The sequence below is a fragment of the Arthrobacter bambusae genome (assembly GCF_022606295.1).
In the GTDB taxonomy this organism is placed as follows: domain Bacteria; phylum Actinomycetota; class Actinomycetes; order Actinomycetales; family Micrococcaceae; genus Arthrobacter; species Arthrobacter bambusae_A.
On sequence record NZ_JAHHZS010000014.1, the window covers coordinates 1 to 113,960 of the forward strand.

96 protein-coding genes, 2 tRNA genes and 1 other RNA gene are annotated in these 113,960 nt (G+C 63.0%); 58 read left to right on the plus strand and 41 right to left on the minus strand.

What is annotated here, in order from left to right; genetic code table 11:
• The first annotated feature begins 112 nt into the window (after positions 1–112).
• The 7 genes from KNN17_RS11315 to KNN17_RS11345 all read left to right on the plus strand — a co-directional run bounded on the left by KNN17_RS11315 (position 113) and on the right by KNN17_RS11345 (position 5,340).
• Positions 113–186, plus strand: a tRNA-Met gene (locus tag KNN17_RS11315).
• A 186-nt stretch (positions 187–372) separates the two neighbouring features.
• Positions 373–446: transfer RNA gene (locus tag KNN17_RS11320), tRNA-Met, on the plus strand.
• A gap of 406 nt (positions 447–852) precedes the next feature.
• On the plus strand, positions 853–1,140 hold the full coding sequence (locus KNN17_RS11325) for a hypothetical protein (RefSeq protein WP_241709150.1): 288 nt from the start codon (positions 853–855) through the stop codon (positions 1,138–1,140).
• 221 nt (positions 1,141–1,361) lie between these two features.
• The gene (locus KNN17_RS11330) at positions 1,362–2,129 is read left to right on the plus strand and encodes an electron transfer flavoprotein subunit beta/FixA family protein (protein ID WP_241709151.1); all 768 of its coding nucleotides are present in this window, start codon (positions 1,362–1,364) and stop codon (positions 2,127–2,129) included.
• Between the two features lie 14 nt (positions 2,130–2,143).
• Positions 2,144–3,115, plus strand: a complete 972-nt coding sequence (locus KNN17_RS11335) for an electron transfer flavoprotein subunit alpha/FixB family protein (RefSeq protein ID WP_241709152.1) — start codon at positions 2,144–2,146, stop codon at positions 3,113–3,115.
• Between the two features lie 90 nt (positions 3,116–3,205).
• Positions 3,206–4,138, plus strand: coding sequence for a cytochrome b/b6 domain-containing protein (locus KNN17_RS11340; RefSeq protein ID WP_241709153.1), 933 nt, complete (start codon positions 3,206–3,208; stop codon positions 4,136–4,138).
• A gap of 65 nt (positions 4,139–4,203) precedes the next feature.
• The gene (locus tag KNN17_RS11345) at positions 4,204–5,340 is read left to right on the plus strand and encodes an acyl-CoA dehydrogenase family protein (RefSeq protein ID WP_078108352.1); all 1,137 of its coding nucleotides are present in this window, start codon (positions 4,204–4,206) and stop codon (positions 5,338–5,340) included.
• A 67-nt stretch (positions 5,341–5,407) separates the two neighbouring features.
• Here KNN17_RS11345 and KNN17_RS11350 read toward each other — a convergent pair whose 3' ends face one another.
• Both KNN17_RS11350 and KNN17_RS11355 read right to left on the minus strand, forming a co-directional pair.
• On the minus strand, positions 5,408–6,196 hold the full coding sequence (locus KNN17_RS11350; protein WP_241709154.1) for a PspA/IM30 family protein: 789 nt from the start codon (positions 6,194–6,196) through the stop codon (positions 5,408–5,410).
• Positions 6,197–6,296: 100 nt separating this feature from the next.
• Positions 6,297–8,345, minus strand: coding sequence for a TPM domain-containing protein (locus KNN17_RS11355; RefSeq protein WP_241709156.1), 2,049 nt, complete (start codon positions 8,343–8,345; stop codon positions 6,297–6,299).
• A 329-nt stretch (positions 8,346–8,674) separates the two neighbouring features.
• Between KNN17_RS11355 and KNN17_RS11360 the strand changes: the two genes are divergently transcribed.
• The 6 genes from KNN17_RS11360 to KNN17_RS11385 all read left to right on the plus strand — a co-directional run bounded on the left by KNN17_RS11360 (position 8,675) and on the right by KNN17_RS11385 (position 15,139).
• Complete coding sequence (locus KNN17_RS11360; RefSeq protein WP_241709159.1) at positions 8,675–10,312, plus strand: S1C family serine protease; 1,638 nt, start codon at positions 8,675–8,677, stop codon at positions 10,310–10,312.
• Between the two features lie 283 nt (positions 10,313–10,595).
• The gene (locus KNN17_RS11365) at positions 10,596–11,396 is read left to right on the plus strand and encodes an electron transfer flavoprotein subunit beta/FixA family protein (protein WP_078108537.1); all 801 of its coding nucleotides are present in this window, start codon (positions 10,596–10,598) and stop codon (positions 11,394–11,396) included.
• 14 nt (positions 11,397–11,410) lie between these two features.
• Entirely contained in the window at positions 11,411–12,364 is a 954-nt protein-coding gene (locus tag KNN17_RS11370; protein WP_241709160.1) for an electron transfer flavoprotein subunit alpha/FixB family protein, read from the plus strand.
• Positions 12,365–12,369: 5 nt separating this feature from the next.
• Positions 12,370–13,149: a PIG-L deacetylase family protein gene (locus tag KNN17_RS11375; RefSeq protein ID WP_241709161.1), complete on the plus strand. Its 780-nt coding sequence runs from the start codon at positions 12,370–12,372 to the stop codon at positions 13,147–13,149.
• Between the two features lie 74 nt (positions 13,150–13,223).
• Positions 13,224–13,769 carry a gluconokinase gene (locus KNN17_RS11380; protein ID WP_241709162.1) on the plus strand — a complete coding sequence of 182 codons (546 nt, stop codon included), beginning with the start codon at positions 13,224–13,226 and terminating at the stop codon, positions 13,767–13,769.
• Positions 13,766–15,139 carry a GntT/GntP/DsdX family permease gene (locus KNN17_RS11385; protein WP_241709163.1) on the plus strand — a complete coding sequence of 458 codons (1,374 nt, stop codon included), beginning with the start codon at positions 13,766–13,768 and terminating at the stop codon, positions 15,137–15,139. The genes KNN17_RS11380 and KNN17_RS11385 overlap by 4 nt, the downstream gene beginning before the upstream one ends.
• A gap of 91 nt (positions 15,140–15,230) precedes the next feature.
• Here KNN17_RS11385 and KNN17_RS11390 read toward each other — a convergent pair whose 3' ends face one another.
• The 5 genes from KNN17_RS11390 to KNN17_RS11410 form a co-directional block, all read right to left on the minus strand.
• A complete protein-coding gene (locus KNN17_RS11390; RefSeq protein WP_241709164.1) occupies positions 15,231–15,992 on the minus strand; it encodes a MerR family transcriptional regulator in 762 nt (253 codons plus the stop codon).
• A gap of 79 nt (positions 15,993–16,071) precedes the next feature.
• Positions 16,072–16,950 carry an anti-sigma factor gene (locus KNN17_RS11395; protein WP_241709165.1) on the minus strand — a complete coding sequence of 293 codons (879 nt, stop codon included), beginning with the start codon at positions 16,948–16,950 and terminating at the stop codon, positions 16,072–16,074.
• A gap of 1 nt (position 16,951) precedes the next feature.
• The gene (gene sigK, locus KNN17_RS11400) at positions 16,952–17,548 is read right to left on the minus strand and encodes an ECF RNA polymerase sigma factor SigK (RefSeq protein ID WP_241709175.1); all 597 of its coding nucleotides are present in this window, start codon (positions 17,546–17,548) and stop codon (positions 16,952–16,954) included.
• 230 nt (positions 17,549–17,778) lie between these two features.
• A complete protein-coding gene (locus KNN17_RS11405; protein ID WP_078108363.1) occupies positions 17,779–18,246 on the minus strand; it encodes a tRNA (cytidine(34)-2'-O)-methyltransferase in 468 nt (155 codons plus the stop codon).
• Between the two features lie 34 nt (positions 18,247–18,280).
• Positions 18,281–19,234 (minus strand): J domain-containing protein, encoded by a 954-nt coding sequence (locus KNN17_RS11410; RefSeq protein ID WP_241709177.1) that lies wholly within the window; start codon positions 19,232–19,234, stop codon positions 18,281–18,283.
• Positions 19,235–19,444: 210 nt separating this feature from the next.
• Here KNN17_RS11410 and KNN17_RS11415 point away from each other — a divergent pair, with 210 nt between their 5' ends.
• From KNN17_RS11415 to KNN17_RS11425, 3 genes are all read left to right on the plus strand, one after another.
• On the plus strand, positions 19,445–20,350 hold the full coding sequence (locus KNN17_RS11415; RefSeq protein ID WP_242598745.1) for a diacylglycerol/lipid kinase family protein: 906 nt from the start codon (positions 19,445–19,447) through the stop codon (positions 20,348–20,350).
• A 235-nt stretch (positions 20,351–20,585) separates the two neighbouring features.
• Positions 20,586–21,251, plus strand: a complete 666-nt coding sequence (locus KNN17_RS11420) for a helix-turn-helix transcriptional regulator (protein WP_241709180.1) — start codon at positions 20,586–20,588, stop codon at positions 21,249–21,251.
• Positions 21,252–21,315: 64 nt separating this feature from the next.
• Positions 21,316–22,584, plus strand: a complete 1,269-nt coding sequence (locus KNN17_RS11425; RefSeq protein ID WP_241709181.1) for a cysteine desulfurase family protein — start codon at positions 21,316–21,318, stop codon at positions 22,582–22,584.
• Here KNN17_RS11425 and KNN17_RS11430 read toward each other — a convergent pair.
• The gene (locus tag KNN17_RS11430) at positions 22,563–23,801 is read right to left on the minus strand and encodes an NAD(P)/FAD-dependent oxidoreductase (protein ID WP_241709182.1); all 1,239 of its coding nucleotides are present in this window, start codon (positions 23,799–23,801) and stop codon (positions 22,563–22,565) included. The two genes, KNN17_RS11425 and KNN17_RS11430, sit on opposite strands and share 22 nt — an antisense overlap.
• A 224-nt stretch (positions 23,802–24,025) precedes the next feature.
• On the opposite strand from KNN17_RS11430, the gene mnmA reads away from it, so the two are divergent.
• The 5 genes from mnmA (at position 24,026) to KNN17_RS11455 (ending at position 31,002) form a co-directional block, all read left to right on the plus strand.
• A complete protein-coding gene (gene mnmA / locus KNN17_RS11435) occupies positions 24,026–25,165 on the plus strand; it encodes a tRNA 2-thiouridine(34) synthase MnmA (RefSeq protein ID WP_241709183.1) in 1,140 nt (379 codons plus the stop codon).
• A 262-nt stretch (positions 25,166–25,427) separates the two neighbouring features.
• Positions 25,428–27,056, plus strand: coding sequence for an ABC transporter substrate-binding protein (locus tag KNN17_RS11440; protein ID WP_241709184.1), 1,629 nt, complete (start codon positions 25,428–25,430; stop codon positions 27,054–27,056).
• A gap of 115 nt (positions 27,057–27,171) precedes the next feature.
• A complete protein-coding gene (locus KNN17_RS11445) occupies positions 27,172–28,260 on the plus strand; it encodes an ABC transporter permease (protein ID WP_241709190.1) in 1,089 nt (362 codons plus the stop codon).
• A 1-nt stretch (position 28,261) separates the two neighbouring features.
• Positions 28,262–29,296, plus strand: coding sequence for an ABC transporter permease (locus tag KNN17_RS11450; protein ID WP_078108372.1), 1,035 nt, complete (start codon positions 28,262–28,264; stop codon positions 29,294–29,296).
• Complete coding sequence (locus KNN17_RS11455; protein ID WP_078108373.1) at positions 29,293–31,002, plus strand: ABC transporter ATP-binding protein; 1,710 nt, start codon at positions 29,293–29,295, stop codon at positions 31,000–31,002. Before KNN17_RS11450 ends, KNN17_RS11455 begins: the two co-directional genes overlap by 4 nt.
• An 81-nt stretch (positions 31,003–31,083) precedes the next feature.
• Here the strand turns inward: KNN17_RS11455 and KNN17_RS11460 are convergent, their stop codons facing one another.
• On the minus strand, positions 31,084–31,743 hold the full coding sequence (locus KNN17_RS11460; RefSeq protein WP_241709192.1) for an NADPH-dependent F420 reductase: 660 nt from the start codon (positions 31,741–31,743) through the stop codon (positions 31,084–31,086).
• Between the two features lie 78 nt (positions 31,744–31,821).
• On the opposite strand from KNN17_RS11460, the gene KNN17_RS11465 reads away from it, so the two are divergent.
• Complete coding sequence (locus KNN17_RS11465) at positions 31,822–32,208, plus strand: chorismate mutase (RefSeq protein WP_059387536.1); 387 nt, start codon at positions 31,822–31,824, stop codon at positions 32,206–32,208.
• Positions 32,209–32,212: 4 nt separating this feature from the next.
• Positions 32,213–33,250, plus strand: a complete 1,038-nt coding sequence (locus KNN17_RS11470; protein WP_241709194.1) for a hypothetical protein — start codon at positions 32,213–32,215, stop codon at positions 33,248–33,250.
• An 18-nt stretch (positions 33,251–33,268) separates the two neighbouring features.
• Here KNN17_RS11470 and KNN17_RS11475 read toward each other — a convergent pair whose 3' ends face one another.
• The 6 genes from KNN17_RS11475 to KNN17_RS11500 are packed head-to-tail and all read right to left on the minus strand — an operon-like array spanning position 33,269 to position 39,366.
• A complete protein-coding gene (locus KNN17_RS11475; protein WP_241709196.1) occupies positions 33,269–34,000 on the minus strand; it encodes a DUF4166 domain-containing protein in 732 nt (243 codons plus the stop codon).
• Between the two features lie 55 nt (positions 34,001–34,055).
• Positions 34,056–35,348 (minus strand): DUF58 domain-containing protein, encoded by a 1,293-nt coding sequence (locus tag KNN17_RS11480; RefSeq protein ID WP_241709198.1) that lies wholly within the window; start codon positions 35,346–35,348, stop codon positions 34,056–34,058.
• 49 nt (positions 35,349–35,397) lie between these two features.
• Positions 35,398–36,441 carry an AAA family ATPase gene (locus tag KNN17_RS11485; RefSeq protein WP_241709199.1) on the minus strand — a complete coding sequence of 348 codons (1,044 nt, stop codon included), beginning with the start codon at positions 36,439–36,441 and terminating at the stop codon, positions 35,398–35,400.
• A gap of 26 nt (positions 36,442–36,467) precedes the next feature.
• Complete coding sequence (locus KNN17_RS11490) at positions 36,468–37,637, minus strand: DUF4350 domain-containing protein (RefSeq protein ID WP_241709200.1); 1,170 nt, start codon at positions 37,635–37,637, stop codon at positions 36,468–36,470.
• Positions 37,634–38,320 carry a DUF4129 domain-containing protein gene (locus KNN17_RS11495; protein WP_241709201.1) on the minus strand — a complete coding sequence of 229 codons (687 nt, stop codon included), beginning with the start codon at positions 38,318–38,320 and terminating at the stop codon, positions 37,634–37,636. The genes KNN17_RS11490 and KNN17_RS11495 overlap by 4 nt, the downstream gene beginning before the upstream one ends.
• Positions 38,317–39,366, minus strand: a complete 1,050-nt coding sequence (locus KNN17_RS11500) for a DUF7544 domain-containing protein (RefSeq protein WP_241709202.1) — start codon at positions 39,364–39,366, stop codon at positions 38,317–38,319. The genes KNN17_RS11495 and KNN17_RS11500 overlap by 4 nt, the downstream gene beginning before the upstream one ends.
• A gap of 392 nt (positions 39,367–39,758) precedes the next feature.
• Here KNN17_RS11500 and mtrA point away from each other — a divergent pair, with 392 nt between their 5' ends.
• From mtrA to secA, 7 genes are all read left to right on the plus strand, one after another.
• The gene (gene mtrA, locus KNN17_RS11505) at positions 39,759–40,433 is read left to right on the plus strand and encodes an MtrAB system response regulator MtrA (RefSeq protein ID WP_028264852.1); all 675 of its coding nucleotides are present in this window, start codon (positions 39,759–39,761) and stop codon (positions 40,431–40,433) included.
• Positions 40,405–42,384, plus strand: coding sequence for an MtrAB system histidine kinase MtrB (gene mtrB / locus KNN17_RS11510; RefSeq protein WP_241709210.1), 1,980 nt, complete (start codon positions 40,405–40,407; stop codon positions 42,382–42,384). Before mtrA ends, mtrB begins: the two co-directional genes overlap by 29 nt.
• A complete protein-coding gene (locus KNN17_RS11515) occupies positions 42,381–44,117 on the plus strand; it encodes an LpqB family beta-propeller domain-containing protein (protein WP_241709211.1) in 1,737 nt (578 codons plus the stop codon). Before mtrB ends, KNN17_RS11515 begins: the two co-directional genes overlap by 4 nt.
• A gap of 80 nt (positions 44,118–44,197) precedes the next feature.
• The gene (locus tag KNN17_RS11520; protein WP_241709212.1) at positions 44,198–45,076 is read left to right on the plus strand and encodes a ComF family protein; all 879 of its coding nucleotides are present in this window, start codon (positions 44,198–44,200) and stop codon (positions 45,074–45,076) included.
• Between the two features lie 158 nt (positions 45,077–45,234).
• Complete coding sequence (gene hpf, locus KNN17_RS11525) at positions 45,235–45,960, plus strand: ribosome hibernation-promoting factor, HPF/YfiA family (RefSeq protein ID WP_241709213.1); 726 nt, start codon at positions 45,235–45,237, stop codon at positions 45,958–45,960.
• 31 nt (positions 45,961–45,991) lie between these two features.
• Positions 45,992–47,233 (plus strand): winged helix-turn-helix domain-containing protein, encoded by a 1,242-nt coding sequence (locus KNN17_RS11530; RefSeq protein WP_241709214.1) that lies wholly within the window; start codon positions 45,992–45,994, stop codon positions 47,231–47,233.
• Between the two features lie 134 nt (positions 47,234–47,367).
• Positions 47,368–50,112 (plus strand): preprotein translocase subunit SecA, encoded by a 2,745-nt coding sequence (gene secA, locus KNN17_RS11535; protein ID WP_241709215.1) that lies wholly within the window; start codon positions 47,368–47,370, stop codon positions 50,110–50,112.
• 74 nt (positions 50,113–50,186) lie between these two features.
• On the opposite strand, the gene KNN17_RS11540 is transcribed toward secA, so the two are convergent.
• Entirely contained in the window at positions 50,187–50,702 is a 516-nt protein-coding gene (locus tag KNN17_RS11540) for an Rv3235 family protein (RefSeq protein WP_241709216.1), read from the minus strand.
• 58 nt (positions 50,703–50,760) lie between these two features.
• Complete coding sequence (locus KNN17_RS11545; protein WP_241709217.1) at positions 50,761–51,549, minus strand: LysM peptidoglycan-binding domain-containing protein; 789 nt, start codon at positions 51,547–51,549, stop codon at positions 50,761–50,763.
• Between the two features lie 144 nt (positions 51,550–51,693).
• Here KNN17_RS11545 and KNN17_RS11550 point away from each other — a divergent pair, with 144 nt between their 5' ends.
• On the plus strand, positions 51,694–52,266 hold the full coding sequence (locus tag KNN17_RS11550) for a hypothetical protein (RefSeq protein ID WP_241709218.1): 573 nt from the start codon (positions 51,694–51,696) through the stop codon (positions 52,264–52,266).
• A 35-nt stretch (positions 52,267–52,301) separates the two neighbouring features.
• On the opposite strand, the gene KNN17_RS11555 is transcribed toward KNN17_RS11550, so the two are convergent.
• Positions 52,302–52,517 (minus strand): helix-turn-helix domain-containing protein, encoded by a 216-nt coding sequence (locus KNN17_RS11555; RefSeq protein WP_059387549.1) that lies wholly within the window; start codon positions 52,515–52,517, stop codon positions 52,302–52,304.
• A 151-nt stretch (positions 52,518–52,668) separates the two neighbouring features.
• Between KNN17_RS11555 and KNN17_RS11560 the strand changes: the two genes are divergently transcribed.
• Genes KNN17_RS11560 through KNN17_RS11575 form a run of 4 tightly spaced genes read left to right on the plus strand, consistent with a single transcriptional unit; the run spans position 52,669 to position 61,034 of the window.
• A complete protein-coding gene (locus tag KNN17_RS11560; RefSeq protein WP_241709275.1) occupies positions 52,669–53,313 on the plus strand; it encodes an SAF domain-containing protein in 645 nt (214 codons plus the stop codon).
• A complete protein-coding gene (locus KNN17_RS11565) occupies positions 53,310–54,623 on the plus strand; it encodes an AAA family ATPase (protein ID WP_241709219.1) in 1,314 nt (437 codons plus the stop codon). Before KNN17_RS11560 ends, KNN17_RS11565 begins: the two co-directional genes overlap by 4 nt.
• Before the next feature lie 57 nt (positions 54,624–54,680).
• Positions 54,681–59,534 carry an NAD-glutamate dehydrogenase gene (locus KNN17_RS11570; protein WP_241709220.1) on the plus strand — a complete coding sequence of 1,618 codons (4,854 nt, stop codon included), beginning with the start codon at positions 54,681–54,683 and terminating at the stop codon, positions 59,532–59,534.
• A gap of 30 nt (positions 59,535–59,564) precedes the next feature.
• A complete protein-coding gene (locus KNN17_RS11575) occupies positions 59,565–61,034 on the plus strand; it encodes a sensor histidine kinase (RefSeq protein ID WP_078108392.1) in 1,470 nt (489 codons plus the stop codon).
• Positions 61,035–61,150: 116 nt separating this feature from the next.
• On the opposite strand, the gene KNN17_RS11580 is transcribed toward KNN17_RS11575, so the two are convergent.
• Positions 61,151–61,399, minus strand: coding sequence for a WhiB family transcriptional regulator (locus KNN17_RS11580; RefSeq protein WP_003804966.1), 249 nt, complete (start codon positions 61,397–61,399; stop codon positions 61,151–61,153).
• 327 nt (positions 61,400–61,726) lie between these two features.
• On the opposite strand from KNN17_RS11580, the gene KNN17_RS11585 reads away from it, so the two are divergent.
• Complete coding sequence (locus KNN17_RS11585) at positions 61,727–62,113, plus strand: hypothetical protein (protein ID WP_372489665.1); 387 nt, start codon at positions 61,727–61,729, stop codon at positions 62,111–62,113.
• A gap of 24 nt (positions 62,114–62,137) precedes the next feature.
• Here the strand turns inward: KNN17_RS11585 and KNN17_RS11590 are convergent, their stop codons facing one another.
• Positions 62,138–66,208: an FtsK/SpoIIIE domain-containing protein gene (locus tag KNN17_RS11590; RefSeq protein WP_241709224.1), complete on the minus strand. Its 4,071-nt coding sequence runs from the start codon at positions 66,206–66,208 to the stop codon at positions 62,138–62,140.
• 210 nt (positions 66,209–66,418) lie between these two features.
• On the opposite strand from KNN17_RS11590, the gene glf reads away from it, so the two are divergent.
• From glf to KNN17_RS11610, 4 genes are all read left to right on the plus strand, one after another.
• Complete coding sequence (gene glf, locus KNN17_RS11595) at positions 66,419–67,606, plus strand: UDP-galactopyranose mutase (RefSeq protein WP_078108395.1); 1,188 nt, start codon at positions 66,419–66,421, stop codon at positions 67,604–67,606.
• A gap of 143 nt (positions 67,607–67,749) precedes the next feature.
• Complete coding sequence (locus KNN17_RS11600; protein ID WP_372489666.1) at positions 67,750–69,630, plus strand: glycosyltransferase; 1,881 nt, start codon at positions 67,750–67,752, stop codon at positions 69,628–69,630.
• On the plus strand, positions 69,627–70,520 hold the full coding sequence (locus tag KNN17_RS11605) for an ABC transporter permease (protein ID WP_078108397.1): 894 nt from the start codon (positions 69,627–69,629) through the stop codon (positions 70,518–70,520). The genes KNN17_RS11600 and KNN17_RS11605 overlap by 4 nt, the downstream gene beginning before the upstream one ends.
• A 2-nt stretch (positions 70,521–70,522) precedes the next feature.
• Positions 70,523–71,254 (plus strand): ABC transporter ATP-binding protein, encoded by a 732-nt coding sequence (locus tag KNN17_RS11610; RefSeq protein WP_241709229.1) that lies wholly within the window; start codon positions 70,523–70,525, stop codon positions 71,252–71,254.
• Positions 71,255–71,331: 77 nt separating this feature from the next.
• Here KNN17_RS11610 and KNN17_RS11615 read toward each other — a convergent pair whose 3' ends face one another.
• From KNN17_RS11615 to KNN17_RS11630, 4 genes are all read right to left on the minus strand, one after another.
• Complete coding sequence (locus KNN17_RS11615; protein ID WP_241709231.1) at positions 71,332–72,210, minus strand: aldo/keto reductase; 879 nt, start codon at positions 72,208–72,210, stop codon at positions 71,332–71,334.
• A gap of 47 nt (positions 72,211–72,257) precedes the next feature.
• On the minus strand, positions 72,258–74,243 hold the full coding sequence (locus tag KNN17_RS11620; RefSeq protein ID WP_308196801.1) for a DUF6541 family protein: 1,986 nt from the start codon (positions 74,241–74,243) through the stop codon (positions 72,258–72,260).
• A gap of 50 nt (positions 74,244–74,293) precedes the next feature.
• Positions 74,294–75,157, minus strand: a complete 864-nt coding sequence (gene rfbA / locus KNN17_RS11625; protein WP_078108401.1) for a glucose-1-phosphate thymidylyltransferase RfbA — start codon at positions 75,155–75,157, stop codon at positions 74,294–74,296.
• 205 nt (positions 75,158–75,362) lie between these two features.
• The gene (locus KNN17_RS11630; protein WP_241709235.1) at positions 75,363–76,517 is read right to left on the minus strand and encodes a polysaccharide biosynthesis protein; all 1,155 of its coding nucleotides are present in this window, start codon (positions 76,515–76,517) and stop codon (positions 75,363–75,365) included.
• A 209-nt stretch (positions 76,518–76,726) separates the two neighbouring features.
• On the opposite strand from KNN17_RS11630, the gene KNN17_RS11635 reads away from it, so the two are divergent.
• Positions 76,727–77,737 (plus strand): glycosyltransferase, encoded by a 1,011-nt coding sequence (locus KNN17_RS11635; RefSeq protein WP_241709236.1) that lies wholly within the window; start codon positions 76,727–76,729, stop codon positions 77,735–77,737.
• Positions 77,738–77,799: 62 nt separating this feature from the next.
• On the opposite strand, the gene KNN17_RS11640 is transcribed toward KNN17_RS11635, so the two are convergent.
• Together KNN17_RS11640 and KNN17_RS11645 are read right to left on the minus strand one after the other, a co-directional pair.
• Positions 77,800–78,735, minus strand: coding sequence for a glycosyltransferase (locus tag KNN17_RS11640; protein ID WP_241709237.1), 936 nt, complete (start codon positions 78,733–78,735; stop codon positions 77,800–77,802).
• A 33-nt stretch (positions 78,736–78,768) separates the two neighbouring features.
• Complete coding sequence (locus tag KNN17_RS11645) at positions 78,769–79,551, minus strand: glycosyltransferase (RefSeq protein WP_241709238.1); 783 nt, start codon at positions 79,549–79,551, stop codon at positions 78,769–78,771.
• A gap of 221 nt (positions 79,552–79,772) precedes the next feature.
• Between KNN17_RS11645 and KNN17_RS11650 the strand changes: the two genes are divergently transcribed.
• Positions 79,773–80,654, plus strand: coding sequence for a glycosyltransferase family 2 protein (locus KNN17_RS11650; protein WP_078108406.1), 882 nt, complete (start codon positions 79,773–79,775; stop codon positions 80,652–80,654).
• A 55-nt stretch (positions 80,655–80,709) separates the two neighbouring features.
• Here the strand turns inward: KNN17_RS11650 and KNN17_RS11655 are convergent, their stop codons facing one another.
• The 6 genes from KNN17_RS11655 to KNN17_RS11680 all read right to left on the minus strand — a co-directional run bounded on the left by KNN17_RS11655 (position 80,710) and on the right by KNN17_RS11680 (position 89,639).
• Positions 80,710–81,108, minus strand: coding sequence for a DUF2304 domain-containing protein (locus KNN17_RS11655; protein WP_308196802.1), 399 nt, complete (start codon positions 81,106–81,108; stop codon positions 80,710–80,712).
• A gap of 21 nt (positions 81,109–81,129) precedes the next feature.
• Positions 81,130–81,822 carry a glycosyltransferase family 2 protein gene (locus KNN17_RS11660; RefSeq protein ID WP_078108542.1) on the minus strand — a complete coding sequence of 231 codons (693 nt, stop codon included), beginning with the start codon at positions 81,820–81,822 and terminating at the stop codon, positions 81,130–81,132.
• A 38-nt stretch (positions 81,823–81,860) separates the two neighbouring features.
• Positions 81,861–83,279, minus strand: coding sequence for a sugar nucleotide-binding protein (locus KNN17_RS11665; RefSeq protein ID WP_241709240.1), 1,419 nt, complete (start codon positions 83,277–83,279; stop codon positions 81,861–81,863).
• 3 nt (positions 83,280–83,282) lie between these two features.
• Entirely contained in the window at positions 83,283–84,281 is a 999-nt protein-coding gene (rfbB, locus tag KNN17_RS11670; protein ID WP_078108409.1) for a dTDP-glucose 4,6-dehydratase, read from the minus strand.
• Positions 84,282–84,452: 171 nt separating this feature from the next.
• Entirely contained in the window at positions 84,453–87,044 is a 2,592-nt protein-coding gene (locus KNN17_RS11675) for a GH25 family lysozyme (protein ID WP_241709242.1), read from the minus strand.
• 690 nt (positions 87,045–87,734) lie between these two features.
• On the minus strand, positions 87,735–89,639 hold the full coding sequence (locus KNN17_RS11680; RefSeq protein ID WP_241709243.1) for an S-layer homology domain-containing protein: 1,905 nt from the start codon (positions 89,637–89,639) through the stop codon (positions 87,735–87,737).
• Between the two features lie 192 nt (positions 89,640–89,831).
• Between KNN17_RS11680 and KNN17_RS11685 the strand changes: the two genes are divergently transcribed.
• From KNN17_RS11685 to ssrA, 13 genes are all read left to right on the plus strand, one after another.
• Entirely contained in the window at positions 89,832–91,055 is a 1,224-nt protein-coding gene (locus KNN17_RS11685) for a CpaF family protein (RefSeq protein WP_241709245.1), read from the plus strand.
• Positions 91,055–91,906: a type II secretion system F family protein gene (locus tag KNN17_RS11690; protein WP_241709247.1), complete on the plus strand. Its 852-nt coding sequence runs from the start codon at positions 91,055–91,057 to the stop codon at positions 91,904–91,906. The genes KNN17_RS11685 and KNN17_RS11690 overlap by 1 nt, the downstream gene beginning before the upstream one ends.
• A complete protein-coding gene (locus tag KNN17_RS11695; RefSeq protein ID WP_241709248.1) occupies positions 91,903–92,838 on the plus strand; it encodes a type II secretion system F family protein in 936 nt (311 codons plus the stop codon). The genes KNN17_RS11690 and KNN17_RS11695 overlap by 4 nt, the downstream gene beginning before the upstream one ends.
• A gap of 123 nt (positions 92,839–92,961) precedes the next feature.
• Positions 92,962–93,225 carry a hypothetical protein gene (locus KNN17_RS22670; RefSeq protein ID WP_372489664.1) on the plus strand — a complete coding sequence of 88 codons (264 nt, stop codon included), beginning with the start codon at positions 92,962–92,964 and terminating at the stop codon, positions 93,223–93,225.
• A 42-nt stretch (positions 93,226–93,267) separates the two neighbouring features.
• A complete protein-coding gene (locus KNN17_RS11705; protein WP_241709250.1) occupies positions 93,268–93,651 on the plus strand; it encodes a TadE family protein in 384 nt (127 codons plus the stop codon).
• Positions 93,632–94,150 (plus strand): hypothetical protein, encoded by a 519-nt coding sequence (locus KNN17_RS11710; RefSeq protein WP_241709251.1) that lies wholly within the window; start codon positions 93,632–93,634, stop codon positions 94,148–94,150. The genes KNN17_RS11705 and KNN17_RS11710 overlap by 20 nt, the downstream gene beginning before the upstream one ends.
• A gap of 65 nt (positions 94,151–94,215) precedes the next feature.
• On the plus strand, positions 94,216–94,626 hold the full coding sequence (locus KNN17_RS11715; RefSeq protein ID WP_241709252.1) for a pilus assembly protein TadG-related protein: 411 nt from the start codon (positions 94,216–94,218) through the stop codon (positions 94,624–94,626).
• A 65-nt stretch (positions 94,627–94,691) separates the two neighbouring features.
• On the plus strand, positions 94,692–95,807 hold the full coding sequence (gene prfB, locus KNN17_RS11720) for a peptide chain release factor 2 (protein ID WP_241709253.1): 1,116 nt from the start codon (positions 94,692–94,694) through the stop codon (positions 95,805–95,807).
• 171 nt (positions 95,808–95,978) lie between these two features.
• The gene (gene ftsE, locus KNN17_RS11725; protein ID WP_241709255.1) at positions 95,979–96,743 is read left to right on the plus strand and encodes a cell division ATP-binding protein FtsE; all 765 of its coding nucleotides are present in this window, start codon (positions 95,979–95,981) and stop codon (positions 96,741–96,743) included.
• Positions 96,740–97,654 carry a permease-like cell division protein FtsX gene (gene ftsX / locus KNN17_RS11730; RefSeq protein ID WP_241709256.1) on the plus strand — a complete coding sequence of 305 codons (915 nt, stop codon included), beginning with the start codon at positions 96,740–96,742 and terminating at the stop codon, positions 97,652–97,654. The genes ftsE and ftsX overlap by 4 nt, the downstream gene beginning before the upstream one ends.
• A 74-nt stretch (positions 97,655–97,728) precedes the next feature.
• Positions 97,729–99,084 (plus strand): M23 family metallopeptidase, encoded by a 1,356-nt coding sequence (locus KNN17_RS11735; protein WP_241709276.1) that lies wholly within the window; start codon positions 97,729–97,731, stop codon positions 99,082–99,084.
• A 64-nt stretch (positions 99,085–99,148) separates the two neighbouring features.
• Positions 99,149–99,619: an SsrA-binding protein SmpB gene (gene smpB, locus KNN17_RS11740; protein ID WP_028264808.1), complete on the plus strand. Its 471-nt coding sequence runs from the start codon at positions 99,149–99,151 to the stop codon at positions 99,617–99,619.
• A 142-nt stretch (positions 99,620–99,761) separates the two neighbouring features.
• Positions 99,762–100,130, plus strand: a transfer-messenger RNA (tmRNA) gene (gene ssrA / locus KNN17_RS11745).
• Between the two features lie 690 nt (positions 100,131–100,820).
• Here the strand turns inward: ssrA and KNN17_RS11750 are convergent.
• From KNN17_RS11750 to KNN17_RS11760, 3 genes are all read right to left on the minus strand, one after another.
• On the minus strand, positions 100,821–101,294 hold the full coding sequence (locus KNN17_RS11750) for a DUF3237 domain-containing protein (RefSeq protein WP_241709258.1): 474 nt from the start codon (positions 101,292–101,294) through the stop codon (positions 100,821–100,823).
• A complete protein-coding gene (locus KNN17_RS11755) occupies positions 101,291–103,042 on the minus strand; it encodes a CocE/NonD family hydrolase (RefSeq protein WP_241709259.1) in 1,752 nt (583 codons plus the stop codon). The genes KNN17_RS11750 and KNN17_RS11755 overlap by 4 nt, the downstream gene beginning before the upstream one ends.
• Positions 103,043–103,114: 72 nt before the next feature.
• The gene (locus KNN17_RS11760; RefSeq protein ID WP_078108422.1) at positions 103,115–104,485 is read right to left on the minus strand and encodes an MFS transporter; all 1,371 of its coding nucleotides are present in this window, start codon (positions 104,483–104,485) and stop codon (positions 103,115–103,117) included.
• Positions 104,486–104,660: 175 nt separating this feature from the next.
• On the opposite strand from KNN17_RS11760, the gene KNN17_RS11765 reads away from it, so the two are divergent.
• Positions 104,661–105,587: a PaaX family transcriptional regulator gene (locus KNN17_RS11765; protein WP_241709260.1), complete on the plus strand. Its 927-nt coding sequence runs from the start codon at positions 104,661–104,663 to the stop codon at positions 105,585–105,587.
• A gap of 42 nt (positions 105,588–105,629) precedes the next feature.
• Here KNN17_RS11765 and KNN17_RS11770 read toward each other — a convergent pair whose 3' ends face one another.
• From KNN17_RS11770 to KNN17_RS11795, 6 genes are read right to left on the minus strand one after another with little or no spacing between them, the layout of a single operon-like run.
• Positions 105,630–107,198, minus strand: a complete 1,569-nt coding sequence (locus KNN17_RS11770; RefSeq protein ID WP_241709261.1) for an acyl-CoA synthetase — start codon at positions 107,196–107,198, stop codon at positions 105,630–105,632.
• Positions 107,199–107,238: 40 nt separating this feature from the next.
• On the minus strand, positions 107,239–108,603 hold the full coding sequence (locus KNN17_RS11775) for an MFS transporter (protein ID WP_241709262.1): 1,365 nt from the start codon (positions 108,601–108,603) through the stop codon (positions 107,239–107,241).
• A gap of 44 nt (positions 108,604–108,647) precedes the next feature.
• Positions 108,648–109,103: a MaoC family dehydratase gene (locus KNN17_RS11780; protein ID WP_241709263.1), complete on the minus strand. Its 456-nt coding sequence runs from the start codon at positions 109,101–109,103 to the stop codon at positions 108,648–108,650.
• 35 nt (positions 109,104–109,138) lie between these two features.
• The gene (locus tag KNN17_RS11785; RefSeq protein WP_241709265.1) at positions 109,139–110,362 is read right to left on the minus strand and encodes an acyl-CoA dehydrogenase family protein; all 1,224 of its coding nucleotides are present in this window, start codon (positions 110,360–110,362) and stop codon (positions 109,139–109,141) included.
• Position 110,363: 1 nt separating this feature from the next.
• Positions 110,364–111,257, minus strand: coding sequence for an amidohydrolase family protein (locus tag KNN17_RS11790; RefSeq protein WP_241709266.1), 894 nt, complete (start codon positions 111,255–111,257; stop codon positions 110,364–110,366).
• Position 111,258: 1 nt separating this feature from the next.
• Positions 111,259–112,194: an SDR family NAD(P)-dependent oxidoreductase gene (locus KNN17_RS11795; RefSeq protein WP_241709267.1), complete on the minus strand. Its 936-nt coding sequence runs from the start codon at positions 112,192–112,194 to the stop codon at positions 111,259–111,261.
• A 122-nt stretch (positions 112,195–112,316) separates the two neighbouring features.
• On the opposite strand from KNN17_RS11795, the gene KNN17_RS11800 reads away from it, so the two are divergent.
• Both KNN17_RS11800 and KNN17_RS11805 read left to right on the plus strand, forming a co-directional pair.
• Positions 112,317–112,787, plus strand: a complete 471-nt coding sequence (locus KNN17_RS11800) for a MarR family winged helix-turn-helix transcriptional regulator (RefSeq protein ID WP_241709274.1) — start codon at positions 112,317–112,319, stop codon at positions 112,785–112,787.
• 126 nt (positions 112,788–112,913) lie between these two features.
• The gene (locus KNN17_RS11805) at positions 112,914–113,912 is read left to right on the plus strand and encodes a S1C family serine protease (protein WP_078108430.1); all 999 of its coding nucleotides are present in this window, start codon (positions 112,914–112,916) and stop codon (positions 113,910–113,912) included.
• Positions 113,913–113,960: the final 48 nt, after the last annotated feature.

The window sequence follows — 113,960 nt, forward strand, 5'->3', positions numbered from 1 at the left end:
TAGTGGGTTGGCCCGGTCTTTCTTTTGATCGGGAGGCCGGGGCGAGGGAGACGGAGGTCACGTCGTCTGGATTTGGCCTGACATTCACCTGCGGGTAAAGTAGTTCTTGCGACGCGGGGTGGAGCAGTTCGGTAGCTCGCTGGGCTCATAACCCAGAGGTCACAGGTTCAAATCCTGTCCCCGCAACTGGAGAAAAGATCCGGCACAGTGGAAACACTGTGCCGGATCTTTTTTGTTTTCCGCCGATGTGTGGCTGGGGAGGGCGGAATGGGTAGAGCGCATGCCTGGGACGGCGCCGAGTCCCAACGTGCCGCAGCCCACACCCGGGTGGTCAGAGGTGTCCTTGAATGTGCGGTAGAGTTGATTTTGCGACGCGGGGTGGAGCAGTTCGGTAGCTCGCTGGGCTCATAACCCAGAGGTCACAGGTTCAAATCCTGTCCCCGCAACTAAATAACGAAAGAGTCCGCCCGCCTGGGCGGACTCTTTCGTTTAACTCCTGCTCTTGCGGCTTTCCCGCTTTCCCGGGGGTATGGGACACAGCGTGTGTACTGCCTGGGGACGTCTTGGACACAGTCTTTGACGGCTATGCGGGCCATTCCGGGTGATTCGTTTTTCCACACGTAGAAGCGCTGAGATCCACACTGAGATTGCCGGAAAGTACACTGATTTTGGGCCATTTTGCACGGATTTTGGCCACTTCGCCCCCTGAAAGGCGCAATTTAGGGCTAGTTTCTTGGGCGGGGGATTGTGGCAGTGTTCTCCCGGGTACCGAAGCTTGACGAGTTCCAAGCGGAGCGCCGGGAACAACTCCCGGGGGCGCTCCGCGTTGGCCGGTTCGAGGAGGATCTTTCGATGAAAAAGCTTTTGAAGGTCGTGGGCGCGTCGGCGGATGGAGCGGCTGCGGGCGTCGCACTGGTTTTTGTCCTGTGTATTGCTACCGGCTTGATCGCCATCTTGACAGGTTCGCCCGTCAGTTTGCCCGGATTCCTGGCGGTCGCCGCTGGAAGTGAAAATGGTGCCTTGGCCCTGGAAGCCCGGCCCACGTTTGCCGGATTCGCCGTTGTCGTTGCCTTGACGATGTTGGCCAGGATGATCCAGTTCGCCCGACGCCGGGACCCTGCGACTCCCGCTCCGCGCTGACGATCCAACCCCCTGGAGGCCGCACGCTTGAGGGACTGCGCCTGGGACGCATACCAAAGACGCATACCAAAGACGCATACCAAACCGATGCGGAAAAGCCCGCCTCCCGGAAGAATCACTAGGAGTTCCAAGTATTCCTTCCTTCGCTCCATGGTAAATACTAGGAGTTCCTAGTATTCTCGATTCCAAGCGTCAGCCATTTGCATCGAGGGAGCTGTTGAATGAAGATCGTCGTGCTCGTCAAACAAGTGCCGGATACGGCTGAGGAACGGAAGCTCGACCCGGCAACCGGGCAGCTGGACCGTGAGTCCACCGATTTGGTTGTCGATGAGATCAACGAGCGCGCCCTCGAAACCGCGTTGCGCATCAAAGATACGAACAAGGGCACTGAAGTAGTGGCCATGACCATGGGGCCCGATCAAGCCACCCAGTCGCTGCGCAAGGCCCTTTCCATGGGAGCCGATTCAGGCGTCCATGTCGTGGATGATTCCCTCAGCGGCGCCGATACCGGGCGTACAGCCGCGACCTTGGCGGCAGCGCTGAGGTCCACAGGATTTGACGTGGTGGTGGCCGGGAACGAATCGACGGATGGCCGCGCCGGCGTCGTGCCTGCCATGATTGCCGAACATCTCCAGTTGCCGCTGTTGGGATCGCTGATCTCCGCGGAAATCGCCGACGACGGCGTACGCGGCGTTCGCCAGGGCGAGGGCGGGACTCTCAACGTCCGCGCCGGACTGCCCGCCGTCCTCACGGTGACCGAACGTTTCCCGGAGGCCAGGTTTCCCAACTTCAAGGGCATCCTGACGGCCAAGCGCAAACCCGTGATCACCTTGTCCGTCGCAGATCTCGGCGTCGCGGCGACCCCCAGCCGCAGCGTGGTGATCTCCACCGCTGAACGCCCGCCGCGCGCAGCCGGACGGAAACTCATCGATGACGGGGACGCAGCCAGCGAACTGGCCGAGTTCCTCGTCGCCAACCGACTGGTCTGAGGGAGGGCAAGAAAATGACGAACATCCTGACACTCATTGAAGTTTCCCACCGCGGCGGGATTGCCGCTTCCGCCCGCGGACTGCTGGCTGCCGCAGCGACGCTCGGTTCGCCGGTCGCCGTCGTCGTGTCGGCTGCTCCCTTGGCGGACGACGACGTCGCGCGCCTCGGCGAGCTGGGCGCGGTCAAGGTCTACTCGGCTGTGACCGCTGCCGCCGGCAGTGTCTTGGTGGCACCCGCAGTGGATGCACTGAGCAGGGCCGTCGATGCCTATAGGCCGGCTGCGGTCCTCACCGCGAACTCCGTGGACGGCCGCGAAGCAGCCGCCCGGCTTGCAGTGCGGGTCGGCGGAAGCGTGCTCGCCGACGTGGTGCGCGTGCGCAGCGACAACGGAACCGTTGTCGCCCAACATTCTGTGTTTGGCGGTGCCTACACCGTCGAGTCCGTGGTGGAAGGCGGACTGCCCGTCCTCACCATCAGGCAGGGGGCGATCGAAGGGGAGGCTCCTGCGGCCACGGCAGAAGTGGACACGGTGTCCCTGGAAGCCACGACGGACGCTGCCACTGTCATTGACCAGTTCAACGACGACGTTGCCGTCTCCGTCCGGCCCGAGCTGCGAACTGCCGCCACGGTGGTCTCCGGCGGACGGGGCCTGGGCTCGTCCGAGAACTTCGTGCTGGTCGAACAGCTCGCCGACGCCCTGGGGGCTGCGATCGGTGCGTCACGTGCCGCCGTCGACGCCGGTTACATAGCCCAGACGGCCCAGGTGGGCCAGACCGGCGTGAGTGTGTCCCCGCAGCTGTACATCGCACTGGGAATTTCCGGAGCCATCCAGCACCGCGCAGGCATGCAGACTGCAAAGACCATCGTGGCCATCAACAAAGACGAGGACGCGCCCATTTTCGAGGTGGCCGACTTCGGAATCGTGGGCGATATCTTCACGGTGGTTCCGAAACTCATCGAGGCCGTCAAAGCCCGTTCCAACTGACGGCGTAACAGGCTTTGGCCGCTTCGGTCCAAAGTCTGTTAGCTTGATGCGTCCCTGATTGCGAAGTTCTTCCGAGAGGTGTCTGAGAAGATGTCCACCCCCGCCAAAAAGTCGACAGCAGCCAAGAGCAAATGGTCCCAACCCCTCTGGGTGGTTCCAGGCGTGCTGCTGGCACTTTTGCTCATCGTCTTGTTGGCCAAATGGTTGACGGGCCTGTCGGGTGTGCAGTCGTTCTTGCACGACTTCCCGGGCGCCTCCAGCCTCCCCGGGAACGCTCCTGTGGGTTTCCCGGCATGGCTCGGATGGCAGCACTTCCTGAATGTCTTCTTCATGGTGCTCATCGTTCGATCCGGTTGGCAGGTCCGCACGGCCAAGAGGCCGCCTGCCCAATGGACCCGCAACAACAAAGGATTCATCCGGACCAAGAATGCGCCGACCAAGATCAGCCTGGACCTGTGGTTCCACCTGACCCTGGATGCCCTGTGGGTGCTGAATGGCATCGTCTTCATCATCGTGATTTTTGCTACCGGGCAGTGGATGCGGATCATCCCCACCAGCTGGGATGTCTTCCCGAATGCCGTTTCCGCCGCCCTTCAGTACGCCTCGTTGAACTGGCCCACTGAGGACGGCTGGGTGAACTACAACGCCCTGCAGTTGCTGACCTACTTCGTCACGGTCTTCATCGCCGCCCCGCTTGCCATCATCACCGGCCTGCGCACGTCCTCTGCCTGGCCCAAGAAGGCCGGGACGGTCAACAAGATCTATCCCATCGAGCTTGCCCGGGCGGTGCATTTCCCGGTGATGGTGTACTTCGTGCTCTTCACCATCGTGCACGTCACCTTGGTCCTCGCTACCGGGGCCCTGCGCAACCTGAACCACATGTACGGCGGCAGCGACGATATCAACTGGGTTGGTTTCGGCATTTTCGCCGTATCCCTCTTGGTCATTGTGGGCGCGTGGTTCCTCGCGCGGCCTCTGTTCCTTCGCCCCGTCGCTTCGCTGATGGGCAAAGTCAGCAAGTAAAAGCATCGAATAGCCAGTAGAACCGGACAACCCGGAGAACTGGGAAGAACTGCAAAGGAGTGCCAATGTTTGAGCTCACGGAGGACCAGCGCGCGGTGGTCGAGATGGTGCGCGACTTCGCCACAACGGCCATCGCGCCCCACGCCGCGGAATGGGACGAGACCAAGCATTTCCCTGTGGATGTCCTGCGTGAAGCGGGCACCCTCGGCATGGGCGGCATCTATGTGAGGGAAGAGTTCGGCGGCTCGGGGCTTTCCCGCACGGATGCGGCGCTGATCTTCGAGGAGTTGTCCAAGGCAGACCCCACCATCGCGGCCTACATTTCGATCCACAACATGGTGGTGTGGATGATCGACGCCTTCGGCAACGATGAGCAACGGGCGCAATGGGTGCCGCAGCTTGCATCCATGGAGGCGCTGGGCAGTTACTGCCTCACGGAGCCCGGGGCCGGTTCGGACGCCGCCGCGCTGAGCACCAAAGCAGTGCTCGACGGCGACAGCTACGTTCTCAACGGCACCAAACAATTCATTTCGGGCGCGGGAGTTTCCAGTGTCTACGTGGTCATGGCACGGACTGCGGACACAGGCAGCCAGGGCATCACCGCAATCGTTGTGCCTGCGGACGCGCCGGGACTGTCCTTCGGTCCGAATGAAAAGAAAATGGGATGGAACGCCCAGCCCACCCGGCAGGTCATCTTCGAAAACGTACGCGTCCCCGTGGCGAACAGGCTTGGCGAGGAAGGCACGGGATTCGGCATAGCCATGAAAGGCCTCAACGGAGGCCGGGTCAACATGGGCGCTTGTTCCCTGGGAGGTGGCCAGGCGGCCCTGGAGAAGTCCATCGCCTACCTCAAGTCCCGATCGGCTTTTGGCGGCCCGCTCATCAACCAGCAATCCCTGCTGTTTGATATCGCCGACATGGATACGGAACTCGAAACCGCCAGGACCCTTGTCCTCCGGGCCGCAGACGCCTTGGATCGCGGCGCTCCGGACACCGTCAGGTTATGCGCAATGGCCAAGCGCGTCGCTACGGACGCCGGTTTCAATGTCGCCAACAAGGCCATCCAGCTGCATGGCGGCTACGGCTACTTGTCCGAGTACGGCCTTGAGAAGATTGCCAGGGACCTGCGCGTGCACCAGATCCTGGAAGGCAGCAACGAAATCATGCGACTCATCGTTGGACGGCTCGCTGTCGGGGCATAAGGCGCGCAACAAAAACGAATGGCCGGGCCTCATGGAAACTGGAGGCCCGGCCATTCGTTTGGCTGGACTAGAGCTTGTCGAAGTCTGCTTCGTCCACAGTGTCATCTTCCGGAGCAGCAGCGCCGGCGCCGATCGCGGCCTTTGAACCACCCGACTTCAAGGCGGCCAACCGGGCCTCGATCTCCGTCTGCTCTCCGAGGTCCTCAAGCTGGTTGAATTGTGCGTCCAGGCTGGAGGCGGCCAGCTCCTGCTGGCCGAGGACCTTGGCTTCTTCGCGGCGGATCTTCTCTTCGAAGCGGCCCACCTCGCTGGTGGGATCCATGATGTCGATGCTCTTCAGGGCGTCGTGCACCTGGGTCTGCGCAGCGACCGTCTTGGAGCGGGCAACCAGCTCGTTGCGCTTGCTGGTGAGCTCGTTGAGTTTGCCCTTCATCTGGTCGAGGCCGCTCTTGAGCTTGTCCACGACCTCCGACTGGGAGGCGATGTTGGGCTCGGCCGCCTTGGCCTCGTTCTCGGCCGACATCTGGCGCTGAATGGCCACCTTGGCAAGGTTGTCGAACTTCACTGCGTCGGTTGCGTTGCCTGCCGCGCGGTACTCGTCCGCCTTGCGGGAGGCTGCGAGGGCCTTGTTGCCCCAGTCCTGGGCGTTCTTGATGTCCTCGTTGTAGTCGGCCTGGAGCAGGCGGAGGTTCCCGATGGTCTGCGCCACAGCGGATTCGGCCTCGGCGATGTTGTTCGAGTAGTCGCGGACCATCTGGTCCAGCATCTTCTGGGGGTCCTCAGCCTGGTCGAGCAAGGCATTGATGTTCGCCTTGGCGAGCTGTGCGATCCGCCCGAAAATGGACTGCTTAACCATGGTGTTGCCTTTCGTCCTGCTCAGTGGTGCCCACTGAATCCAGTGATCAGTTCTTGTACCGCTTCTACGTGGGGACCGGCCCCCACCTAGTCTTCGCGAGCTAGAAGCTCCCGTCACCGCCGGAGTCGCCGCCCCAGCCTCCACCGCCGCCGTCGCCGCCGAAGAAGCCTCCGCCGCCACCGCCGTCGCCGCCGAAGAAGCCTCCGCCGCCTCCGCCGTCGTTGTTTCCGCCGCCCCAGCCGCCTCCGCCGCCGTGGAGGATGGAGTTGATGAGGATGCCGCCGAGGATCGCTCCGCCGAGGCCGCCACCATTTCCCCCGCCACCGAACATGCCGCCCCGGCCGTAGCCTTGGTTGGCGAAGCCGCCGAACTGATCGACGTCGGACTGGGCCAGTTGCGCGGCTTGTGCCGCGAGCGCCTGGGCCTGCTGGGCGTACGTCAGCGCCGTCACCGGGTCATTGCTGGAAATGGACAGGGCGTAGTCGAGATTCCGCTGGGCTTCGGCCAAGCGCGTACGGGCTTCGGTGCCGACCCCGCCGCGTCGCGCCGCAATGTAGTCCGAGGTAGCGCTGATCTGCGACTGGGCCGCCATGATGGTCTGCTGGAGCGCGGCCTGTGCACGCCTTGCCTGTTCCTGCTGGTCGCGGATGCCCGAGAGGGACTGGTCCAAGGCCTGGTGGGCCTTCTCCACGCGGTCCAGGGTGGCAATGGGATCGATCTTCCCGCCCTGGATTTCAATCTTGACTTGCGCCAGCGCTGCTTCGACTCCGGCCACCGGACCGGCCAGCTCCGGGTGTTCGCCGGACTGGATCATCGCTTTGGCCTGGGCCAGGTCCTGGCTGGTGTCCGCCACGGCGCCGTCCAGCGAATTCCGGGCTTCGTCGAGGCTGCCAGCGACCTTGGAGATGGCCCCGATCAGCACGTTGGTCTGGTGCAGGCCTTCTTCCGCGGCGCGGACCGCTACCGCGGCAAGGCTGCTCTCGCCGGTGGCAAGCTTTTCCTGTGCCGTGGTGGTCGCATGCCGGACGAAGGCAAGCCGGTCCTTGGCCTGGGTGATGTTGTCGCTCACGTGCCCCAGCGCGCTGTCTGCGTACTTCTCGCGCAAGCCGTCGAGCGATTGCTCCGCGCTGCTGATCTTTGCCTCGGCGTCGTCGGCGCCGGCAGTAACCGTGGCCAAAGCCTGGGGCGCGTTCTTCTCAAGTTCGCGCAGGGAATCGAAATCGGCCTTCTGCTCGCGCAGTGATTCGAGGGCAGCCTCGGAGCGTCGGATGATTTCGCCAATCCAACTGCGCTGCTGCTCCTCGGTGTCCGGGATGTGGTCATCAAGTTGTTGCTGTAGCTTGAAGGATTCTGTCATGTGGTTCTTTGCGTCCAGCAGCGCCTTGGTGAAGTTCCCGACGGCGGCATCGCCGTATTGCGCCTGGGCGAATCCGAGTTCCTGCTCGCTGGACTTGATGGTGTCATCCGCTTCGATGAGCAAGGATCCGGCTTTGCGCCGCAGGTCCGCGATGCTCAGGGAGGCCAGGGGATCGAGCTGTTCTCCCTGCGGTCCGTAACCCGCAGCGGAGGCCGGGCTCTTCTTGCGACGGTTGCGGAAGTACAAGTACGTGCCTACGCCTCCGGCCGCAACCACGGCGGCACCCACGAGCACGGCCGTGCCTGCGCCGGAATTCTGGGTGTCTCCGATGGCCTTGGCGGCATCGATCACGGCTTGGTCGTAGTTTTTCTTGCCCTGGACAAGGTTCGCCAGGACGGCGTTCTTGAGGATGTCGTCACGCTGGGAGTCGGTGATCTTGCTCCCGGGCCCGCGGGTGATGTTCACCTTGCCGTCGTCCGTGGCGATGGCCAGCAAGACGTCCGTGGATCCGAACGACTTCTTCTTTGCCACTGCGTTGCCCCAGTCGCTGGGCGTGCTCGGGTTGGTGAAGGTCTTTTCGGTCACGACATACAGATTGAACTGGTGGTTGTCGTAGAGGGACTTGATGGCGCTTTGAACCGCGCTCTTGTCGCGAAGGACGCCGGCGTCGTCAGTGATGTTCTGGCCGGACGGGATCGTCACCGGGTCGGCAGCCCAGGCTCCAGCGGCCGGGAGGACCAGCACTCCAGCCAAACCGATGACGGCGAGTACACGTTTCACTATTGACCGCATGTGCAACCCTTCAGCACGTCTGCGATTGGTCCGGGCCGGAGCAATCGAAACAGAATGCATCAGCGCCCCCACGCATGGTTGTCGAGCCGCAGGTCGCTGTGGCAATTCCACTTGATACTATGGTGCACCTTTTGGGCCGTCCACAGCGGTAAATATGCCGCCAGCGAAACGGAGAGATCTGCCCTTCTGCAGCGTTGAAGGGCTTGTCGGCGCCATTCGAGGACCCAGGACCGTTCCGATGAGTGCGTTCAGCAAGCTCCCAGCGAACGTCGACTCTTGATCCAGCAAGAGCGACGATAGTTAAGGGGACGAGGAAGAAAGGAAGTCCCATGACGGAGAACCCAGCACAGGGCGCCGCGCCTGAGAACAATGGCCCCGAGAACCATGGTCCTGAGAGCAACGGCAAGGCGGAGGCGGACAAGCAAGCCAATTCCCAGCCTACGGCCCCGCTGCCGGCATACCAGCCGGGTCAGGATTTCACGGCGAAGCCCGAATACCCCGCGCGGCCCGATCACACAGCGCAGGCTCCGGTAGCCCCTGCACCTTGGGCCCACGGGCCGGCCGAAAACCCCACCGAGCAGATCCAGTCCCAGCACAGCGCTCCCCAGAACGGAGCGCCCCAACACGGAGCGCCCCAGCACAGCGCGGCACCGCAGCACCCCTATCCGCAGCACCAGCCCTTCTATGGCGGACCGAACCCTGCGCAGCACTATTCCACGCAGCAGTTCCCGGCCCACCCGGGCGGTCCGGCAGCCGGCCCGAAGCGCAAGCCGGTCTTCGGCGTCGGGACCTTGGTGGCCTGCATCCTGGCAGCGGGCCTTGTGGGCGGAGGCGTCGTGGCGGCCAGCGATCAATTGTTGAGCAGCCGGACCCCGGCGGCGGCCAGCAGCGGCCAAACGGGAACCGTGATTGTCAACAACACGGACAACGTCAACGCCATCACGGCGGCCGCAGCCAAAGCCACGCCAAGCGTCGTGACCATCATGGCTTCGAGCGGAAACCAGGGCGGTACCGGTTCGGGCATCATCCTCGACGACCAGGGCCACATCCTGACCAACACCCACGTCGTGACCCTAGACGGTGCCAGCGCCAATGCCGCCATTGAGGTGCGGCTGAGCGATGGACGTGTCCTCAAGGCGACGGTAGTTGGCACGGACCCGCTTTCGGACCTCGCCATCATCAAGGTGGACAACGCCTCCGGACTCGTCCCGGCCACCCTGGGTGATTCCAGCAAGATCAACGTCGGCGACAACGCCATCGCCATCGGCGCCCCGCTCGGCCTGCCCGGCACGGTCACCGACGGCATCGTCTCCACGCTCAACCGCACCATCAGCGTGGCATCCTCGGCTGTTCCCAACGGCGGCTCCGACAACTCGCAAAACGGCGGCCAGGGCGGATTCCAATTCGCGCCTCCCGGGGGTGGCCAGAGCCAGAGCAGCGCCGGCCAAGGCACCGTTTCGCTCAACGTCATCCAGACCGACGCGCCGATCAACCCCGGCAACTCCGGCGGAGCGCTTGTCAACACCAAGGGCGAGATCATCGGCGTCAACGTGGCTATCGCTTCCGCCGGAAGCAACAGCTCCTCGTCGTCGTCCAGCGGCAACATCGGTGTGGGCTTCAGCATCCCGATCAACAACGCGAAGCGTATTGCACAGGAACTCATCCAGAACGGCAAGGCCACCCACGGGCAGTTCGGCGTCAGCGTGCAGCCCAAGTCGGCCACTGGAAGCAGCTCTGGATTCTCGGTAGGTGCGCAGGTCGCAGCGGTGACAGCGGGTTCCGCCGCTGAGAAGGCCGGGCTCAAGGTGGGCGACGTCGTCACCAAGTTCGCCGGCATGGACATCACCGATCCCGAGCAACTCACCGCGGCTGTCCGTCAGCAGGCGGCAGGTGCAACAGTGAAGGTGACCATCCAGCGCGGCGGCCAGTCACAGGATCTCGACGTGACCCTGGATGCTGCCCCGTAACAGCTGCGCTGTTGCGGCAGATTCCAGCGGGGCAAACAGCCGGCAGTCAACGACGGCGGGCGGCACCACTTGCGGTGCTGCCCGCCGTCGGCGTATGCCCTGTGCTGCTCCGAGCCGGAACGATCCTCGAAACAGGAGTTAATGCGGACAACCGGCGTTGTCCGAGTTGTGGCGCAATATGCTTAGCTAGGACGAGCCCGTACGCTGGGCACTCTTGGCCATGCGCCTAGTTGCTGGCCATTCCCGAGCATGGAAGGCTGCCTCGAACACAGTGGGAGACACATTGAAGATTGTTGTTCTGGTCAAGCACGTCCCGGACGCGCAGTTCGACCGACACCTCACCGGCCCAGGCAACACCACGGACCGCGACGAGAGCATTCTGTCCGAACTGGACGAATATGCGCTTGAAGCTGCGCTGCAGCTCAGCGAGGCCCGCGGAGGCGCGAAGGCCGGCAACGAGGTCATCGCCTTGAGCATGGGTCCCGCCGGCGCCGTGAACGCCATCAAGAAGTCCTTGCAAATCGGCGCCTCCTCAGGAGCGCATTTGAGCGACGACGCCTTGGCGGGCTCCGACGCCGCTGCCACCTCGCTGGCCCTCGCCGCGGCAATCCGGTATCTCGGCGCCGACTCGCCCGTGGACCTCGTCCTGACGGGCATGGCCTCGACCGACGGCGAAACGTCCTTGGTTCCGGCGCAACTCGCCGAGCGGCTCGGACTCCCTCAAGTCACGTTTGCTTCCTCCCTGGAGGTCGACGGCGACCGCGTCCTTGCGCGCCGCGACGGTGACGCCCACGCCGACACCGTGGAGGCAACCTTGCCCGCGCTGGTATCCGTGACGGACCAGATCAACGAGCCGCGATACCCCAACTTCAAGGGCATCCTTGCAGCCAAGAAGAAGAAAATCACGGCACTCACCCTCGCCGATATCGGAGTCGATGCCGCGCAGGTGGGAGCCGCAGGTTCGCTGACCGCCGTCGAGACCGCTGAAGCGCGGCCGCCGCGCACTGCCGGCACCATCATCACCGACGAAGGCGACGCCGGCATCAAGCTGGTTGAGTTCCTGGCCGCCCAGAAGCTGCTCTAAGAGGATTCCGACACATGGCAAAAGCACTTGTATTCATTGACAACCCGGGCGCGGCGCTCAAGAAGAGCAGCCTGGAACTCCTGACGATCGCCCGTTCCCTCGGGGAAGCGGTGGTCGCCGTCAACGGCGAACTGCATGACGACGTCGCCGCCTCCTTGGGGGCGCACGGAGCCTCGGTGATCTACCGTCCGTCCGCCACGGACCTGGACGACTACCTGGTTGCGCCGAAAGCCGCTTATCTTGCCGCGGCAGTCGAGGCAACCGGAGCCGGGATCGTCCTGCTCGAGAATACGGCCGACGGCAAGGAAATCGCGGCCCGTCTGGGCGTGAAGCTCAACGCCGGGGTCATCACCGACGTCGTGGGGGTCGACGCCGACGGCACGGCCCATAAGTCGGTCCTGGCTGGCTCGTACACCACCACGGCCAAGGCGCGGACCGCCGTCGCCGTGCTCACGGTCAAGCCGAACAGTGTTGACGTCGATGCCCCGGCCGCGGCGAACACGCCCGAAGCCGTCACCATCGACGTCCCGGCCGATGCCACCGCGAATGCCGCACGGGTCACCGGGCGGGCGGAAAAGCCGGCCAGTGGCCGTCCCGAGCTCACCGAAGCCCGGATCGTCGTTGCAGGTGGACGCGGGGTCGACGGCGACTTCGGTCCTTTGGAAGAACTGGCCGACGCCCTGGGCGGTGCACTCGGGGCTTCCCGTGCCGCCACGGATGCGGGCTGGATCGGCCATGACTACCAGGTTGGCCAGACCGGCAAAACCGTATCCCCGCAACTCTACATTTCGGCGGGCATTTCGGGAGCGATCCAGCAGAAGGCCGGGATGCAGACCTCCAAGGTCATCGTCGCGATCAACAAGGATGCTGAATCGCCCATCTTCGAAATCGCGGACTTCGGCATCATCGGCGACCTTTTCAAGGTTGTTCCGCAGGCCACCGAAGAGATCAAAAAGCGGAAAGGCTGATCCCTTTGTCTTCTGACGCCACGTCAGCAAAGAGCCCGTTCAACGCCTCCACGGAGCGCGTTGAGCGGGTGCTTTGTTTTACCGCCCACCCGGACGACGTCGACTTCGGCGCGGCCGGCACCATTGCCGCCTGGACCGCTGCCGGCGTCGAGGTCAGCTACTGCGTCATGACCGACGGCGACGCGGGCGGCTTCGATCCTGCCCACCGCGAGGAGATCATTTCCATGCGCGCGGAGGAGCAGGAACAAGCCGCCGCCCTCGTCGGCGTGACGGACGTGCACTACCTTCATGAACGCGATGGATACTTGGAACCGACGCACGCGGTAATCAAGCAAGTGGTGAAGCTGATCCGCGAAATCCGCCCCGACGTCGTCCTCGCCATGCACCCGGAGCGCAACTGGGACAGGATCCAGAAGAGCCATCCGGACCACCTCGCCGTGGGGGAGATCGTGACCCGGGCCGTGTACCCCGCGCTCGAGAACCCCTTTGCCTACCCGGAACTGGCGGAAGCCGGCCTCGAAGCCTACAAGCTGCCATGGCTGTGGCTCTTCGCCGGTCCTGAATCCCGTGAGAACTATTTCGTGGATGTCACCGACCACATCGACGCGAAACTGGCGGCGATCCGGATCCACGCGAGCCAGCACCCCGACCTGGAAGGCATGGAGCGGGCCGTCCGGAGCATGCTCCGGCACAACGCCTCGCGCGCCGGCATGCCGGATGGGCGCAGCGCCGAAGCGTTCCATGTGGTCGAGGTCAACGGTTCCCAAACCATCGCCGGTTTCTGAAATTGCTGATGTGTTAGCTGTGTCATATGCTTACTCTCGTTTAAATCATATTTAATTGAGAGAGGCAGACTTTGATGGCGAAGACTGCACAACAGCCGGTATTGGTGATCATGGGGGTCTCCGGTTCCGGCAAGTCGACAGTGGCCGGCGTATTGGCCGGCCGGCTGGGCTGGGACCTCGCCGAAGGCGACGACCTGCACCCGGAAGCGAACGTTGCAAAGATGCAGGCGGGGCACGCACTCAGCGATGAGGACCGTTGGCCCTGGCTGGACATCATTGCCGATTGGATCAAGGAGCGCACCGCAGCAGGAAAGCCGGGCATCATCACATGCTCGGCCTTGAAGAAGCGCTACCGGGACGTCCTGCGCGGCGAGGGCGTCGTGTTCGTCTTCCTGCAGGGGAGTAAGGACAAGATTTCCGACCGGCTGGCTTCGCGCCACGGGCACTTCATGCCTGCCACGCTCCTGGAATCCCAGTTCGACGCACTGGAAGCGCCCACCGAGGACGAGAACCACATCTCCCTGTGCGTCTCCGCTTCTCCTGCCGAAGAGGCAGACGAAATCATCGCACGGCTCGGCCTCGGGGCGCAGCCGGCACACACAACTGGAGACGTAGCGTGAACTGGACCGGGCACGACACCCAACTCCTCGTGGTCGCGGCTATCGGCATTGCGCTGATCGTGCTGCTGATCGCCAAATTCAAAGTCCACCCCTTCCTCGCCCTGGTACTGGGCTCGGCCTTCGTTGGCCTAGCCTCCGGAGTCGGGCTGGACAAGGTGGTCAGCAACTTCGAAGACGGCGTGGGCGGCGTCCTCAAGGAGGTCGGCCTCCTGATTGCGCTCGGCGCCATGCTGGGCAAGCTCCTGGCGGACTCCGGCGGCGCCAACCGGGTAGTCGATACCCTGCTTGAAAAGGCCAAGGGCAACAGGGTGGTCTGGATGATCACCCTGGTTGCGGTCATCATCGGCCTCCCGATGTTCTTCGAGATCGGGCTCGTCCTGCTGCTTCCGGTGATTGTCCTGGTCACCCAGCGCTCGCAGATGAAGCTCATGCGCATTGCCATTCCGGCGCTCGCAGGCCTCTCCGTGTTGCACGGCTTGATCCCGCCGCACCCAGGACCGCTCATCGCGGTCAGCGCGGTGAAGGCCGAACTGGGCACCACCCTGGCCCTTGGGCTCCTGGTGGCCGTCCCCACCGTCATCATTTGCGGACCGCTGTTTTCCCGTTTGGCCGCGCGCTGGGTTCCCGTGGATGCCCCTGCAGTGGCCGGCGGCGTCGACACCAAGCATGCCGTCGACCTGAGCGAAGTGAAGCGCCAGCCGACCTTCCTCGTCACCTTGCTGACCATCATTTTCCCTGTGGTGCTCATGCTCCTGAAGGCCATCGCAGACATTGTCTGGCCCGACGCCGCCCACGCACCCATGATCCGCACCGTCTTGGACTTCGTCGGGCAGCCCCTTGTGGCGATGACCCTGGCTGTGCTCGCGGCGATGGTGACCTTCGGCTACGCCGTTGGCTTCACCGGAAGCAAGATCACCGCCAAGCTTGGCAACAGCCTTGGACCGATTGCCGCGATCCTGCTGATCGTGGGCGCAGGCGGTGGCTTCAAGCAGACCCTGATCGGTGCCGGCGTCGGTGACGCGGTCAAGAAATGGGCCGAGGGCGCCAATATGTCGGTGCTGGTCCTGGGCTTCATCGTGGCCGTGGCGCTTCGTTTGGCCACGGGCTCGGCGACGGTTGCCACAGTGACGGCTGCGGGCATCGTTGCTCCCTTGGCGAGCAGCCTGAGCCCGACGCATGCCGCACTCCTTGCCTTGGCCATCGGCGCCGGCTCGCTCTTCCTGTCCCACGTCAACGATGCCGGGTTCTGGCTCGTGAAGGAACTCTTCGGCCTGACGGTCGGGCAGACGTTCAAGACGTGGTCGGTGATGGAGACGCTCATCTCGGTGGTCGCCTTCGGTTTCATCATGGTGCTTTCGCTGATCATTTAGCGGGGCTGCCCAAGAGCCAGTACGACGGCGGCCCGCCCCCCTGTGTTTCCAGTGGGGGCGGGCCGCCGTCGCGCTTTTCGGCAAGAATGCCCTACATGAGCTTTTCTGCCGCGTAGACCTTGATGCCTTCGAGCAGGTAGGGCGCCAGGCCGACCCGGACCTTGTCGTAGTTGGCAGTGAACCGGGGGTCGTCCACGTACATCTGTCCGAGGCCCAGGTAGGATTCTGCGTTGGGCGTCCAACTGGCGCAGATCCACTTGTAGTGCCTGCCGACGGCTGCCTGGACGTCCGGGTGGTCCGCCGGAAGGACGGCGTCGAAGCACCGGGCGAGATCCTGGTTCAGCGACGCATACTCCTCCATGAAGGCCTGCTTTTGGGCCGTGGTCATCGCCGAGTGGCGGGCCTTGCTCTCCTCGACGGCCCGATCGCCCCAGCGCTCGCGCGCTTCGGCTTCGTAGGGGTTGTTGTCGAAATCCTTGAAGATGTTCTCCGCGGTCATGGTTTCTCCTTGACGTAGTGCTGCGATAGTGGCGTCGACCGTCCGGGACATGCGGTCCAGTCGGTCGCGCTCGGCCAGCAGCCAGTTCCTGTGCACGGCAAGTGCCTCCACGGGGTCGGCCTGGCCATCCAGAACTTCGCCGATGGTCTCGAGCCCAAGGCCAAGTTCACGAAGCAGGAGGATCCGCTGCAGGCGCAGCAGTTCGGGCTGGCCGTAATACCGGTAGCCGTTGTGTCCCGTTCGGGCAGGTTCCAGGAGCCCGAGCTGGTCGTAGTGGCGCAAGGTCCGCGAGGAAACCTTGCTGGCCTTGGCCAGCTCGGAAATGGTCCAGGTATCTGCCTTGTCCTGCTTCATGTATCCAGCGTAAAAGTTGACGTTACGTCAAGGTCAAGCCCGCCGCCAACGGCTCCTGTCGGGCCAGAGCCGGCCGCTCCTACGCGAGAGGCGCCGCGGCAACCGTGGGAAGGGTTGGTTTCTTGGAGCCGCCCACAGGTTCAACCGTGATGCCGATGGCCGCCGCGCTGGAAATGCCGGAGACAACCGCCGGGTGGCTCAAGGCTTGGGCGTCCATGAGTCCCTGGGATACGGGGTCGGAGCCGTCCTTGGGAATAAGCCACATCTGATATACCTTGCCGGCCGGGGGAGCCGGAACTCCATTCATGCGGACCACCACGGCGTTCTTAGAGGTGGAGATCGACACGGTGGCGGTGCCGCCGCCGTTGACGTCGACGGTCGCTTGCCGGACGTCGTTGGCCTGAAGCACTTGGTTCACGGGATCGTTTTGCCCGGCCACGTAGACGCCCACGCCTACACCGCCAAGCGCGATGACCGCGGCCGCCGCAGCGGCTGCAACCCAACCTCGGACTCCTCCGAAGCGTCGGCGATCCCGTCGGTTCCGTTCCGCGGCGAGGTCCACGACGTCGGGGGAAACGTGCGTTGCGGCGGCGGGCGGCGCTTCGGAAACGGAAGAAGACGCGGACGCTGCGCCGGTTTGTGAACTGCGTGGTTGTTGCGGGAGCTGCCGCAGAATGTCCTCCAGGAGTCCGGGAGGCGGTTCGGCCTCGTCGGCGAAGGACGTGGCAAGGGTCTCGCGTGACTGCCTCACCCGCTCAAGGAACGCCGGGCGTTCAGGCGCGGCGGCAATGTAGTTGTCGATTTCTGCTCGCTCGGCGTCGCTCAGGGCGTCGAGGGCATAGATCTCGGCAAGCTCCAGGACGCGGCCTTCGGCAAGATCAGTAGCTATGTCTGTGGCGAACATCCTGCGGAGGCCTTCCTTCCCGAAGTTCCGGTTGTTTTCATCGTGTTCGGTCATGTCAGCTCACCCCCAGGCAAGTCTTGAGTCGGAGAAGTCCATCGCGGATGCGGGACTTGATGGTCGGAATCGCGGCGCCGAGCTGTTCGGCGACCTCCCGGTAGGTGAGGCCGCCATAGTAGGCGAGCCGCACGGACTCCAGTTGCGTCTCCGTCAGGGTGGCGAGGCAACGGGTGACGGACTCGGCCTCGAGCCGGCTGGTGGCTTCTTCTTCCACGGAATCGTGGTCAAGGAGTTGGCTCGCGGCACCATATTTCGCTTCGCGGTCCGTGGCGGACTGGGCGGAGCGGACGCGGTCGATAGCGCGCCGGTGGGTGATCGTCATGAGCCACGCGAGCGGGCTGCCGGCCTCGGGATTGAATTTGCCCGCGTTTTGCCAGACCTGGATGAACACTTCCTGGGTGGTATCTTCGCTCAGGCCCGCATCCACCAAGACGCGCTTGGCCATGCCGAAGACCCTCCGCGACGTGAGCCGGTAGAACTCGCTGAAGGCGCCGCGGTCGCCCTCGGCCATCAACCCCAGCAATTCCGCAAGCTGCGCATTCGAGCCGGCAATCAGGCTGGGGGCCTCGTGGCCTCGCACATTGGGTGTATCCATCACTGTCCAGCATAGATTGCTCGTGACCCTGGCAGTACCAGAAGCACTGTGAGTCTTGAGAGTAGCCACCTGCGCCCCTTCCACGGCCGCCGCTTCACCGGCCCCTTGATTCGCAGGCCAGCTGCCCGCCCAGGCTTTGTGCCTGCATAGGGTATTCGGCGCAGGGCGAGCTTTGGATGGGTGATACGCGGCGGTCGCCTTGAGGCTGTCCGGGCGGCCGCTTGGCGTGGCTAGAGTTTCGCGCCCGCAAAACCGTGCTGGCGCCAGGCCTCGTACACCGCGATGGAAGCCGCATTGGCAAGGTTCAGCGAGCGGAGGGACGGCAGCATGGGAAGCCGGACGCGGGCCGTGACGTGCGGATCCTGCTTCAGCCAGGCGGGAAGTCCGACCGACTCGGGGCCGAACAGCAGGACGTCGCCTTCCTCGTAGGCGATGTCCGTGTAGGAGGATTCGCCGTCGGACGTGAATGCGAAGACGCGTTCTGGCTGCAGTGCCGCCCATGCGGCCTCGATGTCCTTGTGCACCGTGACTACTGCGAGGTCGTGGTAGTCGAGTCCCGCGCGGCGCAGTTTCGCGTCGGAGAAGTCGAAGCCCAACGGCTCCACGAGGTGGAGCTCCGCGCCGGTGATGGCGGCGAGCCGGATGGCGTTTCCCGTGTTGCCCGGGATTTCAGGGGTGTGGAAGAGGATGCGGAACACGTATCAATCCTAGCCAGCGAAAAGAGGGCGTTGCTCAGTGCATGCCGCGCAGCAGTCGGGCAAGGACCGGGACAACCACGGTGTTGGGCACGGGTCCTGAACTCAGGAACTGCTTGAGCCCGCGTGCCAGCCCGGAGGCGTTGACGATTTGCACCGACCCGAAATCTCCGTCCGTGCGCCTGTAATGGTCGATGACCGGCTCGTGCGGGTTGCCGTCCGGGCTGTGGACTACCACCCAGCCCGTCACATTCAGTTCCGGGAAGATCTCCTGCATGTGGCGAACGATCAGCTCGAGTTGGGGCGGCGGCACCGAGCGGCCGCCGTGCTTGAGCGCCACGCCGTCCCAGGCATAGGCGCCCTTGGGCAGCAGCATGGAACCGATCAGCGCCAAGCGGTAGCCGACAAGCAGGGCGTGATCGATGTGGCTGTCATCCGAGGGGGAGCGAAGCCCGTTGATGAGCCGTGCCGAAGGGATGGCGGGCAGGATCTGGCGGCTGATGAGCTGGACTGTCCGCATTTCGCGCTGAATGCGGGCTTCGGCGCCGAAGATCCCACGCTTCCGGGGAATCCCATGGATCTGCAAGGCGGCCTCGCGCTTGGAAATGAGGGGAATCTCCAAGGGATCATCGAAGGGCGGGACGTAGACGGGGGCGTCGCCGGCGGTGTTCCGCGGGGCATTCGGACGGTGGACCCCAGCCCGGGTTTCCGGTCCGGGAGCGCCGGTGCCGGCGTAGTCAGGCCTTTGCGCCGGGAACGGGGTTGTCCTGCCCGAAACGCCGCTCGCATAGCGGCGGTCGTACTCCGCCCGCCGCTTGGGATCAATCAGGGTCTCGTACGCAAGCGTGACTTGTCGAAAGACTTCGGGATCCCCGCCGTGGTCCGGGTGGGCGTTCCTCGCGGCCTTCCGGTAGGCCACTTTGATCTCCTTGTCCGACGCCGTGACGGGGACCCGGAGGACCTGATAGTGGGAACTGCTGCCCTGAGCCAACCACGGGCCTTTCTCTGGGATTCTGAAGATTCCCGCCGCCCTGTGCCGGAACGGCGATCTTGGCAAGTCTAGCCAGCCCACCATGAGAACGACGGCGGCCGGGGCTTTAGTTCCCCGGATCCCGCCCCTGCCGGTGGCATGATTCATGCTGTGAACTCCCCGGCCGGCCCCGATCATCCCTTTGACCTGCCCACCACCGGCTCCGACGGGCTGGGCGGTCGGCCGCGTCGATGGATCGTGCTGGCAGTCAATCCGACCGCAGCGTTCGGCCGGCACGCCCTTGCCGGGGACGAAGCCGCCCGCTGTCTCCGCGCCGCAGGCCTCGACGTCGTCGTCCTTCGACGCGACAGCATGGACGCCCTGCGGGAAGCCGTCGGCGAAGCGCTTCGTGCGCGTCCCGATGCCTTGGTGGTTGTGGGCGGCGACGGCATGGTCCATTTGGGCGTCAACTCGCTCGGCGGCACGGCCTTGCCGCTCGGGATTGTTCCCGTGGGTACGGGAAACGACATGGCCCGGATGCTTGGACTGCCCCTGAAGGACGTAGCGGGATCGTGTGCCCGTGTGATTTCGGCGCTCGCCGACGGCGGCCGGCTGATCGACGCGGGCCGCGTAACTTCCGGCGGACGCACCATGTGGTTTGCCGGGGCGGTATCCGCGGGATTCGACGCCGCTGTCAATGAACGGGCGAACTCCTGGAAATGGCCCAGGGGTACGCTCCGCTACACCCTCGCGATGCTCCGGGAGCTCGGATCGTTCCGGGCCATCAACTACACCGTGACGGCCGACGGCGCGTCATCGCGGGAGGGCGCCATGTTGATTTCCGTGGCCAACGTCCAATCGATCGGCGGCGGGATGCGCATCGTCCCCGATGCGGCGCCCGACGACGGGTGGCTGGATCTGTTTGTCGTCAAGCCCCTGTCCCGGCTGGCCCTCCTTGCGGTGTTCCCGAAGGTCTTTTCCGGCCGGCACACCTCGCACCCGGCGGTGGAAATCCGCCGGGTGCGCTCAGTGCGGCTTGGCGCGGAGAACGTGGTGGCCTACGCCGACGGCGAGCGGATCGGCCCCCTCCCGCTGGAGATCGACGTGGTTCCGGGCGCCTTGCGGGTCTTGGCCTGACCCTGGCGGTCAGCGGCGCCCGGCGACAGCCAGGCCGAAAAGGACCGGCGCCACGGTGAACACGGTCCGGAGGAACAGGAATGCCTGCCGCCGGGATCCATGGACATCAGCGATCCGGTCTTCGCTTGGGCCCAGGATGATGCGGTACTCATGATGCCTTCTTTCTAAAAGTGGATAATTTGATTTTAGGGAAGGATTAATCAATGAATGTTGATTTTAGAGATAAGCTGGATGCATGACCGGACTTCCCTGGCTGCGTCGGCTTTCCGCCTTGGCATCCCTCGACGACGGCAATCGCCGCCGCCTGTACGAGCACGTCTGCGGCGCAAATGACGCGGTCAGCCGCGACGAAGCCGCGATGGCCCTCGGTCTTCCCCGCAGCACGGCGTCCTTTCACCTTGACCGGCTGGTCCGTGACGGGCTCCTGAGTGTCGAGTTCCGCAAGCTCGGGGGCAAAGTGGGTCCGGGTTCCGGGCGCCCTGCGAAGTTGTACGCGCCTGTCGTTGAAGAGGTCGGCGCCTCGGTGCCTGAGCGCCACTACGACCTCGCCGGCGAAGTGATGGCCTCTGCCATCCAGGCCTTGATGACACAGGGGGGCTCCCCCCGCGAAGCGCTTCTCGAAACCGCCTACGCCCGGGGCCGCGAGGCCGGGAGCGTCGAGCCGCATTTCGAGGATGTCCTGGCCAACTACGGCTACAGGCCGGAAGCTGACGACGACGGCGGGTACTCCCTGGTCAATTGCCCGTTCCACCGGCTGGCCGAAAGCCACACGACTGTCGTCTGCGCCCTGAACGGCGCCTTCCTGAGCGGAGCGGCCGCCGCGTGCGGAATTGCCGAGGACCGGATCGCCGATGACAACCGGGAGGGCCATTGCTGCGCAAGGATCCTTCCCGCGGATTAGGGGGAGCGCCGGGACGGCACCTGCCGCGCAAGCCTGAATCGGTGTGCCTCGATAGACTTGGGTAGTGCCTGTTTACCTGGACCATGCCGCCACCACGCCCCTGGCCGCTGTAGCTCTCACCGCCATGACCCGCGAGCTGGCGCGGACCGGCAATCCGTCATCGCTGCACGCTTCCGGACGGCGTGCGCGCCGATCCGTGGAAGAGGCTCGGGAAGCGATCGCGGCAGCCGCAGGGGCACATCCCTCCGAGCTCATCTTCACGTCCGGGGGAACCGAAGCGGACAACCTCGCCGTCAAGGGGCTGTACTGGGCCCGCCACGACGAAGACGGCCGCCGCAAGCGGATCCTGTGCTCCGCCGTCGAGCACCACGCGGTGCAGGACACGGTCGAATGGCTTGAACGTCACGAAGGAGCCGAAGCGGTCTGGCTCCCCGTCGACTCCCAGGGCGTAGTGCAACTCGACGCTGTGCGGGCGGAGATGGAACGAGACCCGGGATCGGTGGCCCTGGTCACTGTCATGTGGGCAAACAACGAGGTGGGCAGCATCCAGCCCGTCAAGGAGATCGTGGACATCGCCGCCGCCCACGGCATACCCGTGCACTCGGACGCAGTCCAGGCGTTCGGCTCGATTCCCCTGAGCTTCCGCGACTCAGGGCTCGCCGCGATGTCGGTCTCCAGCCACAAAATCGGCGGACCCGTCGGCGTGGGTGCCCTCTTCCTGGGGCGTTCCACCAAGGTCGTTCCCGTCCAGCACGGGGGTGGGCAGGAGCGCGACGTGCGCTCGGGGACCCTGGACACGGCCTCCATCGCGGCATTCGCCGCCGCGGCTGAGTCTGTTTCCCACAACCTGGTGGCAGAGCGCGAACGGATCGGCGCCTTGCGGGACCGGATCATCGACGGCGTCAAGGTCGCCATTCCCGAGGCGGTGCTCCGCGGCGCGCCCGGCGACGCCCGGCTTCCCGGCAACGCGCATTTCACGTTCCCTGGCTGTGAAGGCGATTCCCTGCTGTTCCTGCTGGACCTCGCGGGCATCGAATCCTCCACTGGCTCCGCGTGCACCGCGGGAGTCCCCAGGCCCTCGCACGTCCTGCTTGCCATGGGGCTGGACGAGGAGACCGCCCGCGGGGCGCAACGATTCAGCCTGGGACACACTTCGAACGACGCCGACGTCGACGCCCTGCTCAAGGCCCTTCCGGACGCGTATGCCCGGGCGAAGCTTGCAGGAATGGCCGGTCACGAGTCCAGCATCCAGACCGCAGCCACGGTGGCCCGGAGCCACGGCAGCGTCCCTGCCGGGATCCCGGCCGGCGATCAGTCTCCGGACAACAACTGATCCAGCGGAACAGCGGGATCCACCAGGCGGGCCACATCCACGGGTATGCGCCCCGAAATGAGCGCCTTGACGGGCTTCTGTACCCGCTGCCGGTTGACACTCATGCCCGCCACCACCGCACCGTCCCGTAGCCAGAAGGCGAGGAAGCTGTTCTCCTCCAACGCGCCCCGGATGACGGGTACGGAACCTGCCGCGAGGGTGGGATATCCCCAGTACTCCATCGAGACGTCGAACTGGTCCGTGTAGAAATACGGGACGACGTCCAGCATCGCGTCCTGTCCCAGCATCGCCTTGGCTGCGACCTTGCCGCCGTTGAGGGCGTTGGACCAGTGCTCGCTCCGGTGGTGATCGCCGGTGAAGGGGTGGAGGGCGTTGGCGACGTCTCCGGCCGCGAAAACGTCCGGGCTGCTGGTCCGGAGCGAAGAATCCACCACGATTCCGTTGCGGATGTCCAGCCCTGCGGCTTCGGCGAGGCTCGTATCCGGAACCACGCCGACAGCCACCACCACGAGGTCGGCAGGAAGCACTTCGCCGGAGTTGGTGACAACGGCGCTCGCCCTGCCCCCGGTGCCGGTGATCTCCGCTGCGCTCGCAGGGAGCCGGAACTGCACACCGTGCTTTTCGTGCAGGCTGCGGAAGAAGCCCCCTAGTTCGGGGCCGATGGCCGTGCTGAGCGGGACGTCTTCAAGCCCCAGCAAGGTCACGCTGTTGCCGTAGCTGCTCGCGGCTGCGGCGAGCTCCATGCCGATCCAACCCGAGCCGACCATCACCACAGTCCGGCCCCCGCCGGACAGTTCTTCCTTGAGTCGCCGGGAATCATTGAAGGTCCGGAACGTCATGACGCCCGCAAGATCGGAAGCAAGGAGGGGAATCCGGCGCGGCTGCGCCCCGGTGGCGATCAGGAGCTTGCTGAACTTCAGCCCGGTTCCTGACTCCAGCTTCACCGTGTGGGCGGCAGGATCGGCGGTTGCGACCGCCTCGCCAAGGAGGAGTTCGACGTCGTTCTCCCCATACCAGCCGGCCGCCAGCACCGGGACGCTGTCCTCGTCGGCCTTGCCCAGGAGAAATTCCTTGGAGAGGGGAGGGCGCAGGTAGGGGAGCTCATTCTCGGCGCAGACCACGGTGATGCGGCCCTGGAAACCTTCGGAGCGCAGGGTTTTTGCCGCCGTGGCACCGGCGAGTCCGCCGCCTGCGATAAGGATGTGTTCAGTGTCCATGGTGACTCGATTCGCGGGGCGTGGGCGGTTCGCGTGGCCAGGCTGCGTGTGGATGAATGAATGCGCACTCGGCCGGGATCTAAAACTGTTTATTTTGACTTTAGAATCGTCCGCGACGGTGGTCAAGGCATTTTTTGAGGCGGATTCCCGCGGGCGCTAGAATAGTTGGGCGCGCCTCGTCTCTTCCGCGCAAATCTTCCCCCCAACATCAACAGAAAGCCAGCATGCGAGTTCTTGCAGCCATGAGCGGCGGAGTCGACTCCGCCGTTGCCGCCGCCCGCGCCGTCGAGGCAGGGCACGACGTCGTTGGCGTCCACTTGGCGCTGTCCCGCATGCCCGGAACGCTGCGCACCGGGAGCCGAGGCTGCTGCACCATCGAAGACTCCCGCGATGCCTGGCGCGCGTGCGACGTCCTGGGGATTCCTTACTATGTCTGGGACTTCTCGGAGCGCTTCAAGGAAGACGTCGTCCAGGACTTCATCGATGAATATGCTGCCGGCCGCACTCCCAATCCCTGCATGCGCTGCAACGAGCGGATCAAGTTCGCCGCCCTCTTGGAGAAGGCTGTCGCCCTCGGATTCGACGCGGTCTGCACCGGCCACTACGCCAAGGTCATCCACGACGCGGACGGCAATCCCGAACTCCACCGAGCGGCCGATTGGGCCAAGGATCAAAGCTATGTCCTCGGCGTCCTGACCCACGAGCAGCTTAAGCACTCCATGTTCCCGTTGGCGGAGACCCCCTCCAAGGCTGAGGTCCGCGCCGAGGCCGAGCGCCGCGGCCTGTCCGTGGCGAACAAGCCGGACAGCCATGACATCTGCTTCATCCCGGACGGCGATACCGCCGGCTGGCTCGCCGAGAAGATCGACATGACCACCGGCGACATCGTGGACGAGGCCGGAACCAAGGTCGGGGAACACCCCGGGGCCAACGCCTTCACCGTAGGCCAGCGCCGCGGCCTCAAGCTCGGCACCCCTGCCGCTGACGGCAAGCCGCGCTTCGTGCTGGAAATCCGGCCCAAGGAAAACAAGGTGGTTGTCGGGCCCGAAGCGCTTCTGGCCATCGACGAGATCCGTGGAATCAAGGTGTCCTGGGCAGGCGTGCCCATTGCTGAGGTTTCCACGGGCGCCGAGTTCGACTGCCACGCCCAGGTCCGCGCCCATGGTGATCCGGTTCCTGCCAAGGCTTCGGTCGTGCGGCACACCGACGACGCCGGCATCGGACGCGAAGGCCTCGTGGTGACTCTTGTCGAGCCCCTGCGCGGGGTGGCTCCCGGGCAGACAATCGTGCTGTACCAAGGCACGCGTGTTCTCGGCCAGGCAACCATCGACGCCGCCCGTTCCCTGCAGCGCGCGGAACTCTAGGGCCGCGAATTCCGGCGACTTTCCCGGGGGAGCACCGGCAATATTGTTAGCGCTAACAAGTGCGCTTCTCGACACTGGAAGCGCCCTGACGTGGCCCGCGTAGCCGACTTCGAGCCAAAAGAAAAGTAAATTTTGTGTCTCAACTCACAAAATCAAACGTTTCACCAAAAATGCTTCTGATTGAATCGTGGAGTCAGGAGTATGTGCTCCGAGAAAATTACCCACGGCGGTTCGCCGTATCCATCGAACAGAAAGTTCACTGATGGCATTGAACAAAAAAGCCTTGCGCAGCGTTATCGCGTTCGCGGGCATCTCCGTATTCGCTCTGACGGCCTGCACGGGCCCGGCGGGCGGCGGCGGTTCAGCATCTTCAGCTGCAAGCGGCCCGATCGCTTATGGCACCACCGACAAGGTGACCGCGCTCGACCCTGCAGGCTCGTATGACAACGGTTCCTTCATGGTGATGAACCAGGTCTATTCCTTCCTCCTCAACTCGAAGCCAGGAAGCGCGGACCCGGTTCCGGACCTGGCAGCGTCGGCGTCGTTCACGTCGCCAACCGAGTACACCGTGAAGATGAAGCCCGGACTGAAGTGGGCCAACGGCCATACGCTGGACTCCACGGACGTCAAGTTCTCCTTCGACCGGCAGCTCAAGATCAACGACCCCGCTGGTCCTGCTAGCCTGCTCGAAAACCTGGACAGCGTCAGCGCCCCTGACCCCAGCACTGTCGTTTTCAAGCTGAAGCTCGCCAACGACCAGACGTTCCCGCAGATCCTCAGCAGCCCGGCCGCGCCGATCGTGGACCACCAGGTCTTCCCGGCCGACAAGCTGCTTTCCGATGACGACATCATCAAGGCCAAGGCGTTCTATGGCCAGTACACGATCGACAGCTACAAGAAGAACGAGCTCATCAGCCTGAAGGCATACCCTGACTACCAGGGTGTCCTGGGCAAGCCGGCCAATGACGCCGCCACGATCAAGTACTACGCCGAGCCGACCAACATGAAGCTGGACATCCAGCAGGGCAACATCGACGTTGCAAACCGGAGCCTCAGCGCCACCGACGTCGACGACCTCAAGAAGGACTCGAAGGTCAAGGTCAACGTTGGTCCCGGCGGCGAGATCCGCTACATCACGTTCAACTTCAACACCATGCCGTTCGGCGCCAAGGCACCCGATGCCGACCCGGCCAAGGCACTTGCCGTGCGCCAGGCAATCGCCAACCTCGTTGACCGCCAGGCCATCGCGGACCAGGTCTACAAGGGCACCTACCTGCCGCTGTACTCCAACGTCCCCAGCGGATTCCTGGGCGCCAACGAGTCGTTCAAGGACGCTTACGGTGACAACGGAAAGCCGAGCCTGGACAAAGCCAAGAAGGTCCTTTCCGACGCCGGCGTCAAGGACGTCGTCACCCTGAACCTCCAGTACAACCCGGACCACTACGGCAAGTCCTCGGGCGACGAGTACGCCATGATCAAGGACCAGCTGGAAAAGTCGGGCCTCTTCAAGGTCAACCTGCAGTCCACCGAATGGGTGACCTACAGCAAAGCCAGCCGTGCCGACGAGTACCCGCTGTTCCAGTTCGGTTGGTTCCCTGACTTCAGCGACCCGGACAACTACCTGACCCCGTTCTTCCCGAACGGCGGCTTCTTGAAGAACCACTTCAACGACCCTGCCGTGACAGACCTCATCAATAAGCAGCTGACCACCACGGACAAGTCGGCTCGCGAATCCACCATCAAGGACGCCCAGAACGCTTTGGCAAAGGACATTTCCACTTTGCCGCTGCTCCAGGGTGCCCAGGTTGCCATCTCGGCACAGGGCGTGAACGGCGTCGACAAGACGCTTGACGCTTCCTTCAAGTTCCGATTGGGAACTATTTCAAAGTAAGCAGCCGGTAGGGGGAGGCGGGTGCCAACAGGTGCTTTGCCTCCCCTTATTGCTGATTGCCTCACATTTTGAGCAAAACCCCGCGCGATCCGCGGGCAATGACCTTTAGGTAGCAATGACAACACTTATAGAGGTGCCCGACGTCGAACCGGACGCGGTCGCTCCCAAGAGTAAATCAGCGGGCGGGGGTCTGGGCAGGTACATCGTGGTCAGGTTCTTCCTGATCATTCCCACGATCTTCATCCTCGTGACCTTGGTTTTCTTCCTCATGCGGGTCATCGGAGACCCCATTACCGCAGCCCAGGGCGGCCGGCTTCCTCCGGATGTCCTGGCGCAGAGAATCCACGACGCCGGTTACGACCGGCCGATCATCGTCCAGTACTTCGAATACCTCGGCCAGCTGGTCACAGGCAACTTCGGCACTACCATCACCGACCGGCGCCCCGTCGTCGAAATGCTGTCGACCTTCGGCGCGGCCACCCTCGAGCTGTCGATCAATGCGCTGATCGTGGCGCTCGCAGTCGGCATCCCGCTGGGCATGATCGCCGCTCAACGGCGCGACAGGGCGACTGACGCTTTCCTGCGCTGCTTTGCGATCCTCTGCTACGCCACCCCGGTGTTCTTCTCCGGACTCCTGCTCAAGCTGACGTTCTCCGTTTGGCTCGGCTGGCTCCCCGTGGCCGGGCGTGTGTCCACCCGAACCGAGCTGGCCATGGGCCAATTGGCCGCCCCCACCGGCATCTATTGGCTTGACGCCCTCCGCAGCGGCAATTTCAACGCACTCGGCGACGTCGTGTCGCACGCCGTGCTTCCTGCTGTTGCCCTCGGTCTGCTGACCGCCGGCGTCTTCCTGCGCCTCGTCCGGACCAACGTCATCGGCACGCTGGGCAAGGACTACGTCGAAGCCGGCCGTTCCCGTGGCGTCAGCGAGTTCCGCCTCGTGACCAAGCACGCCTACAAGCCGGCGCTGATCCCCATCATCACCGTCATGGGCCTGCAGATCGCCCTGATGCTCGGCGGAGCCGTGCTCACAGAGACTACCTTCGAATGGAAGGGCCTTGGCTACCAGCTGGTCCAATACCTGAATGCGAGGGACTTCGTCGCGGTCCAGGGCATCGTGGTGCTGCTGGCCGTCATCGTCGCATTCACCAACTTCGTCGTGGACGTCGTCGCCGCGCTGATCGACCCGCGAGTGAGGTACTGACATGAGCACTGCAACAATTTCAGGACGAAAGAAGTCCTTCCTGTCTGGACTTCCCGTCATTTCCCACGTCAACAAGAGCGTTGGCCTCCAGCGGGGCATGCTCATCACAGGGCTTGTGCTGACCGGGCTCTTCCTTCTCTCGACCGTGCTTGCGCCGTTCATCGCACCGTACGGCTATTCCCAACTAAGTGACGCTTCCGGCTCGTTCCCCACCCAGGAGGCCCCCAGCAGCAAGCACCTGCTCGGCACCACGGTGGGCGGCTATGACGTTCTTTCCCGCGTCCTATGGGGTTCACAGACCGCGGTGACCGTGATCGTCGTCGCCGTGGCGATGTCCATCTTCCTCGGCGTGGCGCTGGGCCTGCTCAGTGGTTACTTCGGCGGCTGGCTGGACCGGGTGCTGGTAGTCATCGCCGATGCCATCTACGCCTTTCCTTCCCTGCTCCTGGCGATCGTCATGTCGATCGTCATCAGCCGTGGCCAGTCGAGCTTCTGGGGCGGCATCCTCGCCTGCGCCTTCTCGATCACCGTGGTGTTCGTTCCGCAGTATTTCCGCGTGATCCGGGCCGAGACCATCAGGCTCAAGGCCGAGCCGTTCGTGGAATCGGCCATGGTCCTGGGTGCTTCCAGCTTCCGGATCATCACCCGGCACATCTTCAAGAACGCCACCCGGACGCTTCCGCTGATGTTCACCCTGAACGCCTCCGAAGCGATCCTGACCCTGGCCGGCCTCGGCTTCCTGGGCTTCGGCATCGAACCGTCCTCAGCCGCAGAGTGGGGCTTCGACCTCAACAAGGCCATGGCAGACGCGTCCTCCGGCATTTGGTGGACGGGCGTCTTCCCGGGTATCGCGATCGTCCTCACGGTGCTGGGGCTGACCCTGGTCGGCGAGAGCATCAACGATCTCAACGATCCCCGGCTACGTGGTCGCAAGCGTGCTGGAGGCAAGGCCTCCCGCTCGAAGGCCACGGCAGGAACCGACGGCAAGAACACAGGGGCCACCACCACTCCTGAACCAGAAGCAGGTAAGGCATGACCACCAACATCGGCAACATTTCGGACCAGCCGCTGCAATCCGGCCAGCCGGTCCTGGACATCGAACGGCTCAAAGTCACCTTTGCCACGGACAGCGGCGACGTCTACGCGGTCAAGGACGTCAGCCTCGAGGTCAAAGCCGGCGAAGTCGTGGCGATCGTGGGGGAGTCGGGTTCCGGCAAGACTGTTACGGCCAAGACCATCCTCGGCTTGCTCCCGGAGACAGCCATCAGCTCCGGAGCCGTACTGATCAACGGCAACAACGTCATCAGCGTCAGCGCGTCCAAACTGCGCAAGATCCGCGGCCGCGACGTAGCCATGGTCTTCCAGGAGCCGTCAACGGCCCTGAACCCGGTGTTCACGGTCGGCTGGCAGATCGCCGAAGGCATTCGGGCCCATGCCTCGGACGGACACCGCATCTCGGCCAGGGAAGCCAAGAAGCGGGCTACCGAAGCCCTGCGCAAGGTAGGCATCCCCGATCCGGAGACCCGCGTCAACTACTATCCCCACCAGCTTTCGGGTGGGCAGAAGCAACGCGTGGTCATCGCTGCCGCGCTTGCCTTGAACCCGGGTTTGATCGTGGCGGACGAGCCGACGACCGCCCTGGACGTCACGGTCCAGGCCGAAATCCTTCAGTTGCTCCGGGACCTGCGGGACAAGTACGGCACCTCGATTGTCCTCATCACCCACAACATGGGTGTCGTGGCCGACCTGGCGGACCGCGTCGTGGTCATGTATCAAGGTGACGTCGTGGAAGAGGCTACTTCCAGGGTGCTCTTCGCGGAGCCCAAACAGGACTACACCAAGAAGCTGCTGGCCGCCGTGCCGCACCTCGGCCGCAACTCAGCGTCCGAAGGGGCCACTGAGCGCCTGCACCAAGGCGGAAAGGTCCTGGTTGAGGCAAAGAACCTCACCATCGAGTATCCAGGCCGCCTCGGCAAGCCTGGGTTCAAGGCCGTGGACAACGTCAGCTTCACGGTCTCTGAGAACGAGGTCTTCGGCCTGGTTGGCGAGTCCGGTTCCGGCAAGTCCACGATCGGCCGGGCCATCGCGGGCCTCAACAGGGCAACCGGCGGCAGCCTCAAGGTGCTTGGTTACGAAATGCTGGGCTTCAAGGAGCACACGTTCAAGCCGCTGCGCAAGGACATCGGCTTCGTCTTCCAGGACCCGGCCGCCTCGTTCAACCCGCACCTGACCATTGGTGAGTGCGTGGCGGAACCGCTGCTCATCCATACCCACCCCAGCCCGGCTCAAGCACGCCTGCGCGTGGCGCAGTTGCTCGAATCGGTGCAGCTGCCGGCGTCGTACGCTGAACGCTTCCCGCATGAGCTCTCCGGCGGGCAGCGCCAGCGTGCTTCGCTGGCGCGTTCGCTCGCGCTCAACCCGCGCCTCCTGATCGCCGACGAGCCGACCTCGGCCCTCGACGTGTCCGTGCAGGCAAAGGTCCTGGAACTGTTCAAGGACATCCAGGAAGAGTTCGGTTTTGCCGCGCTGTTCATCAGCCACGACCTCGCCGTCGTGGACATCCTCTCCCATTGGGTCGGCGTGTTGTACAAGGGCAAGCTCGTGGAACAAGGGATCGGCAGCCAGATCATGGGCAGTCCCCAGCACGACTACACCCGTAGGCTGATCGCCTCGCTGCCGGTGCCGGATCCTGACGAACAGGCCCGACGCCGGGAAGAGAACCGCGAGCTGCTGGGCATCTAGCCCGCCATCGAAGCGGTGATCCACAAGAACGGACATGCCCGCCCTTCTCCACGAAGGGCGGGCATGTCCGTTCCGTCTGGGCTATTCGGACACAATGCTGATGTTGAAGAGTTTGTCCTTCGGCTGGCGCATGAAGATCCGGAGCCACAGCGGCATCCACATTTCAAGGCCGCGGGCGACGTCGAGCCCGCCCAAGTCGTGGATGTGCTCCGGAATCCAACCGAACTCCCGCAGGAGCCCGACGACGGTGGCTTTCGCGTCCTCGTCGTTCCCCGCCACGAAGACGTCATGGGCACCATCGGCAAGCCTGAGCGGATCAACCATCAGCGGAGCAGTCAAAGTGTTGAGGGTCTTGACCACACGGGCCTCGGGGAAGGAACGCTGGATGGTCTCGGCAATGCTGTCGGTATTGCAGACGGAGAGCGACGGCGGGAACCCCGCGGAAAAGTCCAGCGGATTGGATACGTCCACCAGGACCTTGCCGGCCAGGTTCGCGGCCCCGGCCTCGCTCAATGCTGCGAGCGAGACCGTGCCCGGGGTCGCGTTGACCACGATTTCCGCGATGCCGGCCGCCTGGGCGAAGGAACCGGAACTCGCTCCCGGCCCTGCCTGCGCAGCCCACTCCGTACCCTTGGGATTGCCGGCCTCCCGGGAACCCATCATGACCTCGTGGCCGACCTCCACCAATTTGCTTGCCAGGGCATGCCCTACCATTCCGGTGCCAAGAACTGCGATTTTCATGCGTGCTCTCCTTATCATCGGCGTGGACATGCCCATTCTGCCCCTCAAGGCCCGGCCGGCACACCCTAGACTGGAGGAATGACCGAGCAGAACCACGCCCTCCCCGACGCCGACTCCTTCGATCCTTCCGCCAGCTCCCTTGCAGGCCGTGTGGACCAGGCCGTCATGGACGAGCTGCTCTCCATCCGCTCCAGCATCGACAACATCGACGCCACCCTTGTCTTCCTCCTCGCGGAACGCTTCAAGGCCACCCAGAAAGTGGGCGTCCTCAAGGCGACGCACAAGCTTCCTGCAGGGGACCCGGGGCGCGAGTCCGCCCAGATTGCCCGGTTGCGCCGGCTCGCCGAAGAAGCGCACCTCGATCCTGCCTTCGCCGAGAAATTCCTGAATTTCATCATCAGCGAGGTCATCCGGCACCACGAGGCCATCGCCGAGGGCCACCAGGCTTCCATCGCGCAGGCCTGACGACGTGCCTGCCGAAACCACGCAGAACCAGGTCACCGCCACGGCCTTGGGTCCCTGGCCCGGGACTGATCCTGCCGAGGCGGCACGGGTGATCCGTGGCGAGCTGGGCAGCCCGCACCTGCCGTTCCTTGCCGAGCTTCCCGACCGCGGTGTCGGCTCGGACGCCCTCGGCCGGACTGCATCGCTTCTGGTCGAGCTGGCGATCGATGTCCAGCCACACGGCTGGCGCCTGGTTGACCGCCCGGGGAAAGACCTGCGGCGCGCCAAGTCTGCGCTTGCCACGGACATCAACGTCCTCGCCGATGTTGCCGGCTCGGAAGAGACCTCCGCCCGGGAACTCAAGATTCAGTTGCGGGGCCCCTTGAGCCTCGCGGCCGGCCTCTATTTGCACAATGGGGAGCGCGCCCTTCTTGATTACGGCGCCAGGAGGGACATTGCCGAGTCCCTGGCGGCCGGCGTCGCCGAGCACGTGTCCCGGATCCGCGATGCCGTGCCGGGCGCCGGGATAGTGGTCCAGCTCGACGAGCCGGACGTCTCTTCCGTGTTGGCGGGCACCATTCCCACCGCGAGCGGTTACCGCACCCTGCGCGCCATCCCGGTCGAAGAGGCCACGGGCGGCTGGCGTCTGGTCATCGACGCGCTGCGGGCCGCGGGAGTCGCGGAGACAGTGGTCTCGGTTCCTGAGATCGAAGCACCCATCCAGCAGATCCTCGCAGCCGGGGCCGACGGCGTCGCGCTTCCGCTCAAAGCACTCACCACGCGCCAGTGGGAACAGCTTGCCACCGCCGTCGAAGCGGGCAAACGTGTGTGGGCCGGCGCCCTCCCCGTAGAGAATCCGCGGGCAAACCTGCCACGCACCGCCGAACTCGTGGACAGCGTGTGGCGGCCTTGGCGCCAACTCGGCCTGCCGGCGTCGAGCCTGGGGGCCGTGCGTGTCACGCCGTCGGACGGGCTGGCCGGGTACTCGCCGTCGGGAGCCAAAGAGGTTCTGAACCGCTTGACCCAGCTTGCTGACGGGCTGAACCAGCTCGCGCTCGGTTAGCCTTTCGTCCGGCGCCTTCTAGACCCGCCGTTCCCACCGGTCCGGCTCGGCGTAACGGGGGAGGCCGACGGCGGCAGTCGCGGTGCGGGCCGCCGCGGCACCATCGGTCGCTGGTAGCGAGGGTGCCAAACGGTAATCGAAGGAGCCTGCGTAGACCAGGACCAGGCCCACATGGCGCTGAAGGACCTTCACCTGGATCCGATGTTTGCCTTCTGCCGCATCCCACCATTGCTCTGCGTAGGCTTTGGCGTCCAGGTAAGCCGGCAGGGCGAGCCTCAGGGGACCCAGGAACAAACGCGAGGCGCCCGAGACGCCGCGAAGCCGCCCCTCGGGCGTGACGTCCAGGTCCAAAGCCGTGGCGAGCCGGCGATACCGGCCCACGTAGTCGACCAGACGGGTGCCGTCGTTGCTGGTTTCCGCGACGGTGGTGTCATGGAACAAGCGGGTGTGCCCGGGGAAGAAGATTTCACGCCGGGCAGTGAGGCTGGAGCGCCCGAACGGGTCAAGGTGCGCATGATTTTCGATGCGGAACGGGATGCGCTCCCCGTATTCGGGGAAGAAGGCCTCTTCCCCGGCGACCGTGGCAAGGAGGGGGCGGAGCCATTTCTGGCGGCAACCGACGACGTCGAAGACGCCCTCGCCGATTCCGTAGTATCCGGAGCCCGGGGCGAGGGAGAAGTAGTCCTGGAGCTCGGGCTGCAATTGGCGGAACTTGGCGCCCAGCGCCAGCTCGTAGATGGGTGTGCTCATGTGCTTTCCTCGGATTCCGGGTAATTGAATTTTGTGGACACGGCGCCCGGCCGGGCTACAAGCGGCCTGCGGCCTTCAGCCGAATGTACGCATCCGCCAGGAGTGGCGGCAATTCCACGGGCTCGGCGTCGACTACCTCCGCGCCAAGCTGCCGCAATTGTGCGCTCACGGCCTCACGGTCCAGCAGGGCACGTTCGGCGGCCGAGGCACGGAAGACCTGGCTCGCCGTTGTGCGTTCCTCCTTCATCCGTCCCAGCAAGGGGTCCCGGACCGATCCAATCAGCACCACGTGCTGCCGCGCCAGTTGCGCTACCAAGGGGATGAGTCCCTCTTCCGGAGCGCCGCTGTCGAGCGAGGTCAACAGGACCACGAGGGAACGGTGCGCCGAAATGGCCCGAATCTCGGCCGGGATCCGGGCCCAGTCCATCTCGATCAGTTCCGCCTCGAGCGGAGCCATGGCCTGGACCAGGGAGCCGAGGAGATTGCCTTTCGCCGCCGAATCGACGCGCCCGCGGACGCGCCTGTCGAAGGCGAAGAAGTCCACGCGGTCTCCGCCCCGTTCAGCCAGCACTGCCAGCAAGAGCGCCGCCTCCATCCCGGTGTCCAGTCGGGGCTCGTCGTCTATCCGGGCTGCCGCCGTGCGCGAGGTGTCGAGCATGATCACGACGCGTCGGTCCCGTTCCGGCCGCCAGGTCCGGACGACGACGGCGGTGCGCCGGGCGGTGGCCCGCCAGTCGATGGAGCGCACATCGTCACCCCGGACGTAGTCGCGGAGGGAATCGAACTCTGTGCCGGCTCCGCGGATCTGCACGGCCGCCTTGCCGTCGAGCTCCCGCAGTTTCCGCAGCTTGGACGGCAAATGCCGCTTGGAATGGAATGGCGGCAGGACGCGCAGACGGCCGGGGAGGGCCACGGTACGTTGCCTGGCAGCCAGGCCAAGCGGGCCGAAGGAACGCAGGGTAACGTGCGGTGCGGTCAGCTCGCCGCGCCGCGTGGGCCTCAGCCGTACCGACACTCGCCGCCGCTCACCAGCCGGGATATCGGCGCGCTGGACCGCGGCGACGGTCCCGGCGGACGGCTGCCAGGCGTCCCGCACCAGCCCGCGGAAGGTTCGCCGGTTGCCGTTCTCCAGCGTCAGAACGGACTCCGTTTCCGAATGCAGGGTGACATTCCCAGGGTCCTTCCGCTGCAGGGCGATTTTCGCGGGCGATGCGGCCAGCACGATGTCGCACAACAACAGCGCGAGCAGGACGGCGGTGGTGAGAAGGACCGTGCTCCAGGCGGGAAACAGGACCAAGGGGGCCAACGCGGCGAAAACCAGCAGCACGAAGCGGCCTGTGATCGCCATTCAATACCCCTGGATGGTCATGGTTCGGACAGTCATGAGGCACGGCCTCTCAACGTGGCACGGGAACAGAAGCCAGGATGCTTCCGAGGACATCGTCTATGTGCACACCGTCCATTTGTGCCTCGGGACGAAGCCCAACACGGTGCCTCAAACACGGAAGGGAGAGTGCTTTGACGTCGTCGGGGGTGACAAAGTTGCGTCCGGACAACCATGCCCAGGCACGCGAGGTGTTCAGCAACGCCGTGGCACCACGCGGGGAGACGCCCAGCTGGAACGACGGCGCCGCCCGCGTCGCCCGCACGACGTCCACGATATAGCCGAGGATCTCTGGGGCAACTGTCACTCCGGCCACCGCGTCGCGGGCATTTTGGAGTTCGGCGGGCCCCGCTACGGGCCTGACTCCCGCCGCGGGCAAATTGCGTGGATCAAAGCCTTCCGCATGCCTTCGGACCACTTCGATCTCTTCTGCACGTCCGGGCAACGGCATGGACAGCTTGAGGAGGAAGCGGTCCAGCTGGGCCTCGGGCAGCGGATACGTGCCCTCGTACTCGACCGGGTTCTGCGTCGCGGCCACAATGAAGGGCGATGGCAGCGGCCGGGAAAGCCCGTCCACCGATACCTGTCGCTCCTCCATGGCTTCCAGCAGCGAAGCCTGGGTTTTGGGAGGCGTTCGGTTGATTTCGTCCGCAAGCATGATGTTGGTGAACACCGGTCCTTCGCGGAAGGTGAATTCCGAGGTGTGCGAGTCGTAGACGAGCGAGCCCGTGACGTCACCGGGCATGAGGTCCGGCGTGAACTGGACCCGCTTCGTATCCAGGCTCAGGGCGGCGGACAAAGCACGCACCAGCAGGGTCTTGGCAACGCCCGGAACACCCTCAAGCAGTACGTGCCCCCCGCACAGCAGCGCGATGAGCATGCCCGTTACCGTTGCATCCTGCCCGACGACGGCCTTGCCTACTTCGTGACGGACATCCAGCAACGCTTTGCGGGCAGTATCGGACGTCGCAGGGGCCGGCGCCGGTTGCCCGTGCGACGCCGGGCCTCCCGAGTAGCCATGGTCGCCGTCTGTAAAGCTGTTCGCTTGATTGCTCATTGTTTGATTGCTGAGCGGTTGATTACTCATGGGGCCGTTGCCTCCTGCTCGAGTCTTTCGATGCTTTGTGCCCAGTGGACCAGTTCTGATTCGCTGCGTGGCCGGTGGTCCAGCAGTACCGTCCGCAGTTCCTGTGCAGGCCGGGTGACCTTCCGGGACACGGCATCGAGGACGGCTTGTGCGCCGGCCTCAGGTCCGAGTCGGAAGTGCTTGGCAAGCCTGTTTAACGTGCCGGCCCGGAGATTATCGGCTGCCCGGCCCACAGCGCGGGAATCCTGGTACAGACGCGCGCGGCCTTCCGCGGTCTCCACGGCCTTGACCACCACCGGCAGCGGCTCGAACACCAGCGGACCAAGCCGCCTGCCCCGCCACAGCACGGCGAGCACCGCGATCACCGCCAACCACAAGCCCAGGAAGCCAACCCACGGTGGCGCCAAATCATTCAGCGTAGGCGGCCCGCCGTCATTCGGTACGTCTCCAAGGCCGGGCAGATACCAGACGAGATCCGGCGCAGGCCCGAGGGTTCGGAGTGCCAACGCGGCATTGCCTTCCACCTGAAGGAGATCATTGCTGAGCAGGGCTGCGCTGCCGAGTACCACCAGCCGTCCGTCCGCAGTGGCCGCGTACATGCCGCCGTCCTTGCTGCTCGGGCGGTAGCACATCGCTTCGGCCCCTGTGTAAAGGAACGCGCCCTTCGCGGAGACACTCCCTGCTGCCAGCGGATCGGCCTGACCGCATCCAGCTTCCAACGTTGACGTACCGTCGGGAACCACCCCGGCGCTATGGATCCCGCTGCCCAGTCCCGTGAGGGTGCGGAGCCCGGGGGCCACGACCACCACCCGCGCGGCCGTTTGCAGCAAGCTGCGCAACTGGGCGGAATCGAGATAGCCGTTGCGGTCATACAGGAAGACGGTGGCGCCCGGCTCCTTCGCCAGCAGCGAGGTGGTCTTCGCGAACGAATCGGATTCCGTGACCGCGACTCCGTGCCGCCGGAGGATTTCGGCGGCGGCCATCGCACCATCCGGCGCCGGATTGCCGGCGGAGAGGGGTGCGCTGTCCGGGTTCGCGGGGGACTGCGTCACCGTGACGACGCCCAATACCGCGACGATGGCACCGATGATGATCCAGGCCACATGGCGGCGCGACCAGGCCCGCAACTGCGCGGGCCATCGGAGCTCCTGGGTGTCGGCGGTCATCGCGGCACCGCCAAACCGATGGCGGGTTGGCCGGCGAAGTCAGGTTTCATGCCCGACAGTCCGGTGTCCAAGGCCAGCACTGCAGCATGATCGGAAGCCGTGGCAGTTGCTTTCCCGTACTTCACGCCATCGAAAATGCGGGCCGCTTCCTCGAGCCGCGAACTGGCTTCCCCGAATGCGCGTCCCAATTGAGCAGCCGCCTCGTCCGCGGTCCGGCCAGCCTGGATATCAATGATTGCCCGGTCCTCCGCGGAGCGGACCACAGCACGGAATTGTTCGACGACGGCCGTTTGCCAGTCCCCGCGGGTTGCCGCAGCAGCTGCCCGAGCGCGGAACGCGCCGGCGTCAGCTGTTGCCTCGCCGTCGAAAACATCCGCCGAGATCTTCTTCCGGGCGTTGAGCCTTGGCCTGACAACGATCACCGCGACCACGATGAGGACCACGGCCAGGGCGCCGATCAACGGCACTCCGATATTCGGCCCGCTGATGGAGTCGCCGTTCAAGGAGCGGAGCCAGTCGATGAACTGGTTCCATATCTGGTCTATCCAACTGGGTTTGGCGGCTGCGTACTGCGGTTTGGACAGTTCCTCAACCGCCCACCGTTGCGCTTCCGCGCGGTCTGGATCAACGGGAGGCTCGGAGGCGGCGAAAAGAAAGGCGAAGGGAGCGGATGCCGGAATCATCCTGTGGGGAAGCCCTGACCGGTGGTCGGCGGCCACGATTGCGCACCGGCTTGACGTGGCCCGCGGCGGCCCGGAACGCCGTCGGGATCTTCCCCGGTTTCCAGGAGGCGCAGGAGCTCCACGTCCAGTCCGTCGCGCCGCATCCTCAGGTCCATATAAATCAGGGCCGCTACCGAGGTTTGGAAAGCGAAGCCAACGGCGCTTACCAGGATCCCGACCACCAGCGAAACGACTGCCAGGACAATGGCCGTGGTGGTCACTTGCGGGGCCCCGGCATGGGGTGCGAACACAGCGGTTACTCCGCCGGACGCCAAGCTCAGGGGAATCTGGATGACCGACCCGATGATACCCACCATGAAGGCCACGAGCAGCGTGATTCCGAAGATCCGCCACCAGTTCCGGGTGGTCAGCGCCCACGAGCGTCGGAGACCGGCGAAGACGCCGAGTTCCTCTACGGTGATCGCCGCGGGGGCCACCATCAGCTTCGTGTAGATCCAGGCATATACGACGATCGCGCCCAGTCCCATTGGGAGAAGCAACAGCCCCCCGACCGGTCCCAATCCAGTCAGGATGAGGACGGCCAACAAGAACAGGACGAGGAAGAACAGCAACGCTCCGGCGAGGATGAGGGCGGCGAAGCCTACCAGGGGCCAGAGACGCGAGCGGGCGAGGGACCACATTTGCTTGAACCCGGTGGGCCGGTTCAACGCCGACCTGGCGACGGGAATCGCCATGACTCCTTGAAGGATGGCCGCCAGCACCATGGAGAGCAACGAGATTCCCATGATCCCGGCAGCCGCGCCAAGGACCGGGCTGAAGTATTGCGTCGCCTCGTCCTGGCTCGTGAAGCCCCCTACGGGAGGTCGGGCGATCCCTAGCGTGGCAAACTCGACCACCCCGCTCAATGCGCCGGTGATCGCCTGGACAATAAGGGCCGATCCAAACATGGTCTTCGCGTTCCGGCGGATGGTCTGGAACGCGCCGTCCATGATCTCACCGAAGAAGAGCGGGCGGAGGGGCACGATTCCGGGTTTCGGGGGAGCCACGTAGCGTGGCTGGCCATAGGGAGGTGGACTGCCGGCCGGCCAACGCGGATCGGCCGGCGCGCCCCACGCTTGCCCCGGATACTGCGGCGCGCCCCACTGTGGTTGCGCGCCCCACTGTGCTTGCGCGCCCCACTGTGGCTGCGCGCCGGGCGGGGGTGCGCCCCACGGCGGTCGGGGTCCCTGCTCAGGCCGGTATGCCGGGTCTGGCTGTGACACGTTTTCCTCCCCAAAAGATGCGTCCGCAGCAGTGCACCGACCCCGGAAGGGGCCGTTCGCACCAGCCTATAGTTCCGCCGTCGTGCCTCATAGCCCATTCGCTTGCGGGCTGCAGCGCGCCATGCCGTGATCGGGCTCAACGGGACAAAGGCTTGGTGATAAGGGAATATATAACTATGAAGGCACGCATCCTGGTAGTAGACGACGACGAAGCGCTGGCCGAAATGATCGGCATCGTGCTGCGGAACGACGGCTTCGACCCGGTTTTTTGCGCGGACGGTGGGCAAGCGCTGGAGGTCTTCCGTTCCTCAAAGCCAGATCTGGTACTGCTTGACCTGATGCTGCCCGGATCGGATGGCATCGAAGTGTGCCGCCAGATCCGCGGGGAGTCGGACGTCCCCATCGTCATGCTCACCGCCAAAGCGGACACCTCCGACGTCGTCCGCGGCCTTGAATCCGGTGCTGACGACTACGTGCCCAAGCCTTTCAAGCCTGCCGAGCTCGTGGCCCGGGTCCGTGCGCGGCTGCGCCCGGGAGACCAGAAGGCGCCCGAGACACTGCGGATTGCCGACGTCACCATTGACGTGGCGGGCCACTTGGTGACCCGCGGCGGAGAGCGGATTTCGCTGACGCCACTGGAATTCGATCTCTTGGTCGCCTTGGCGCGCAAGCCCTGGCAGGTCTTCACCCGTGAACTGCTCCTTGAGCAGGTATGGGGCTATCGACACGCCGCCGACACCCGGCTGGTCAACGTCCATGTCCAGCGCCTCCGGTCCAAGATCGAACGTGACCCGGAAGCTCCCGAAGTTGTATTGACGGTTCGTGGTGTCGGATATAAAGCAGGCGCCTGAGTCTTCCACCGGCGAGCCCGGCACTGACCAAGAGGCCGCGGCGGCCAAGGTCAAACATCCTGTTCCAGGACATCCTGTGCCGGAACACACGGACGCGCGGGCACTGAATCTCCCCTGGATCCTCGAGCGCACCCGCATATGGACGCGCCGCGCCCTCATCCTGGCACTGCGTGTCTCCCGCCTCGTGGTGACCGGACTTCGCCACATCCGGCCGGGAATCCGGTACTTGTGGCGCGCCCTGCTGCGCCGTTGGCGCCGCTCCCTCGAATTCAGGACCGTCGCGGTGACGATTGTGCTGTCGATGGTGTCTTTTGCGGTAGTCGGCGCGTACCTCTCAAACCAAATCGCGAACAACCTGTTCCAGGAACGTTTGAAGCAAGCCGAATCCGAGAGCCGCTACTACGTCAAGCAAGTCCAGGACACCTTCGACGGTTCACAAGCCAACGACCAGTCAAGCGTCATCACCCTCGTGTACGACACGCTCAAGGCAGTGGAGGGCAATGGCTCGGTCATCCAGCGGCGTTATGTCTTCGAAGCGATGCCCGAACAAACCAAGCCGCGCAACCGCTGGGTGGAATCGCGGGCCTCGGACCAATTGACGGTGCGCGTCATTCCTCCGGCACTTCGCAAGGCTGTGCAGGAATCGGGCAAGGACCAATACTGGGCATCCACTGAGTTCCCGGTCGGCAACCAGGACCATCCCGGCATCGCCGTCGGCAACAAGGTCACATTCAACGGCACGGTCTACGAGCTCTATCTCCTGTATGACCTGGATACCGCCCAACAAACCTTGGACGAAATCCAGAACGTGCTGTGGGCCGGCGGGGCCGCGCTCATCCTGATGATCGGCGGCATTGCCTGGTATGTGACCAGGAACGTCGTCAGTCCCGTGAGCCACGCCGCCGTCGTGTCCGAGAAGCTGGCCGCAGGCCAGTTGCAGGAGCGGATGGTGGTCAAGGGCGAAGACGAAGTAGCCAGGCTGGGCGCCTCCTTCAACCACATGGCCGCGAGCCTGCAGGAACAGATTACGCAGCTGGCCACCCTGTCCCAGATGCAGCAGCGCTTCGTCTCCGATGTGTCCCATGAACTGCGGACACCGCTCACCACCGTCCGGATGGCGGCGGAAGTGTTGTTCGATGCCAGGGACGACTTCGACCCCATCAACAAGCGCTCCGCGGAACTGCTCTACAACCAGGTGGAGCGTTTCCAGTCGCTGCTCTCGGACCTTCTGGAGATTTCGCGCTTCGACGCCGGGGCCGCGGTACTGGACGCCGAACCGACCGACATCTTCCAGGTCGTCGCCCACGTCATCGACGGCGCCTCGCCCGTCGCCGCAGAGTACGGCTCCGATGTGCGCCTTACCTCGCGGCACAAGCGCATCATCGTGGAGATGGACGCGCGGAGGATCGACCGCATCCTGCGGAACCTGCTGCTCAACGCCGTCGAACACGGCGAGGGGAAGCCTGTCCACGTTTCCGTTGCCGCCAACCACGATGCGGTCGCGATCTCGGTGCGTGACTTCGGCATAGGGATGACCGCGGCAGAAACCGCGCGGGTCTTTGATCGTTTCTGGCGCGCCGATCCCGCGCGTGCCCGGACCACGGGCGGCAGCGGATTGGGGCTTTCCATCGCCGCGGAGGACACCAAGCTCCACAACGGTTGGTTGCAGGCTTGGGGGCGCAAGGGATCCGGTTCCAACTTCCGGCTGACGCTGCCCCTCAAGAAGGGGGGCACCATCGTGAAATCGCCTTTGCAGCTTGAACCCGCGGACATCCATTTGCCCGGCGCGGCGCCGGAGCGCCACATGCTCGTCTTGGAAGCGGGCGATCCGCCCCCGGAGCGCGGTTCCGCCGTGGAGACTGGCCCGGCGGACGATCCGTCACTGCCGCCCGCACTGCCTGCGGCGCCCGACAACGACGTCGACGATCACCAAGGGGGGACGGCACCATGACTTTCCGACGCACCCGAGGGTCCGGGCGTCCGTACCTATTAAGGGCCGTGATTGCCGTTCTGGCCGTCCTCATGGTGGTTCTCAGTTCCTGCGCGCAGATTCCGCGGTCCGGGCCGGTGGGAAAGAGCAAGGACGAAAGCGCGGGCAACCCGAACGCTCCCGTCTTCTTCCCGCCGCCACCGCACCCCGGAGCCACCCCGGAGTCCATCATTGAAGACTTCTATGGTGCAGGCAGCGGTTACGAGGGCGACTACGCGGTGGCCCGGCAATACCTCACGCAGGCGCTGTCCGTCAGCTGGAAGTCCGACAAGCGCACGCTCGTTTTCCGCAAGGCGACCGTCGTCAAGACCGGCGTGGAGAATGAGTTCAAGTACCAGCTGGACCTCGCGTACTCGGTTGACGCCGACGGCGTTGCGACCCAGTTCCCGGAAGGAACCACCGAGACAATTCCGGTGACGCTGGAACAGGTCGACGGCGAGTGGCGGATCTCCGCGGTCCCGGACGGCACCGCGATCCCCGAAGAGACGTTCAAGGTCATCTACGCGGCCCAACCCATCTATTTCTACGACCCGACGTTTACGTATGCGGTTCCGGACGTCCGGTGGTTCATCAAGAAGAACACTGTGAAGGCCATGACCAGCGCCTTGCTCGACGGCCCTGCGCCCTACCTCCAAGGTGCGGTCGTCAGTGCTTTTCCTTCCGGCATGAAGCTGGCGAGGGAGTCGGTGCCTGTGGTGTCGGGAGCAGCGCAAGTGGACCTTTCCGCGAAGGAACTCGTGGATGCCTCAGCCGAGGACCGGCAGCGCATGCAAAACCAACTGACCCTGACGTTCCGCAGCCAGCCTGACGTGGTGAACGTCCAGCTGCGGGCAGACCAGGACCTTGTCCGGGTGGAGGACAACGGCTCGGTCCTTCCGCCGGTGCTGGAGAAGAACGCTCCTGCGCGCCAAATCGCCATCAGTAACAACGAACTGGTGCGCTACGAGAACAACAGGGTGTCCGCCCTTCCGGACATGCAGCCGGTGGCCGGACTGAACCCGAGCGCTCCCGCCGAGTCTCCGACATCACAGGCGGTGGCCTTCCTCAACGGTGCCGGCACGGTTCTGTATTCGATGATTCCGGGCCAGCCCGCCCGGCAATTGACAACCAGGACCACCCTGAGCCATCCCTCGTTCAGCCCGCAGGACTGGGTCTGGACGGCAGGTCCGGGGGGCAACGGTGCCACCGAGGTGGTGGCGTTCAAACCGTCCAATGTTCCTCAAGGCCAGCCCGTCCCCACTGTGACGATGACGCCGCCATGGCTGGCAGGGCGCGTGGTGAGGGACTTCCGGGTTTCCCGCGAAGGGACCCGCGCACTGGTCATCTCCGAGATGAACGGCAAGTCATCGGTGCAGGTGACCGGTATTCTCCGCAATCCCGACGGCACGCCTAAGGATCTGACGCCACCCACAACCTTGTTCTCGTCCACACCTGTTGATCAAGGGGTCTGGGTCAATTCCACGACGGTCGCGGTGATGAAAGCCTCGTCAACCGATAACGTGGTTCCCGAACTGTTGTCCTTGACGTCGGGCCAGCCGCAGCTGTTGCCTGCATGGCCGAACCTGACAACCATCAGTGCGGGCAACGGACCCGAGCAGATTTTCGGACAGTCGGGGGCCGGTGTGTTCCAACGGGTGGGCAACGGCTGGGAACTGCAACTCAAGGGTCCGATAGACCCTTCGTTCCCCGGCTAGGCGCCTTCTGCGAAACTCGGGTTTCCACATAGCCCGCTTGGGGAGTGTTTGCCGACGGCGATGAGCCGGATGCTGGGGGCATGGGAACTGAAAGCCGTTGCCGGGAGCGCGACCCGGACCTTGCCGTCGTCCCGGGTGGCGGCGCGCGCCATCGGGGAGTCCATCATTCCCGATTGGCGAGGTTTGCGCTGGGCGCAGGGGACTCCTTCCTTGAGTTGCTGGCGGTTCTTGCCCCGGTGGAATGTGTGTGCTGCGGTTCCGAGGATTCGGCGCTCTGCGGCACCTGTGCACGGCACCTCCGCCTTCTGTGCTCCCGACCATTCCGCGCTGAAGGGCAAGCTCCGGCCTTGCTCACGGTGGATGGAACCGTGCTCCTGCCCGTTGTCGCGGGCGGACACTATCGGGACGAATTGGCCCAGGCCCTTCTCTCCTTCAAGCATCTGGGCCAGGGACGGCTTGCCTCGGTGCTCGCGCCTGCACTGGGCACGGCCATCCGGTCTGCCGTTGGCGACGGGGAGGGCATCTGCCTTGTCCCTGTCCCCAGCAGCAATGCGGCCTTCCGGCGTCGCGGATTCAGCCCGGTCCATCTCCTGCTCGGCCGCCTGCGGCGCCTGGACGCCTTGCCGGGCATGCACCTGGCGGATGCGTTGAAGACGGCGCCCGGACCGGGAAACGGGCAAAAGGGTTTGGGCCGCGGCGAGCGTGCGCGCCGTGTCCGCGGCTCCATGACCGTTCGGCTTCTCCGAAAAGGTTCCCTGGAGGGCCGGGCTTGCGTCATCGTCGACGACGTCCTCACCACGGGTGCCACCCTCGCCGAAGCCGCCCGGGCAGTGTCGGCGGCTGGAGGTGTGGTGTGTGGCGCTGTGGTCCTTGCAGCCACCCGGCCACCGGCCGGAAGGGACCTTCCTACGGGCGGACCAGCTGCCCTGCCCGAATCGACTCAAACAAAAAATAAGTGACGAAAGGATGAATTACCCGTGGCGATGAACTAACGTCGGTTATGGGTACCAAGAACAGATGTACCTGTCGATAGCGGCTCGGAAAGGGGCTCGACTGTCCGTCAGATCAGCCCCGAGAAGCGCCCTTATCGTGTCACCTGAGTTGTTTGGAGGGCACCATGGAGTTCATGATCAGCGGCCGTAATCTGACCGTTTCGGATCGCTTCCGCGAGTATGCCGGCGAGAAGATTTCAAAGATTGAATCGCTTGGGGACAAGGTCCAGAGGGTTGACGCGAAGGTTTCTAAGGAAACCAACCCGCGCCAGACACCGGGCCAGCTCACGGTGGAAGTAACAGTTCTGGGCCGGGGCCCTGTGATCCGGGCCGAAGCGAGCGCCGCTGACAAATTTGCCGCCTTTGATCTCGCCTACAGCAAGCTGCTGGAAAGACTCCGCAGGGCCAAGGACCGCAAGAAGGTCCACCACGGCCGCCACACCCCCAAAGCCGTTCGTGAGGCTACTGCGACGCTTGAGCCTGCCAGCGCGAGCGAACCCATCTATGTAGAGGCCAGCAACCACCAGGAGCCAACGACGCCACCGGTGGAGAGCTCGCCCTACGACGTCGACAACGACATTCCGGCCGGTGATTCCCCGGTCCTGATTCGTCGCAAGGTTTTCCCCGCCGCTTCGCTCACCCTTGATGACGCGGTGGACAACATGGAATTGGTGGGCCATAATTTCTACCTGTTCGTGGACAAGGAAACCAACACGCCGTCGGTTGTCTACCGTCGCCGTGGCTGGACATATGGAGTAATCACTCTGGACTCCACATGCGAACCAGGAGACGAACCCGTGGAGGAACAGATCCACGCTTACCGTTCGAAGGACCAGGCCGCCACGGCCTAGGCCGCCTTCGTATTCCCATGAAAGGACTGGCATGGCCGCTTCGCTGAGCCTGTTGCAGGCACGGCGGATTGCATTGGCGGCCCAAGGACTGGACAAGGAACGGCCCACCGGCCCCGTGACTTCACGGGCGGTGGGCCGCACCTTTGCCCGCCTCCAGGTGGTGCAGATCGACTCCGTCAATGTCCTCTCCCGCAGTCACTACCTTCCGTTCTTCTCGCGGCTTGGCAATTACGACCGAAGCATCCTTCACGCCATGGCCGGGCGAAGTCCCCGGCGCATGATGGAGTATTGGGCACACGAGGCCAGCTTCATCCGCCCGGAACACTTTCAGGATCTGCTTCTTTGGCAAAACCGTGCCTGGGTGGGCGCGGCCCACCTGGAACGCGGAATCCGGGAGGACATGGCCAGCCGGATCCTGGGCGCGCTCGCCTCAGGGCGCCCCATGACTGCCGCGCAATTGACCGCGCACCTGGGGCACCAGGAAGATCGGCAGCACGATAACTGGGGTTGGAACTGGAACCTCGTCAAAAGGGTTTTGGAGTACCTGTTTGAAGAAGGACTCGTGACGGCTGCGTCCAGGACGGAGCAGTTCGAGCGCCGGTACACGCTGACGTCGAGGGTTCTTCCTCCGGGGCTGCCTGGAGTCGCTGCCCGCGCGGGATCGCTCCCGGACGGGGACTCCGATCTGTCGGTAGCGGCCATGGACCGGCTGATCGACGCCGCAGCCCAGGCCCACGGCATCGGAACAATCCGTTGCTTCGCCGATTATTTCAGGACTCCGGTGAAGGCCGCTGCGGCATCGATCGACAGGCTTGTTGCCACCGGGCGCCTGGAGCCGGTCACCGTGCGTGGCTGGGACCGGGCCTTGTACCGGCATGTGGACGCCAGGCTGCCGCGGGCGGCCACGGGCCGCGCACTGCTCAGCCCGTTCGATTCACTCGTCTTTGAGCGCAGAAGGCTCGAGGAACTGTTCGGCTTCCATTACCGGATCGAGATCTACACGCCTGCGGAGAAGCGCAAGTTCGGTTACTACGTGCTGCCCTTCCTCCTCCGCGACGCCGTGGTCGCACGCGTGGATCTCAAGGCGGACCGCGCGGCGAAGCAGCTTCTGGTGCGTGCCGCCCATGCGGAGCCGGACGCTCCGGCGGACACCGCCGTCGAGCTTTCCGCTGAGCTGCGCCTGATGGCCGAGTGGCTGGGCCTCGACGACGTCGTCGTGTCCCCGATGGGCGATCTCTCGCCGGCGCTCGCCTCGGAACTGGCCCGCGGCTGAGATCCGGAGGGGCCGGCAGCGGCCTTGCGGGCGTTTGCGCTCCGCTCTCAGGGAAACGGGGCCGCGTGGCGCTGGTCTCTCCCGTAGACTGAAACCGCCAGAATTCGGCAGCTTGAGACTGGGAGCAACTTTACGTGGCATCACTTATCGAAAAACTTCTCCGCACGGGTGACAAAAAAACCCTGAGGCAACTGCGGACCTATGCCGATTCCATCAACGCCCTCGAAGACTCTTTCAAGACCTTCTCAGACGCCGAATTGCGCGAGGAGACGGACAGGCTGCGCGCCCGTCACGAGGACGGCGAGCAGCTGGACGATCTCCTGCCGGAGGCTTTCGCGGCCGTGCGTGAGGCTTCCTCCCGCACCCTGGGCATGCGCCACTTCGATGTCCAGCTCATGGGCGGCGCCGCTCTTCACCTCGGCAATATCGCCGAAATGAAGACCGGTGAAGGAAAGACCCTCGTGGCCACGGCTCCGGCTTTCCTCAATGCGCTGACCGGCAAAGGCGTGCACGTCGTCACAGTCAACGACTACCTCGCCGAATACCAGTCCGAACTCATGGGCCGCGTCTACCGGTTCCTTGGCCTCAGCAGCGGTTGCATCCTGTCCAACCAGGATCCCGAAGTGCGCCGTCAGATGTACGCGGCGGACATCACCTATGGCACGAACAACGAATTCGGCTTCGACTACTTGCGCGACAACATGGCGTGGGACAAATCGGAGCTTGTGCAGCGCGGCCACCACTTCGCGATTGTCGACGAAGTAGACTCCATCCTCATCGACGAGGCCCGTACGCCGCTCATTATTTCCGGTCCGGCCCAGGGTGACACCAACCGCTGGTACAGCGAATTCGCCAAGGTCGTGCAGCGTCTCCAGGCTGAAACCGACTATGAGGTCGACGAAAAGAAGCGCACTGTCGGCGTTCTCGAAGCCGGCATCGAGAAGGTCGAGGACTACCTCGGCATCCAGAACCTCTACGAATCCGCCAACACTCCGCTCATTGGGTTCTTGAACAATGCCATCAAGGCCAAAGAGCTCTTCAAGCGGGACAAGGACTACGTCATCCTGGACGGCGAAGTCCTCATTGTCGACGAACACACCGGGCGCATCCTTGCCGGACGGCGTTACAACGAAGGCATGCACCAGGCGATCGAAGCCAAGGAAAACGTCGAGATCAAGGCCGAGAACCAGACTCTCGCCACGGTGACCCTGCAGAACTACTTCCGCATGTACTCCAAGCTCTCGGGCATGACCGGCACAGCCGAAACCGAAGCCGCGGAGTTCATGAGCACGTACAAGCTTGGCGTGGTGCCTATTCCCACCAACCGGGACATGCAGCGCATCGACCAGTCGGACCTCGTGTACAAGAACGAAATCGTGAAGTTCGAAGCTGTGGTGAAGGACATCGCGGAACGGCACGAAAAGGGCCAACCCGTGCTCGTCGGCACCACGAGCGTGGAGAAAAGCGAATACCTTGCCAAGCTGTTGGCCAAGGACGGCATCCGGCACGAGGTCCTGAACGCGAAGAACCACGCGCGGGAAGCCGCGATTGTCGCGCAAGCGGGACGCAAGGGCGCCGTCACGGTAGCCACCAATATGGCCGGCCGTGGTACGGACATCATGCTGGGCGGCAACGCCGAGTTCACGGCCATCGCCGAACTGGCAAAGCGCGGCCTGGACCCTGAAGAAAACTCCGAGGAGTACGAGGCCGCGTGGCCGGAAGCACTCGAAGCGGCCAAGCAGGCAGTCAAGGACGAGCATGAGGAAGTGCTTGAACTTGGCGGGCTGTATGTCCTAGGCACGGAACGCCACGAATCCCGTCGAATCGACAACCAGCTCCGTGGCCGCTCCGGGCGTCAGGGTGACCCGGGGGAGTCCCGCTTCTACCTCTCGCTGACCGATGATCTGATGAGGCTCTTCAACTCCGGTGCGGCCGAGCGCCTGATGAACAGCTCGGTGCCGGACGACGTTGCCCTCGAATCCAAGCTCGTGTCCCGTGCAATTGCGTCGGCCCAGGGCCAGGTTGAAGGGCGCAACGCCGAGCAGCGAAAGAACGTCCTCAAGTACGACGACGTCCTGAACCGCCAGCGCGAAGCCATTTACGGCGACCGCAGGCGGATCCTGGAGGGCGACGACCTGCACGAGAAGGTCCAGTTCTTCCTGGAGGACACCATCAACGCCCTGATCGATGCCGCCACGGCAGAGGGAACCGGCGATGATTGGGACTTCCACCAACTCTGGACCAATCTCAAGACGCTGTACCCGGTAACCGTTACCGCCCAGGAGATTATTGACGAAGCCGGCGGCAAGGCCCGCGCCTCCGTTGAATTCCTCAAAAACGAGATTCTTTCGGACGCGCAGCTCGTTTACAAGGAGCGGGAAGAAGCCATCGGCGCCGAGAACATGCGCGAGCTCGAGCGCAGGGTTGTCCTCTCGGTCCTTGGACGCAAGTGGCAGGAACACCTCTATGAGATGGACTACCTCAAAGAGGGCATCGGCCTGCGCGCCATGGCCCAAAGGGATCCGCTGGTCGAGTACCAGCGTGAGGGATTCACGATGTTCCAGAGCATGATGGAGGCCATCCGCGAGGAGAGCGTCGGTTTCCTCTTCAACCTGGAAGTGGAAGTAACGCCCGCCGAAGACGTGGTGGTGGTGGACGGCAGCCCCGAAGGCGGTCACGTCGAACATCACGATCCGCAGATCCGCGCGGCCGGCCTCGAAGCCCCGGAGAAGCCTGTCCAGCTGCAGTACACAGCACCTGGAGAGGACGGCGCGAGCCAGACCCGCGTTGAGGGGCGGACCTCGGGACGCTCAGGCAACCCGGCCAAAGCCGCCGCCGATGACAAGCAGCGTGGATCCAACAAGAGGAAGCGCCGCTAACACTGCAGCGAAAACGGAGAGGGACCAGACCACCAGTTCTGGTCCCTCTCCGTTTGCTGCTTTGAACCCCGCCGTCAGCCGATTTCGAGGGCGGTGACCTTCCACGCGCCGTTGTTCCCTTCAAGCCTCATGGCTACGGCGCGGGAGCGGAGCTCTTCGGAGACGACCACGCTGGCCTCATACACTCCGTCCGTCACCGCGCAGAGGTGCACGGAGCGGACCATCGGACTTCGGTGAAGCCTGGATTGCCCGCCCTGGGCACTCGCGGCATGGGCCCTGGTCAGTGCGGCCCTATGCTGCAGTGCGGCGAGGCAGCCCGGATCCAGGGTCCGTGAGAGCTGTTGCACCGGCCGGGTACCGGCAAGGACTTCGACCGCAGCTTGGGCGATGGTACGGGCCAGTGCACGGATTTCCCCGTCGAGGCCAAGGAGCCGAGCTGGTTTACCGGTAGACGATGGCCCCTTATCGGAAGGCCCGCCCACCCCGGCCTTGGCGCGAGGCGAAACCACTGTTGAACGGGAGGCGATGGGTGGCGAAGCTGCCAGTCGGTCTGCATGGGGCGCGGTGTAGATGGCTGGTGATGCACTCATGGGCTTCCTCGGTTGCGAATCGCTGGTCGGCGGCGGATGGCGGTGGATCGGCTGGTGGCTACCCAGGTGGTGGTTGCAGGATCTGGCCCGGGATAAGGAGACCAGGGTCGTCTCCGATGACGTTCCGGTTTGTGGCGTACCATTTCGGCCAGTGGAGGGCAATGTCGACGTCGCTGGCCATGGGGCCGAGCTGCCGGGCGGCAATGGACCACAATGAATCTCCCCGCTTCACCACCACTTCGCCTCGCTCCGGTGAGGCATGCTGTTCGGCTGCCCGCTGTGGCCTGGTTCCCAGAAGCCCCGGGTCGGCGACGGGTGGCCGGGGCTGCCAATGCGGGTCGATCTCGGATGATCCGGACTCACTCAAGGGAACGGCTGAGGGATGGCGAGAGAGGCCGCGGCCGGGCATCCATTGGGCAGAGATGCTGCTGGACGTCGCTGAGTCGTGGGTCGGGCTCCAGGCCGGTTCGAGCTGTTCCGTTGGCGACGCGCTCGCCAACGTAATCCCCGAGAGATTCAGGCCCAGAATCGCAACAGCCAGTCTGCGCATGAAAGCCGGGCTGAGTTTGGCGGCGGCGCCCGCGCAACGATCCTTGCCTGATTGCCGGAGGAGCGCGGCGGCCACTGCCAGAAGGAACGTCGCGATCCACCAGGCCCCGATTCCCAGTCCAGCGGCAATTGCGATAAATCCCAGGAGATCGTCGAACATGGGTGCCTGGAGTCGTTCCGCCGCGGAGTGCCACCGGTCTATCAAGATCAAGCCGGCGACAGCGAGCAAAAGAGAGAGCGCCAGGATGGTCACTGCCATTGCAACGTCGTTCCGAAGGAGTCTTTTGCTCTGTTCCATGGGTTCCCCTTACCCAGTTGATGTTATTTGATGCACTTTGATAGCGATTGATTTATTTTGACCACAATAAGTGAATTTTGTCTAGGATTTGCTTGACTGTGAAGAAGGATTGACCACGGGGGAGTGCCCGCTTACGCTGACGCAATGCGTTGGGATGCTCTGTTTGAAGACATGGAGGCGCAACTGGCCTCCGAGCGATTACTGGGACTTGAATCCGAAATTTCAGAGCGGGCGCGGGTGGAGATCGCCGGCATCGAGGTGTTCGACAGGCTGCGTGGAGCCATCGGCCGGAAGATTGAGGTGAAGCTCCGGTCCGGGACACAGGTGTCCGGGACGCTTAGCCATGTCGGCAGGGAAACCTTGGTCCTGGACGAAGGTCGCCACCAGTGGTTGGTGCCTGTAACGGCCGCCCTGACATATCAGGGCCTGGGCCGGCACGTCCTGCCGGGACAGTCGAAGGTGTCGCAGCGGCTAGGCCTGGCCAGCGCGCTCCGAATGCTGGCCCGCGACAGGGCGGAACTGGCTGTTCATTTGCTTGAGCCGGTGCGGGAGGAGCGGACAATGCGCGGCGTCATCGATCGCGTGGGCAAGGACCACTTTGACCTCGCCATGATGTTGCCGGGCGAAGTCCGCCGGGCCGGCAATGTTGTGTCGGTGGCGACGGTTCCGTTCCAGTCACTCGCCGCGCTGCGTTCATTGCGGGGCCGGGACACCTAGTGGGGGCAGGCTTCCCGCCGCGACCTGGGCAGTGATCAGGACGACTTTGACTTGGCCTCTTGGATGATCCTGCTGGCCTCGGCATAGCGTTCCTCGATGTACTGCTCCAGCATCTTCTCTTCGACGCGCCACTGGCCCCTGCCACCGACTTGGATGGCCTTGAGTTCTCCGCTTCGCACCAAGGCGTATGCCTGCGGGGAGTTGATCTGAAGCTGTTCGGCGACATCAGCCAGAGTGAGGAATCGGGGCATGCATCCATTTTGCCACTGTTCCACCCACTTGCCGGGGTTATCCACAGTTGACGTAATTTGAGCCATGTGGCTTTCGGATGCGAGCAAAATGCGGTCAGAATATAGGCCAGTGGAGGTCGACGCCGACAAACTACGCAAATGGGGGAGCAAGATGGGTGTAACTACGGCGGCCGCTGGAGCTCGGCTCAGGAAACCGTCATGGAGGGATCCGAGGCTTTTGGTGGGGATTCTCCTGGTCTTGGCATCGCTGGCTGGAGTCATCGCACTCGTTGGAACCGCGGACCGCACCATACAGGTGTATGCGGCGCGAGGGCCGATTGCAGTGGGTCAGAGAGTCAGCAAGGACGATCTTGCGATCGTCAACGTCCGGCTCGACGACATTGAGTCCAGCTACGTTACCCTGGCGGACGGCCTGCCCGAGGGAAGAGTCGCCGTCCAAAGAATTGCCAAGAACCAACTCGTCCCGCAGGAAAGCCTGGGGGCCGCAGACTCCCTTGACCGCAAGCCGGTGGCGATCACGATCCAGGAATCACTGCCTCCCCAGGCGGTGGCCGGATCCCGCGTTGACGTCTGGGTAGCCCTGCCTGATGCGCGCAACGGCTTCGGCACGCCGCAATTGCTGTTGCCCGGCGCGGAGATCGCCCAGGTCACGGAAGGTGCATCCACCCTTGGAGCGTCCAAGGAGAAAGTGGTTCTGGTCCTCGTGAACGATGAGCACATGCCGAAACTTCTTGGAGCGCAGGCAAACAAAGCGAAGATTGCCGTCGTATGGAACCCGGGCGGTGCCGGCAAATGAGCATCCCCGTTGTCACAGTCGGGCAGTCCCGGGAAGACTTGGTCGGGGGACTCGAGCGGCTCCACGGGCCGGTGACTGTGGTGCGCCGGTGCGGTGAACTCGCGGAACTTCTGGGTGCTTGCCAAAGCGGCCTCGCGCGCGCAGCGGTCATAGCCGAAGGTGCGGGAGAGCTGACGGCATCGCTGGTCGACCGGCTCGCGGCTGTCGGAGTCTCCATCGTTGCACTCAGCGACGACCCGGGGGAAGCGGGCCGCCTGCGCAGCATCGGCGTCGTGACGGCGTCGTTGGAGGTGGACTCGGCAACGTTGGCTTCCAAGATCTCCGACGCCGTAGGCCAACTGCCCGGACAAGGTAGGCGACGCGCGGAACCACGGGACTCCGGATATGCGGACACCGCCGCGGAACTCCGTCCCGCTGATGCTCCGGAAGAACCGGAACACCTGCCGGCTGGTGCTGGGCGGATCGTCGCGGTCTGGGGGCCAACCGGGGCGCCCGGCAGGACTCTCGTGGCAGTCAATATCGCTGCGGAGCTGGCGGCTGAAGGCAAGTCGGTGGTCCTTCTCGATGCTGACAGCTACGGGGCAAGTGTCGCGGCGTCGCTGGGCTTGCTCGACGAATCTGCAGGACTGGCGCAGGCTTGCCGGCTGGCGGATCAAGGATTGTTGGATGCCGAATCGCTCAAGCGGATCGCCGCGCCTGTCTTCGCCAAAGGAACCAGCCTCCGGGTCCTCACGGGCATTACGCGCTCTGATCGGTGGACCGAACTCCGGGCCGCCGCGCTCTCCTCGGTGCTTGAACTCGCCAAGGAGATCGCGGAAATTGTGGTGGTCGATGCGGGTTTCTGCCTTGAAGCCGACGAGGAACTCAGCTTCGACACGATGGCCCCGCGGCGCAACGCAGCCACCCTGCGAAGCATAGAACTGGCGGACACCGTTTTCTCCGTGGGCGCGGCCGACGCCATCGGGGTTCCGCGACTCGTGCGTGGCCTCGCGGAACTTGAACGGGCAGTCCCTCACGCGGCTCCCCGGGTGGTCTTGAACAAGGTGCGGGCAGCATCCGCGGGCCGATCGCCCGAACGGGAGCTCCGCGAAGCATGGGAGCGATACGGCCCGGGCCACAGCATCGAGGTATTCCTTCCGTCCGATCCTGGAGCGTGCGACTCCGCCCTGCTATCCGGCGCCGTGCTCTTTGAAGCTGCACCCGAGTCTGCCTTGCGGCTCGCAATTGCAAAAATGGTCTGTGCACCTGTCCAGCAAAATCGTAAATCCTCTGTCATTTATTCCAGAGCAAGGCGAAGTCTAAAGCGTTAGGCTCGCCATGTGGGCTGCAAGGACGCAGCAATCGAGATGTGATGGAGGCGTTTGTCGATGTCGTCAGGATCCAGCGTGGAGGATCGTTCTAAACCTGCAGTAGTCCGGGAAGGGTTCTTCGGAGACTACTACGAGCATCTCGCAGAGGAGGACGCCCGCGGATACGCTGCCGAGCAATTGACCTCCAGGGCGGCTGCCCACCGGGAAGCGGGACAGAGCCGCAAGCCGGGCACCGCCAACGTCAAGATTGCCAACGAGGGTGATCGCAGCATTCTGTACATCGTCACTGATGACATGCCGTTCCTGGTGGACTCGGTGAACGCCGAACTCGTCCGCCAGAACTGCGCTATCCGGCTGGTCATGCACCCGCTCTTCGTGGTTTCGCGTGATCACGTCACCGGCGACCTGTCCGACATCGCGCGGGTGCCGTCGAACATCGGCATCTCAAGCGGTGACACCGCGGCGATGCCGAATATCGCCCATCTGATCTCGCAAGGTGACAACGTCTCCCACATGGAGTCATGGATCGCGGTCGAGGTCGACAGAGTGGCCGACGACTTCCAGAAGGAGCTCGTGGACGGGATCCTCCGCGTCCTGAAAGACGTCCGCGCCGCCGTCGAAGACTGGCCCAAAATGCGCACGAAGGCACTCGAGCTGGCATCATCCCTCGACAAGGTAGCCCACCCGGAAGACATCGCGGAGCTCAGGCAGGCGCAGGATCTTCTGCGGTGGTTGGACAACGGCAACTTCACCTTCCTTGGTTACAGGGAATACGACCTCATCACCGAGAACGGTGAAGACGTCCTTGAGTTGCGCGAAGAGAGCGGCTTGGGACTTTTGAGGGCGGGGGACCACCCCCACCAGATCCAGCACCTCACCGACGCCGGACGCAGGAAGGCTCGCGAGAAGCGTGCCTTGGTCATCACCAAAGCCAACTCGCGGTCCACCGTGCACCGCCCCGCGTACCTGGACTACATCGGCGTCAAGAGCTTCGACGTTGCAGGCAACGTCAACGGTGAGCGCCGCTTCATCGGCCTCTTCGCCACGAGCGCCTACACCGGTTCCGTCAGGAACATCCCCATCGTCCGGGAAAAGGTCGACGCCGTGCTCCGCTCGGCCGGGTTCCCGCAGGACTCGCATTCCGGCAAGGACCTCGTCGGTATTCTCGAGACCTACCCCCGCGACGAACTCTTCCAGATCGAGACCGAGGACCTGGCCGCAACGGCTTTGGGCATCCAGCGTCTGCAGGAGCGCCGCCGCACGAAGCTCTTCCTCCGCCCGGACATCTATGGACGGTTCATGTCGGCGCTCGTCTACCTGCCACGTGACCGCTACACCACCAACGTCCGGCAACGAATCGAGCAGGAACTCCGCGAGACTTTCGAGGCCGACAGCATCGACTACGAGGCCCGGATCACGGAGTCCGCACTCGCGAGGGTGTTCTTCCGTATCCGGCTGCCCCGCGAAGCTGAGCTCCGCGACGTCGACGCCGGTGAACTCGAAAAGCGGCTTGTCCGGGCTTCGCGGTCGTGGGCTGAGGGAATTGCAGAGGTGCTCCGCGAGAACACCAGTGGCTTGGATGCCGAGCGGCTTTCCGCCCTGTGGGGGGATGCGTTCCCGGCCGGCTACCGTGTCGACTACGAAGTCGAGGACGCCCTCAAGGACATTGAGCGCTTCGAGAAGTATGCCGCCACAACCGATCGCGACGCCGTCGCTGTCCAGGCGATCCCCGGAGTGCATGTCTACCTGCCCAACGGTGCCGGCGAACTCCTCGAAGAAGATGCCCGCGTCAAGCTCTACCTCCTGGAACCCAAGAGCCTGAGCCAGATCCTGCCCTACTTCCACAATCTTGGCCTTGAGGTTCTCGATGAGCGACCGTTCGAGATCGAGACTGCGGACCACCGCGACTTCTTCCTCTATGACCTTGGCCTGAAATACCCCGCCGGTGTCGATCCCGTGGCAACCGGCCAGCTCCTGGCAGACTCCTTCAGCGCCGCGGTGACCGGTTCCGTGGAATCCGACAGTTTCGACCGGCTCGTCCTCCGGGAAGGTATCCACTGGCGTCAGGTTGTCATGCTCCGCGCCTATGCGAAGTACATGCGCCAGATGGGGAACACCAACTCCTTCGAGTTCATTGCAGATACCCTTCTTGCGAACCCGGAGGTTGCCCGCGGCCTGATCGAGCTCTTTGGGGCCCGCTTTGATCCTTCTTCGCCTGACACCGCGCGTCCTGCCCGCCAGGAGGGCGCCCGCGCGGCACTGGCCGAAGCAATTGACCAGGTGGCCACGCTCGACGCCGACCGGGTCCTGCGGACTTTCGTCAACCTCATCGAGTCGACGCTGCGCACGAACTACTTCCAAGGCAAGTCGTACGTCAGCTTCAAGCTCGATCCGACCACGATCGACGGCTTGCCGTTCCCGCGGCCAAAGTACGAGATCTGGGTGTACTCGCCTCGCGTTGAAGGCGTGCACTTGCGCTTCGGCAAGGTGGCCCGTGGCGGTTTGCGGTGGTCGGACCGCCGTGAAGACTTCCGGACCGAGATCCTCGGGCTGGTCAAGGCACAGACAGTCAAGAACGCTGTGATTGTGCCGACCGGTGCCAAGGGCGGATTCTTCGCGAAGCAACTTCCGGATCCGGCACTTGACCGCGCCGCATGGATGGCCGAGGGTATTGAAAGCTACAAGACTTTCATCCGCGGCCTGCTCGACCTCACCGACAACCTCGTGACTACAGCCGACGGCGAGAGAATTGTGCCGCCGGCGGACGTTGTCCGCCAGGATGACGACGATTCGTACCTGGTGGTTGCCGCTGACAAGGGCACTGCTACCTTCTCGGACACCGCGAACGGACTGGCTGCCGAGTATGGATTCTGGCTCGGTGACGCATTCGCTTCCGGTGGATCCGTCGGATACGACCACAAGGCCATGGGCATCACGGCCCGTGGCGCATGGGAGTCGGTCAAGCGCCACTTCAGTGAGCTGGACCTTGACACCCAGACCGAGGAATTCACCGTGGTCGGCGTCGGCGACATGTCCGGCGACGTCTTCGGCAACGGAATGCTGCTCTCCAAGCACATCCGCCTGCTGGCCGCCTTCGACCACCGCCACATCTTCCTGGACCCGACGCCGGATGCTGCTTCGTCCTTCGACGAACGGCACCGTCTCTTCGAGCTGCCCCGCTCCTCCTGGGACGACTACGACCGCTCGCTCATCAGCGCAGGTGGCGGGGTCTACCCCCGCCAGGCCAAGGTCATCCCGATCTCGCCGGAGGTCCGCAGGGCCCTCGGCCTGCCGGATGGAACGGTTCAGCTTAGTCCTCCGGAACTTCTGCGTGCGATACTCCTCGCCCCTGCCGATCTCCTGTACAACGGGGGGATCGGAACCTACATCAAGGCCAGCACCGAGTCCCACGCCGAGGTGGGGGACAAGGCAAACGACGTCATCCGCGTCAACGGGCGCGAGCTTCGCGTGAAGGTTGTCGGCGAAGGTGGCAATCTCGGAATGACGCAGCGCGGACGCATCGAGGCCGCACTGCAAGGCGTCATCCTCAACACCGACGCGATCGACAATTCGGCCGGCGTGGATTGTTCCGACCATGAGGTCAACATCAAGATCTTCGTGGACCGGATGGTTGCCGCGGGGAAGCTGGATGCATCCGAGCGCACATCGTTCCTCGCCGACATGACCGACGAGGTCGGGCGGCTTGTGCTCGAAGACAACATCGACCAGAACATCCTGTTGCTCAACGACCGCACTCGCGTTGCCGAATGGAGCCCGAGCTACGAGCGTCTGATGGACTGGCTCGAGAAGTCCGCGGATCTCAAACGGGATCTTGAAGCACTGCCGACCACCGACACGCTTCGTGAGCGGCTGGAGCAGGGCCAGGGGCTGACGTCCCCGGAACTGTCCGTCCTCGCCGCGTACGCCAAGATCGAATTGGGTTCGGCATTGCGCGACAGCGACCTGGCGGATGACCCGTGGTTCCGCAAGACGATTCGCTCGTACTTCCCGAAGCAGCTTCGCGAAAGGTTCGACGCCGAACTGGACACCCACCCCTTGCGTCGCGAGATCATCGCAACCGTGGTGGCCAACGACATGATCAACCTCGGCGGCATCACCTTCGCGTTCCGCACCATGGAGGAAACCTCGGCTACCGAGGTGGCCGTCGCGAAAGCGTTCGTGGCGCTCCGTGAGATCTACGAACTCGACTCGATGGTTCGCGAGCTCAATGCCCTGCCTGCCTCGTTCCCCACGGAACACTGGAGCACCGTCCACCTCGACATCCGGAGGCTTCTGGACCGGGCCGTTCGTTGGCTGCTCAGCCAGGGCAACGCCTCGAAGCCGATCTCGGAGATCGTCGCGGAATTCAAGCCGATGATGGATCCAATGCGGGCCAGGGTGCTCGACTACTTGCGCGGGAGCGACAAGGAGCGGGTTACCGGTTGGCTTGAAAGGGCACGCTCTTGGGGCCTCCCGGACACGCTGGCCCATCGCTGGGCCGAGCTGTTCGAGAGTTTCGTGCTCCTGGACATCGCCAAGATCACGCAAAGCCGCGAGGCCCGTGTCGAAGAGGTCAGCCACGTCTACTACACAGTGTTCGACCGCTTCCACGTGGACTCATTGCTGGAGCGAATTACGGCACTCCCGCGTGATGACCGCTGGCAGGCGCTTGCCCGCGCAGCCCTGCGCGACGACCTTTATTCGACTGTGGCGGACATGACGTTGTCGGTGCTCGAATCGACCGACGCCGGCCTCGACGCCGAGGGTCGGTTGGAGGCTTGGGAGGATCTCAACGCCGAGCAGTTGGGGCGTGCGAAGAGCATGTTCGACGAGGTCAACGCGTTGGAGGCCGACGACATGGCTTCTCTGTCGGTAGCATTGAGGCTCTTGAGGTCAATCGTTCGACGCTAGGGACAAGCCCGCGCGTTATATGGAGGTGCAGTGGCAATCTTTACAGACCCCATCAGGGAGCACGCTGATTTCGGGCCTGGAGATGCTGAATGGCTGCACCTCCTGGTCGGCGACTGGCAGATGGTCGCCGACCTGGCGTTCGCGGACTTGGCCCTGTGGTTTCCGCATCCGGAATTCGGCTACATCGCGCTTGCGCACGTCAGGCCGTCAACGAGCCACACGGTGTTTCATGCGGACTTTGTCGGGGAAGGGATCCGCTCGGATCTGCAACCGATAGTCGACAAGGCCTGGTCCAGCCGTTCCATCGAGCGCTCCAGTGAAACAAGCTGGAGCAGCGAGATGGCCCTGCGGGTTGAAGCGGTACCGATGGTCAGGAACGGACGGACCCTCGCCGTCGTCACCTCGCACATGGACCTATCCAGTTCGCGGATGCCTTCGCGCCTTGAGCTCACGTACAGGCAATGCGCGTACGATCTGCTTCGGATGGGCACGCTGGGACTGTGGCCTGACTTCGCTTCACCGACGGGTTCGCGCCGCGGCGCTCCCCGCGTCGGTGACGGCCTGATCAGGCTCGACGCCGACGGCATCGTCCAGTACGCGAGTCCGAACGGCGTCTCTGCATTCCGCCGCCTCGGCGAGGTGGAAACCTTGGAAGGGCGGTCCCTCGCGGAAGTCACCGCAGGACTTCTCAAGGACCGGAGGATGGTGGACGAGACCTTACCGCTGGTCGTGACCGGCCGGATGCCGTGGCGGAGCGAAATCGAGTCCCGTGGAGTCAGCTTGTCGCTGCGCGCGATTCCGTTGCGCGACGAGAAGCATCGCTTCGGTGCTTTGGTTTTGTGCCGCGACGTCTCCGAACTGCGACGCCGCGAGCTCGAGCTGGTGACCAAGGATGCAACCATTCGTGAAATCCACCACCGCGTCAAGAACAACCTGCAGACGGTTGCTGCTTTGCTGCGCATGCAGTCGCGACGCATGGTGAGCGATGAGGCGAAACAAGGCCTGGAACAGGCTATGCGGCGGGTGGCGACGATTGCCTTGGTACACGAGACGCTTTCGCAGGGGCTGACGCAGAGCGTTGATTTTGACGAACTCATCGGACGTCAGTTCCGGCTTTCAGCGGAAGTGGCGTCCCCTTCGCAGCACGTCCGGACCGAGCGGGCCGGCCTGTTCGGCGAATTGCCGAGCGACTTCGCGACGCCGCTTGCGCTGGTCATCAATGAGCTCGTGACAAATGCCGTGGAGCACGGCCTCGAAGGACGGGCCGGAACGGTATGGCTGATGGCCGATCGTTCAACGGGGGAGCGCGGCGACGAACTCCTGACCGTGACGATAGCCGATGACGGCGTCGGACTACCCGAGGGCTCGTACACGGAAGGACTTGGCCTTCAGATTGTGCGGACACTTGTCACGAGCGAATTGGGTGGCAGCATCCAGTGGATGCCGCGCGACGGCGGCGGCACCGCCGTCGAGATTGTCCTGAATCTGGTCCGAAGCTGACCCCAGCCGTTGAACGTACGAAGATGGCCCGGACCTTTCGGTCCGGGCCATCTTCGTATGTCTTCTTTGCCTGAGACACCGGGCTGTGCCAGCCTCAGGCGCCCAGGACGCGACGCTTAGGAAGCGCGGCGCGCGCGGGCGGCACGACGCTTGAGTGCGCGTCGTTCGTCTTCGCTCATTCCGCCCCAGACGCCGGCGTCCTGGCCCGATTCGAGGGCCCACTGAAGGCATGTGTCCACGACGGGGCAGCGGCGGCAGACACTCTTCGCTTCCTCGATCTGGAGAAGCGCAGGGCCGGTGTTGCCTACTGGGAAGAAAAGCTCCGGGTCCTTGTCAAGGCAGGCTGCGCGGTTACGCCAATCCATGCTGATCAGTCACTCCATTCGTGAGTACTAGTTAAGCCTTTTGTGAAAATATTCACGAGAGGCTTCATAGGAAAGGGGACCCATTGGGCCCCCTTGGTCGTCTGAGTCAAGCGTGTCATGTTAACGCCATGTAAACAAGGGGTTCAAGCGTTTGAAACCGTGAGCGATGCATCACACTGGATGGTGGGCTACTCACAGGTATTCGACTATGTCGGGTAGTGTGCCAGTGTGTCAAGACCCCCTCTGAACCCTAACCATGACCCAGCGGCGCCCGGCAACGACGGCCAAAGGGCCGGCCACGACAACTCCGGCGGAGCAACGCGTCCTGTGGGAATCATTGTCATTTCGATCGTGGTGGTGCTGGAAGCCCTTGCGCTATTGGCAGCGGCGGCACTGTATATATACGAGCTGGTGACCGGAGCTCCGGTGGCCTCCTTCTGGGGTGCCGTGTTTACTTTGGGTCTTCTGCTGGCCTTTTCTGCATTGTTGTTTGCGGTGGGACACTTCCTGTTCCGTGGCTACCGTTGGACCCGGGCACCTGCATTGGTTGCCCAGCTATTTGCCCTGACGATCGGCGTTCCCACCATGACCGGAGGGGTAGTTCCCGCCGGCCTGGCGATGGTGGTGCCGGCTCTGGCCGGAATTCTCTTCTTGTTCGACAAACGTGTCATTGCCTTCGCGTCCCGAACGGGCGGATCCCGCGCCGCGCTCTGACGGATATAACTGCGCCGCATCCCGTTAGCTCGGGGCCGCGATGTGGAGAGAACGTGTTTGTCCGTTCTCAATCAGGACTGCACGCCCTGGCGGTGCGGCTTGTTCGACGTCGACGCGGATGCCGAAGAAATCCCCAGCGGTCGGCGGCCTGTCGCCCAAGAGGATCCCGCTTCCGTGGTTTCGGGCCAGGGAAGCAAGGGGCGTCCGTTGCAGAAGGGCCGGGCTGTACCCGGCAGTTGCCACCACGGTGAAACCCATGCCGGGAAGCTCAGCAAGGAGTATCCCCGTTTCGCTGGTGAGGCGCTCGACGTCGTCCACGAGCGGGATCACCTCTGTGCTCACGCGCTTGCGGGTTGCTTCGCGGTGGAATTCCGCCCAAAAGGCGTCAGGATCGGCATCTCTAGGTGGTGTCCGCCACCGATTGCCTGGATTGAGCAGGGTCAGTGCTGTGAGCAGGGACGACTTGCCCGAACCGGGGCTGCCGAGGGCGAGGAGGACTGCCGAAGGCGGCAGTGTAATCCACGCAGGTTCGTTCTCGTCCCCTCCGACGCCGAGGAGCACCGATCCCCGCGGACGAGCGCTTGAATCTGCAGCGGCTTCGGCTCGGCCGTCCGATGCGAGGTCCGACGCCCGGAGGAATTGCGGCAAGGGATCCACCCGGAACGGGCGCCGTGCAGGCTCTGGGGGCACACAGTACGGCCAGGCCGCGTTCGGAGGGGGCGCCACGAGTTGGGCGGCTGACGCGTCAACGTCGATGAAACTACCAACCACGACGGCGCGGCCCTTCAGGGGCTTCATTGCCGCGAAACGCGGCCATGCCAACCGCCCTTCTTCGGTGGTCCCGGTGGGAAAGAACGCCCGGTTGGTGATGGACGCGAACATACGCGACGTCACCAGTTCGCGGTCGCCAGTGACAAGAACAACCAGTCCTGACTTTGGTCCATCGCGGACAATGGCGTGGAGGAGGTCTTCGGCCCAGGCCAGCGGACCGGTGCGCAATTCGGACATCCACGAACCCCAGCTCGAAATGACCAGCAGAAGGGGGACTTGCCCGGCGCTGGTCCCGGAGGATTGCCGCGTCGACATTTCGGCAGCGAGTCTCTCCAGGATGCGGACGCCTCTCCTGATGTGGCTGAGTGGGGCAATTGCCCCCACGCGTCCCTGGGCTTCGACGTCGGTGAATGAACCGTCTCCGTCAAGGACGTACAGATGGATTTCCTCGGCACTTCCAAGAAGTTGCGCCGCTGCTGCACGACAGGTATCTTCAACTCCGCTTCCAGGAGGGCCAACGAGTCCAAGATTCCCATGGACGAGCGGGTGCCAGCACAGGCCGGCGACTCGTTGCTGCGTCGGGAAGTCGGCCAAGCCAAGATGGGCTGCCGGGCGTGCGGAGGTTCCGCTTGCTGCGTGCTTGCCCGGCAGTGAGCTCATGCCGGGGGACTCGTCACAGGAGATGGACTCCGGGAGCGGAGGTGCAACAGGTCTTCGGAGGGGTCTACGCCCGCGGATGTCCCAAACCCGGTCGATTGCCCTGATGATGGGGCGGACCGCTTCCGCAGGGGTTGCAACGGCACGCTGAGTCTTTGCCTCCGCGGGTTCAGACCAACCACTGAAGCGGAGCGAGACTGCTGTCGCCAAGGTCATGGTCTTCGAGGGTGGCCGGGCTGTTTCGCTTCTTGAGAGCGTCGCTGATTGAAATTGCCCCGCATCTTCCGCTCCGCGAACCATGTAGGCGCGACCAGGAAGGGACACTGGAATCGATGCCGCCGCCGGCGAGCTGATGATGTCCCGGGATTCCAGTTCCGATTGGACGCGAAGGGCAATGCTGGTGGTGACGTTGGCCCGGATGTCCGCACTCAGTGCGCCCTGCGGACGTTGTGTTGCCATGATCAGATGGATTCCCAGGGATCGGCCCAAGGTGGCGATCCGCATCAATCCGGCCAGGGCGTCGGGGGCGTCCTCAATGAGCATCCTGAACTCGTCGATCACAAGGACCAGACGGGGCAGTATCGGAGTTTGGTTTTTTCGTCCCGCCCCGGGACCGTCCGCGGCGTCCCCTGCTTTGGCCCAGTACGCGGGCAAGTCAGGGACAACCGCCTTTGCAAGGATCGCTTCCCGTCTCCGAACTTCGGCACGGAGGGACGTGAGGCTACGCTCGAGCTCGTGTTCGCTGAGGTCGGTAAGCATCCCGACGCAGTGTGGAAGGTCGACCAGTGGCCCGAGCCCCGAGCCTCCCTTGAAATCGACGAACAGGAAGTTGACCCTGTCCGGGCTGTGGGTCAGTGCGATCGACGCAACGATTGTGCGCAGGAGCTCGGACTTGCCCGATCCCGTAGTTCCAGCCAGGAGGAGATGCGGGCCGTCCGAAACCAGGTCGAGGGACCGCGGTCCGTCGACTCCTTGCCCGATGACCGCGGACAGCCCGCCACCTGCCGAGGAATCGATCCAACGGGCGGCGATGCTTGGGGGATCGGTGGGAAGCAGTTCGGACAGCCGGCAGGTGGAGGGGAGAAGTGGCGCCTTTTCCGTCGCCAAGCCCGGCACCCTGGCCAATGAGCGGCAGTAGCGGTCGAACACCTGGAACGGGACAAGGTCAGGGTCGAATTCCGTTGCGGAATGGTGCGAGCGGAGGACTGCGCGTTTGTTCCAAAGCTCGACTACGGAATCGCTTTCGTCCGCGCTCGCCGTGCCTTGGAAGACCCGCCAGCCGGATTCGACCGCCGCCAGCCGCAAGGCGGCGACGGCGGGATCACGCTCGTACCCAAGGAGAAACAGCGCTCCCGGTCCGTCCGTGAGCGCGGAAAGAACAGCCTGGGCTGAAGAGGTGTCCGTGGTCAACGTGGCGCGGGGAAGGAACCGGGCGCTCGACGGCAAGAGAGCGATCGGTCCGTGTACGAGGACACGGAGGTTGATTGCATTGGGAAAGGCCGCCAGCTGCATGAGCAGGAACCTGAACGTTCCTTGGACTTTGGCTTCCGGTCCAGCGAAGGTGACGGTTTGGATCGAGGGATCCAGAACTACCGGAACCCGGCCCAACTGCGGTGGGTGGAAGTTCGGGTCCGGTGGATCGAGTGCAATCCGGGCTTGTTGCGGGGTGGTTCCGAGCCGGAGCCAGACATCGCGGCTCTCCGACCTTCCTTGCGTTGTATCGGTTCTTGGCGGCGTCGACTGGTTTAGCCCTCGATTTCCTGAGGCGAAAGCGGCTGAGCCGACGGCATGGACGAGTTCCGCGGCGGACGGCGAGCACCGCCGTCGTCGGGTTCGGTCTTGTTCGACCGCCGCAGCGATCGCGGCAGCCAGAAGGCGGCGCTCGCGTCTTCCCGACAATGCTGGGGCGAGGACGGCGATGGCGGAAATTGCGGTGAAGCCGAGGAACATCCACATGCCAGTGGCCACGGCCATTCCGACTCCAAGCACGAACGGTAGCCCGGCCGTGAGGAGAAGCTGTGTGCGGCTGCCCGCGTCATGGCGCCGCCGCACCGAGAGCGGCTCCGCAACGCTTTGCCCCGCTGCCCCCAGGAATTCCGTCCCGAAGTCTTCGGCGCCGAAGACCACCGACATGACCGAGGCGCCACATCGGATCCTGGAAGCGGTTGAGAGAGCGGCGGAGCGGACCGTGCGGCCATCCACCACTGTTCCGTTGGCGCTTCCATTGTCGGTTATGGTGACCGCTGTCTCGGAGATTGTCAGGACCGCGTGAACCCGGGAAACATCAGGATCCGCCAGGCAAACATCCGCGTTGCTCCTGCCGATCCTGTAACTGCCACGTTCCAGCGGAACCACCAGGCCCGCGGCAGGTCCGGCGTGCACCAGCAAAGACAAGGCCGCAGGACCGCGTTTGCAGATCGAATCGTTTCGCGCCTCCGAATCAGCGCCGTCGACCAACACGGCTCCGGATATGAGGGGTGCAGAGCCCACGGCGAGATCACTGAGTGGATGCCCGTCGACTGTCAGTTGTCCCGCGCCGAACTCGGCCGCGACGGCGGCCTCGACGACGGTGCCGGGGGTGCCATTGCCAACGGCTAAGGCCAGTTCGACGGGTTCGCCTTGCCGTAGCGCCCGCGGGGCCCGGACCAGAGTGCAATGGAGTGTCACTATGTCCGCTCCTTCGGCTCGCGTGACTGCTGTTCTTCCACGATATTTGTGATGTTGACCGGGTGTTCCTGCTCAGTTTCCCTATGTGGAAAACAGTGCGTTCGCGGGCGGGGAACGGCCTCGGCGGCAATTGGATGCGGCATCTCAGGTAGGCTTGACCTGCAGCAAGTGCACATCATTAGGCTGCCCGCATTCGAACCAGGAGTATTTGTGACCGCTGACCTCGTCATCGTCGGGTCGGGCTTTTTTGGCCTGACAATCGCAGAACAGGCCGCCACTGAGCTGGGCTTGAAGGTTGTTGTCATTGACCGCCGGCATCACATCGGTGGCAACGCCTACAGCGAAACGGAAGAGCAGACCGGAATCGAGGTGCACCGCTATGGTGCGCACCTCTTCCACACCTCAAACGAGCGGGTATGGGAGTACGTCAACCGGTTTACGACCTTCACCAACTACGTGCACAAGGTGTACGGCGTACACAAGGGTGAGGTTTATTCCCTCCCCATCAACCTGGCGACAATCAACCAGTTCTTCCGTGCGAACCTGACGCCCAGCCAAGCGCAGGACCTTATCAAGGAGCAGGCTGGCGAGCTCGCGGGCACCGACCCGCAGAACCTCAACGACAAGGGCATCCAGCTGATTGGCCGCCCCCTGTACGAGGCATTCATCAAGCACTACACCGGCAAGCAGTGGCAGACGGACCCCAAGGATCTCCCGGCCGGCATCATTTCGCGCCTTCCTGTCAGGTACAACTACGACAACCGATACTTCAACGATAAGTACGAAGGCCTGCCGACCAACGGCTACACGGCGTGGATCGAAAAGATGGCCGAGCACCCGAACATCGAAGTGCGACTGAACACGGACTTCTTTGACGAGTCCCACGAGTATTCAAAGAACAAGGTCGTCGGCAAGATTCCCGTCGTCTACACCGGACCTGTGGACCGCTACTTCGACTTTGTCGCCGGAGATTTGTCCTGGCGCACCATCGATTTCGAAGAGGAAGTCCTGGACATGGGCGACTTCCAAGGAACGTCGGTTGTCAACTACAACGACGCCGACGTCCCGTTCACCAGGATCATCGAGCCGCGCCACTTCCACCCGGAGCGCGGCTACCAGACGGAGAAGACCGTCATCATGCGCGAATTTTCCCGGTTCGCAGAAACCGGCGATGAGCCGTACTACCCGATCAACACCCCGGATGACCGCGAAAAGCTGCTGAAGTACCGCGATCTCGCAGCCGCCGAGAAGGACGTCCTGTTTGGTGGTCGTCTCGGCACCTACAAGTACCTCGATATGCACATGGCCATAGGTTCTGCCCTGTCCATGTTTGACAACAAGATCCGTCCGCACTTCGAAAGCGGCGCAGAAATTGAAAGCGGAGGAGTGGACGCGTGAGCGTTTCAACGGAACCCACGAACCAGGACGCTGCGTCCGGACTGGGCGAAGAATGGCAAACCGTCCATCGCGTTGTCTTCCCGACGGATGGCGACTCTGACACACTTCCCTTGTACTTGGACTTCAACGCGGCTCAGCGGGTCGTGTCCGAGGAATCGCAGACGTCCAAGTCGGGCTCGGGCGTCACGGCTGTCACTTCCACTGGTGCAAAGATTCGTTCGGACTTCATTGAGAATCGTCGCCAGCTGCACTTGCCGGCGTACCGACGCATTTCCTTTGGCACGTACTTCAACGCCTTCCCCGCGAGCTACTGGCGAGCTCACACCGATGTCACGAGTGTGCGGCTTACGGTTGCCGTTGATGCCCCGGCTACTGTTGTGATTCTTCGGTCCACCGCGAGGGGCACCTCGAACCGGGTGGAAAGCATCAGCGTAGACGCTGGACGGCCGGTTGATGTTGTTCTGCCGCTGGCCAACTTCGGCGATGGCGGCTGGTACTGGTTTGACCTCGTGGCTTCCTCTGAACAGGTCAAGCTCCTCGGTGCCGAATGGTCCGTAAGGAAGCCTGAAGGATTCGAGGCAGGCACCGCCACAGTCGCGGTAACTACCTTTAACCGCCCGGATTTCTGCGTCAAGCACCTTTCGACATTTGCCGATTCTCCTGAACTCCTGGATGTCATGGACCGGCTCCTGATCACCGACCAGGGTACGCAGAAGGTACGCGACCAGGATGGTTTTGATGAGGCTGCCGCGCGACTCGGGGATAAGTTCGCACTGATTGAGCAGGGCAACCTCGGTGGTTCGGGCGGTTTTGCCCGCGGCATGCACGAGACGGTTGAAGATGGCCGGAGCAAATACGTGCTGCTGTTGGACGATGACGTGATCATCGAAACAGAGGGCGTGCTGCGCGCTATCAACTTCGCTGACTTCACGCGTAAGCCGTCGATCGTCGGCGGTCACATGTTCAACCTGTATGAACGCTCGGTGATGCACAGCTTCGGCGAAGAAGTCAACGAGTACAAGTTCCAATGGGGCGCGGTCGAAAGCACCAAAGAAGCCCATGATTTTTCGGCGAGCAACCTTCGCACGACGCCGTGGATGCATCGCCGGATCGATGTGGACTTCAACGGCTGGTGGATGTGCTTGATTCCGACCAGTGTTCTGCGCGACATCGGACTCTCTCTTCCCGTGTTCATCAAGTGGGACGACGCCGAATACGGCATTCGTGCCCGCCGCCACGGCTACCCGACAGTCACCCTCCCGGGCGCCGCTGTCTGGCATATGCCGTGGACCGAAAAGGATGACACGATCGACTGGCAGGCCTACTTCCACCAGCGAAACCGCTGGCTTGCCGCCCTGGTCTACTCGCCCTACAAAAAGGGCGGATTCCTGCCGCGCCAAAGCTTCATGGTTGATGTCAAGCACCTGTTGTCGATGCAGTACTCGGCGGTCGAGCTTCGCTTGGATGCCCTGGAGGACCTGCTCAAGGGACCTTCCCACTTGCACCAGACAATTCGGACCAAACTCCCTGAAATTCGTGCGCGACGTGCAGACTTCGATGACGCACGTATCACGAAGGAAGTAGCAGCCTTCCCGCAAGTAAAGCGCGTGAAGCCGCCGAAGCGCGGAAAGAAGCCATCTTCGCCGAAGTCTATTTTCGCTGCCCTTGCGACCGCTGCCTCCGCAGGGGTTCGTCAGGTACAAAGCGTAAGGCCGGGAGCCCTGGAGCACCCGGAGGCCCTCGTTCCGGCAATGGATGCCCGTTGGTGGCGACTGTCGCAGCTGGACTCGGCAATCGTCTCTTCCGCTGATGGAACCGGTGCATCCTGGTACAAGCGCCATCCTGAGCATTTCCGCAATATGATGGCCCGCAGCATCAAGCTCCACCAGCAGCTTCTCCAGGACTGGGAAAAACTTTCCGAGGAATATTCCCGGAGCCTGCCCGAGTTCACGTCGCAGCAGGCGTGGCGCGAGACTTTCGACGCGGTGACCACTACGACTCCGCAGGAAAAGGCCAACGGGTGACAACTGCGAGTGACTTCAGTGAGACCGCCCCGCTCGTCCGCCCGGGCGTGGGGGGCGGACTCGCCGACGTGTTCAGACAGCGCTTCCTGCTCAAACTCCTTGTTCGGAAAGAATTGCAGATCCGCTACAAGGGGTCGGTTCTTGGGCTGCTTTGGTCCTACGTAAAGCCGGGCGTTCAGTTCCTCGTCTTCTACATTGCCTTGGGCGTTTTCCTGGGACTTGAGAAGAGCGCTCGAAATCCGGATGGACTGGCAAACTACGCCGTCTACTTGTTCTCCGGAATCGTTCTGATCAACTTTTTCACCGAGGCGCTCAGCAACGCGGCCCGTTCCATAGTGGGCAACGGCGGTCTGATCAAGAAGATCTACTTGCCGCGCGAGCTTTTCCCCGTCGCCTCAGTGTGGGTTTCGGCCGTCCATTTCATTCCGCAGTTGATTGTCCTGGTTGTCGCCTGTGTCTTCGCCGGATGGCACCCGAGCCTGCTGCAGCTTGTGGCGGCCATCGCGGGTTTCGTGATCGTGGCCATGTTGGCTACCGGTTTGGGACTCCTCTTTGGCTCTGCGAATGTCTATTTCCGGGACTCCGAGAACATCGTGGACATGCTGCTGATGGTCGCGACCTGGACCTCTCCCATCATGTACTCCTGGACCATGGTGCAGAGCAAACTCGGCGCGAGCTGGTACGCCGTCTACCAAGTCAATCCCATTACCATCGGCGTCGAAGCGTTTCATTACGCCTTCTGGCTTCCAACCACCGATGAAACCGCCCCCATGCCGCCAAATCTTTTGCCCCTTTGGGTTCCTGTGGGAATCGTGGTTTCCCTTGCAGTTCTCGTTCTCGGCCAGTGGGTCTTCCGCCGGCTTGAGGGCCGATTCGCGCAGGAGCTGTGACGATGTCTGTTGCTATTGAAGTCCAGAAGCTAAATAAGCAGTTCGTGCTGAGGCATACGCGCTCCCTCAAGGAGGCCATTGTCTGGCTTGTCACCGGTCGCAAGGGTGATATCTCGAAGAAGTTCCATGCCCTTCACAACGTCGATCTTGAAATCCAACAAGGCGAGACGGTCGCGCTGCTGGGCTTGAACGGGTCCGGCAAGTCCACGCTGCTCAAGCATATTTCAGGGGTCATGTTGCCTGATAGCGGTTCAGTGCGGACGCGTGGCAGAGTCGCAGGCCTTATTGAGGTAGGCGCGGGGTTCCATCATGACTTGTCGGGCAGGGAAAACGTTTACCTGAACGGCGCGATCCTGGGAATGACGGAAGCCCAGATCGACGAACAATTCGACTCCATCGTGGAATTTTCCGAGATCGGCGAGTTCATCGATACGGAAGTCAGATTCTATTCGTCTGGCATGTACCTCCGTCTGGCATTCTCAGTCGCCGTTCACACGGATCCCGAGGTATTCCTCGTGGACGAGATCCTGGCCGTCGGAGACGAGCCGTTTCAGCGTAAGTGCCTCGCCCGGATCAAGGAGCTTTCCGCGGCAGGCAAGACCCTCGTCGTCGTCAGTCACGACCTTGAACTTGTTTCCCGTATTTGTGATCGCGGTGTGGTTCTCAAGCACGGAAACATTGTTTTTGACGGAGCCATCGACGCCGCAGTGGCCCAGCTTCGCAGCCAAGTCTAAACAGCGCGTTGTAGACCAACGAGTGAGACGCCCCGCTTTTGGCGGGGCGTCTTCACGCCTTTAAGAGGCGCTGGATCTTAGGTTGATGCCGGCCAGTCGGAGCCGACGCCGCGCCAAGCGCGGTCGATGCGTTCCAAGGTAGCGGCCGGGAGTGGGCCTCGGCTGGCGGCTGAGACGTTCCTTCGCAGGTGGTCCAGCTTGGCCGTGCCGGCAATTGCCGTGTGGACACCAGGGGCGTACACCGTGAAGCGCAAGGCGAGTTCGGCCCAATCAAGTTCGCCTGGATCAAGGTCGAGCAACTGAAGCCGTTGCCAATAGAGATCCGCATAGTGCCCGGTCGGTCGCTCGCGGAACCGCCACGGCGCGTTCGCGATCGGGCGCTTGGCGATCACTCCCGGTCCGGGATAGTCGCTGAGCAAGTTTCTGAGATTCCACTGGTCGGCGATGTTGACGCTGGTTTCGACAGCACCGAACCGCCCGGACTCCAGTGCGAATGCGAGCGGCTCATTGTCTCCGCTGTAGCCGGCGACGCCGATCTTGCCAGCCGCGACGGCTTCGTCCAGCGTCTCTTGCAGCTCACCGCGTCGCAGAATCTCAACCGGGCAGGAGTGCAGGAAAAAGATGTCGATTCGTTCAGACCGGGTCAAACGCAAAGACCGTTCGATACTCGCAAGCACGCTGCCCGAGGACCAATCCGGTTCGCCGTTGATCCCATGGCCCCCTTTGGTTGACAACACAAACTCGTTCCGACGTCGGCCGAGGTGCCTCCCGATACGCTCTTCGCTCAAGCCATAACTGTTGGCGGTATCGATCAACGTAACGCCAAGATCCAGAGCTCCGTTAAGCACTTCGGAGGCTTCGGCCTCGGTGACATCACTCTCGCCGATCTGGCCGGCTCCGAGCCCCACGATGGAGACGTTCAAATCGGTACTACCGAATGGCCTTCGCTCCAGCATTCTTGCACTCCTGCTCTCGTAACAGCCCGAACCTTTGAATGGTCAAATTAGCCGCAAGCAGTCACCTTGAACAGCTTCGCTTCACCGACCTGCGCGAGAAGCTGGAAGCCCGGAGTTGTGTTTTCGATCAGGAGTCCCTTGAATCCGTGATCGCCTCCATGGACCTCTTTGGTCCCGAAATTCAACGCATAGCCAACGCCGGCAGTATGGACTGCATTGCACACCTCGGGGTCGCTCGCGGCGTCCTTGAGTCGGTCGTTGAGCATGAGGACTGAGGGAGTGTACGCAGCGAGTGTGTGCTTGGATGTCGTGTTGCGATCGGCCAGCGCAAAGGCCATTGCGGCCCCTGTCCACGGATTCGCGGCGATTGTTGCGTTTTGTGGAACGTAATTATCCAGCTCGTCAATGAGAGTCATCTCGTCCCTGCTCACCAAGGGGGCATCCGGGGCCGTCGAGTAGATGTTGTGAGCCGAAGCAATTTCGCCACCGAGCGGAAGCGTTTGAAGCGGGAGAAACAACGCAAGGAGACCCGCAGGGATCACCAGAGCACTGACTGTTTTAGGACGGCTCTGTGATCCGAACCACCTCCGTCCGCGCTCCCACCCTGAGAGCCAGCTGAGTTGGATTCTTCTGATCAACCAGGCCAAACCGATGGCTGCAAAGGGAACGGCAACTGTTGGCAGCAACGCCGCCAGCCGGTAACTGTCGTTGTACCAGACACCGGTAAGTGCGTTCCGGAACCATTGGTCTGTTCCTGCGGAGACCACGACGAACAATACGGCAGAGACGAGAAACGACCCCACGAACCACAAGTTGTGCCGACTCCGCGCCACAACTGCTAGTCCCAGAAGCATCAACGCGCTTACTGCCCAGGCCGGGGCATGGTGCATAGGTGAATTCGTCACGATTTCACCAACGGCTTGGCCGGCACTTTGGACGGGCGCCCAGGTGGCGGTTTCGGCCGGCGGTCGAATATATTTCCACATCACCACGATGGTGACGAGGGCAAGCACCAAAGCTGCACCAAGGATGACTACTCGGCCATAGCCGGCGCCTTGGTTTTTCCGGCGAACCCAGTAGCAAACGTAGCTCGCGAGAAGGATCGGGACCGAGAGGGCGATCAACGACATCATGCCGTTGGGGTGCGCGATCGCGAGGCCCAACGCAAGGATTGGTGCCAAAGAGAAGCGGGCGATCACTGGGATTCCATCGATGTTACCGACCGCGAAGAAGACCGCCACGCTAGCCAAGGCGGCGGGGAGCATGCTTAAGGCAAGGAAATTTGGGTAAAGCACACCAAAGTCCAAAAGCAACAGCGGGAACGCGCTGAAGCCGGCGGCGAGGATGCCTGCAGCGGCAACGACGTAGGCGCTGGGACGGGCAATTGCCCGTGTGAGGAACATGCAGCCGAGAGGCCAGACAACCGCAGCAATGCAAATGTTCAGGATGTTTGCCGCAACGCTGATTGGTGCGCCGGTAATTTGGACCACGAGGGATGCGAGATCGTGCCAAGCCGCCGGGTAAAACGATGGCGGGTTGTCGCCGCTGGTCATGGTAGCTATGGACAGTGACGATCCATTGCCAGTGTTCAGAATGTAGCGAATGGCGTTCAGATGGAAGACGTTGTCAAAAGTCTGGGAAATGTTATCGGGTCGGTCGAATGCATCGACCAGTTGTATCCCGATAGACACACCACCGATCAAGAATCCGATTACCGCCGCGTATGTACCCGCTTTGGGACGCTCGAATCGCCAGCGAGATCGCATGGCGAGTTTGTCTCGCGTGAGATAGCTTGCTCCGTACAGGACAACGGCCAAGACCAAGGCCGCGACGACGACAGGCCCTAGGGACCAAGAGAGTCGCAGGAAGGGGAGGACAATGGCCGTGCAGGCGGCAGCACAGACACTGAGCGCTGGTGCCACGGCAAGGAAGGTCAAGCCCCGGAGGCCCAATGCCGCTGCGATCAAGCTTCCGGGTACAAAGAGGACTGCCAAACTGGCAAGAAATACTGGAAGCGTTGAATACCAACTCAATTGGACTCCACCTATTACTAAGGATGTGCGACGGTCGGCAAAATGGAAGCCTAACCGTCGAGAAGACCGAGCAAGTACTGACCGTAGCCGCTCTTGACCAGGGGCTCGGCCCGCTGCCTGAGTTCGTCATCCGTGAGGAAGCCTTGGCGCCAAGCGATTTCCTCAGGCGCGCCGATCTTGAGTCCCTGACGGTTCTCTACCGTGCGGATGAAGTTGGAAGCGTCGTTGAGGTCGTTGAATGTCCCGGTATCCAGCCACGCAGTGCCGCGGGGAAGGATTTCGACGTGAAGCTTCTCCTGCTCGAGGTAAGCGCGGTTCACATCCGTGATTTCCAGCTCGCCTCGTGCTGACGGCTGCAGATTCTTGGCGATGTCGACGACGTCGTTGTCGTAGAAGTACAGGCCTGGAACAGCGTAGTGGGATTTCGGCTTTTCAGGCTTCTCCTCAAGGGATATGGCCTTACCGGAGTCGTCGAATTCCACGACACCGTACGCTTTCGGGTCGCTGACCCAGTAACCGAAGACTGCGCCGCCGTCGATGTTGGCGTGCCGGCGCAACTGTGTCCCCATGCCTTGGCCGTAGAAGATGTTGTCACCGAGGACGAGAGCCACGGTGTCGTTTCCAATATGTTCCGCGCCAAGGATGAATGCTTGGGCAAGCCCATCGGGGGACGGCTGCTCAACGTAGCTGAGGTTTATGCCGAACTGGGAGCCATCTCCGAGGAGTCGTCGGAATTGCTCCGCGTCGTGTGGCGTGGTGATGATGAGGATGTCGCGGATGCCAGCCAGAATGAGCGTCGACAGGGGATAGTAGATCATCGGCTTGTCATACACAGGGACGAGCTGTTTGCTGATGCCGTGTGTGATCGGGTGAAGCCGGGATCCAGTTCCGCCGGCAAGGATAATTCCACGCATGGGCTCAATACTTCCGTACGCCGGGCCGCTCAGCAAACCAGCTTCGCTCAGTCCGAGACGAATTCGAGGTAGGCGGCAGCTTGGATTGACTGTTTTGACCCGACCGGAAGCCATTCGCCAGGGGCTGGTGCGGGTGCATTCGGTCAGATTCTGAAGGATAGCTGCAGTCCGGCGCAGATCTCACGCAGCTTTCGCGGAGACTGGGTCAGCTCATGTAGTCCGAACGAAGGGCCTTGATCGACGGTTTGATCAGGAGTAACAGCACTATGGCTTCGCTTGCTGCCATGCCGAAGGCTATGCCATCAACCGATTTCAGAGTTCCGAACACCACCATTGTGCTGACCCCCGCCAGAGCGGCCGCCACGGTCACTCCAAAAACGAGCGAGGCGCGCCCCGCTGGAATGAGCACGTTTCTCTGGAGCGGAGCGGCAATACACAAGAAGCACAAGGCCAAGCCGTAGAAAACACTGGTGACTTGGCCCGCGGCCAATGCCGGGCCGAACATAATCGACGAAACCAACGGGCCAAAGACCGCGAGGAGCGCTCCGCCAACTACGCCGAGCAAGACGTGTGCCCCAATTGCGGCGAGCTGCCGCCGTCGTCCTTGTTCACCGTCGAACTCCAGCGCCCAACCCTGAAATGCATTGGCAAGGACGACCACGGGAAACAGGGCATAGCGGTACAACTGGTCGGCGGAAGCAAAATTGCTTGCCCCTGGTCCAGAGACTGTGGCTGTTGCAATGGGGACCGGGGTGGAGCCGTAAGCGTTGCCCGCAAGATTGACGCCCGCAGCGGCGGCCTGGGACCTCAGGATGCAGAGCATGTCGCCGAGCTTCCAAACGATTTTCGGAGCCTTTCCCCGTGACCCCGGCGCGAGGTGGAGGAAAATACGCATCGTGACGACGGTTGCGATGATCTGCATTGCCGCGTAGAGCCAGATCTGTCCGGTTATGAGAAGCAGCGGAATTGAAATCAGCGATGCGACCACCCGAGGGATAGTGTCGACAATCCCTAGTAGCCGGGGATTGCCGATGCCGATGAAATACCACGCCGGGGACAAGCCACCCGATGCGGCCGATAGTGCGATCAGGATTGCGTCAAACCTATGCGCGGGGGCCGAAATCAGGTAGACCAGCGCGGCCGCGACCGGCATAACCACGATGCAGAGGAGCAACCGTGTGCCGATGCTCTCTCCGTATATTCGGAGTCGAACCTGAACGTCCCCGGACCTGGCGATCCGGACGGGGCCTTCGATGTTCCACCCGAAGAGGATGACGGTTGAAGCGAAAATACCGATTGCCAGTCCGCTGCCAATGCTGGACCACCCTAGCGGTCCAGCAATGCGGGCAATGATGGGCATGACGAATATCGGCACAACGGCAGACAGAAGAGGAAAGCCAGCGAAGCCCGCCAGACGTGTTAGGACTGTTCTCATTACTATCGGGGCTGCTCGCCGTGGCCAGCCAGCCTCGAAACCTCCTCGACATCGGTAATTCGAATCCCCGTACACTCTCCGGACGATCCAACCTCCTAAGTCTAGGGGGGTCGCCCGGCTGCTATCATCACTGGGTGAACGACAAACCCCAAGCGCTGCCGTCCTTCGGAACAATCGTCCTCGCGGCGTACAAACCGGATCCCGCGCTGTTCGAGCGTCAGCTGTTGTCGATTAGCAAGCAGACACATGCGAACTTTGAATGCGTCATCACGGCAGACGGCGATCCCGAGGGAGTGTCGAGGCTGGTTCGTTCGATTTTGCCCGGTGATGATCGGTTTCGCGTTGCTGGCTTTGGTGATCGGCTGGGGTTCTACGGAAATTTTGAACGTGGCCTGACCTTGGTCCCGCCTTCCGCGGACTGGGTCGCGCTGTCCGACCAGGATGACTATTGGTATCCAGAGAAACTTGAACGTCTTCTGCCGCACCTGGAGAGCGCCGTTTTGGTGACAGGTCAGGCAAGAGTGGTGACCGATTCGGGTCGAGTGGTCGCTGAGTCGACGATGCGGCGGCGGACCGATATTTGTGACCTTTTGGTTCAAAACCAAGTGACCGGCGGATTGTGCGTCTTTCGGCGCGATCTGCTTGAGGTGATTCTTCCTTTCCCACGCCTCTCGACCCTGACCCAGAATCATGATCATTGGATCGGTGTTGCCGCCGCCGCCTTGGATGACTATGTGATCGTTGACGACATTGTGCAGGACTACGTCCAGCACGCAGCCAACGTGATTGGTGAGGCCACAGAGTCGTTCAACCCGCTGAGATCCCTGCGTCGTGCGAGAGAACTTGCCCTTAGATTCGAGAATTCCGCTTCGGTACCCTCGGTGGCGGTCATGGTGGCCAATATGACCTTCGGGTGGAAGGCGCTCATGCTGGGGACGCTCGAAAAGCGGATGCCCGAGCGCACCCATAGTCTCGAGGCTGCCTCGAAGACGTTCAACGGCCCTTGGGCAGGCTTTCGGATTGTCGCGCTGTTGTGGCGTGGCGTCATTGGTTCACGAACCGATCTGGGACCGGCCCTCACACACTTGATAGGGCTCTTTGGCAGGCGGCAGGCAACCCGGCGGTTGACTGCAGCCGAGTCTTGAGCGCCAGTCGAGCTTTAGTCGCAGACGATCAGCCGGAAATGCGCGATATTTCGTCGTGCCTGCTACCGCCGGGGGCTTAGGCTGCTCGCGATGGCAGCATCAGCCTTGCCCAGATGGCCTTTGAATGCGTCTCGAATTCCACGGCGCCACGAAATGGCGTAGGCGCGACGGTCCGGGCCGAATGCAAGCCGTACCAAGTTGCTCTCGACTTCCATCCAAAGCCGTTGGAACATCCAGCCCGGGTTGTCTCGCCAGTAGCGTCGGGCAATGACGAGTGAATTTCTGGTGATGTAGTAGACCCGCAGAGGTGTGTGGTAAGTCAGGGCCAAGGGGCGACCGCGGAAATGGATCCTTCGTTTGAGAATCGTCACTTCACGAGGGTGTCCCAGCTCGTGGACGAGATTGCATCCAGGATCGGCCGGAAGACGGTATCCCAATCTGCGCAGTCGGGCATTGAAATCTGTATCCACCCCGTCGATGAACAAGTCTTCGTCCAAGTCGCCTGCCATGCGGAAGACGGCCGCAGGGATGAGGCAGCCGGACTGCATCGGATCAAATGCTTCGACGAAGTCGCCTTCACTCCTGAGGAGTTTGACGGGGAAACCGTTGTGCTTGCCAGGCGCAACCAATCCAACGTTGACACCCTGTTCCGCCAGCAAGGCGTAGGTTGAGAGCGCGTTCTCAACATAGCCGTCGGTGAGGTCGGAATCTTGGTCCAAGGTCAATATCCATGCATTCGGATCGATTGCGAGTCCGGCGGACACACCGGTATTCAGGGCGGCGGCGATCCCTCGGTTTTCATCATGGTGCAGAACTAGCGCCCCGGCATCCCGGAGTTCCTGCCAGATTTCACGGTTGCCGAAAGTGGAACCGTCGTCTACGACGACGACCCGGGTTACGTGCTTGGAGTGGTTCCTGACCCTGTCGATCAGGGCAATGGATGGGTTGAACGCAGATACAACGGCAACGACGGCCGGGATCCTGTCGGTAATGTTCATTTGGAGCTGTGCGCCAATCGGAGTAGACGGTGGTTACGGCCGGGCGACTGTTGCCGACACTGGCGCACGACGGGTGCTGGACGCCCGCTTGGTTGCCGTGAGCACATTGCGCAGAAAAGCCACGCGCGCACCCAAGATTTTGCGGAAGCTTCGGATCCCGGTAGGAGTGAGGTTACCTCCGTGCAGCCGATGAAGGATGGTATCCGTTTCCAGGTACAGAATGGAGCGGTTGACGATACCGACGAGGGCGATCCACTGATCGTGCGATTCAGTCATGTGGCTCGGGAACGGAAGGACCTGTTCGAGCATGGAACGACGAAAGGCCATCGCACATCCCCAGTGAAGGCGATAGCCCACCACAACCCCGAGGATGTTCCGGAAAGTGTGACCTGAATCCCGGGCCCGGAGACGGATCTCGTGGAAACGGCCCAGATCTCCTTCGATGTGCTGGCAGTTGCTCACAACCATGCCCTTGCTTTGCAGAGCGCCAATCATGATCCCGACTCGTCCTGGAATCCAAATGTCATCCTGGTCCGAGAGGAAAACGTACTCTCCGCGGGCCTCTGACAACGCCCGCTCAAATGTCTTGACGTAGCCGGCGTTCGATTCGGCGCGAATCAGCCGGATGCGGGAGTCCTCGATATCAGCCACCAATTGGGCTGTTCCGTCGGTGGAACAGTCATCAACCACAATGAGTTCGTCGTCCGGGGCTAGTTCGGACAATATGGAGTCGATTTGCTCCGCGATGTGTCGCGACCCGTTGTAGGCGGCCATGCACACGCTGACGCGAGGAACGGCTCCGGATGAGGCATACATGAACGGGAGTCACTTTCTCTTTCCCGCAAGAAGATATGAGCAGAGCGGGGGCTTGGCCAAACTTCCATCATCCTACCAAGCGATGCAACTGCCGCAGGTCCCGACCATTGGGCACCTATATAATCGAGGGAATACAGCCAGAGGTTTCTCGAACCGCATGTAATTTGCCCTCAACGCCTTGCCCGAAACTGGCTGAACCCACCGGAAGGAACAACAGGTCCATGACCGTTGACGTTATGTTGCCCTACTACGGGGACGTCGACCAGATGAAACTGGCGGCCCAGAGTGTCTTGAACCAGCAGTACCAGGACTGGAGGCTGATCGTTATCGACGATGGCTACCCGGACCCGGAACCCCGGCGCTGGTTCTCGGAGATCACCGACTCCAGGGTCACCTATATGCGCAACGAGGAAAACCTCGGCGCCAACGGAAACTACCGTAAGGCCCTGGGGCTCGTTGAGGCCCCTTATGTGGTGATCATGGGTGCCGACGACATCATGTTGCCGAACTATCTCGGCGTCGTTGTGAGCGCTTTCGAGGAGTATCCGAAGGCCGACGTCGTTCAGCCCGGAGTGCAGGTCATAGACGAGAAGGGCATTGCCTGCACGCCTCTCGTTGACGCAGTGAAGAAAGTGTACGCACCGAAAACGAGCGAGCGGATCGAGCTCAAGGGCGAGGCCATGGCCACGAGCCTGGTCCGTGCCGATTGGGCCTATTTCCCTTCCTTGGCCTGGAAGTCGGAAACAGTCACACGCATCGGCTTCACCGAGGGCTTGGACGTTGTCCAGGATCTTGCGCTGCTGCTGGACATCGCAGCAGAGCATGGCTCCATGGTCATCGATCCAGTACTCGCGTTTCTTTACAGGCGCCATTCGGCTTCGGATTCTTCGGTGCGCGCGCTCGACGGCCGGCGCTTCGATGAAGAGCGGCACTTTTTTGAGAGCCAGGCTGAGCGCTTCGCGGCTCTCGGTTGGAAGAAGGCTGCCCGTGCGGCGAGCTTCCACACAACATCGCGACTGAATGCAGCCACACTGATCCTGAAGTCAGTCGGTAAGGGAAAGTTCGACTCCCTTCCCCGGCTGGCCAAGCACATCGTCGGCTAGCGGACGATGGAAACAGAAGAGGGCGCCTCCCAGGAGGCGCCCTCTTCTGTTTCCATCAATTGTTCTGAGAGTCCGGGGGAGTTTCAACCTTATTGTCGAGTGTCTCCGGGTCTCCAGAAGCCGTCTGCTTAGCCTGGATCGCCTTGAATTCCGCCCGCAAGATTGCGAGTTCCTCGGCCAGGATCCGCACTTCGTCTTCAGCTGTGGATTGTTCACGTGACAAGTGAAGGCAAACACCGACGAGCAGAATCAGCGTCATGATGAAGAGCAGATTCGCCGGGATCTGGATGCCCAACAGCTTGCTTGCCCCTGACAGCAATTGCGGGAAGGCCGAAAGTACCAGCGTTCCGATGCCGACGATGATCCAGAGGACGGCGTACTTCTCCCGCAGTTTTTGGCGCCGCAGCATCTCGAACACGTAAATAAGGATCGCCACCACGACGATCGCGCCCATGAGGAGTGCCATGTGGATGTCCTAGTTGGTTGAAGGAATGGATTTTTTGCGGGTCAGCGCAAAGATCAGGGCGAGCCCCGAACGTCCAAGGTAAAGTGCCGCCTTCACGGCGTCGTGGCTCGGTTCTCCGCCTTGGCGTTCACGCATGGAAACACCAACTTGGCGTACTGTGCATCCCGAGCGGATGGCCACGACCAGCGAATCGATGGTGTCGCCGAGGTATTCAGCGGGGTAGTGATCGACGTACTGCCGGATGGCCTTGGCATTGGCAGCGCGGAAGCCGGAGGTCACGTCGGTAAGCTTCGTTCCGGCAACCTTGGACAGGGTCCAGGCCAAGACGATCATGGCCCATTTGCGTGGACCCCTGACCGAGTAGGTCCCTTTATCGGCGAACCGGGCACCGATTGCAATGTCCGCCTCCCGGAGCCCCTCCAAGACGACTTTGATATCCCGTGGGTCGTGCTGGCCATCAGCATCGACCTGAATCACCTGGGTGTAACCGTGCGACTTGGCGTATTTGAAACCAGTGCGCATCGCTCCACCGACGCCCATATTGAAGGGGAGTTGCAGGACCGTGGCGCCGGCGCCCTGTGCCACCGCTGCAGTGTTGTCGCGCGAACCGTCGTCGACAACCAGGACGTCGCACGGCGGCCCGAAAGCGAAGACCTCGCGGATCGTGCTGCCGATGGCCTCGGACTCATTCCACGCTGGCATGATGACCAGAACATCGTGGCGGCGAACAGCGCCCACGGCTAGACCAACCTGTTCCGGACGTACGACGTGAGCCGATCGTCAGACGAGCCCGGCTCGAATCCCGCTGCCCGGATCTTGCTCAGGTCAAGGACACTTTTGAGTGGGCGGGGTGCGGCCGCTTTGCCGCGGAAGTACTCTTCGGTGGTGACGCCCGTGACGGAATCCCGTGCCGCACCGCTGAGCTCGTAGACGTCGGCGGCGATGTCCGCCCAGGACTGCGGCTCACCGGCGTTGCTGAGGTTGTACGTGCCGTAGCTGGCCTTGGAGTCCAGCAAGTGCTTGATTCCCGCGGCGATATCCTCGGTGAAGGTCAAACGTCCGATCTGGTCGTTGACGACGGAAGGTTCAATTCCACGCGCAGCGAGGGAAGCCATGGTGCGGACGAAATTGTTACCCTCGCCAATGACCCAGCTCGTGCGCACGATGTAGTGCCTGGGAACAACGCTGACAACGGCGTCCCCGGCGGCCTTCGTCTGCCCGTATACGCCCAGCGGCGAGACCGGTTCGTCTTCGCCGTGGGTGTCAGCAGCGCCGTCGAACACATAGTCGGAGGAGACATGCACCAGGGTCAGGTCGTGCTCGACGGCGGTCCGGGCCAGACGAGCGACGGCAGTGACATTCGACTCCCAGGCGGCCTGGCGGCCTTCAGCGGTTTCCGCGGCGTCGACGGCGGTATAAGCGGCCGCGTTGATGACAGCGGAATAGTTCTTCCAGTTCTTTTGCGCAATCGCATCCTCTGACGTGAGGTCGAACTCAGCGCGGCCGGCAAATTCAACGGAGGCGTCGCCGTCGTACAGTTCCCGAAGGGCTTTGCCCAGCTGGCCGTTGGCACCCAGAACCAGCGTCTTCTTCGGGCCCATCGGCCGCACATCCGCGAGACGCGGATGTGCTTTGTCTTTGTCCGAGAGCTCGGCCCGCTCGAGTGGAATGGGCCAGTCGATCGCCGCTGTCTCGTCAGCCAGGTTCAGGAAGGTGTACTGGCCCTGCGCATCGGCGCTCCAGTGGTCGTTGACCAGATAGGTGTAAGCGGTATTGTCTTCCAGGGTCTGGAAAGCGTTGCCCACACCCCTCGGGATGAAAATTGCCTGACTAGGGTCCAGCTCGGCGGTGAATACCGCACCGAAGGACGGACCTTCACGCAAGTCCACCCACGCGCCGAAGATCCTGCCGGTGGCCACAGAGATGAATTTGTCCCAAGGTTCGGCGTGGATGCCGCGCGTGGTGCCGGCTTTCTCGTTGAAAGAGATGTTGTTCTGTACCGGCTTGAAGTCCGGAAGCCCGAGGGCCACCATCTTCTCGCGCTGCCAGTTCTCCTTGAACCAGCCGCGGTTGTCGCCGTGGACGGGAAGTTCGTAAAGGACGACGCCGGGAATAGGCGTTTCGCGGGCACTCAGCTGCTTGGAAAACTCAATCGACATCGTCTATTGGCCCTGTTCCTTGTACTTGGCCTCGGTTTCGGCTTTCTGGGGACGCCACCATGCTTCGTTGTCGCGGTACCACTTGATGGTGTCTTCGATGCCGGCCTCGAAGTTGGAGAACTCGGGCTTCCAGTCCAGCTCCGTGCGCAGTTTCGTGGAGTCGATCGCGTAACGGAGGTCGTGGCCTGGGCGGTCCACCACGTGGTCGTAGGCATCGTTGTCCTGGCCCATGTGCGCCAGGATGAGCTCCACGACATCCTTGTTGTTCTTCTCGCCGTCCGCGCCGATGAGATAGGTTTCCCCGATCCTGCCCTTCTCGATGATTGCCAGAACGGCGGAAGAGTGGTCGTTCGCGTGGATCCAGTCGCGGACGTTCTCGCCCTTGCCATAGAGCTTTGGGCGGATCCCGTCGATCACATTGGTGATCTGGCGCGGGATGAACTTTTCCACGTGTTGGTACGGGCCGTAGTTGTTTGAGCAGTTGCTGATGGTGGCCTGCAATCCGAAGGAGCGCACCCATGCCCGCACCAGCAGGTCTGAACCGGCCTTCGTCGAGGAGTAGGGGCTGGAGGGATTGTACGGAGTGTTCTCGGTGAACCGTTCCGGGTCATCGAGCTCAAGATCGCCGTAGACCTCGTCGGTGGAGATGTGGTGGAAGCGCTTGTCATGCTTCCGGGCGGCTTCGATGAGCGTGTAGGTGCCGATGATATTGGTGTCCAGGAAGGGACGCGGGTCATGCAGCGAGTTGTCATTGTGCGACTCTGCGGCGTAGTGGACCACGACGTCGGCCGCGGCCACGAGGGGCTCGACGACGGAAGGGTCCGCAATGTCCCCCTGGACGAACGTGAGCCGCTCGCTCGGTAGGTGCTTGATCGACTCCAGGTTCCCGGCATAGGTGAGCTTGTCCAGCACTGTGACGTGGTGGTCCGTGTTAGCTATGACGAAGTGGACGAAATTTGAGCCGATGAAGCCGGCGCCGCCGGTTACGAGGAGTCGCTGCATAGTTCCATACGTTACCGGATTTACGCCAGTTATCTGTTCCGCAATGGCCGCGGACGAGCGTCGCATTGATCCTGTCAACGACGCCGGTTCACGGCGAGAGCGAAAAACCCTCCACCTACCCCGAAGGCGGGGACCCAGCGATGGGTCCCCGCCTTCGGGCACTTGCTGCAGCTACGGGGTGAGAATCTTGACCCCGCTTGCAGAGCTCCAGGTAATTGTTGCGCCTTGGAACGACTGGGTGCAGCTCGTCCCATCGGGGCTGCAGGTCTGACTCGTCGTCGGATAACCAGCGCGGCCGCCTTCAAAGCCCTGACCGGCCCAAGCTTGTTGGATCGGTCCGGGCACCATGGCTTGCGCACCGCTCGTCGGGGACCACATGATGGTCCCGTTCTCGAAGTTTTCGAAGCAACCGCCATTGCGCAGTCCGCAAATCGTGGCGCTCGTCGGATAACCGAGGCTCCCTGATTCGAAGCCTGACTGCCCCCACCGTGCACGGATCGGGTCGGAGGTCATAGGCTGGGCGCCCGTGGCCTGGGACCACATGACGGTTCCCTTTTCGAAGTTCTGGAAGCAGCCCCCGTTGCGGAGTCCACAGATCTGCGCGCTCGTGGGGTACCCGAGGGTCCCTCCTTCGAAGCCCGATTTGACCCAGGCGTCCCGAATCGGACCCATCAAGAGAGCGTTGGCACTTGTCCCGGCAGACAACATGATGGTGCCGCCTTGGTAATTCTGGAAGCAGCCACTGTTCCGGAGGCCACAAACGACGCCGGAGGCCGGGTAACCGAGACGCCCGCTCTCGAAGCCTCCTTGTTGCCACAGGTCGCGGATCGGACCGTTGATGCTTGGCTGCGCACCGGTAGCCGGCGAGTACATCAAAGCGCCCTTGGCGAACATCTGGAAGCAGCCGCCATCCTTAAGGCCGCAGATTTGAGCAGAGACCGGATAGCCGAGTGAACCTGTCTCCATGCCTGAGAGCTTCCACGCGTCCAGCATTGCGCCCGCGGCTACCGATTGGATGGGTGTCGAGTTCGAATAGACCACGGATCCCTTTTCGAAGGACTGGATGCATCCGGAGTCTGTGAGTCCGCAATTTGCGGACGAGGTCGGATATCCGAGGGATCCGTTCTCGAAACCGGACTTTTGCCAATAATCCAAGAGCCTTCCGGTGAGCGTGAAGGCGCCGGTATTCGGGGAGAACATTATTACCCCGCCTTGGAACAATTGGTAGCAGCCGCTGGCGCGGAGTCCGCAGACTTCCTTGGCCAGAGGGAATCCGATTGGCACTGACTGGGCACGCGCGGTGTTCCACGTGTCCGCGATTCCCAGGATGATCGGCCACGCGCCGGAGGTTGATGTCCAGGCGACCACACCTCCCTGGAATTTCTGCACGCACGAGGAAGCGTCACACGTCGCTTCCGCTACCGGATATCCGAGCACCCCGTTCTCGAACCCGGTTCCTCCCCAGGCATCCAACATGGGTCCGGATTTGACGAGCACGGGTGGCGTGGATGGGCTCGACAGAACCGATCCGGCCTGGAACGTCTGGAAACATCCCCCGTTCTTGAGCCCGCATGTCAGGGAACTGGTCGGATAGCCGAGCGCCCCGCTTTCAAAGCCTTTCGACGCCCAGTAGTCCCGAATTGCTCCCGGTTGGACCAGCGCAGCCCCTGAGGCTGGTGACCACAGGAAACTTCCACCCTGGAAGTTTTGGAAACAGCCACCGTTCTTGAGCCCACAAATGAGCTCGCTCGTGGGGTAGCCGGCCCGGCCGCTCTCCAGTCCGGTACTCCGCCAGGCATCGGCTATGGGGCCGGGGGTGATTGCCAGCGCCCCGGTTGCCGGCGACCACATGATCGTTCCGCCCTGGAATCCTTGGAAGCAGCCGCCGTTGACGAGACCGCAGGTGATCGCCGTCGTCTGGTTCCCCAGGGCCGGGTGGCCGTTGCGATACGCACTGATCTGGTCGGACGCCGCCTGAGGGACGGAGTTCCCCGCGAAAGTCGAGAGTGAGGCGAAGTCGCCGTTCCAAATGTTTGAGTCGCCCGAGAACGGGCCTGTGCTGCTGTATTGCCAAAAGCTGAATTGATTCCAACTGGCCGGAAGCGTCCCCGGCGAACTGCTGGGACTTGAAGGATAGGAAGCGATCCACAGCGGATAGTTGGCGAAACTGCCCGAGTTTCCTGTGCATGTGGCCCACCAGTCAGTGGTGCTGTAAATGACGGGGTATCGTCCGATGAGCGACTTGACGGTATTTCCAAAGTCGGAAATCCACGAGGCCATCTGGCCTGCAGACATTCCATAACAAGTGTTACCGAAATAGAACCCATTGATGGTCTGGCCCTCGTACGGGTTGTATTCGATGTCGAGCACGGGAGGCAGGGTGTATCCGTCAGCGGACCATCCACCACCGTTGGCCACGAAGTACCTGGCTTGGTCTGCGCCGGATGACCAGTTGGGAATGGCAAAGTGGTAAGCCCCCCGGATCATCCCGACGCTGCGTGAACCATCGTATTGCTGGGAGAAATTCCCATTGACGTAATAGTTGCCCTCAGACGCCTTGACGTAAGCGAAGCGCGAACCTTGGTTCCACTGCGCCGCCCAGTCAACGTTGCCCTGGTACGCGCTAACGTCCTGGCCGGCGATCCCGTACGGCGGACTCCAATGGCCCGGGTCGGTCGCCTGGGAAATGGCTAGGGGAATTGCACCGGCTACTGCCCGGGAGCCGGCCACCACATGCAACGACTCTTCCTGCTTGTTTGCCATGACACGAGGAGAGCGTTGACCCATCTCGGCACCGCCGGACGGGATCGCCTTTCGCATTGCGGCCTTCATAGCGTCGGCGGTCGTCGGGTTTCCGCCGGGCATCTTGATCGCATCTGAGGCCTGCGGCGTGGGAATTGCGGGATCAGAGCCTTGAACGCTTGGCGCCGGGGAAGGCGCTGGCGCGGGGACCGACGGCGTTGCCGGATTAGGAGCGCTTGGTTTGGTCGCTGATGTCGTAGCCGGAGACGACGGTGACGGGGCCGTTGGCACCAGCTCCGAGGCGCCGGACTGTGCGGGGGCAGCGACGGTCATCAGCAGCACCAAGGATAGCGCCGCGCCTGCGCGGGCCAAGGGTGAACGACGGGCCGTTTCGGCTTTGGTTTTATTCATTTTCAATTCCGGCAAGGTGCCGCTCAATTGACGGCACATGGTGATAGCTTGCGACTGCAGCTCCAGCAACTAACGCTTCTGCAGTGCACCATAAGGGCCAGCTCCTAACCGGGACACCATAGCATTCGGGGGCAGGAGTGGCCAGAGTTTTATGTGTTGCTGGTGTGACTGGTGGTTGAACAGTTACCCAACGACCACGCCAGCTCGGTCGCCACCCTGTTTCTGTCCGAACGCGGGGTACTCCGAGCCAGACGGTTCACGGCGACCGGACTGGCATCCAGCTGTGCCCGACTGCGGTCCTCAACGTCCGATTCTGGCGTTGTAGCGGTACATGAACGCCGCCATGGCGTCGCGGTTGACGGGGTTCAGCGGCTGGAAGGTGCCGTCGGCATATCCGGTCGTGATGCCGGTGGAGGCCAGCCACGTGATTTCGAGATAGAACGGGCTGACTGGGGTGAGATCGGTGAACGGTGAGACGCCGGGCTGGGTGTATGCGGGTTTACCGGCAAGTCGGTAGAGAAATGCAGCCATGGCGTCGCGGTTGACGGGATCCGAGGGGCGATAGGTGCCGTCGGGGTATCCGGTCGTGATGCCGGTGGTGGCCAGCCAGGTGATTTCTTTGTAGAACGGTGAAAGGGGCCCAATGTCCTTGAACGGAGAGATCGCCGGGGGCACGTAGGCGGGGCTTCCCCTCAGGCGGTAGAGGAAAGCGGCCATGGCCTCGCGGGTGACGGGCTGGATGGGCTGGAACGTACCCTCGGGATAGCCCTTGGCGATGCCGTTGTAGGCCATCCACGTCACTTCCGTGTAGAAAGGGTAGCTTTCGGGGATGTCCGTGAAGGAAGGCGGGCTCGAAGCCGTGAATGCCGTCAGGCCTTGCGCGGTGCCGAGTCCGGTGGGTCCGTCATAGCCGTAGCCGGCGGTGCATAGATAAGGGATGGTGCACGTGCCGTTCGCACCGTTCGCAACGTCATTCAGCGCCCAGGGGGAGCTGTAGGCAAGTTGGGCAGGGGAGGTCCCCGCAGGTGGAGGGCCGGTGAGGGCGTATGTGGCTGCGATGACGGGCGCGGCCGCGCTGGTTCCCCCAAAGACCATCCACCCGCTCATCCCGTTGCTGGGCGTGCTGTCGTAGACGGCGACGCCGGTGCTCGGGTCGGCGACTGAGGCCAGATCGGCGACGGTGCGGTTCGGGCAGCCCGTGTCGTGCTGCCAAGCAGGCTTCGGCTCGTAGGCGGAGCAACCGCTGCCCGGACCGGCAGCGCCGGAGCCGGTGGCTCCCCACGCGCGTTCCGTCCAGCCCCGGACTTTGCTTGTGTCGAGGTTCAGGGTAGTGCCGCCGGCTGCGACGACGTTGGGGGAGGACGCCGGGTAGTTCACCGTGGGCGGGGCGGTGGCGTTCGTGTAACCGTTGTCGCCGGAGCTGGCCACGAGGGGGATCCCGGGGTGATTGAAGTATTCGGCATCGTATCGGGTGATCCCGGAGGATTCCGGTCCACCGAAACTCATCGACACAGCACTGGCACCAAGGTTGACCGCCGTATTGACCGCTGCACCCAGATCGGTGAGGGAATTGGATGTGGCCTCGACCAGCAGGATGTTGCAGTTCGGGCAGGCCGCCGAGACCATCTGGACATCGAGGGACGCTTCCTGCGCCCACCCGGCGTCGGCGCCCGGCAGGGAGTTTCCGCCTGCCTGGTCCACTTTGCGGAAGCATCCCGTGGCTGAGGAACACGGCGCCTGCCCGTACTTCGTCCGGTAGACACCAAGATCAGCCTCGGCAGTCGGGGCATCGTACGGATCCACTACCGCTACGGTTCTGCCGGTGCCTGCGGTGAGTGAAGGCAGCTTATAAGCGGACTGCAGGTCTGCCGGTCCGTATCCAGCTGGAACCAGCTGCCCCACGGCCAGGGGACCGGCAATTTCATCATCGATCTCCGCATGGCACGATGCGTAGCCCGGGGGTGCGTCTGCGCATACCTTTGAATGCCGGTGTCCCTTCAGCCGTGCCATGGACTGGGCGGCCGGCGTGGGCTGAGGGGGTGGGGCAGTTGCCGTTGACGGTCCAGGAAGAAGGCTGGTTGAGCTTTCTTCTGCCTGCGCAGGCGCGACGATCGCGATCGGCAGCATCAGAACCGCCGTGCCGGCTAACCATCGTGGCCGGCTGAACCAGCGACCGCGGGAGTATCCGCGCGGTGTTTTCGGCATGAGATCCTTCTTTGCACGGGATTTGGGCGTCGGGAGTGACCAGAGATTCACGTGTTTCTGGTGTGACTTACGGATAAGACAATTATCCACAAGTCACTCAATTTGACTTGGTCTCGCGTTGAAGCCTCCCCTACTTTTAACCTTGTTGAAGGTTTTCCGCAGCGCCTGGGCGCATGCTGCATTGGGGGGAAAATGGAGGCATTGCGCATCGTCGAGGATGAAGTCCGCGAGCTGATTCGTCGCCGCGGACTGGATCCTTTGAGCCAAGCGGTCGAAGTGCACCGGCTCGTCGAGGCCGCCGTCAATGACTACGATGAGCGGGCACTCCTTGGTCCATTGCCTCCTTTGGGACACTTGGACAGCGCCCGCAAGTACGTGTTCGACGCCGTTGCCGGCTTCGGGCCGCTCCAGCCGCTTCTGGATGACCCCACCATAGAAGAGGTCTGGCTCAACGCGCCCAACGAGGTTTACGTTGCCCGGAATGGCGAATCCGAACTTACCTCGATCAGCCTCGGCGAGCAGCAGGTTCGCGACCTCGTTGAGCGGATGCTTAAGAGTTCCGGGAGGAGGCTCGACCTCTCGTCACCCTTTGTTGACGCAGCCCTCCCCGACGGTTCGAGGCTCCACGTCGTCATTCCCGACATAACCCGCCGCCATTGGGCCGTGAATATCCGTAAATTCGTGGTCAAGGCGACCCGGCTCGAGCATCTAGTGGAGCTCGGGACATTGACCCCCGAGTCAGCCCGATTCCTGGGAGCTGCGGTGGCCAGCGGATTGAACATTCTCGTCTCCGGAGCCACCCAGGCAGGAAAGACGACAATGCTCAACTGCCTGGCAGCCAATATCGGCTCCCGGGAGCGGGTCATCACTGTCGAAGAGATCTTTGAACTCCACCTTCCGTTGCGTGACGTCGTCGGCCTCCAGTGCCGCCAGCCAAACCTCGAGGGTCAAGGCGAAATTCCCTTACGCCGGCTCGTCAAGGAGGCTCTTCGCATGCGGCCGGATCGCCTCGTGGTGGGCGAAGTCCGGGAAGCGGAAAGCCTGGACATGCTCATTGCGCTGAATTCGGGCCTTCCCGGCATGTGCACCATCCATGCGAACTCCGCCCATGACGCCGTGACCAAGATTTGCACGTTGCCGCTGCTGGCCGGCGGGAACATCTCGAGCGCGTTCGTGGTGCCGACCGTCGCATCGTGTATCGACCTCGTGGTCCATTGCAGCCGCCACCCGGACGGACGCCGCCAAGTCACCGAGATCCTTTCGTTGGGTCGGCGCGTGGAGAACGGCATCATTGAGTCGTCACAGGTGTTCGCGATTCAGGACGGCAGACTCCAACCCACGTCGAATTCCATGCCGGCAGCAGAGAAATTTTCCCGGGCAGGTTTCGACGTCGCCGCGCTGCTGGAGCATTACTGATGGCCCCGCTGCTTGGCGTTCTCTGCGGACTGGGGATGTTCCTCATCTGGTGGTCTGCGTGGGAACACCCTCCCGCCGTCAAGGAGCCCAAACCGAAACGCCTTGAGTCCTTGTTGCTCACGGCCGGGATTGAAAAGGTGAGCGGCGGGGGATTCATTGCATCGTGCCTCGGATTGGGACTTTTCACCACACTCGTGATCTACATCGTGACAACGTCCTTTTCGATCGCGGCGTGCTTCGGCCTCTTTGGTGCGTGGCTTCCCCTGGCCGTTGTGAGATGGCGGGCGCGCAGGCGGACCGGCATGCTCCGCGAGCTCTGGCCCGACGTGGTCGACCATTTGCGCTCGGCGATCCGCGCGGGACTTTCGCTGCCGGAGGCGCTTATCCAGCTCGGGGACAAGGGCCCCGAAGAGCTGCGGGCACTCTTCCGGGAGTTTGGTGCGGATTACCGTTCCGGTGGCCATTTCGATTCGGCGTTGAACAAACTCAAGGAGCGCTTGGCAGATCCCGTTGCCGACAGGATCATTGAGGCGCTCAGGCTGACCCGCGACGTGGGCGGATCCGATCTGGGCCGGCTTCTGGGAACTCTCGCTGAGTTCCTTCGTGAGAGCGCGAGGACCCGCAGTGAACTTGAGGCACGACAATCATGGACCATCAACGGAGCGCGCCTCGCGGTTGCGGCCCCATGGATCGTCCTGATGCTGCTGGCTAGCAGGCCGGAGGCTGTTGCCGCTTACAACTCCGCGGCCGGGGTCAGCGTGCTTGGAGGCGGAGTGCTGGTCTCGGCGCTCTGCTACTGGGTCATGCTGCGCATTGGCGCGCTTCCCGAAGATGAAAGGGTGCTTCGATGACGGCGCTGACTGCACCAACCGTATTGTGCGGACTTCTCATGGGCGCCGGACTTTGGCTGATCTTTGTTCGCATGCCGTTCATGCGCCCCATTCCGTTCGCGGAGCGGATCGAGCCGCAGCTCAGGTCCCAGAACCTTGGATCGCGGTTGCTGTCGGCCCCGGACGTCGCACCGTTCGGCCCGCTGGAGCGTATTGTGCGGCCTGTGTTCCAGGACGCGCTCCGCAACCTGGCGAAGTTCAACCTCGGCACCGCGTCCCTTAACAAAAGGCTGGCCAAGGCCGGCTCCGCAAAGTCCGCCCTGGACTTCCGGGCAGAGCAGTTGCTTTGGGCGGCGGCGGGCTTTGCCGCGGCGGTGGTCGTAGTGCTCATGAGTGCGGCGGGGGGACGGTTCAGTCCGGGGATTGCCGTCGTCTCGGTCTTGGTTTCCGCGCTGGGTGGATATCTTTTCCGCGACTACATGCTGGGGATGCGGATCAAACGCAGGGAAAGGCTGATGCTGGCGGAATTCCCCAGCCTTGCCGAACTGATGGCCCTGGCGGTGGGAGCGGGGGAGAGCGCCAGCGGGGCCCTCGATCGAGTATGCCGGACGGCCCGCGGCGAGTTGGCGAAGGAGTTTTCCTTGGTACTGGGCGCCATGCGGGCAGGTACGCCCTTGGTCGAGGCCCTGCACGGGTTTTCGGGACGAACCGACCTCGGCCCGCTGGTTCGGTTCGTGGATGGAATTGTCGTTGCCGTCGAACGCGGTACTCCATTGGCCGATGTCTTGCGGGCCCAAGCTGCGGATGTCCGCGATTCAGCCAAGCGGGAGCTGATGGAAACGGCTGGTCGCAAGGAAATCGCGATGATGGTGCCGCTGGTTTTCGGAGTCTTGCCGCTCACCGTGGTCTTCGCCGTCTATCCCGGCTTGGCCGCGCTGAATCTTGGCTTCTGACGATGACCTCCGGCAAAGCCTTTCCATCACATGAGTATAGGTTCGAATGCCGATACCAAAACCGCAAGGAAATCTACAACGGATTCCTGCACAGCGAAATGGGGGAAAATGAAACAGGGAAAAATGAATAAGCGCGGAGGTCGAGGCCTGCCCGCATTCGGCCTTTTGCTGTGGCAGCTGTGGACACTTCTGTGGCCCGGATCAGCACTAGGAACAAGACCAAACCAACGTCCGATGCCCGACGACGACCATCCCGAGCGGGGCGACGTGCCTGGTTGGGTCATGATCACATTGATGTCCGCCGCGCTTGTCGCCGGTCTGCTGGCGCTGGCCGGCCCGGCACTCGAGGCACTCTTCAACCAGGCCATGAGCAAGGTCGGAAAGTAGTCCATGCCGTTCCGCAGCAGGGGAGCGGGAGACGGCAGTTGCATGAGTGCAGGTCGCGGCGATGAACGCGGCTCCGCCGTCGTGGATTTTGTGCTGGTCGGCGGTCTGTTGACCGTATTTTTCCTTGCCGTCATTCAACTGGCCCTTGTGTTGCATGTGCGCAATACCCTCATTGATGCGGCATCGTCCGGAGCCCGGTACGGCACTCTCGCCGACCGGACTCCGGCCGATGCGCGTGAGCGCACCGCAGACCTGATCGGAACAGCGCTGAACGCAGACTTCGCCCGGGACGTCTCGACGTCGGAGGCTGGTTTCCAAGGAATCCGCACCTTGGAAGTGACAGTGCGGGCACCGTTGCCGGTCATCGGGTTGATTGGACCCGTGGGGGCGTTGGAGGTGAGGGGGCATGCTGCGTCTTCCCGCTGACCTTGGCCGTACCGTCCTTGCCCGTTTCAGGGAGGCCGCCCGCCTGCCGTTCCCGGACGGCCCGGAATCCAGCGGTTCACAGTGTGGCGCGGAGCGGGGAAGCGCGGTAGTCGAGTTCATCCTTATGGCACTCCTGCTCATGGTTCCCTTGGTTTACTTCATTGTCACCATTGGACAAATCCAGGGTGGCTCGTTCGCCGTTGTGGGGGCAGCGGACCAGGCCGCCAAGGTGTACGTCATGCAAAAGGACACCTCCCAGGGGCGCGTCGCCGCTGAACAGGCTGCTCTTTTGACCCTCGCCGACTATGGACACTCCGCGGAGCAGGCGTTTGTGGACGTCGCGTGCGACCGCGGCGATTGCCTGTCCGCCGGGGCAGCGGTCACGGTTACGGTCAAGCTCACGGTTCCGTTGCCGATGGTGCCTTTTGGAGAGGCTCTGAGCCTGGACGCCGCGAATCTGAGTGCGTCGGCCACGCAAATCGTCGGACGGTTCCGGTGAGGGATCTTCCTGGGCAAGGGGATGTGCTGCGGCCACGCGGATCGGAGGGGGAACACGGCCAATTGATGGTCTTGACCATCGGTTATGTGGTGATCGCGTTGTTGCTTGCAACGGTCGTTGCTGCGGCTTCCGCCATCTACATCGAGCATAAGAAGCTCCTCTCCCTGGCGGACGGAGCTTCGGTGGCAGCGGCGGACAGCTATTCCCTTGGCCAGGTAGACGGTGGTGCCGAAACCCCGTCGGCCGTCCTCAACAGCGAGCGGGTGCGCCACGTGACCGGGTCATACCTCAGCCAAAACGGCGCCCATTCACGATTCGATCAACTTGCCGTCGCCCCTGGTACCGGAAGTCCGGACAGCACTACGGCCGAGGTTGTGCTGAGCGCGGTCGCCCATCCGCCCGTGATCAGCTTCATCCTTCCCGCCGGTGTGCCGATCGAAGCCCGTTCCACCGCGCGTTCCCGGTTGACGCGCTAGTTCCAAGCGTCATACGTCCAGTCCCGTGCGGAGGCCACCAACGGATGGCGTACTCTGGAACAACCATGGCTCAGATTGATTTTCCCGCAGAAATCCGCGCGCTCCGCTCCATCTACCGCTCCATCGAACAGGTTTCCGATGTCGAAAAGCTCAAGGAAGAGATCGCTGAACTGAGCGAGCGGGCGGGTGAACCGAACCTCTGGGACGATCCAGCATCCGCGCAAGTGATTACGTCCAAGTTGTCCCACCGGCAGTCCGAACTCGAGCGGTTGAACAGGCTGACGGGCCGAATCGACGACCTTGAGGTCCTTGTCGAGCTCGGCCAGGACGAGGACGACGACGCCTCCATGGTCGAAGCCGCCACGGAACTCGAATCGATCCGCAAGTCCCTCAAGGAACTTGAAGTGGTAACCCTGCTCTCAGGCGAATATGACGAACGCGAAGCCGTCGTCACGATTCGTGCCGGCGCCGGCGGTGTTGATGCGGCGGACTTCGCCGAGATGCTCATGCGCATGTACCTGCGGTGGGCAGAGCGCCACGGCTACCCGACCACGGTCATGGACACCTCATACGCCGAAGAAGCCGGCCTCAAATCAGCGACTTTCGAGGTCAAAGCGCCGTACGCGTTCGGTACCCTCAGCGTCGAAGCCGGGACGCACCGGCTCGTCCGCATCAGCCCGTTCGACAACCAGGGCCGGCGGCAAACGTCCTTTGCCGCCGTCGAAGTCATCCCGCTCATCGAGCAAACCGACTCAATCCACATTCCGGACAATGAGATCCGCGTCGATGTGTTCCGGTCTTCCGGTCCTGGCGGGCAGTCCGTCAACACGACGGACTCCGCAGTACGTTTGACCCACATTCCCTCGGGGATTGTGGTGTCCATGCAGAATGAGAAGTCCCAGCTGCAGAACCGCGCAGCGGCAATGCGCGTTCTCCAATCAAGGCTCCTCCTCCTGAAAAAGGAGCAGGAAGATGCCGAGAAGAAGGCATTCGCAGGTGACGTGAAGGCATCCTGGGGTGACCAGATGCGTTCGTACGTGCTCAATCCGTACCAGATGGTCAAGGACCTGCGCACTGAACACGAAGTAGGCAACACGTCAGCGGTATTCGACGGCGACATCGACGACTTCATCGACGCCGGCATTCGCTGGCGCACGGGTAACCGCAACGCCGAAGGGTAAAGCCGCCTGAGCTGGGAGCCTGATTAGGCGACACACCGCAGCAAGCCCGCGATTCCATGGCGGAGCGTGCGTATAGTCGAAGAGCCGGCGCTCAACTTCCCCCAACGAAAGCCCGTGCGCTGGCGGTTGGACTGGCCGAACGTGGCATGTCCGGCGGGGTTCTGAAGAGTCATGATCCGATTTGAGAATGTCACCAAGGTCTACGACACCAATGCCCGTCCGGCGTTGGATGCTGTCAACCTTGAGATTGACCGTGGAGAATTCACCTTCCTCGTCGGGGCCTCGGGCTCCGGCAAGTCGACGTTTCTACGACTCATCCTGAAGGAAGACCGTGCAACGTCCGGTTCGGTCTACGTCGCCGGCCAAAACGTAGCCAACATTTCAAGCTGGCGGGTCCCCAAGCTTCGCCGTGGAATCGGCGTCGTTTTCCAGGACTTCCGTCTGTTGCCGCAGAAGAATGTCTTCGCCAACGTGGCCTTCGCCATGCAGGTGATCGGCAAGAGCCGCAGCATCATCCGGGAGACAGTCCCTGAAGTGCTGAAGACGGTCGGGCTTGAAGGCAAGGAACGTCGCATGCCCCATGAGCTGTCCGGTGGCGAGCAGCAGCGCGTGGCCATCGCCCGCGCCGTCGTCAACCGCCCGGGAATCCTTCTTGCTGACGAACCCACCGGAAACCTGGATCCCATTACCTCGATGGGCATCATGGGCGTGCTCGACAAGATCAACCAGAACGGCACCACTGTGGTCATGGCAACTCACGACGACGACATTGTGAACGAGATGCGCAAGCGCGTCGTGGAGCTCCGGAACGGAGTGGTGGTCCGTGACGAGGCCAGGGCGCTCTACACCTCGATGATTCCGGTGGTGGGGGAGTCCCGGCGGATGAAGGACGCGAGCGATGCGGAAATCGACCGCGCGCAGGGGGTCCAGCAGTGAGGCTCGCTTTTATCCTGGGCGAGATCGGCAGCGGCCTGCGCCGGAACCTGTCCATGGTGATTTCCGTTGTCCTGGTGACCTTTGTCTCCCTCACATTCGTCGGCGCAGCCGGAATGCTGCAGATGCAGATCAACCAGATGAAGGGCTACTGGTACGACAAAGTCCAGGTCGCTATCTTCCTCTGCAACGACTCCTCGACGTCGACCGGATGCGCTTCGGGCGCGGTCACCAAAGAGCAGCAGGACAACCTGGTCAAGATGCTCGAGTCACCAGCAGTCAAGCAGTACATCAACGATTACCAGTTCGAGTCGCAAGCAGATGCGTTCAAGCACTTCAAGGAACAGTTCTCCAACTCTCCGATTGTTGATTCGGTCACCCAGGACCAGCTTCCTTCGTCCTTCCGGATCAACATGAAGGATCCCCAGAAGTACCAGATCATCAGCGAGACCTTCTCCTCCCAAGCCGGCGTGGAGACCGTGAGCGATCAGCGCCAGGTCCTTGAACGGATCTTCGAGTGGATGAACGGTGCCTCCGTGGCGGCAATGGTGGTCGCGGGAGTCATGATCTTCTGTGCAGTCCTGCTCATCACCACAACCATCAGATTGTCCGCATTCAGCAGGCGACGCGAGACAGGCATCATGCGCCTCGTGGGAGCATCGAAGACCGTCATCCAACTGCCGTTCATCCTCGAAGGCGTCATCGCCGCCGTCGTGGGTGCAGTCCTGGCTTCCGGAACGCTGTGGTTGGTGGCCCAGTTCTGGCTCAACGGGGACTTGTCGCAGCAATTCCTGAATACTCCGTTTATATCCTCGACCCAGGTACTCGTGATTGCGCCTGTCCTGATAGCGTTGGGCGGCGGCCTGGCGGGGATTTCCTCCCTCCTGACCCTCCGCCGATATCTCAAGGTGTAGCCATGAAAAGCACTGATCCCGAGCGAACAGGACAGCCGATGCCCCGGAAGTACCAGGCTGCCCTGCAGCTGCGCATGGCGAGCGGCCGCGCCAAGGTTGCCGGCTCGGTGCTTGCCATCGCGCTGGTTGCGAGCCTTGCAACTGCCCCCATGGCACAAGCGGACGACCTCGACGACCAGCAAGCGGCCCTCAACGCCGAATCGGCGCGAGTGCAGCAGTCGCTGGAATTCGTTGATGCCAACATCGCCAAGGCTGCCGGCGACCTCGTGGTCTACCAAGGCCAGCTTCCGGGAGCGCAACAGGCACTGCTCGATGCCCAGGGCAGGGTCGCCAGCGCAGTGAAGGACGCTGATGCCCTGGCTGCCCGCGTTGATCTGGCGCAGCAGAGCAAAGCCCAGATCACCCAGCAGTTGGAAAACGACAAGCAAAAGATCACTGAGACCAAGAAGCTCATCGGCCAAATCGCGGCTCAGGCTTACAAATCCGGTGGTGTTCCGACGAACGTTGCCTTGCTGTTCGGATCGAACGACGGCGGCAACCTCACGGAATCCATGGACCTCGCCAACCAGGCGATGCGCAGCCAGAACGCCACGATGACGAAGTTGACGCAGCAGAGCGCCACGAACGTGAACTCGCAGGCCCGGCTCGCCGCCGTCGAACAGGAAATCCGAGATCTGAAGGCGAAAGCGGACGCCGCACTGGAGCGGGAAAAAGCCGCCCGCGATGACGCCGCAGCCAAGAAGGCGCAGGTGGACAAGCTCATTTCCGATACCACCCGCCTCAACAGCCAGCTTCAGGCGGCCAAGCCAAGTATCCAGGCCCAGCTCCAACAAGTGAAGGCGAACCAGGATGCCGTCGCGGCGGAAATTTCCGAGCGGGACCGCAAGCTCCGAGAAGCCTGGTTGGCTGAACAGCAGCGAATCGCCGCGGCCGCTGCGGCAGCCGCGCAGGCGCAAAACCAGGCACCCCCGCAACCTTTTGTCCCACCAGCGAGCAACCCGCGCTCCAACTTCGGCTTGATCCACCCGGTACCTGCGAACATCCCGATCACCTCAGGCTTCGGTTGGCGTGCGACGCCGCCAGGAACCATCGATTTCTACGGCCAGGGCGGTTACATGCACACTGGCATCGACTTCGGTGCCCCGTGTGGAACACCCGTGTATGCAGCGGCTGCCGGCACCGTATTTTCCGCCGGTTGGGGCAACGACGGCGGGGGCAACCGTGTCAAAATATCGCACGGAGTCATCAACGGGGATTCCCTGACCACGGTCTACTACCACAACACGAGCGTGGTGGTTTCTTCCGGACAGCAGGTGAGTCAGGGCCAGCTCATCGCATATTCGGGTACCACGGGTAACTCCACTGGTTGCCACGTGCACTTTGAAACCTGGGTGAACGGGCAGGCTGTTGACCCGATGAACCTTCTGTAGCCCGCAGGACAGTGTTCTACTGGCGTAGACTAGTGTGATTCTTCGACAACCAAGGAGTTCTACCGTGCCCAAGGAAAGTGGCCGTAAGGTAGTGGCCACCAATCGCAAGGCTCGGCATGACTACCACATATTGGATACCTATGAGGCTGGCATTGCCCTTATGGGAACCGAAGTAAAGTCCCTGCGTGAAGGCCACGCCTCGATGGTCGATGGCTTCTGCACGTTCTACAACGACGAGTTGTGGATGGAGGGCATCCATATCCCCGAGTACAACCAGGGGAGCTGGACCAACCACGCCGCACGCCGCCGTCGGAAGTTGTTGCTTCACCGCGAGGAACTCAACAAAATCTCCGGCAAGATCCGCGAGACGGGGCTGACGGTAGTGCCGCTCCAGCTGTACTTCCTGGACGGGCGTGCCAAGGTGGAGATCGCCTTGGCCCGAGGCAAGAAGGATTACGACAAGCGGCAGACCTTGCGCGAGCAGCAGGACAAGCGCGAATCGCTGCGTGAACTGCGCGAACGCAACCGCCGCTAAGCTGCGTCGTCAAGGACGTCCGCAGCCAAGCGTGTCCCGGAATGTTCGGGTGCTGCGATGCGTTATGATGATTAACCCGGCAGGTTTTTAGGGTGATCGTTTTCGGGCGACCATCGTGCTGCGGGGATTGATAACAAAATACGGGGATGATCGGTTTCGACGATGTTAGTCGCGACAGGTGAAGCGGGCCGAGGATGCAGAATTATCTCGTAAACGCTGTCTGCAAACCAATAAGTGCCAATTCTAAGCGCACTGACTTCGCTCTTGCTGCCTAAGCAGTAAGACAGTCCGTCAGCCCGAGGTTGCTATTGCCCCGGATCCTGGCGTCATTTAGATAGCCACTGCTGCTTGCCTTCGTCATCGAGGCGAGCGGGACTCTTAGATGACTGGGCCCGGATTAGCTACTTGTTCGTACGATAGCTGGGGCCGAGAAAGTCCGACGCGAACTGCGCCCGGAGAAGCCCTGACAACACGACATCGGACGGGGGTTCAATTCCCCCCATCTCCACTTTTGTGATGAGTCGAGACATCCTTCACGGATGGCTCGGCTCATCGGGAACACCCCGGTCTTCGGACCGGGGTGTTTTTCTTTGTCCGGGTGGGTAACCGCGGGCGGGGTCAGTGGTTCGGACTCCGTGCTGCCTGCTCGCCATCCGCACTGTCGACGCCGTCAGGAGGGTTCCCAGGTTCCCCCTCGCGGTGTTTGGCCACGGGTTTGCGGTCAACCAGCCTTCTTCGCTGGTGTCCAAAGACCATCACAACGGCTACCAGTGCGGCTCCGACAAGGACCATCACGACCCATATCCATTGTTGCCCGTCCACGTTCGCCCCAATCTCAGCCCGTCGGCTGGGTCCTGCGTTGTGCTACGAAAGGCCCTCGTTCCGTCGGCCTAGGCTTGGAGGACAGGACCGGTAAGGAGTCAGTCTTTCTCCTGGTGGTTTGCGTAGGCGATGCACCGACCCCGGTTTTCGGAAGGTGGGTTGTCCATTGAGCAAGGCTCCCTGCATATTTTTTCGCTGCGGCCCCTCGCCGGTCTGGACCCAGTCGTGGCCATCCGCCCATCTTTTTTGGCATGAACGCTGTCCGACACGATAGGACTGCGGGCGGTTGCTTTCTTGAGTACCCCCTACTTGTTTTCGGGGACCCCTACGCAAGGACTGCGCCTGTCCCCACAGCGTGATTGTTAACCAGTGGGCGCCGCTAGTCGATCAAAAAGATCCGCACGACCACCTGATCCGGATGGCGTTCGCCGGTTCCGACAGCCAGCCGGTTGTTGAGGTAGGCGAGTCCGGGCGCAGAACTGGTCAGACGCGGCCAGCAGCGAAAGTAGATGCGGTCCGCCGCGACATCTTCGCCGCGGTTCAGCCGTTCGATGTCCTCTGCCGTACCGTGGCGGAGCGCCGTGTTGTGGACGTAGATGCGTTGTCCCGCATCTGTTTCGAGGGCATATCGGGCATCCAGTTCCGTCAGCTCCCGGCTGCGCAGTATCTGGTAGTCGGCGCCGCCGGGGAGGACCTTGCCTGTGACATGGGGGCCGTCGAAAGTGCCTCCGGTGATTGGCACTATCCGGCGGTGCCCCTCCGGTGTCGTCCCGACGTCGACCGGCAGCCCGACGTCGACGGCCACTTCGGCGAAGAAGGACAGCCCCGGCGCGGCCGTCCGGCCGGTGTTCACAGGACGCCAGCGGTCAGGCGGCTCGGGTGCAGCTCGCCGAAGCGGATGCTTTGCCGGGCAACGACTGAGTGGTCGGAGTTGTAGGCGCGCTTGCCGGTGTTCAGGTTCCTGTCCCAGCGCGGGTGGCAACTGGAAGTCACTTGCACACGGAGCCGTTCGCCGGGCGCGAAGGTATATGCCGTCTGCCAGAGGCTCACGGTGTATTCATGGACGCTGCCGGGTTCGACCAGTGAAGGCTGGTGGCCGGGAGAGTACCGTCCGGTGCCCGCGTAGCTATCCCGCCAGGAGGCGCGGACGATCCCGTCCGCCAACGACAAGGATGTTCCGTCGGGTGCTACGCGGCAAAGACGAATGACGAAATCCGTGTCCACGGCGGAAGTCGAGGCGAAGAAGCTTGCGCGCACTTCCCCGAACACTGTCAAGGACTCGGTGAAGGCTTCGCTGGTGAACACGAGCACGTCTTCCCGCTCCTCAACGGCTTCCTGCCGGGCCGGTCCTGCGGGGAAGGTGCCGTGGATCATCGTGGCTCCTCCCACCGTAGGCACGGGGTCCAGGGGATCGTAGTCGAATTCGGCAATGCCGTCCGCTTCGGGTTCGTGGGAGAGGGATCCGTCCCGTCCGAAATACCAGGACCGTTCGCCGCTTGGAACCGGGAGTTCTTCGAAGCCGCGCCACTGGTTCTCACCCATGAAGTAGAGCAACACCGGGGGAACGCGGCGCAGGCGCTCCGGGTGGTTCTTGAGGACGGCGTCGAACCAGTCGGTGTGGATCCGGGACAAATCCCCCAGGCCGTTCATCATCCCTGACGCCGCGGCGATCCCGAAGTTGATGTCCGGATAGGCGCCAGTGAAGTTCGTGTGGGTCCAGGGGCCGACGATCAGGCGAGGCGCGGGGGAGCCCTGGGCCTTGCTCAAGTCGAGCTGCTTTTCGTACTGTTCGAAGGTGTTGGGTGCGAAGATGTCGAACCAGCCCCCGATGTGCAGGGTCGGCAGCGTGACCGCTTGTGCTGACGCAGCATCCCACAGTTTGGTGAAGCGGCTGCCCGGATCTTCACCCGCGGAGGGCAGCACATGGGAATTCATGAAAGTTCCGAGTTTCGGGGAGAGCCTGCGCAACGGAAGGGTGTCGAAGAGCGATCCGTCGGCGAATCCGCGGTCAAGGTCGAGCCAGGACCCGAGCTCCTTTTCCCTGCGCTCGGGGTCGTCGTGGAACTCGCGCATCAGTTCGTTCACGGAGATTGAGGCGTGGCCCCAGCCGAGCCGGCTGCCGAGTTCGTGGGCTCCACCCCGGTAGAGCGCGCCGTTGTTCGCATTCCCGCCTGCTGAAATGCCGAGGGCGAGGGCACAAAGGGCGGGTGGCGACAAAGATGCGGCCCGCCATTGTGTCTCGGCGAAATAGGATCGACCCCACATCGCGACGCTGCCGTCGGACCAGGGCAGCCCGGCGGCCCAGGCAACGGTGTCGGCGCCGTCGGAGGCTTCGTGGACGGACGGGGTGAACACGCCGTCCGAGCCGAACCGGCCGCGGCAGTCCTGGAGAATCACTCCATAGCCTGCGGCCGCTACGGTTGCGGGGTTGAAATAGGCGGAATTTACCGAGAGGTCCCTGCCATAGGGAGTCCTGGTGAGCAGGACCGGAAACCGTCCGCCGCCGTCGTCCGCAGGGCGATAGACGGTTGACCGCAGGACGGTGCCATCGGTCATATGGGTTTCGACGTCGGTCTCAATGAGTACGGGGAGCGGGCTCACGTGGGCGGTCCTTTAGCTTGGGGGAGTTCGGTCCGCGGAGAAGGCACGAAGCCGCGCCTCCTCCGCGGAAGCCTAAGACGGGCTGGAGGTCTTCGTGCCCAGGGCTTCAGTAGGTACTTTGTAGGTCTCTTTGACCCAGATGGCTGTCACTGCGGCGGAAACGAGGCAGCAACCCGCGGTGAAGGCCGCGACGGGTACCCACCCGGTGGGGCCCGGCTGTACGATTGCCGCTGCGATGGTCGGCGCGAACCCGGTGACAATCAACCCGAGCTGCGAGGCTGTGGCGGCGCCCGTGTAGCGGATACGGGTTTCGAACATCTCCGCTGTCATGGAGGGGCCGAGCGGATTGACCAAGCCATAGCCGACCGTCATGAACATGATGGCCGTGACGAAGATCAGCAGGATCGAGCCGGCGCTGATGGACCAGAAGAATGCGAAGGCCGAAGCGGCACAGATGATGTTGCCGGCAATGAATACGGGCTTGCGACCGATTCTGTCGGCCAGGACGCCCGCGTATGGCTGGACGACAATCGCGAGGGCCGCGGTCACGATGGTGACGGTGAGCATGACGGCGGCGGGGATCCCGAACTTTCCGGAGTAGGCAAGGGCGAAGGCGGCGAAGACCGAGGACACGACGCTCCACAGGCCAAAGAAGATGACCTTGATGATGGTGGTCCAGTGGTCCCGCAGGACGACTTTCAGCGGCAGTTCCGTGGAGCCATCGGATTCCTTTGCCGATTCGAACACCTCGGACTCGGGAAGGCGAAGCCGGATGTACAGGCCCACCGCCACGACAATGATGCTCGCGAGGAACGGCAAGCGCCAGCCCCAGCTCAGCAGTTCGGCCTGTGGAAGGAGGGACACCGCGAGGAACGCCAGGGAGGCGAGCATGATTCCGGCGACGGCTCCGGTGTTGACCCAGCTCCCATAGAACGCCCTCTTGTTGCTGGGGGCGTGCTCCAACGTCATGGTGACCGCGCCCACCGATTCTCCGGCGGCGGAAGCGCCCTGCAGGGCGCGAAGCAGGACCAGGAGAACAGGGGCTGCGGCGCCGATCGCTGCAGTGGGCGGCAGGCAACCGATGAGGAAGGTGGCAACCCCCATCATGACCAAGGTGAGAACCAGCATCTGGCGCCGGCCAATGCGGTCACCGAAATGCCCGATGACACTCGCGGCCAGCGGGCGGACGAAATATCCGACTCCAATGGTCGCCATGGAAAGAAGGGTGCCCAGTGCCGGGTCGATTCCGGGGAAGAAGAGCTTGTTGAAGATCAGGGCCGACGCCGAGCCGTAGATGAAGAAATCGTAGTACTCGAGCGTGCTGCCGATGAAGCTGGCGGCGGCAGCGCGGCGGGCATGTCCGGTGCCGGCGTGGCTGGGTGAAGGGGCGATGTCAGCGGACGGCGTCAGTGCCGTCGGCGGAACGGTGGGACCAGCGGTCATTGCGGATCTCCTGGGTGTGAAGGGGGCTTGGGGCTCGCAGTGCGGCAGGGACTGAGTTCCGCTGAGAATTGTGGTCTGCATCACTCGTAGAAAAATGGTATGCGACTTCTTCCACGTCCGTCAACACAAGTGCATAATAAATTAATTGCGGCGGGAGGACTGAGAGAATGGGTAGGTGACACCAGCTGCTTCCTCCGCTCCGGGGTTGGTCCCAGATGCCCCTGTGGACTTTCCGCGCCCCTTGAAGGGTTCCTCCACCCAGCACCTGATCACCACGATGCTGGGCGATTTCTGGCAAAACACGGACGAGTGGATTCCCGCAAAGCTGATCGCTGCCCTGGCAGCACCGCTTGGCGTGTCGCCGTCGGCCTGCGCGACGGGCCTCAGCCGCTTGGCGAGCAGGGGTGTTTTGGAGCAGTCCAGCGCTGGAAGGTCCTCGCGGTACCGGTTCACCCACCGCGCCCGGGTGCGGCTTCGGATCGGATTCGAGCAAGTGCGCCTGTTCGGCAGCCAAAGCAACGCTTGGGACGGGTCCTGGACCGTGATCGCTTTTTCTGTCCCCGAGTCCTCCAGGGAAATCCGGGACATGTTCCGCTCCCGGCTTCGATGGCGGGGATTCGCCCCTCTTTACGGCGCACTGTGGGTATCGCCGCGCGACCATGCCGAGGAGCTGGAAGAAAACTGCGCGTCTTTTGGCGTCGAGGACTACGTCATCTTCCGGACGGCGGATCGGAGCCTGCGCGGAAAAAGCCTTATCGCGGCGTGGTCGCCCGAGGAGTTGGCTGAGCAGTATGCGCCGTTCATCGAGAGCTACAGTCCGTGGGTGGAGAAGGCGAATTCCGGCCTTGTTACCGCCGCAGAGGCCTTCCGCGTCCGCACGATGGCCATGGACGCCTGGCGCGCTTTTCCCTGGAACGACCCCGATCTGCCCGCAGAGCTCCTCCCCGAGAAATGGCCGTTGGCCGAAGCCCGCAAGGTCTTCGTGCAGGTATACGACGGCCTGGCTGCTTCGGCACTGGCCCACGTGGACGCGATCGTTGCCGACGCCGCACCGTCCCTCGGTGGGTCTGCGTCATGCCTCCCTATCGAGACCGGACGCTGACCAAGCACCGCGGATACGGCACGCAGCGTACCAACCGTCCCCTCAGGAAACGGTGCTTCGGCGAAGCTCGCTCTTGCGGATCTTTCCACTGGCCGTCCGCGGCATGTCGTCCACGAACACCACAGTCTTCGGGATTTTGTAGCGGGCCAGCCTGCCGGCCAAGTGTGCCCTGAGTTCGTCCTCGGTCAAAGTGGCGCCTTCGCGGAGCACCACCACGGCGCGTGGTACCTCTCCCCACTTCTCATCCGGCACGCCGATGACTGCCACGCTCCCTACGGCGTCGAGTTCACTGATCGCTTGTTCCACCTCGGCAGGGTAGATGTTCTCGCCGCCCGAAATGATCATGTCCTTGAGCCTGTCCGAGACGAAGACGAATCCGTCTGGGTCCTTGTAACCCATGTCTCCGGACTTGAACCAGCCGCCGTCCGCATAAGATTCGGCAGTGGCGTCGGGCCGATTCCAGTATTCGTGGATGACGTTGGGGCCTTTGATCTGGATTTCGCCCACCGTGCCCTGCTCAGCAAGGCCTCCGGCGACGTCGGCGATCCGGACGTCGCTGAAAAAGTGCGGGAGCCCGGAAGATCCCGCTTTGTCGCGGGACCTGGCGGCGGGCAGCGTGGTGGCGCCCGGCGCCGTCTCGGTCATTCCGTAGCCGTTGGAGAAGTGCAGTCCGCGCGCCTCGTACGCCTCCAGGACGCGCATCGGAACTGCCGATCCGCCGCAGGTCAGCTTGTTGAGGGATCCGAGGTCCGACGTCGGCCAGTCCGGGTGCTCGCAGAGCATCTGGTAGGTGGTGGGCACCCCGCTGATGGTGGTGGCCCGGTGCTGCTCGATGAGCTCCAGGGTGCGTCGGGGATCGAACCTGGACTCGAGGACGACGGTCCCGCCCTTGAGCAGCGTAGGCAACACCCCCATGTCGAGCGAGGCGACGTGGAACATCGGCGAGATCATGAGGGCTACATCGGTGGAGGAGAAATCAAAGTCGACAATCACGTTGATGCAATTCCAGGTGATGTTGCCGTGGGTCAGGAGCGCTCCTTTGGGGCGTCCCGTGGTTCCGGACGTGTAGAGGATCATGGCCCCGTCATCGAGCCCGACTTCCTCGTCCAGATGCCGGGCCGCTCCGGAGGCGACGACGTCCTCATAGTCTTCCGCCGCCGTCGGGGTCTCACGTCCGGTGCCATCGAAGCCGGAGGTGCTCTCGCCCGGGAGGGAATCGCCGACGACGATCCGCCGGCTCACGCGGGTGCCTTCCGCGCCGCTGGCCGCAAGGCCGTTGAGGCCCGCCGAGTGGATCAGCGCAACGGCACCGCAGTCCGCAAGCTGGAAGTTGATCTCCGGCGGGGCCAACCGCGTGTTGAGGGGTACGAAGATCGCCCCGAGCTGCCCACAGGCAAAAAGCGTTTCCAGGAAAGCCGGATGGTTGTCACCGAGGTACGCCACCCTGTCGCCCTTGGCAACGCCCCCGGCCTTGAGGGCGTTGGCCAGCCTGTCGGATCGTTCCGAAAATTCCGCGTAGCTGAGTTGGCGGTCTCCGGAGATCAGCGCGATCTTGCTTCCGGACTTCGGGCGGCGACGCTGCAGCCACGAACCGATGCCAAAATTCTCCATGTCGGTCCTTTCTTCTTTCCAAGCTAGACCCTTCCCGGGCTCAAGGCCGGACGGTCTGCAAATCGTTGTTCTTCGGTTCCCGGGTCAACAGGATGAAGATGATGGAGACGACGGACATCGTGGCAAGGTAGAAGACCACCGAGCCGGTGTCCTGGCCGGAGTCCTTGAAGATCTGGGCCACGATCCCAGGAGTGAAGCCCGCACCGAGGAGCGTCGCGAGCTGGTAACCCAGTGAGGCTCCGGTGTAGCGGGACGTGGTGCCGAACTGCTCGGACACGAATGCCGCCAGCGGCCCGAAGAGGGTTGAGTGGATCATCAAGCCAATGGTGAAGGCGACGAAGACCAAGAGGATGTTGTTCGAGGACAGCAACTGGAACATCGGAATCAGATAGGCGATGAAGAGCACGAGCCCGCCGATCATGACTGGCCTCCGGCCCAACTTGTCGGACAGCCTGCCGCCCAGGATCACGAAGGCGATGGAGATGAAGGAAGCAGCGGCGAAGGCGTACAGCACGCCCTGGCGGTCGGCGCCCTTGGAGACGGCAAAGGTGACCGCGAACGTTGCCAGCACCACTTGGAGGGCGAAGCCGGCAGCCCCGGCGAGCATGGTGAAGATCAAGGTCTTGGGCCGGCGCAACACCTGGAGGAGCGGGATAACGGCCTTCCCGGCACTGTTGTTCCTGGCGGGGCCGGAGTCCGCGTTCCGGGCCGCCCTTTCCTGTTCGATGGCAGCTTTGAAAATGGGGCTCTCCGAAACCTTGAGCCGGACGAACATGCCCACTGCAAGCAAGACAAACGAGAGCAGGAAGGGAACGCGCCAGCCCCAGGCAAGGAACTGGGAGTTTGGCAGGGCCGAGAAGGCGCCCATGATCAGTGTGCCCAGCACGGCGCCCGACGGCGCGCCCGCATTCACGAACGAGGCAGCGAAGCCGCGTTTCCCCGATTCGGAATGCTCCAACGCCATCAAGGCGGCTCCGCCCCACTCGCCACCCACCGCGATGCCCTGGAAAACCCGGAGCACAACAAGCATCACGGCGCCCCACGGACCGGCCACGGACGCGCCCGGGACCAGGCCGATCAGCGCGGACGCCAAGCCCATGACCAACATGGAGACGATGAGCATCCCCTTGCGGCCCAGGTTGTCGCCGAAGTGCCCGAAGATGACGCCACCCAGCGGGCGCGCCACGTATCCTGCGGCGAAGGTTCCGTAGGCGGCCACGACGCCCACCCAATCATCCATTCCCGAGAAGAAGACTTTGGGGAAGACCACGGCCGCAGCTGTGGCATACAGCAGGAAGTCGTAGTACTCGATGGTGCTGCCGAGGTAGCTGGAAGCAATGACAGTGCGGGCTTCCTTGCGCTTGGTGGCCACGTCCATGGATTGAAGCTGCGATATTTGGGACATCGTTGTTCCTTAAAGCAGGGGTGGGGGAGGGCGGGGTGTAGCGGCTATTTGTAGAAGCGGGCGAGGAATTCGGCCACGACTGCGGGGCGTTCCTGGCCTTCGATTTCGATGGTGTTGGCGACCTTGATCTGGGCGCCGCCCTTGACCTCGGTGACTTCGGCGATGGTGGCTTGCATGCGGATACGCGCGCCCACCTTGACCGGGGAAGTGAAGCGGACTTTGTCCAGGCCGTAGTTCACTTTCGTGGTGACGCCTTCGACGTCGAACAGCTCGCCCCAGAACGGGATGATGAGCGAGAGCGTGAGGAAGCCGTGGGCGATCGGGGCGCCGAACGGGCCGTCCTTGGCGCGTTCCGGATCGACGTGGATCCATTGGTCATCCCCGGTGGCGTCTGCGAACTTGTTGATCTGTTCCTGGCTGATTTCGCGGTATTCGGTGGCGCCGAGATCGGTTCCGGCGAGGGTGAGCAATTTGTCGAAGTCGACGACGAGATTGGGCATTGTTGCCTCCTGTGGTGGTTTTGGATTGTGGCGGGTTAGCGCGCGAAGGCGCTTTCGCCCGCAAGTGCGCGCCCGACGATCAGGGCGTTGATTTCGTGCGTTCCTTCGTAGGAATAGACGGCTTCGGCGTCGGCGTGGAACCGGGCAACGTCACTCTCGAGAGTGATTCCATTGCCGCCCGCCAACTCACGGGCCAGGGCGACTGTTTCCCGCATGGCCAGGCAGCTTTGCATCTTGGCGAGCGCGGAATCCTGGTCGCGGTAGATCCCGCGGGCCTGCTGTTCGGTCAGCCTGACCACGAGGGACAAGCTTGCGGTGAGGTTGCCAAGCATGCGGGCCAGCTTCTCCTGCACCAATTGAAAGGAACCCAGCGGGCGGCCGAACTGTTGGCGCTCGCGGACGTAGCGGAGGGCCGCGTCGAAGGCGCCGGCCTGGATGCCGGTGGCGATCCAGGCGACGTCGGAGCGCATGGCCCGGAGCATCGCCGCTACGTCCTTGAAGGAGTTCACCTTGTGCAGGCGCATGGATTCAGGGACCCGCACGCCGTCGAGCGTGATGTGGGCGTTCTGCATCATTCGCAAGGAAGTTTTCCGGTGGATCTTCTCCAAGGTCACCCCGGGCGCTTCGCGGTCCACGAGGAAGGCCTTGACCTGTCCGTCCGCGAGGTCGCGGGCGAAAACGCACAGCACGTCCGCGGTTGAGGCGCCCCCGATCCACCGCTTGGCGCCGTCCAGGACCCAGGTTCCACCGTCGTGGTCTGCTTCAAAGCGTGCCGTAGTAGAGAGACCGCCGGCGATGTCCGAGCCGTGCTCGGGTTCGGTCAGGGAGAACACGCCTTTCAGCGAGAAATCGATCACCCGCGGCATCCACCCGCGCTGCTGTTCCTCGGAAGCACCGACGCGGATTGCGGTGCGGAAGAGGCCGGCTTGCGCCGTGTACCAGGTGGCCAGCGAAGCGTCCGTGCGGGCGAGTTCGAAGATCCTGAAGCCTTGGTAGATGCCCCGGGCGGGACCGTGAACAGTCAGTTCCGCCGGTTCCATCAGGTCCAGGTCGATGAGTGGCCGGGCCAACTGTGCAGGGAACTCGCCGCGCTCCCAGTAGTCGGCCAACAATGGTTTCGCTTCACCGTCCAGGAAGTCGCGCAAGCGGCCCAGGACCCGGCGCTCGTCCTCGGTGAGGAGGGACTCGGCGTCGTAATAGTCGCAGACGCCGTAGAGGCGCTCCTCCGCCGCTGTCTCCACACGGATCTCCAGGCTCATCTCAGCCGTCCAATCCGAGCAGGCGCACCGCGTTGTCCTTGAGGATCTTGGGCCGGACTTCGTCCTTGAGCGGGAGGTCGGCGAAGGCGCCCAGCCATTTCTGCGGGGTGATGAGCGGGAAGTCCGTGCCGAAGAGGACCTTGTCCTGCAGCACGGAATTGGACATGCGCACCAGTGACTCCGGGAAGTACTTGGGGGACCAGCCGGAGAGGTCGATGAACACGTTGGATTTGTGGGTGGCGATGGAGTTGGCCTCGTCCTGCCAGGGCACCGAGGGGTGGGCCATGATGATCTGCAGCCCGGGGAAGTCAGCGGCCACGGCGTCGAGCAGGAGCGGGTTGGAGTAGGCCAGCTTGATGCCGTAGCCGCCGGGAAGGCCGGCGCCCATGCCGTTTTGCCCGGTGTGGAAGATGGCCGGGAGGCCCAGTTCCTGCAGGGTCTCCCAGAGCGGGTAGAACTGTTCGTCGGAGGGGTCGAAGCCCTGCAGGCTCGGGTGGAACTTGAAACCGCGGGCGCCCAGGTCAATTGCTTGGTGTTTGGCGCCCTGGATGGCCTCGGCACCGGTGCGGGGATCCACGCTGCCGAACGGGATCAGCACGTCGTTGTTCCTGGCGGCTCCGGCGATCAGCTCGGGGATGCTGTTGGGCTCGTGCTTGAGTTGCGTACGGGCGTCCACAGTGAACACGACGGCGGCCATGTTCAGTCCGCGGTAGACCTCGGCGATCCGGTCCAGTGAGGGCGTGCGGTCCTCGGCCCTGAAGTACTTTGCTGAAGCTTCCGTCAACTCATGGGGAAGGGATTCGTGGCCATGGGCGTCCACTTCGAGATGGACGTGCATGTCGATCGCGTCAAGTTTTGAGGCGTCGATGCCGAGTTCGTAACGCTGTGCGGCCATGTCAGCGGACCTCGGCGGCTTCGGGTTGCAGTTCCTCGGGCAATGGCAGAAATTCTTCGCCGACGCTTTGCAGCTTGTCGCCGAACAAGGGGCCGAAGTTCTCCAGAAGGTCCTGATAGCCCCAGCCGCCCTCGCGGTACTCGGTGACGGCTGCTTCGGGGTGGGTCCAGAGCTGCAGGCGGTCTCCGCCGGCGCCGATGGCCTGTCCGGTAATGCCGGCCGCTTCGTCGGAGGCGAGGAAGGCAATGAGCCCGGAGACGTCGTCGGCCGTTCCAAAGCCGAGCTCGTGGCGGAAGAAGTGCGGCATGGCCTCGCCGCGCTCGTCCGCCTCCACAGCTTTCCGGAAGTACGGGATGGTCTTGGTCATCGCCGTAGCGGCTACGGGGATGACGGCGTTGGCTGTGACGCCCGCTTTCTTCATTTCCAGTGCCCAGGTCCGGACCATGCCCACGATTCCGGCCTTGGCTGCGGCGTAGTTTGTTTGCCCGAAGTTGCCGCGCTGCCCGGTCGGGGAGCCGATGGCGATGATACGGCCTGGGATCCCGTTTTCCTTGAAGTAGCCGAAGGCCTCGCGGGCGCACATGAAGGTGCCGCGGAGGTGGACGTTGATGACCAGGTCGAAGTCCTCGTCCGTCATCTTCAGCAGGCTCTTGTCCCGCAGGATCCCGGCATTGGTGACCAGGATATCCAGGCGGCCAAATTCCGTGACAGCCGCTTCCACCAACTGCTTCGCTACTTCGGTGCTGCCGACGGGAGCGACGACGGCGACGGCCCGGCCGCCGTCGGCTTCGATGGTCCGGACCGCTTCGCCGGCCACCTCGGCGTCGACGTCGTTGATGACCACCGCCGCGCCGTGACGGGCGAGTTCCCGCGCGTAAGCAAGCCCCAGTCCCCGGCCGCTTCCGGTGACAATCGCTACTTTTCCTGACAGGCTCATCGCTGCTCCTTTGCTCGATCCCGTGCATCCAGGCCCTCGGCGTGGGATGCTGTTCTGTATCCATGAGAATACGTATAGTTGAAAATGTCAACGATTGATTTTGAAGATTATTGGAGTTTGTTATGACGATCGAGGCGCAGGACGAGCAGCAGGCTGCCGCGAAGGACCGGCTGGTCGCCGCTCCGATCAGCCAGGACGTGGGTTTCCTGCTGGCAAAGCTCCATGCCGGCGGCTCGGTCCTGAACAACCGGGCGCTGGCCGAGTTCGACCTCAAGGAGAGGTCTTACTCGGTCCTGATCCTGGCCAACAGCGGCCTGGAGCCCACCCAGCGGGAATTGGCGGACTTCCTCAGCCTTGACCCCAGCCAGATCGTCGCCTTGGTGGACGAGCTTGAAAAGCGGAAGCTCGTGGCCAGGGCACCAGGCAAGCAGGACCGCCGGGCCAAGACGGTGACTGCGACGTCGAAGGGGAGCCAATTGCTCGACCAAGCAGCCATTGCGGCCCGCCTTGCGGAATCCGAAGTGCTGGCGGCGTTGGACGACGGTGAAGCCGCCCAACTCAAGGCGCTGCTGCGAAAAGCGTTGTGGGGTTAAGCGTCGAGGAGTTGGGTTCCCAATCATCAGTGGCGTGTCAGAGTTCACCCACGGCGTAGGGCGGAACGGACTAACCGAAGCAGTGTATTCGTTGATATAGACACCACCGGTTACAGGAGGTGCACGATGAGTACGTTGCCGGAACAAGTTTTTCCCGAGGACATTCCTGACGCCCCGTCGGATGACGAAGCCTTGGACGCCTACTCGCGGACAGTGATGCACGTAGCAGAGACGGTCACGCCGCATGTTGCAGCATTGGAGATGAGAAGCGCACGCAGGAACGGCCAGGTCAGCATCGGAAGCGGGTCCGCCGTCGTGTTCACGGGCGACGGCTATTTGCTGACCAACGCCCATGTGGTTTCGGGCCTGCGCTCCGGGCGGGCGATCTTCGCCGACGGAACCCATACTGACGTCGAACTCGTCGGAGCGGATCCCTTGTCCGATCTCGCCATTGTCCGCGGGCACCACACGCCGCCGCCTGCCATCCTGGGCAACGCGGAGTCGCTGCACGTCGGCCAATTGGTGATTGCCGTCGGTAATCCGCTGGGGCTGGCCGGATCGGTGACGGCAGGCGTGGTCAGCGGACTCGGGCGCTCCATCCCGGTCAGGTCCGGCCGGCACAGCAGGGTGATCGAGGATGTCATCCAGACCGACGCCGCGCTGAACCCGGGCAATTCCGGGGGAGCCCTGGCCGACACCAAGGGACGGATCGTGGGAATCAACACCGCAGTGGCCGGCTTGGGCCTCGGACTCGCAGTGCCGATCAACACCACCACTCAACGGATCATCGCCGCCCTGTTGAAGGACGGCCGGGTCCGGCGGGCATACCTTGGCTTGGTGAGCACACCTATTCCGTTGGACGCGAGTGCGGTGATCCGGACGGGCCAGAAGGAAGCGCTCCGCGTCGTGGAGGTCATCGCGGGATCTCCCGCGGAGCGGGCAGGAATGCTCGCGGGCGACCTGGTCCTGAGTGCGCAGTCGCGGGCAGTATCCAGTGCCGAGAGCCTGCAAAAGCTCTTGTTTTCGCAGGCCATCGGTGAGCCGTTCCTCCTGACGGTCCTGCGCGACGGAAAGATCCACGCGATTGTCGCAGTGCCCAGCGAAATGACCGATGCGGATTCATGAGGAAGCACCCCACGGTGAAACCAGTCCGCTAAAAAGCCGGGGCCACAA

Bases quoted from the DNA above. Each gene is read 5' to 3' on its own strand.
- KNN17_RS11630 (WP_241709235.1), bottom strand. From the start codon at position 76,517: ATGCCCATCATTGCCCGCATTGCTGGACCGCTAGGGTGGTCCAGCATT.
- rfbA (WP_078108401.1), bottom strand. From the start codon at position 75,157: ATGCGTGGAATTATCCTTGCCGGCGGAACTGGATCCCGGCTTCACCCG.
- KNN17_RS11380 (WP_241709162.1), top strand. From the start codon at position 13,224: ATGGCGAAGACTGCACAACAGCCGGTATTGGTGATCATGGGGGTCTCC.
- KNN17_RS11655 (WP_308196802.1), bottom strand. From the start codon at position 81,108: ATGGGCGCGATCGTCGTGGTGGCGATCCTTATTTACGTGTTCGAGATG.
- hpf (WP_241709213.1), top strand. From the start codon at position 45,235: ATGGAGTTCATGATCAGCGGCCGTAATCTGACCGTTTCGGATCGCTTC.
- KNN17_RS11420 (WP_241709180.1), top strand. From the start codon at position 20,586: ATGACCGGACTTCCCTGGCTGCGTCGGCTTTCCGCCTTGGCATCCCTC.
- KNN17_RS11480 (WP_241709198.1), bottom strand. From the start codon at position 35,348: ATGGCGATCACAGGCCGCTTCGTGCTGCTGGTTTTCGCCGCGTTGGCC.
- KNN17_RS11660 (WP_078108542.1), bottom strand. From the start codon at position 81,822: ATGCCAGCGTGGAATGAGTCCGAGGCCATCGGCAGCACGATCCGCGAG.
- KNN17_RS11465 (WP_059387536.1), top strand. From the start codon at position 31,822: ATGACCGAGCAGAACCACGCCCTCCCCGACGCCGACTCCTTCGATCCT.
- KNN17_RS11340 (WP_241709153.1), top strand. From the start codon at position 3,206: ATGTCCACCCCCGCCAAAAAGTCGACAGCAGCCAAGAGCAAATGGTCC.
- KNN17_RS11445 (WP_241709190.1), top strand. From the start codon at position 27,172: ATGACAACACTTATAGAGGTGCCCGACGTCGAACCGGACGCGGTCGCT.
- KNN17_RS22670 (WP_372489664.1), top strand. From the start codon at position 92,962: ATGAATAAGCGCGGAGGTCGAGGCCTGCCCGCATTCGGCCTTTTGCTG.
- KNN17_RS11640 (WP_241709237.1), bottom strand. From the start codon at position 78,735: ATGAACATTACCGACAGGATCCCGGCCGTCGTTGCCGTTGTATCTGCG.
- prfB (WP_241709253.1), top strand. From the start codon at position 94,692: ATGGCTCAGATTGATTTTCCCGCAGAAATCCGCGCGCTCCGCTCCATC.
- KNN17_RS11770 (WP_241709261.1), bottom strand. From the start codon at position 107,198: ATGGAGAATTTTGGCATCGGTTCGTGGCTGCAGCGTCGCCGCCCGAAG.
- KNN17_RS11370 (WP_241709160.1), top strand. From the start codon at position 11,411: ATGGCAAAAGCACTTGTATTCATTGACAACCCGGGCGCGGCGCTCAAG.
- KNN17_RS11495 (WP_241709201.1), bottom strand. From the start codon at position 38,320: ATGATTCCGGCATCCGCTCCCTTCGCCTTTCTTTTCGCCGCCTCCGAG.
- KNN17_RS11330 (WP_241709151.1), top strand. From the start codon at position 1,362: ATGAAGATCGTCGTGCTCGTCAAACAAGTGCCGGATACGGCTGAGGAA.
- KNN17_RS11580 (WP_003804966.1), bottom strand. From the start codon at position 61,399: ATGGATTGGCGTAACCGCGCAGCCTGCCTTGACAAGGACCCGGAGCTT.
- mtrA (WP_028264852.1), top strand. From the start codon at position 39,759: ATGAAGGCACGCATCCTGGTAGTAGACGACGACGAAGCGCTGGCCGAA.
- KNN17_RS11710 (WP_241709251.1), top strand. From the start codon at position 93,632: ATGCTGCGTCTTCCCGCTGACCTTGGCCGTACCGTCCTTGCCCGTTTC.
- KNN17_RS11705 (WP_241709250.1), top strand. From the start codon at position 93,268: ATGAGTGCAGGTCGCGGCGATGAACGCGGCTCCGCCGTCGTGGATTTT.
- KNN17_RS11685 (WP_241709245.1), top strand. From the start codon at position 89,832: ATGGAGGCATTGCGCATCGTCGAGGATGAAGTCCGCGAGCTGATTCGT.
- KNN17_RS11475 (WP_241709196.1), bottom strand. From the start codon at position 34,000: ATGAGCACACCCATCTACGAGCTGGCGCTGGGCGCCAAGTTCCGCCAA.
- KNN17_RS11460 (WP_241709192.1), bottom strand. From the start codon at position 31,743: ATGAAAATCGCAGTTCTTGGCACCGGAATGGTAGGGCATGCCCTGGCA.
- KNN17_RS11490 (WP_241709200.1), bottom strand. From the start codon at position 37,637: ATGACCGCCGACACCCAGGAGCTCCGATGGCCCGCGCAGTTGCGGGCC.
- KNN17_RS11440 (WP_241709184.1), top strand. From the start codon at position 25,428: ATGGCATTGAACAAAAAAGCCTTGCGCAGCGTTATCGCGTTCGCGGGC.
- KNN17_RS11775 (WP_241709262.1), bottom strand. From the start codon at position 108,603: ATGTCCCAAATATCGCAGCTTCAATCCATGGACGTGGCCACCAAGCGC.
- KNN17_RS11780 (WP_241709263.1), bottom strand. From the start codon at position 109,103: ATGCCCAATCTCGTCGTCGACTTCGACAAATTGCTCACCCTCGCCGGA.
- KNN17_RS11520 (WP_241709212.1), top strand. From the start codon at position 44,198: ATGGGAACTGAAAGCCGTTGCCGGGAGCGCGACCCGGACCTTGCCGTC.
- KNN17_RS11360 (WP_241709159.1), top strand. From the start codon at position 8,675: ATGACGGAGAACCCAGCACAGGGCGCCGCGCCTGAGAACAATGGCCCC.
- KNN17_RS11715 (WP_241709252.1), top strand. From the start codon at position 94,216: ATGGTCTTGACCATCGGTTATGTGGTGATCGCGTTGTTGCTTGCAACG.
- KNN17_RS11690 (WP_241709247.1), top strand. From the start codon at position 91,055: ATGGCCCCGCTGCTTGGCGTTCTCTGCGGACTGGGGATGTTCCTCATC.
- KNN17_RS11325 (WP_241709150.1), top strand. From the start codon at position 853: ATGAAAAAGCTTTTGAAGGTCGTGGGCGCGTCGGCGGATGGAGCGGCT.
- KNN17_RS11350 (WP_241709154.1), bottom strand. From the start codon at position 6,196: ATGGTTAAGCAGTCCATTTTCGGGCGGATCGCACAGCTCGCCAAGGCG.
- KNN17_RS11735 (WP_241709276.1), top strand. From the start codon at position 97,729: ATGGCGAGCGGCCGCGCCAAGGTTGCCGGCTCGGTGCTTGCCATCGCG.
- KNN17_RS11450 (WP_078108372.1), top strand. From the start codon at position 28,262: ATGAGCACTGCAACAATTTCAGGACGAAAGAAGTCCTTCCTGTCTGGA.
- KNN17_RS11695 (WP_241709248.1), top strand. From the start codon at position 91,903: ATGACGGCGCTGACTGCACCAACCGTATTGTGCGGACTTCTCATGGGC.
- KNN17_RS11430 (WP_241709182.1), bottom strand. From the start codon at position 23,801: ATGGACACTGAACACATCCTTATCGCAGGCGGCGGACTCGCCGGTGCC.
- sigK (WP_241709175.1), bottom strand. From the start codon at position 17,548: ATGGATACACCCAATGTGCGAGGCCACGAGGCCCCCAGCCTGATTGCC.
- KNN17_RS11455 (WP_078108373.1), top strand. From the start codon at position 29,293: ATGACCACCAACATCGGCAACATTTCGGACCAGCCGCTGCAATCCGGC.
- KNN17_RS11650 (WP_078108406.1), top strand. From the start codon at position 79,773: ATGACCGTTGACGTTATGTTGCCCTACTACGGGGACGTCGACCAGATG.
- KNN17_RS11565 (WP_241709219.1), top strand. From the start codon at position 53,310: ATGAGCATCCCCGTTGTCACAGTCGGGCAGTCCCGGGAAGACTTGGTC.
- KNN17_RS11355 (WP_241709156.1), bottom strand. From the start codon at position 8,345: ATGCGGTCAATAGTGAAACGTGTACTCGCCGTCATCGGTTTGGCTGGA.
- KNN17_RS11515 (WP_241709211.1), top strand. From the start codon at position 42,381: ATGACTTTCCGACGCACCCGAGGGTCCGGGCGTCCGTACCTATTAAGG.
- KNN17_RS11530 (WP_241709214.1), top strand. From the start codon at position 45,992: ATGGCCGCTTCGCTGAGCCTGTTGCAGGCACGGCGGATTGCATTGGCG.
- KNN17_RS11795 (WP_241709267.1), bottom strand. From the start codon at position 112,194: ATGAGCCTGTCAGGAAAAGTAGCGATTGTCACCGGAAGCGGCCGGGGA.
- KNN17_RS11615 (WP_241709231.1), bottom strand. From the start codon at position 72,210: ATGCTGGAGCGAAGGCCATTCGGTAGTACCGATTTGAACGTCTCCATC.
- KNN17_RS11345 (WP_078108352.1), top strand. From the start codon at position 4,204: ATGTTTGAGCTCACGGAGGACCAGCGCGCGGTGGTCGAGATGGTGCGC.
- rfbB (WP_078108409.1), bottom strand. From the start codon at position 84,281: ATGCAGCGACTCCTCGTAACCGGCGGCGCCGGCTTCATCGGCTCAAAT.
- KNN17_RS11680 (WP_241709243.1), bottom strand. From the start codon at position 89,639: ATGCCGAAAACACCGCGCGGATACTCCCGCGGTCGCTGGTTCAGCCGG.
- ftsE (WP_241709255.1), top strand. From the start codon at position 95,979: ATGATCCGATTTGAGAATGTCACCAAGGTCTACGACACCAATGCCCGT.
- mnmA (WP_241709183.1), top strand. From the start codon at position 24,026: ATGCGAGTTCTTGCAGCCATGAGCGGCGGAGTCGACTCCGCCGTTGCC.
- KNN17_RS11485 (WP_241709199.1), bottom strand. From the start codon at position 36,441: ATGAGCAATCAAGCGAACAGCTTTACAGACGGCGACCATGGCTACTCG.
- KNN17_RS11785 (WP_241709265.1), bottom strand. From the start codon at position 110,362: ATGAGCCTGGAGATCCGTGTGGAGACAGCGGCGGAGGAGCGCCTCTAC.
- KNN17_RS11550 (WP_241709218.1), top strand. From the start codon at position 51,694: ATGCGTTGGGATGCTCTGTTTGAAGACATGGAGGCGCAACTGGCCTCC.
- KNN17_RS11395 (WP_241709165.1), bottom strand. From the start codon at position 16,950: ATGACCGAACACGATGAAAACAACCGGAACTTCGGGAAGGAAGGCCTC.
- KNN17_RS11390 (WP_241709164.1), bottom strand. From the start codon at position 15,992: ATGAAGCAGGACAAGGCAGATACCTGGACCATTTCCGAGCTGGCCAAG.
- KNN17_RS11560 (WP_241709275.1), top strand. From the start codon at position 52,669: ATGGGTGTAACTACGGCGGCCGCTGGAGCTCGGCTCAGGAAACCGTCA.
- KNN17_RS11665 (WP_241709240.1), bottom strand. From the start codon at position 83,279: ATGTCGATTGAGTTTTCCAAGCAGCTGAGTGCCCGCGAAACGCCTATT.
- KNN17_RS11555 (WP_059387549.1), bottom strand. From the start codon at position 52,517: ATGCCCCGATTCCTCACTCTGGCTGATGTCGCCGAACAGCTTCAGATC.
- KNN17_RS11645 (WP_241709238.1), bottom strand. From the start codon at position 79,551: ATGTATGCCTCATCCGGAGCCGTTCCTCGCGTCAGCGTGTGCATGGCC.
- KNN17_RS11805 (WP_078108430.1), top strand. From the start codon at position 112,914: ATGAGTACGTTGCCGGAACAAGTTTTTCCCGAGGACATTCCTGACGCC.
- KNN17_RS11760 (WP_078108422.1), bottom strand. From the start codon at position 104,485: ATGACCGCTGGTCCCACCGTTCCGCCGACGGCACTGACGCCGTCCGCT.
- KNN17_RS11790 (WP_241709266.1), bottom strand. From the start codon at position 111,257: ATGGCCGCACAGCGTTACGAACTCGGCATCGACGCCTCAAAACTTGAC.
- KNN17_RS11540 (WP_241709216.1), bottom strand. From the start codon at position 50,702: ATGAGTGCATCACCAGCCATCTACACCGCGCCCCATGCAGACCGACTG.
- KNN17_RS11800 (WP_241709274.1), top strand. From the start codon at position 112,317: ATGACGATCGAGGCGCAGGACGAGCAGCAGGCTGCCGCGAAGGACCGG.
- KNN17_RS11570 (WP_241709220.1), top strand. From the start codon at position 54,681: ATGTCGTCAGGATCCAGCGTGGAGGATCGTTCTAAACCTGCAGTAGTC.
- KNN17_RS11610 (WP_241709229.1), top strand. From the start codon at position 70,523: ATGTCTGTTGCTATTGAAGTCCAGAAGCTAAATAAGCAGTTCGTGCTG.
- KNN17_RS11545 (WP_241709217.1), bottom strand. From the start codon at position 51,549: ATGGAACAGAGCAAAAGACTCCTTCGGAACGACGTTGCAATGGCAGTG.
- KNN17_RS11675 (WP_241709242.1), bottom strand. From the start codon at position 87,044: ATGGCAAACAAGCAGGAAGAGTCGTTGCATGTGGTGGCCGGCTCCCGG.
- KNN17_RS11335 (WP_241709152.1), top strand. From the start codon at position 2,144: ATGACGAACATCCTGACACTCATTGAAGTTTCCCACCGCGGCGGGATT.